110 protein-coding genes, 1 tRNA gene, 1 pseudogene and 1 riboswitch (2 of these 113 running past the window's edge) are annotated in these 110755 nt (G+C 74.6%); of the genes and pseudogenes, 63 read left to right on the forward strand and 49 right to left on the reverse strand.

Translation table 11 applies throughout. The features are described from left to right. The 5 genes in view from H9624_RS07015 to H9624_RS07035 are tightly spaced (each overlapping or abutting the next) and all read right to left on the reverse strand, a layout consistent with a single transcriptional unit that may run on beyond the window. Positions 1-33, reverse strand: the 5' end (the start) of a protein-coding gene (locus H9624_RS07015) for a glycosyltransferase (protein WP_251839170.1). Its footprint begins 1194 nt before the window's first position; only the first 33 of its 1227 coding nucleotides appear in the window; it begins with the start codon at positions 31-33; its stop codon lies beyond the left edge, outside the window. Then, positions 30-989, reverse strand: coding sequence for a glycosyltransferase (locus tag H9624_RS07020; RefSeq protein ID WP_251839171.1), 960 nt, complete (start codon positions 987-989; stop codon positions 30-32). The genes H9624_RS07015 and H9624_RS07020 overlap by 4 nt, the downstream gene beginning before the upstream one ends. Continuing rightward, entirely contained in the window at positions 986-2200 is a 1215-nt protein-coding gene (locus tag H9624_RS07025) for a glycosyltransferase family 9 protein (protein ID WP_251839172.1), read from the reverse strand. The genes H9624_RS07020 and H9624_RS07025 overlap by 4 nt, the downstream gene beginning before the upstream one ends. Beyond that, the gene (locus H9624_RS16865) at positions 2197-3711 is read right to left on the reverse strand and encodes an HAD-IIIA family hydrolase (protein WP_251839173.1); all 1515 of its coding nucleotides are present in this window, start codon (positions 3709-3711) and stop codon (positions 2197-2199) included. Before H9624_RS16865 ends, H9624_RS07025 begins: the two co-directional genes overlap by 4 nt. Further along, positions 3708-5402: a carbamoyltransferase family protein gene (locus H9624_RS07035; protein ID WP_251839174.1), complete on the reverse strand. Its 1695-nt coding sequence runs from the start codon at positions 5400-5402 to the stop codon at positions 3708-3710. Before H9624_RS07035 ends, H9624_RS16865 begins: the two co-directional genes overlap by 4 nt. Positions 5403-5497: 95 nt before the next feature. On the opposite strand from H9624_RS07035, the gene H9624_RS07040 reads away from it, so the two are divergent. Beyond that, positions 5498-6958 (forward strand): aldehyde dehydrogenase family protein, encoded by a 1461-nt coding sequence (locus H9624_RS07040; RefSeq protein WP_251839175.1) that lies wholly within the window; start codon positions 5498-5500, stop codon positions 6956-6958. Between the two features lie 95 nt (positions 6959-7053). Here H9624_RS07040 and H9624_RS07045 read toward each other — a convergent pair whose 3' ends face one another. Further along, complete coding sequence (locus H9624_RS07045) at positions 7054-7950, reverse strand: glycosyltransferase family 2 protein (RefSeq protein WP_251839176.1); 897 nt, start codon at positions 7948-7950, stop codon at positions 7054-7056. Between the two features lie 101 nt (positions 7951-8051). On the opposite strand from H9624_RS07045, the pseudogene H9624_RS07050 reads away from it, so the two are divergent. Both H9624_RS07050 and H9624_RS07055 read left to right on the forward strand, forming a co-directional pair. After that, positions 8052-8945 (forward strand): annotated as a pseudogene (locus H9624_RS07050) (LLM class flavin-dependent oxidoreductase); the annotation flags it as partial. A gap of 2 nt (positions 8946-8947) precedes the next feature. Continuing rightward, entirely contained in the window at positions 8948-11077 is a 2130-nt protein-coding gene (locus tag H9624_RS07055; RefSeq protein WP_251839178.1) for an LLM class flavin-dependent oxidoreductase, read from the forward strand. A 48-nt stretch (positions 11078-11125) separates the two neighbouring features. On the opposite strand, the gene H9624_RS07060 is transcribed toward H9624_RS07055, so the two are convergent. The 3 genes from H9624_RS07060 to H9624_RS07070 form a co-directional block, all read right to left on the reverse strand. After that, positions 11126-11494: a transferase gene (locus H9624_RS07060; protein WP_251839179.1), complete on the reverse strand. Its 369-nt coding sequence runs from the start codon at positions 11492-11494 to the stop codon at positions 11126-11128. A 100-nt stretch (positions 11495-11594) separates the two neighbouring features. Further along, a complete protein-coding gene (locus H9624_RS07065) occupies positions 11595-12890 on the reverse strand; it encodes a D-arabinono-1,4-lactone oxidase (protein WP_251839180.1) in 1296 nt (431 codons plus the stop codon). Next, a complete protein-coding gene (locus H9624_RS07070; RefSeq protein WP_251839181.1) occupies positions 12887-14038 on the reverse strand; it encodes an alanine racemase in 1152 nt (383 codons plus the stop codon). The genes H9624_RS07065 and H9624_RS07070 overlap by 4 nt, the downstream gene beginning before the upstream one ends. 99 nt (positions 14039-14137) lie before the next feature. Between H9624_RS07070 and H9624_RS07075 the strand changes: the two genes are divergently transcribed. From H9624_RS07075 to H9624_RS07090, 4 genes are all read left to right on the forward strand, one after another. Beyond that, positions 14138-15052, forward strand: coding sequence for a PfkB family carbohydrate kinase (locus H9624_RS07075; protein ID WP_251839182.1), 915 nt, complete (start codon positions 14138-14140; stop codon positions 15050-15052). 99 nt (positions 15053-15151) lie between these two features. Continuing rightward, entirely contained in the window at positions 15152-16216 is a 1065-nt protein-coding gene (locus H9624_RS07080; RefSeq protein ID WP_251839183.1) for an iron-containing redox enzyme family protein, read from the forward strand. Continuing rightward, positions 16213-16434, forward strand: a complete 222-nt coding sequence (locus H9624_RS07085; protein WP_251839184.1) for a CDGSH iron-sulfur domain-containing protein — start codon at positions 16213-16215, stop codon at positions 16432-16434. Before H9624_RS07080 ends, H9624_RS07085 begins: the two co-directional genes overlap by 4 nt. Positions 16435-16476: 42 nt before the next feature. Further along, positions 16477-17373, forward strand: a complete 897-nt coding sequence (locus H9624_RS07090; RefSeq protein ID WP_251839185.1) for a D-hexose-6-phosphate mutarotase — start codon at positions 16477-16479, stop codon at positions 17371-17373. A gap of 176 nt (positions 17374-17549) precedes the next feature. Here H9624_RS07090 and H9624_RS07095 read toward each other — a convergent pair whose 3' ends face one another. Then, the gene (locus tag H9624_RS07095; protein ID WP_251839186.1) at positions 17550-18035 is read right to left on the reverse strand and encodes a helix-turn-helix domain-containing protein; all 486 of its coding nucleotides are present in this window, start codon (positions 18033-18035) and stop codon (positions 17550-17552) included. 81 nt (positions 18036-18116) lie between these two features. Between H9624_RS07095 and H9624_RS07100 the strand changes: the two genes are divergently transcribed. Next, entirely contained in the window at positions 18117-18587 is a 471-nt protein-coding gene (locus H9624_RS07100) for a GNAT family N-acetyltransferase (protein ID WP_251839187.1), read from the forward strand. Between the two features lie 4 nt (positions 18588-18591). Here the strand turns inward: H9624_RS07100 and H9624_RS07105 are convergent, their stop codons facing one another. The 5 genes from H9624_RS07105 to H9624_RS07125 form a co-directional block, all read right to left on the reverse strand. After that, positions 18592-19269, reverse strand: coding sequence for a DedA family protein (locus tag H9624_RS07105; protein WP_251839188.1), 678 nt, complete (start codon positions 19267-19269; stop codon positions 18592-18594). 136 nt (positions 19270-19405) lie between these two features. Further along, entirely contained in the window at positions 19406-19549 is a 144-nt protein-coding gene (locus H9624_RS07110) for a hypothetical protein (RefSeq protein ID WP_251839189.1), read from the reverse strand. Positions 19550-19563: 14 nt separating this feature from the next. After that, entirely contained in the window at positions 19564-20805 is a 1242-nt protein-coding gene (locus tag H9624_RS07115; RefSeq protein ID WP_251839190.1) for an MFS transporter, read from the reverse strand. 148 nt (positions 20806-20953) lie between these two features. After that, positions 20954-21532, reverse strand: a complete 579-nt coding sequence (locus H9624_RS07120; protein WP_251839191.1) for a winged helix-turn-helix domain-containing protein — start codon at positions 21530-21532, stop codon at positions 20954-20956. A 61-nt stretch (positions 21533-21593) separates the two neighbouring features. After that, on the reverse strand, positions 21594-21791 hold the full coding sequence (locus tag H9624_RS07125; protein ID WP_251839192.1) for a hypothetical protein: 198 nt from the start codon (positions 21789-21791) through the stop codon (positions 21594-21596). Positions 21792-21897: 106 nt separating this feature from the next. Here H9624_RS07125 and H9624_RS07130 point away from each other — a divergent pair, with 106 nt between their 5' ends. Next, positions 21898-22863 (forward strand): WYL domain-containing protein, encoded by a 966-nt coding sequence (locus H9624_RS07130; RefSeq protein ID WP_286010947.1) that lies wholly within the window; start codon positions 21898-21900, stop codon positions 22861-22863. Here the strand turns inward: H9624_RS07130 and H9624_RS07135 are convergent. Continuing rightward, positions 22824-24245, reverse strand: a complete 1422-nt coding sequence (locus H9624_RS07135; RefSeq protein ID WP_251839194.1) for an Nramp family divalent metal transporter — start codon at positions 24243-24245, stop codon at positions 22824-22826. The two genes, H9624_RS07130 and H9624_RS07135, sit on opposite strands and share 40 nt — an antisense overlap. A gap of 100 nt (positions 24246-24345) precedes the next feature. Here H9624_RS07135 and H9624_RS07140 point away from each other — a divergent pair, with 100 nt between their 5' ends. The 5 genes from H9624_RS07140 (at position 24346) to H9624_RS07165 (ending at position 32005) form a co-directional block, all read left to right on the forward strand. Further along, the gene (locus tag H9624_RS07140; RefSeq protein ID WP_251839195.1) at positions 24346-25251 is read left to right on the forward strand and encodes an EamA family transporter; all 906 of its coding nucleotides are present in this window, start codon (positions 24346-24348) and stop codon (positions 25249-25251) included. 96 nt (positions 25252-25347) lie between these two features. Next, the gene (locus H9624_RS16485) at positions 25348-29484 is read left to right on the forward strand and encodes a S8 family serine peptidase (protein ID WP_286010905.1); all 4137 of its coding nucleotides are present in this window, start codon (positions 25348-25350) and stop codon (positions 29482-29484) included. A gap of 93 nt (positions 29485-29577) precedes the next feature. Beyond that, positions 29578-30207: a CYTH domain-containing protein gene (locus H9624_RS07155; protein WP_251839196.1), complete on the forward strand. Its 630-nt coding sequence runs from the start codon at positions 29578-29580 to the stop codon at positions 30205-30207. Between the two features lie 16 nt (positions 30208-30223). Beyond that, positions 30224-30967 (forward strand): 2,3-bisphosphoglycerate-dependent phosphoglycerate mutase, encoded by a 744-nt coding sequence (locus tag H9624_RS07160; RefSeq protein WP_251839197.1) that lies wholly within the window; start codon positions 30224-30226, stop codon positions 30965-30967. Positions 30968-31108: 141 nt separating this feature from the next. Continuing rightward, entirely contained in the window at positions 31109-32005 is an 897-nt protein-coding gene (locus H9624_RS07165) for a carbohydrate kinase family protein (protein ID WP_251839198.1), read from the forward strand. Here the strand turns inward: H9624_RS07165 and H9624_RS07170 are convergent. Beyond that, positions 31993-32472: a hypothetical protein gene (locus tag H9624_RS07170; protein WP_251839199.1), complete on the reverse strand. Its 480-nt coding sequence runs from the start codon at positions 32470-32472 to the stop codon at positions 31993-31995. The genes H9624_RS07165 and H9624_RS07170 overlap by 13 nt on opposite strands. Before the next feature lie 141 nt (positions 32473-32613). Further along, entirely contained in the window at positions 32614-33234 is a 621-nt protein-coding gene (locus H9624_RS07175) for a copper resistance CopC family protein (RefSeq protein WP_251839200.1), read from the reverse strand. 60 nt (positions 33235-33294) lie between these two features. Here H9624_RS07175 and H9624_RS07180 point away from each other — a divergent pair, with 60 nt between their 5' ends. Next, on the forward strand, positions 33295-33687 hold the full coding sequence (locus H9624_RS07180; protein ID WP_251839201.1) for a CrcB family protein: 393 nt from the start codon (positions 33295-33297) through the stop codon (positions 33685-33687). Next, the gene (crcB, locus tag H9624_RS07185) at positions 33684-34055 is read left to right on the forward strand and encodes a fluoride efflux transporter CrcB (protein ID WP_251839202.1); all 372 of its coding nucleotides are present in this window, start codon (positions 33684-33686) and stop codon (positions 34053-34055) included. The genes H9624_RS07180 and crcB overlap by 4 nt, the downstream gene beginning before the upstream one ends. A gap of 25 nt (positions 34056-34080) precedes the next feature. On the opposite strand, the gene H9624_RS07190 is transcribed toward crcB, so the two are convergent. Genes H9624_RS07190 through H9624_RS07200 form a run of 3 tightly spaced genes read right to left on the reverse strand, consistent with a single transcriptional unit; the run spans position 34081 to position 38919 of the window. Continuing rightward, positions 34081-35484 carry a DUF2079 domain-containing protein gene (locus H9624_RS07190; RefSeq protein ID WP_251839203.1) on the reverse strand — a complete coding sequence of 468 codons (1404 nt, stop codon included), beginning with the start codon at positions 35482-35484 and terminating at the stop codon, positions 34081-34083. Continuing rightward, positions 35481-38111, reverse strand: a complete 2631-nt coding sequence (locus H9624_RS07195; RefSeq protein WP_251839204.1) for a lysylphosphatidylglycerol synthase transmembrane domain-containing protein — start codon at positions 38109-38111, stop codon at positions 35481-35483. Before H9624_RS07195 ends, H9624_RS07190 begins: the two co-directional genes overlap by 4 nt. A gap of 46 nt (positions 38112-38157) precedes the next feature. Then, the gene (locus H9624_RS07200) at positions 38158-38919 is read right to left on the reverse strand and encodes a CPBP family intramembrane glutamic endopeptidase (protein ID WP_251839205.1); all 762 of its coding nucleotides are present in this window, start codon (positions 38917-38919) and stop codon (positions 38158-38160) included. A gap of 190 nt (positions 38920-39109) precedes the next feature. Here H9624_RS07200 and H9624_RS07205 point away from each other — a divergent pair, with 190 nt between their 5' ends. From H9624_RS07205 to H9624_RS07215, 3 genes are read left to right on the forward strand one after another with little or no spacing between them, the layout of a single operon-like run. After that, entirely contained in the window at positions 39110-40090 is a 981-nt protein-coding gene (locus H9624_RS07205; RefSeq protein WP_251839206.1) for a methionine ABC transporter ATP-binding protein, read from the forward strand. After that, positions 40087-40764 (forward strand): methionine ABC transporter permease, encoded by a 678-nt coding sequence (locus H9624_RS07210; RefSeq protein WP_251839207.1) that lies wholly within the window; start codon positions 40087-40089, stop codon positions 40762-40764. The genes H9624_RS07205 and H9624_RS07210 overlap by 4 nt, the downstream gene beginning before the upstream one ends. Positions 40765-40787: 23 nt before the next feature. Continuing rightward, entirely contained in the window at positions 40788-41639 is an 852-nt protein-coding gene (locus H9624_RS07215) for a MetQ/NlpA family ABC transporter substrate-binding protein (RefSeq protein WP_251839208.1), read from the forward strand. A gap of 81 nt (positions 41640-41720) precedes the next feature. On the opposite strand, the gene H9624_RS07220 is transcribed toward H9624_RS07215, so the two are convergent. The 6 genes from H9624_RS07220 to H9624_RS07245 all read right to left on the reverse strand — a co-directional run bounded on the left by H9624_RS07220 (position 41721) and on the right by H9624_RS07245 (position 47555). After that, positions 41721-44021, reverse strand: coding sequence for a heavy metal translocating P-type ATPase (locus tag H9624_RS07220; RefSeq protein WP_251839287.1), 2301 nt, complete (start codon positions 44019-44021; stop codon positions 41721-41723). A 74-nt stretch (positions 44022-44095) separates the two neighbouring features. Then, a complete protein-coding gene (locus tag H9624_RS07225; protein ID WP_251839209.1) occupies positions 44096-44350 on the reverse strand; it encodes a heavy-metal-associated domain-containing protein in 255 nt (84 codons plus the stop codon). A gap of 24 nt (positions 44351-44374) precedes the next feature. After that, positions 44375-44656: a metal-sensitive transcriptional regulator gene (locus H9624_RS07230; protein ID WP_152188789.1), complete on the reverse strand. Its 282-nt coding sequence runs from the start codon at positions 44654-44656 to the stop codon at positions 44375-44377. Positions 44657-44725: 69 nt separating this feature from the next. Continuing rightward, positions 44726-45352, reverse strand: a complete 627-nt coding sequence (locus H9624_RS07235; RefSeq protein WP_251839210.1) for a vitamin K epoxide reductase family protein — start codon at positions 45350-45352, stop codon at positions 44726-44728. Positions 45353-45492: 140 nt separating this feature from the next. Beyond that, entirely contained in the window at positions 45493-46992 is a 1500-nt protein-coding gene (gene purB, locus H9624_RS07240; protein WP_251839211.1) for an adenylosuccinate lyase, read from the reverse strand. A 62-nt stretch (positions 46993-47054) separates the two neighbouring features. Continuing rightward, positions 47055-47555, reverse strand: a complete 501-nt coding sequence (locus tag H9624_RS07245) for a low molecular weight protein-tyrosine-phosphatase (RefSeq protein WP_251839212.1) — start codon at positions 47553-47555, stop codon at positions 47055-47057. Between the two features lie 152 nt (positions 47556-47707). Here H9624_RS07245 and H9624_RS07250 point away from each other — a divergent pair, with 152 nt between their 5' ends. Both H9624_RS07250 and H9624_RS07255 read left to right on the forward strand, forming a co-directional pair. Next, complete coding sequence (locus H9624_RS07250) at positions 47708-47989, forward strand: hypothetical protein (protein WP_251839213.1); 282 nt, start codon at positions 47708-47710, stop codon at positions 47987-47989. Then, on the forward strand, positions 47986-49512 hold the full coding sequence (locus H9624_RS07255) for a hypothetical protein (protein WP_251839214.1): 1527 nt from the start codon (positions 47986-47988) through the stop codon (positions 49510-49512). Before H9624_RS07250 ends, H9624_RS07255 begins: the two co-directional genes overlap by 4 nt. Before the next feature lies 1 nt (position 49513). Here H9624_RS07255 and H9624_RS07260 read toward each other — a convergent pair whose 3' ends face one another. Then, complete coding sequence (locus H9624_RS07260; protein WP_251839215.1) at positions 49514-49888, reverse strand: phage holin family protein; 375 nt, start codon at positions 49886-49888, stop codon at positions 49514-49516. A 51-nt stretch (positions 49889-49939) separates the two neighbouring features. On the opposite strand from H9624_RS07260, the gene hisC reads away from it, so the two are divergent. The 4 genes from hisC (at position 49940) to H9624_RS07280 (ending at position 54759) form a co-directional block, all read left to right on the forward strand. After that, positions 49940-51028 carry a histidinol-phosphate transaminase gene (gene hisC / locus H9624_RS07265; RefSeq protein ID WP_251839216.1) on the forward strand — a complete coding sequence of 363 codons (1089 nt, stop codon included), beginning with the start codon at positions 49940-49942 and terminating at the stop codon, positions 51026-51028. Positions 51029-51200: 172 nt separating this feature from the next. Then, positions 51201-52346: a pyruvate dehydrogenase (acetyl-transferring) E1 component subunit alpha gene (gene pdhA, locus H9624_RS07270; RefSeq protein WP_251839217.1), complete on the forward strand. Its 1146-nt coding sequence runs from the start codon at positions 51201-51203 to the stop codon at positions 52344-52346. Continuing rightward, on the forward strand, positions 52343-53359 hold the full coding sequence (locus H9624_RS07275; protein WP_251839218.1) for an alpha-ketoacid dehydrogenase subunit beta: 1017 nt from the start codon (positions 52343-52345) through the stop codon (positions 53357-53359). The genes pdhA and H9624_RS07275 overlap by 4 nt, the downstream gene beginning before the upstream one ends. 8 nt (positions 53360-53367) lie before the next feature. Next, entirely contained in the window at positions 53368-54759 is a 1392-nt protein-coding gene (locus H9624_RS07280; RefSeq protein ID WP_251839219.1) for a dihydrolipoamide acetyltransferase family protein, read from the forward strand. 18 nt (positions 54760-54777) lie between these two features. Here the strand turns inward: H9624_RS07280 and H9624_RS07285 are convergent, their stop codons facing one another. Genes H9624_RS07285 through H9624_RS07305 form a run of 5 tightly spaced genes read right to left on the reverse strand, consistent with a single transcriptional unit; the run spans position 54778 to position 61282 of the window. Further along, positions 54778-55965, reverse strand: coding sequence for a PP2C family protein-serine/threonine phosphatase (locus H9624_RS07285; RefSeq protein WP_251839220.1), 1188 nt, complete (start codon positions 55963-55965; stop codon positions 54778-54780). A 49-nt stretch (positions 55966-56014) separates the two neighbouring features. Continuing rightward, the gene (locus H9624_RS07290) at positions 56015-58060 is read right to left on the reverse strand and encodes a S9 family peptidase (RefSeq protein ID WP_251839221.1); all 2046 of its coding nucleotides are present in this window, start codon (positions 58058-58060) and stop codon (positions 56015-56017) included. Positions 58061-58098: 38 nt separating this feature from the next. After that, the gene (locus H9624_RS07295) at positions 58099-59112 is read right to left on the reverse strand and encodes a zinc-binding dehydrogenase (RefSeq protein ID WP_251839222.1); all 1014 of its coding nucleotides are present in this window, start codon (positions 59110-59112) and stop codon (positions 58099-58101) included. A gap of 11 nt (positions 59113-59123) precedes the next feature. Continuing rightward, positions 59124-59897, reverse strand: coding sequence for an SDR family oxidoreductase (locus tag H9624_RS07300; RefSeq protein ID WP_251839223.1), 774 nt, complete (start codon positions 59895-59897; stop codon positions 59124-59126). 8 nt (positions 59898-59905) lie between these two features. Continuing rightward, complete coding sequence (locus tag H9624_RS07305) at positions 59906-61282, reverse strand: GntP family permease (protein WP_251839288.1); 1377 nt, start codon at positions 61280-61282, stop codon at positions 59906-59908. Positions 61283-61443: 161 nt separating this feature from the next. Here H9624_RS07305 and H9624_RS07310 point away from each other — a divergent pair, with 161 nt between their 5' ends. Together H9624_RS07310 and H9624_RS07315 are read left to right on the forward strand one after the other, a co-directional pair. Further along, a complete protein-coding gene (locus H9624_RS07310; RefSeq protein ID WP_251839224.1) occupies positions 61444-62262 on the forward strand; it encodes a serine/threonine-protein kinase in 819 nt (272 codons plus the stop codon). A 44-nt stretch (positions 62263-62306) separates the two neighbouring features. Further along, positions 62307-62987, forward strand: a complete 681-nt coding sequence (locus tag H9624_RS07315; RefSeq protein ID WP_251839225.1) for an HAD family hydrolase — start codon at positions 62307-62309, stop codon at positions 62985-62987. Between the two features lie 51 nt (positions 62988-63038). Here H9624_RS07315 and H9624_RS07320 read toward each other — a convergent pair whose 3' ends face one another. Beyond that, positions 63039-65345: an amidase gene (locus H9624_RS07320; RefSeq protein WP_251839226.1), complete on the reverse strand. Its 2307-nt coding sequence runs from the start codon at positions 65343-65345 to the stop codon at positions 63039-63041. A 243-nt stretch (positions 65346-65588) separates the two neighbouring features. Continuing rightward, complete coding sequence (locus H9624_RS07325) at positions 65589-66218, reverse strand: UdgX family uracil-DNA binding protein (RefSeq protein ID WP_251839227.1); 630 nt, start codon at positions 66216-66218, stop codon at positions 65589-65591. A gap of 71 nt (positions 66219-66289) precedes the next feature. Between H9624_RS07325 and H9624_RS07330 the strand changes: the two genes are divergently transcribed. After that, entirely contained in the window at positions 66290-66985 is a 696-nt protein-coding gene (locus tag H9624_RS07330; protein ID WP_251839228.1) for an LmeA family phospholipid-binding protein, read from the forward strand. A 4-nt stretch (positions 66986-66989) separates the two neighbouring features. On the opposite strand, the gene H9624_RS07335 is transcribed toward H9624_RS07330, so the two are convergent. Further along, positions 66990-69011: a bifunctional copper resistance protein CopD/cytochrome c oxidase assembly protein gene (locus H9624_RS07335; protein WP_251839229.1), complete on the reverse strand. Its 2022-nt coding sequence runs from the start codon at positions 69009-69011 to the stop codon at positions 66990-66992. Between the two features lie 92 nt (positions 69012-69103). Here H9624_RS07335 and H9624_RS07340 point away from each other — a divergent pair, with 92 nt between their 5' ends. From H9624_RS07340 to H9624_RS07380, 9 genes are all read left to right on the forward strand, one after another. Next, the gene (locus H9624_RS07340) at positions 69104-70126 is read left to right on the forward strand and encodes an AAA family ATPase (RefSeq protein ID WP_251839230.1); all 1023 of its coding nucleotides are present in this window, start codon (positions 69104-69106) and stop codon (positions 70124-70126) included. Between the two features lie 8 nt (positions 70127-70134). After that, a complete protein-coding gene (locus H9624_RS07345; RefSeq protein ID WP_251839231.1) occupies positions 70135-71022 on the forward strand; it encodes a DUF58 domain-containing protein in 888 nt (295 codons plus the stop codon). Continuing rightward, positions 71009-71464, forward strand: a complete 456-nt coding sequence (locus H9624_RS07350) for a hypothetical protein (RefSeq protein ID WP_251839232.1) — start codon at positions 71009-71011, stop codon at positions 71462-71464. Before H9624_RS07345 ends, H9624_RS07350 begins: the two co-directional genes overlap by 14 nt. After that, positions 71464-72480 (forward strand): VWA domain-containing protein, encoded by a 1017-nt coding sequence (locus H9624_RS07355; RefSeq protein ID WP_251839289.1) that lies wholly within the window; start codon positions 71464-71466, stop codon positions 72478-72480. The genes H9624_RS07350 and H9624_RS07355 overlap by 1 nt, the downstream gene beginning before the upstream one ends. After that, positions 72477-73520, forward strand: coding sequence for a vWA domain-containing protein (locus H9624_RS07360; RefSeq protein ID WP_251839233.1), 1044 nt, complete (start codon positions 72477-72479; stop codon positions 73518-73520). The genes H9624_RS07355 and H9624_RS07360 overlap by 4 nt, the downstream gene beginning before the upstream one ends. After that, entirely contained in the window at positions 73517-74395 is an 879-nt protein-coding gene (locus tag H9624_RS07365; RefSeq protein WP_251839234.1) for a hypothetical protein, read from the forward strand. Before H9624_RS07360 ends, H9624_RS07365 begins: the two co-directional genes overlap by 4 nt. A 59-nt stretch (positions 74396-74454) precedes the next feature. Then, positions 74455-75939, forward strand: a complete 1485-nt coding sequence (locus tag H9624_RS07370; protein ID WP_372435123.1) for a phytoene desaturase family protein — start codon at positions 74455-74457, stop codon at positions 75937-75939. Positions 75940-76020: 81 nt separating this feature from the next. Next, positions 76021-76785: a type I 3-dehydroquinate dehydratase gene (aroD, locus tag H9624_RS07375; protein ID WP_251839235.1), complete on the forward strand. Its 765-nt coding sequence runs from the start codon at positions 76021-76023 to the stop codon at positions 76783-76785. Next, positions 76782-77270 (forward strand): hypothetical protein, encoded by a 489-nt coding sequence (locus H9624_RS07380; protein ID WP_251839236.1) that lies wholly within the window; start codon positions 76782-76784, stop codon positions 77268-77270. The genes aroD and H9624_RS07380 overlap by 4 nt, the downstream gene beginning before the upstream one ends. Before the next feature lies 1 nt (position 77271). On the opposite strand, the gene H9624_RS07385 is transcribed toward H9624_RS07380, so the two are convergent. After that, positions 77272-77715, reverse strand: coding sequence for a (deoxy)nucleoside triphosphate pyrophosphohydrolase (locus H9624_RS07385; RefSeq protein ID WP_251839237.1), 444 nt, complete (start codon positions 77713-77715; stop codon positions 77272-77274). Between the two features lie 45 nt (positions 77716-77760). On the opposite strand from H9624_RS07385, the gene H9624_RS07390 reads away from it, so the two are divergent. Further along, entirely contained in the window at positions 77761-78471 is a 711-nt protein-coding gene (locus H9624_RS07390) for a M50 family metallopeptidase (protein WP_251839238.1), read from the forward strand. A gap of 55 nt (positions 78472-78526) precedes the next feature. Then, positions 78527-79024, forward strand: coding sequence for a MarR family winged helix-turn-helix transcriptional regulator (locus H9624_RS07395; protein WP_251839239.1), 498 nt, complete (start codon positions 78527-78529; stop codon positions 79022-79024). Position 79025: 1 nt separating this feature from the next. On the opposite strand, the gene H9624_RS07400 is transcribed toward H9624_RS07395, so the two are convergent. Further along, on the reverse strand, positions 79026-79607 hold the full coding sequence (locus H9624_RS07400) for a winged helix DNA-binding protein (protein WP_251839240.1): 582 nt from the start codon (positions 79605-79607) through the stop codon (positions 79026-79028). A 125-nt stretch (positions 79608-79732) separates the two neighbouring features. Here H9624_RS07400 and H9624_RS07405 point away from each other — a divergent pair. The 3 genes from H9624_RS07405 (at position 79733) to H9624_RS07415 (ending at position 81447) form a co-directional block, all read left to right on the forward strand. Further along, positions 79733-79806: transfer RNA gene (locus H9624_RS07405), tRNA-Gly, on the forward strand. Between the two features lie 55 nt (positions 79807-79861). Beyond that, on the forward strand, positions 79862-80440 hold the full coding sequence (gene dcd / locus H9624_RS07410) for a dCTP deaminase (protein WP_251839241.1): 579 nt from the start codon (positions 79862-79864) through the stop codon (positions 80438-80440). Next, positions 80440-81447, forward strand: a complete 1008-nt coding sequence (locus H9624_RS07415; protein ID WP_251839242.1) for a hypothetical protein — start codon at positions 80440-80442, stop codon at positions 81445-81447. The genes dcd and H9624_RS07415 overlap by 1 nt, the downstream gene beginning before the upstream one ends. A gap of 44 nt (positions 81448-81491) precedes the next feature. On the opposite strand, the gene H9624_RS07420 is transcribed toward H9624_RS07415, so the two are convergent. Genes H9624_RS07420 through H9624_RS07430 form a run of 3 tightly spaced genes read right to left on the reverse strand, consistent with a single transcriptional unit; the run spans position 81492 to position 83544 of the window. Further along, positions 81492-82112, reverse strand: a complete 621-nt coding sequence (locus H9624_RS07420) for a DUF3618 domain-containing protein (RefSeq protein ID WP_251839243.1) — start codon at positions 82110-82112, stop codon at positions 81492-81494. After that, positions 82112-82675 carry a phage holin family protein gene (locus H9624_RS07425; RefSeq protein WP_286010906.1) on the reverse strand — a complete coding sequence of 188 codons (564 nt, stop codon included), beginning with the start codon at positions 82673-82675 and terminating at the stop codon, positions 82112-82114. Before H9624_RS07425 ends, H9624_RS07420 begins: the two co-directional genes overlap by 1 nt. Further along, positions 82672-83544, reverse strand: coding sequence for a hypothetical protein (locus H9624_RS07430; protein WP_251839244.1), 873 nt, complete (start codon positions 83542-83544; stop codon positions 82672-82674). Before H9624_RS07430 ends, H9624_RS07425 begins: the two co-directional genes overlap by 4 nt. A 354-nt stretch (positions 83545-83898) precedes the next feature. Between H9624_RS07430 and H9624_RS07435 the strand changes: the two genes are divergently transcribed. The 6 genes from H9624_RS07435 to mnhG are packed head-to-tail and all read left to right on the forward strand — an operon-like array spanning position 83899 to position 90538. Beyond that, on the forward strand, positions 83899-86907 hold the full coding sequence (locus tag H9624_RS07435) for a Na+/H+ antiporter subunit A (RefSeq protein WP_251839245.1): 3009 nt from the start codon (positions 83899-83901) through the stop codon (positions 86905-86907). Further along, positions 86904-87425, forward strand: a complete 522-nt coding sequence (locus H9624_RS07440) for a Na(+)/H(+) antiporter subunit C (RefSeq protein ID WP_251839246.1) — start codon at positions 86904-86906, stop codon at positions 87423-87425. The genes H9624_RS07435 and H9624_RS07440 overlap by 4 nt, the downstream gene beginning before the upstream one ends. After that, positions 87422-89014, forward strand: coding sequence for a Na+/H+ antiporter subunit D (locus tag H9624_RS07445; protein WP_251839247.1), 1593 nt, complete (start codon positions 87422-87424; stop codon positions 89012-89014). The genes H9624_RS07440 and H9624_RS07445 overlap by 4 nt, the downstream gene beginning before the upstream one ends. Then, positions 89011-89673, forward strand: a complete 663-nt coding sequence (locus H9624_RS07450; RefSeq protein WP_251839248.1) for a Na+/H+ antiporter subunit E — start codon at positions 89011-89013, stop codon at positions 89671-89673. Before H9624_RS07445 ends, H9624_RS07450 begins: the two co-directional genes overlap by 4 nt. After that, the gene (locus H9624_RS07455) at positions 89670-90092 is read left to right on the forward strand and encodes an MrpF/PhaF family protein (protein ID WP_251839249.1); all 423 of its coding nucleotides are present in this window, start codon (positions 89670-89672) and stop codon (positions 90090-90092) included. The genes H9624_RS07450 and H9624_RS07455 overlap by 4 nt, the downstream gene beginning before the upstream one ends. Further along, complete coding sequence (gene mnhG, locus H9624_RS07460) at positions 90089-90538, forward strand: monovalent cation/H(+) antiporter subunit G (RefSeq protein WP_251839250.1); 450 nt, start codon at positions 90089-90091, stop codon at positions 90536-90538. Before H9624_RS07455 ends, mnhG begins: the two co-directional genes overlap by 4 nt. A 12-nt stretch (positions 90539-90550) precedes the next feature. Here the strand turns inward: mnhG and H9624_RS07465 are convergent, their stop codons facing one another. Then, positions 90551-90829 (reverse strand): DUF4235 domain-containing protein, encoded by a 279-nt coding sequence (locus H9624_RS07465; RefSeq protein ID WP_251839251.1) that lies wholly within the window; start codon positions 90827-90829, stop codon positions 90551-90553. An 81-nt stretch (positions 90830-90910) separates the two neighbouring features. Beyond that, positions 90911-91016, forward strand: a riboswitch (TPP riboswitch). A 50-nt stretch (positions 91017-91066) separates the two neighbouring features. On the opposite strand from H9624_RS07465, the gene H9624_RS07470 reads away from it, so the two are divergent. The 8 genes from H9624_RS07470 to H9624_RS07505 all read left to right on the forward strand — a co-directional run bounded on the left by H9624_RS07470 (position 91067) and on the right by H9624_RS07505 (position 99527). Further along, positions 91067-92107: a thiamine ABC transporter substrate-binding protein gene (locus tag H9624_RS07470; protein WP_251839252.1), complete on the forward strand. Its 1041-nt coding sequence runs from the start codon at positions 91067-91069 to the stop codon at positions 92105-92107. Further along, positions 92083-93783 (forward strand): ABC transporter permease, encoded by a 1701-nt coding sequence (locus H9624_RS07475; RefSeq protein ID WP_251839253.1) that lies wholly within the window; start codon positions 92083-92085, stop codon positions 93781-93783. The genes H9624_RS07470 and H9624_RS07475 overlap by 25 nt, the downstream gene beginning before the upstream one ends. Continuing rightward, on the forward strand, positions 93777-94790 hold the full coding sequence (locus tag H9624_RS07480) for an ABC transporter ATP-binding protein (protein ID WP_251839254.1): 1014 nt from the start codon (positions 93777-93779) through the stop codon (positions 94788-94790). The genes H9624_RS07475 and H9624_RS07480 overlap by 7 nt, the downstream gene beginning before the upstream one ends. Then, entirely contained in the window at positions 94787-95332 is a 546-nt protein-coding gene (locus H9624_RS07485; RefSeq protein ID WP_251839255.1) for a hypothetical protein, read from the forward strand. The genes H9624_RS07480 and H9624_RS07485 overlap by 4 nt, the downstream gene beginning before the upstream one ends. 149 nt (positions 95333-95481) lie before the next feature. Beyond that, the gene (locus H9624_RS07490; RefSeq protein WP_251839256.1) at positions 95482-96216 is read left to right on the forward strand and encodes a beta-phosphoglucomutase family hydrolase; all 735 of its coding nucleotides are present in this window, start codon (positions 95482-95484) and stop codon (positions 96214-96216) included. After that, the gene (locus H9624_RS07495) at positions 96213-98597 is read left to right on the forward strand and encodes a glycoside hydrolase family 65 protein (RefSeq protein WP_251839257.1); all 2385 of its coding nucleotides are present in this window, start codon (positions 96213-96215) and stop codon (positions 98595-98597) included. The genes H9624_RS07490 and H9624_RS07495 overlap by 4 nt, the downstream gene beginning before the upstream one ends. Positions 98598-98635: 38 nt before the next feature. After that, positions 98636-99070 carry an aminoacyl-tRNA deacylase gene (locus tag H9624_RS07500; RefSeq protein ID WP_251839292.1) on the forward strand — a complete coding sequence of 145 codons (435 nt, stop codon included), beginning with the start codon at positions 98636-98638 and terminating at the stop codon, positions 99068-99070. A gap of 70 nt (positions 99071-99140) precedes the next feature. Next, entirely contained in the window at positions 99141-99527 is a 387-nt protein-coding gene (locus tag H9624_RS07505; RefSeq protein ID WP_251839258.1) for a pyridoxamine 5'-phosphate oxidase family protein, read from the forward strand. A gap of 3 nt (positions 99528-99530) precedes the next feature. Here the strand turns inward: H9624_RS07505 and H9624_RS07510 are convergent, their stop codons facing one another. Genes H9624_RS07510 through H9624_RS07520 form a run of 3 tightly spaced genes read right to left on the reverse strand, consistent with a single transcriptional unit; the run spans position 99531 to position 102249 of the window. Next, positions 99531-100319: an ABC transporter ATP-binding protein gene (locus H9624_RS07510; protein WP_251839259.1), complete on the reverse strand. Its 789-nt coding sequence runs from the start codon at positions 100317-100319 to the stop codon at positions 99531-99533. 2 nt (positions 100320-100321) lie between these two features. After that, positions 100322-101248 carry an ABC transporter permease gene (locus tag H9624_RS07515; protein WP_307784942.1) on the reverse strand — a complete coding sequence of 309 codons (927 nt, stop codon included), beginning with the start codon at positions 101246-101248 and terminating at the stop codon, positions 100322-100324. A 5-nt stretch (positions 101249-101253) separates the two neighbouring features. After that, positions 101254-102249 carry an ABC transporter substrate-binding protein gene (locus tag H9624_RS07520; protein ID WP_251839260.1) on the reverse strand — a complete coding sequence of 332 codons (996 nt, stop codon included), beginning with the start codon at positions 102247-102249 and terminating at the stop codon, positions 101254-101256. 125 nt (positions 102250-102374) lie between these two features. On the opposite strand from H9624_RS07520, the gene H9624_RS07525 reads away from it, so the two are divergent. Beyond that, complete coding sequence (locus H9624_RS07525; protein WP_251839261.1) at positions 102375-103385, forward strand: aldo/keto reductase family protein; 1011 nt, start codon at positions 102375-102377, stop codon at positions 103383-103385. Here H9624_RS07525 and H9624_RS07530 read toward each other — a convergent pair. Continuing rightward, complete coding sequence (locus H9624_RS07530) at positions 103382-103882, reverse strand: flavodoxin family protein (protein ID WP_251839262.1); 501 nt, start codon at positions 103880-103882, stop codon at positions 103382-103384. The genes H9624_RS07525 and H9624_RS07530 overlap by 4 nt on opposite strands. A gap of 70 nt (positions 103883-103952) precedes the next feature. Between H9624_RS07530 and H9624_RS07535 the strand changes: the two genes are divergently transcribed. Then, complete coding sequence (locus tag H9624_RS07535; protein WP_251839263.1) at positions 103953-104471, forward strand: DinB family protein; 519 nt, start codon at positions 103953-103955, stop codon at positions 104469-104471. Position 104472: 1 nt separating this feature from the next. Here the strand turns inward: H9624_RS07535 and H9624_RS07540 are convergent, their stop codons facing one another. After that, on the reverse strand, positions 104473-105276 hold the full coding sequence (locus H9624_RS07540) for a UbiA family prenyltransferase (RefSeq protein ID WP_251839264.1): 804 nt from the start codon (positions 105274-105276) through the stop codon (positions 104473-104475). Between the two features lie 29 nt (positions 105277-105305). On the opposite strand from H9624_RS07540, the gene H9624_RS07545 reads away from it, so the two are divergent. The 3 genes from H9624_RS07545 to H9624_RS07555 are packed head-to-tail and all read left to right on the forward strand — an operon-like array spanning position 105306 to position 107909. Then, positions 105306-106361: a type III polyketide synthase gene (locus H9624_RS07545; RefSeq protein ID WP_251839265.1), complete on the forward strand. Its 1056-nt coding sequence runs from the start codon at positions 105306-105308 to the stop codon at positions 106359-106361. Beyond that, positions 106358-106894, forward strand: a complete 537-nt coding sequence (locus H9624_RS07550) for an isoprenylcysteine carboxyl methyltransferase family protein (RefSeq protein WP_251839266.1) — start codon at positions 106358-106360, stop codon at positions 106892-106894. Before H9624_RS07545 ends, H9624_RS07550 begins: the two co-directional genes overlap by 4 nt. A gap of 1 nt (position 106895) precedes the next feature. Further along, a complete protein-coding gene (locus H9624_RS07555; protein WP_251839267.1) occupies positions 106896-107909 on the forward strand; it encodes an NAD(P)/FAD-dependent oxidoreductase in 1014 nt (337 codons plus the stop codon). A gap of 5 nt (positions 107910-107914) precedes the next feature. Here the strand turns inward: H9624_RS07555 and H9624_RS07560 are convergent, their stop codons facing one another. Next, complete coding sequence (locus tag H9624_RS07560; protein ID WP_251839268.1) at positions 107915-108091, reverse strand: hypothetical protein; 177 nt, start codon at positions 108089-108091, stop codon at positions 107915-107917. A 25-nt stretch (positions 108092-108116) separates the two neighbouring features. Then, complete coding sequence (locus H9624_RS07565) at positions 108117-108641, reverse strand: 2'-5' RNA ligase family protein (protein ID WP_251839269.1); 525 nt, start codon at positions 108639-108641, stop codon at positions 108117-108119. 57 nt (positions 108642-108698) lie between these two features. Between H9624_RS07565 and H9624_RS07570 the strand changes: the two genes are divergently transcribed. Together H9624_RS07570 and H9624_RS07575 are read left to right on the forward strand one after the other, a co-directional pair. Further along, positions 108699-109787, forward strand: a complete 1089-nt coding sequence (locus H9624_RS07570; RefSeq protein WP_251839270.1) for a pyridoxal-phosphate-dependent aminotransferase family protein — start codon at positions 108699-108701, stop codon at positions 109785-109787. 41 nt (positions 109788-109828) lie between these two features. Beyond that, positions 109829-110755, forward strand: partial view of a glycoside hydrolase family 15 protein gene (locus H9624_RS07575; protein WP_251839271.1) — the beginning only. 939 nt of this gene lie beyond the right edge of the window; the window shows 927 of its 1866 coding nt (coding positions 1-927); the start codon lies at positions 109829-109831; its stop codon lies beyond the right edge, outside the window.

Genomic DNA, 110755 nt, shown 5'->3' on the forward strand with positions numbered 1-110755 from the left:
GCTGGCGTGCTCCGACACCATCGCGATCCTCATCGGACGACCTCCTTCAGCAGCGACTGCCAGTCCGCGAGGAAGCGGACGGCGGAGAAAGCCTCGGTGGCGTGGCGGCGGGCGGACTGCCCGCGCTCCCGCGCCTCGGCGGGGTCGGCGAGCCAGCGCAGCGCCGCCTCCTCGAGCACCCGCGGGTTGGCCGACACGACACCGGCGTCCGCGGGGACGGCCTCGGGGGCCGCCGTCGTCGCCAGGGCGAGGACCGGCAGGCCGATCATCATCGCCTCGATGAGCGAGAGCCCGAGTGAGGTCCACCGGTAGGGGTGGAGGTAGGCGCGCTGCCGGCCGAGCAGCGGGTGCATCTCGGACTGGCGGACGTCCTCGTGCAGGTGGCCGGCCAGGTGCGGGGCGTGCTCCTCGAGCGCGGCCATCCCCATCCCGTACACGGACAGCGGGACGGTGCGGGACAGGTCGAGGACGACGTCGGTGCCCGCCACCCGCCACCGGCGCACCGGCTCGTTGACGACGACGCCGACCCGCTCCTCCTCGCCGGCGTACAGGTACCCGGGGTCGAGGACGCCGTGGTCGATGACCGTCGTCGGCGCGCGGCCGCAGTCCCACACGAGCGCGTTGAAGTGGGTGACGTGGACGACCGGAATGTCGTCGCGGTCGGCGAGGGGGTGGCGGGTGCGCACGGCGTCGCCGTTCGGGGTGTTGTGCTCGACGTAGACGGCGGGCACGTCCCGGCCCGGGCGCAGGCCGGTCCACTCCTCGAAGAGCGCGATCTCGTGGGGCCGCTGGAGGACGACGACGTCGCAGCCCTCCTCCCGCAGCTGGGCGGGGCTGAGCTCGCGGGCGTTCGGGGGCCAGTCCCACGTGCGCGCCCGGCCCAGGCCGTCGGGCCCGCGGTCGGGGAGCACCGGGATGAGGTACTCGTCGGGACCGGTGACGAAGGGGGTCAGCCAGGACCCGTGGACGTGCCAGACGGCGACCTTCACGCCATGACCTCCTGGGGGACGAGGGACGCGACGGCGTCCACGACCTGCTGGGGACGGATGCCGGTGAGGCAGGGGTGGCCGGGCACCGGGCACTCCCGGGCGCGGGTGCCGGCGCACGCGGCGAGCTGGTCGCCGAGGACGATGGTCGGCACCCCGTAGGGCGCCCACCGCTCGGCGGGCACCACCGGGGAGAAGAGGGAGACGACGGGCGTGCCGACGGCGGCCGCCAGGTGCGCGGGGCCGGTGTTGCCGACGACGACGCACGCGGCGCCGTCGAGCACCGCTGCGAGCTGGGGCAGGTCGGTGCGGCCGGTGAGGTCGTGGACCCCCGGCCTGGCGGGCAGCGGCGTCTCCCTGGGCCCGCCCGTGACGACGACGTCCCACCCCGCCCCGACGAGTGCCTCCGCGATCGCCCGCGCATGCTCGGGCGCAATCGCCCGCGCCGGCACCGACGCCCCCGGATGAAGGACCACGTACCCGCCCCGTCGCCGAGCGCTGAGTTGTTCCTCCACGAGGGGGGCGCCGCCAGTAACAACTGAGCTGTCGGCGCGAAGGGGGTGACCTCCCGGGCCCTCCCCCCGTCGCCGAGCGCTGAGTTGTTCCTGGACGAGGGGGGCACCGCCAGTAACCACTGAGCTGTCGGCGCGAAGGGGGTGACCTCCCGGGCCCTCCCCCCGTCGCCGAGCGCTGAGCTGTTCCGCGGTCAACGGGTTGTCGGGGAGGGGGCGGCGGACGGCGAGGCGGCCGTCGTCGCCCTCCGGGAGCCCCGCCCCGGCGGCGCGGGCGAGGTCGAGGGCTGCTTCGACCTCGTGCAGCCCCTCGGGACGCTGGTGGCGGACGTCGAGCAGCGAGCCGGGGTAGTCGACGCTCGTCGCGGCGACGTGCCCGATCCCCGCCATCTTCGCCAGCAGCGCCATCGGCAGCGGGCTCTGGTGGAAGGAGGTGAAGATGACCGCCCGGTCGTAGCGGCGCCCCGCGAGGGTCGCGACTAGCTCCTCGATCGCTGCGGGGTCGACCGCCGGCGGTCGGTAGCCGGACCACGGGGCCGCGACGACGAGCACGTCCCGCACCCCCGGCAGCAGCCGCGCGGCCGCGGCACCGGTGGGCGAGGCGAGGAGGTCGACATCGTCGCGGGCGGCGAGGGCGCGGACGGCGGGCCCGGTGAGGAGGACGTCGCCGTCGTTGTCGAGGCGCACGGCGAGGGTCGTCACTGGTCCTCACCCGCCATCGCGAGGACGAGGTCGACGGCGGAGGAGAGGTCCGCGGCGACGTGCTCGGCCTGCTCGACCTCCTCCTCGCGGGTCACCGGCGTAGGGACGAGGACGGCGCGAGCGCCTGCGGCCCGGGCGGCACCGACGTCGGCGCCGATGTCCCCGACGACGACGCACTCGTGCGGCTCGACGCCCAGCGCACGCGCGGCGCGCAGCACCATCCCCGGGCCGGGCTTGCGGCAGGTGCAGCCGTCCTCGGGGCCGTGCGGGCAGTGCTCGACGACGTCGAAGGAGCCGAGGAGGTCCTGGACGCGCTCGTTGACCCGGCCGACGTCCTCGGCCGCGATGAGGCCCCGGGCGACACCCGACTGGTTGGTCACCATCCCGATGAGCAGCCCGCCCGCGCGCAGCCGGCGCAGCGACTCCGCGGCGCCGGCCACCGTGCGGACTTTGGCCGGGTCCCCGTTGTAGGGGACGTCCTCGACGATCGTGCCGTCGCGGTCGAGCAGGGCGGCGCGCACCGGCGGTGGCCACGCGGACACGTCGCGGAAGCGGACCGCCCCGTGCAGCCGGTGCCACACCGCGGACCACGGGATGGCCACGCTCGTCCACGCCATGCGGCGCCACTCCGCGGCCCAGCCCTCCTCGCCCGGGCGGGGCCCGGGCGCGATGCGACGCGCGGCGAAGTCGGCGGTGAGCCCCGCCCACGTCGCGGCGGCCACGGTGGCCGCGCGATGACGACCGGCCACCGCGAGGAGCGCGGCGGCGCTCCCGGCGGCCACGGTGGCGACGTGCCACCGGAAGCGGCCTCGCCCGGTCCCGCCGATCTCCCGCCAGGTGGGGCCGTGCAGCGCGCGCATGAGGGAGTCGGAGGCCGAGCCGGCCTGCATGCGCAGGCTCACGGCGTCGTCCGCGGGGCGGACCGGGTGGAGGATCTCGCGCTCCCCGCGGACCAGCTCCCAGCCGGCCTGCGTCACGCGCAGGGCGAGGTCGGCGTCCTCCCGGTAGGCGCGGGGGAAGCGCTCGTCGAAGCCGTGGACCGCGGCGAGGGCGGCGCGGCGGTAGGCCATGTCGGCCGTCGCCCACAGCGCCGTCTCCAGCCCCGCGGTGTTGCGCTCCCAGTCGGTGGGGCGGCGGTGCTCGGGCAGCGGGACGGTGATCCGGCCCTGCGTGGCGCCCACCCGCGGACCGGCGGCCGCAAGGTCCGCGGCCAGCCGGGTGGCCCAGCCGGCGGGGAGGCGCACGTCGTCGTCGAGGAAGGCGACCCACTCGGTGGTGGCGGCCCGCCAGCCCGCGTTGCGGGCGGCGGCGGGGCCGCGGCCGCCGGAGCGCAGGACGTCGACGGGCACGGCGCCGTCGGGCAGGTCGAGGGGCTCGGTCCGGTCCAGCGGTCGGTCGTCGACGAGGACGATGCGCGCGGGGGCGGGTCCGTCCTGGCCGAGCAGGTCGGTGAGCACCTCCCGCAGGGACGGTCGGCCGACGGTCGGCAGGACGACGGTGTAGTCGCTCACGCGACCGCCACCGCGGCGTCGTCCGTCACCGCCGCCCCGGCCGCCTCGTGGGCGTCGAAGAGCTGGGAGCGCCGGACGAGGTGGGGCCCGAGGACGAGGAGGTCGACCGGCGCGGAGCCGAAGAGCTCGAGCGCGTCGCGGGGGTCGTCGACCATGGGCCGCCCGGCCGTGTTGAGACTCGTGTTGATGACGACGGGCAGGCCGGTGCGCCCGGCGAAGGCCGCGATCGTCGCGCCCAGGCGCGGCTGGCGCTGCGGGTCGACGGTCTGGATGCGCGCGGTGCCGTCGACGTGGACGGCGGCCGGGATCCGGTCACGCCACTCCGGGCGCACGGAGTGGACGAAGAGCATGTAGGGGCTGGGGATGGGGCCGTCGGTGAAGATCTCCTCGGCACGGTCGGCGAGGACCATGGGCGCGACGGGGCGGAACTGCTCGCGGCCCTTGACGTCGTTGATGCGTTCGAGGTTCTCCTCCAGGCCCGGGTGGGCGAGCAGCGACCGGTGGCCGAGCGCGCGCGGCCCGAACTCGCTGCGGCCGTCGAACCAGGCGACGACGCCGTTGCCGGCGAGGACCTCGGCCACCTGCTCGGGCAGGTCGTCGGGGGTGGTGAAGGGGACCTTCGCCGTCGTCAGCCACTGCGCGAGCTCGTCGTCGGACCAGGCGCGGCCCAGGTCCGCGCCCGCGATCGGGCGCGGCTCGGACCCGCGGTCCGCGGCCACCTGGAGGGCGGCGCCGAGCGAGGTCCCGGCGTCGCCGGCGGCGGGCTGGACCCACACGTCCTCGAAGGGGGTCTCGCGCCAGATGCGGGAGTTGGCCACGCAGTTGAGCGCGGTGCCGCCCGCCATCGTCAGCGCCGTGTCGCCGGTCTGCTCGTGCAGCCAGGAGGCGAGGTCGACGAGGACCTCCTCGAGGCGTGCCTGCACCGAGCAGGCGAGGTCGGCGTGGGGGCCGCCCCACGTGCCGTCGTCGACGCGCGGCTCCACCCACCGCGACCAGTCGGGGACCGGGGCCTGGAATCCGCCGTCGTCGGTGGCGTGGATGGTCTCGCGCAGCTCCTCGAGGAACCGCGGCTTGCCGTAGGAGGCCAGCGCCATGACCTTGTACTCGTCGGAGGAGCGAAGGAAGCCGAGGTGCTCGGTGAGCGACTCGTAGAGCAGACCCAGCGAGTGGGGCAGCTGCTGCCCGGCGAGCGTCTCGAGCCTGCCGCCGGAGTAGCGGCCGGCGAGGTGGGAGGCGTGCTCGCCGCGGCCGTCGAGGACGAGGACGCTCGAGCTCGCGTGCGGGGAGGCGAGGGCGCCGGAGGCGGCGTGCGCGACGTGGTGGGGGACGAAGACGACCTTCTCCGGGTCCAGTCCCGGCAGCGCGGCGGCGAGGAACTGCGGGGCGCGCTCGGCGTAGGTGAGGCGCAGGTGGTCCCACGGGTCGTCCAGGCCCATCTCGTGCGCGGGCCGCGCGAGGGAGGGGTCGAAGGAGTAGGCGACGGCGTCGAGGTCCTTGGGCTGCAGGCCCGCCTGCTCGAGGCACCAGCGCATCGACAGCTCGGGCAGCTCCCACGCCGAGAAGGGCACCGGGCGCTTGCCGTGCTTGCGCCGGCTGAAGCGCTCCTCCTCGGCTGCCGCCACCACCGTGCCGTCGATGACGAGGGTCGCCGACGGGTCGTGGAACAGCGCGTTGACGCCCAGAACTCGCATGCCGCCTCCTGAGTGGTCCAAGTCACCTATAGGTGATTCGCTGCTCACGCTGCCCGAGAGAAGCACTTCTCGCACGTCGACAAGGAGGCCCGTCCGTGACGACCACCCAGACCGCCCCGGCCCGCACCGTGGAGCTCGCTCTCCACCTCGTGGACGGACGCACCGCACCGGCCACCGGCCCGCGCCGGCTGCAGCGGGAGGACCCGAGCGGCTCGGGCACGGTGACAGCGCTCGTGCCCGCGACGGCGCAGGAGGTCACCGCCGCGGTCGACGCCGCCTGGCAGGCGCGCACCGCCTGGCGCCGCACGGCACCGGCGGAACGGGCGGCGGCGCTGCGCGCGGCCGCGGCGGCCGTCCGGGCCGACGCCGAGCGCCTCGGTGGGCTGCTCACGGCGGCCACCGGGCGGCTGCTCGGGCAGTCGGTGGAGTCCGCGACCGTGGCCGCCGACCTCCTCGAGGAGGCGGCGACGACGGGCCTCGGAGCGGCCGGCCGCACGCTCGCCGGCGCCACGGGTGCGCTGGACGTCGTGCGCCGTGAGCCGCGCGGCGTCGTCGCCGTCATCACCCCGTGGAACGACCCGTTCCCCGCGGCGGCGGGCCTGCTCGCGGCCGCGCTCGTCACCGGCAACACCGTGGTCCACAAGCCCTCGGAGCGCTCGGCCGTGCCGGGCTGGGAGATGGCCCGGCTCGTCGCCGACGCGCTGCCCGCCGGGGTGCTCAACGTCGTCAACGGCGACGGCGAGACCGGTGCGGCGCTCGTCGCCGACGAGCGCGTGGCCCTGGTCGCGCACGTGGGCTCGACGGTGGCCGGTCGGCGAATCGCCGCCGTCGCCGGGGTGCGGGGGGCGAAGGTGCTCCTCGAGAACGGCGGCGCGGACGCGATCGTCGTCGACTCCGGCGTCGAGCCGCGGTGGGCGGCCGAGCAGATCGCGACGGGCGCCTTCACCAACACGGGACAGATCTGCACGTCCGTCGAGCGCGTGTACGTGCACGACGACGTCGCCGACGCCGTCGTCTCCCAGCTCGCCGACGTCGCCCGCGGCCTCGTCGTCGGGGACCCGGCGGACCCGGCGACGACGCTCGGTCCCCTCGTCGACGCCGAGCAGCTCGCCGTCGTCGACACGCACGTGCGCGCGGCGCTGGACGCGGGTGCCCGGTGCATCACCGGCGGCGCGGCCCTGGACCGGCCGGGCAGCTTCTACCCGCCCACGGTCCTCGACGGCTGCCCGCCGGACTCGGACGCCGTCGCGGAGGAGACCTTCGGGCCGGTGGCCGCGATCGTCCGCGTGCCCGACTTCGACACGGCGCTCGCGCTCGCGGGCGAGAGCCGGTACGGGCTGGCCGCCACCGTCCTCACCCCGGACCTCGGCCGCGCGCTGCACGTTGCCGAGGAGCTGGAGGTAGGCACCGTCAAGGTGAACGGCGTCTTCGGTGGCGCGCCGGGCGGCTCGGCCGACCCGCGCCGCGACAGCGGCACCGGCGCCGGCTACGGCCCGGACCTGCTCACCGAGATGACCGTCCTCAAGACGGTGCACCTCGAGGCCCCGGGCGCCTGATCCCGCCTTCCCCCCTTCCGCCCGAGTACGCACGGACGGTCACCGCGGCGCCCTTCCGAGGGCCGCTGGGTGACGGTCGGTGCGTACTCGAGTAGCTAGCCGTAGCGGCGGGCGGTCGACTCGCGCTGGGAGCGTTCGAGCGCCTGGAAGCGCGCCTCGGCGTGCGCGGGCAGCACCCGCCGCTCACTGAGCACCCAGGGCGTCCCGCGCAGCGCCGCGAGCACGCCCTCGAGCGCGGGGCGCGAGCGCAGCTGGCCGAGCACCACCGCGGTGCGGCGCAGGGCGGCGGGCAGCGGGCGGCGCAGCCAGGTGAACCACAGGGTGTTGCGCACGCCGTCCCGCAGTCGCTTGGTCGTGTCCCGCGCCGTCGAGGCGTGGTGGTGGACGGTGGCGGTCGACAGGTAGCACAGCTCCCACCCGACGGCGGCGAGGTCCGCGGCGAGGAGCTCCTCCTCCCCGCCGAGCCACAGGCGGGGGTGGAAGCCGCCGACGCCGAGGAACGCCGTGCGCCGCACGACGGACGCGCCCGCGAGGAAGCTGCCGAGCGCCGGCCCGGGCAGGCCCGGGCGCCCCTCGACGGGGGAGTCGCGCAGCTCGGCGACGATCGCGTCCTCCGTCCCGGCGGGCTCGACGACGATCCGCGCGGTGAGGACGGCGACGTCCGGGTGGGCGTCGAGGGCGTCCGCCGCGGCCGTGAGGCTGCCCGGGTCCCACCACGTGTCGTCGTCGCAGAAGGCGACGTAGGGGGTGTCGAGGAGCTGGACGCCGAGGTTGCGGCCGACCGCACCGAGGTTCCGGCGGCTCTCGAGGAGCGTCACCCACGGGTGGTCGCGACGCACCGCCTGCGCCGTCCCGTCGCTCGAGCCGTTGTCGACGACGACGACCGGCGGCGCCTCGGGCAGCTCGCGCAGCAGGCGCAGGGTGCGGTCCAGCTCGGTCCGCCGGTCGTGGGTGATGACGACGACGCCGACTCGCGGTGCAGGTGGGGTCATGGCCCCCATTGGAGCCCGACCCGTCGCGTCCCGCACGGGCGCGGCCGACGGCGGTCCGAGCCCGGCGGAATAGGCCGACGACGACGCCGCGTTGCCCCGGCATGACGGACTACGGCCACGACCTCCTCTTCGGCTCCTTCATCACGCCGACCAACGCCTCACCCGAACGGGTCGTCGCCCTCACGCAGGCCTCGGAAGCCGCGGGCCTCGACCTCGCGACCTTCCAGGACCACCCCTACCAGCCCGCCTTCCTCGACACGTGGACGCTGCTGTCCTACGTCGCGGCGCGCACGGAGACGATCCGGCTCGCCCCGAACGTCGCCAACCTGCCCCTGCGTCCGCCCGCCGTGCTGGCCCGGGCCGCCGCCAGCCTCGACATCCTCAGCGGCGGCCGGCTGGAGCTCGGCCTGGGCGCCGGCGGCTTCTGGGACGCCATCGAGGCGATGGGCGGCACCCGACTCACGCCCGGCGAGAGCGTCACCGCGCTCAGCGAGGGCATCGACGTCATCCGCGCCGTCTGGGACACGAGCACCCGTGAGCGCCTCGTCCTCGACGGCGAGCACCACCGCCTCGACGGCGCGAAGCGCGGTCCCGCGCCCGCCCACGACATCGGCATCTGGGTCGGTGCCTACAAGCCGCGCATGCTGCGGCTCGTCGGCCGCCAGGCCGACGGCTGGCTGCCCTCCCTCGCCTACCTCGAGAGCCTGCAGGACCTCGCGGACGGCAACGCGGCGATCGACGAGGCCGCCACGGCCGCCGGCCGCGACCCGCGCGCGGTGCGCCGTCTCCTCAACATCGGCGGGCAGCTCGCCGCCCAGCGCAGCTCGCGCCTCCTCGTCGGCCCCCCCGAGCAGTGGGCCGAGCAGCTCGCCGCCCTCGCCCTGGAGCACGGCGTCAGCGCCTTCATCCTCGACGGCGACAACCCCTCCGCCTACGCCGTCCTCGGCCGGGAGATCGCCCCCGCCGTCCGTGAGCTCGTCGCGGCGGAGCGCGCCTGATGGACTACGGACACCCCCTCCAGCTCGGCGTCCTCCTCCCCGCGACCACGGCCTCGGTCGCGCTCGCGGTGCGCGCCGAGGAGCTCGGCCTCGACCTCGTCGCCCTCCCGGACGGCGACGCCGGCCACGAGGCCTGGACGCTCCTGTCCTGGGTCGCCGGCCGCACCCGGCGCATCGGCCTGGTCCCGGCCCCCCTCGGCACGACGGCGCGGCCCCCGGCCGTCGTCGCCCGGGCCGCCGCCAGCCTCGACCTCCTCAGCGCCGGACGCCTCACCCTCGCCCTCGACGGTGAGCCCGCCGGCGCGCTCGAGGAGGTCGTCGACGTCGTCCGCGGCACCTGGGACGCCGCCGCCCCCACGCCGCTGACCTACCGCGGCGAGCACCACCGGCTGTCCGGAGCCCAGCGCGGCCCCGCACCGGCGCACACGGTCCCCGTGTGGCTCTCGGCCGACGGACGCGATGGCCTCGACCTCGTCGGCCGCGCCGCGGACGGCTGGGTGATCCCGACGGCCACCACCCCCGCCGCGCTGCGCGACGGCAACGCCCTCGTCGACGTCGCCGCCACCTCCGCCGGCCGCGACCCGCGGGAGGTCCGCCGCGTCCTCACGGTCGACGCCGCCGCCACCCTCGAGGAGCTCCTCACGGCCGTCGTCGGCGACGGCGTCGGCACCCTCCTCCTCGCGACCGACGACGCCGCAGCGCTCGAGCACCTCGCCCGCGAGCTCGCCCCCGCGCTGCGCGCGGGCGTCACCGCCGAGCGGGAACGCCGGGGCACCGCCCCCGCCCCCACGCGCAGCAGCGCCGTCCGGGCCGCCCGCCGGCCGGGCATCGCCTACGACGCCGTGCCCGCGGCGCTCGCCGACCACGCCGTCGAGCCCGGCGACGCCCGGTACGCGAGCGTCCGCTCCACCTACCTGCGCGGCGGCTCGCCCGGGCTCGTGCTCCGCCCGGGCACGGCCGGGGAGGTGGGCCAGGCGCTGCGCTTCGCCCGCGCCCAGGCGGTGCCGCTGTCGCTGCGCAGCGCCGGGCACGGGATCAGCGGCCGCTCCACCAACGACGGCGGCATCGTCCTGGACCTGTCCCGGATGAACGGCATCGAGGTGCTCGACGACGCCCAGCGGCTCGTGCGCCTCGGCCCCGGCGCCCGCTGGGGCGAGGTCGCCGCCGCCCTCCAGCCCTACGGCTGGGCGATCACCTCGGGCGACTACGGCGGCGTAGGCGTCGGTGGCCTCGCGACCACCGGTGGCATCGGCTTCCTCGGCCGCGCCCACGGCCTGACGATCGACCACGTCCGGGCGGTGGAGATGGTCCTCGCCGACGGCAGCGTCGTCCGCGCGAGCGAGGAGGAGAACCCCGACCTGTTCTGGGCGGCGCGGGGCGCCGGCTTCACCGTCGGCGTCGTCACCGCCTTCGAGCTGCAGGCCGCGGAGGTCGGTGACGTCGGGGTGGCCCAGCTCGTCTTCGACGCGAGCGACACCGCCGACTTCCTCACCCGCTGGGGCGCCGCCGTCGAGGCCGCGCCGCGCGAGCTGACGAGCTTCCTCATGATGGGCGCCCCGCGGGGCGGGCAGCTCGTCGCGCAGACGACGACCGTCGTCGACTCCGCCGATCCCGCGACGATCCTCGCGATGCTCCAGCCCTTCGCGCAGCTCGCCCCGCTCGTGGGGCAGTCCGTCCAGGTCGCGCCCTACGCCGCGGTCGTCGCGACGCCCGAGGCCGCGCACGCGGGCCAGGGCGAGCCGGTGACCCGCTCGGGGCTGCTCGAGCACGTGACGCCGCGGTTCGCGGCCGACGCGGAGCGGCTGGTCCGCTCCGGGCACACCTTCTTCTTCCAGATCCGCGCGATGGGCGGCGCGACCGGGGACGTCGCGCCGGAGGCCACGGCCTTCGCGCACCGCTCGGCGAACTTCTCCGTCGTCGCCTTCGGGTCCAGCCGCCGCAACCTCGACGCCGTGTGGGACGGGATCCACCACCACACGGTCGGGCTCTACCCGAGCTTCGAGACCGACCCGCGGCCCGAGCGGCTCAGCGAGGCCTACCCGCCGGCGCACCTGGAGCGCCTGCGCGCCATCAAGCGCCGCTACGACCCGGACGGCGTCTTCCGGGACAACCACGACATCGCCCCGTGACAGACGTGCGGGGCCCGTGCAGTCCCCGGGCCCCGCACGGTGGTCTGGTCAGGCGGCGTGGATGAACGCGTCGGGACCGACGACGGCGAAGTCGGGCACGCGCACGTCCCCGGCCACCTTGGCGCCGTCCCGCAGCCGCGCTCCGCGCCCGACGACGGCGCCCGGGCCGACGTGCGTGTTCTTGCCGATCCGGGCACGGGCGGCGACGACGGCCTCGCGGTCCACCCAGGCGCCGTCGTCGAGGTGCGCCTCGGCACCGACGCGGGCGCCGGGGTCGACGTAGGCGGTGGGGGCGACCCACGCGGTCGGGTGCACCTTCGCGCCGCGCTCGACGAGCCCACCACCGTTGGGGTGCTGGACGTAGCGCAGCATGGTGCCGTCGTCGTCCTCGAACTCGACATGCTTGCGGCGGGCCACGGTTCTCCTCCCGGGTACGGGTCCTGCTGTCACTCCTCTCAACGGGCGCGGCGGCCGCAGGATTCCAGCCGCGGGGCCGCGCGGGCTGTGAGACTCGCCTCTACCGGCCCAGGACCCGCGTGCGGTAGCCGTTGGCGAAGACCCGGCCGGGGTCCAGCTCCTCGCGCAGCGCGCGGACCTCGCCCATCCGCGGGTACCGCCCGGCGAGGTCGGCGGCGCCGAGGCCGTGGAGCTTGCCCCAGTGCGGGCGCCCCTCGTGCGCGAGCGCGATCGCCTCGAAGGCCCGGAAGTACTCGCGGGCGGGGGAGCGGTGGAACTGGTGGACCGCGACGTACGCGGTCTCCCGCCCGTACGCCGTCGAGAGCCACACGTCGTCGGCGGCGGCGAAGCGCACCTCGACGGGGAACTGGACCGCGGCGCCCGGCCGGCCGTCCACCCACGCGCGCAGCCCGGCGAGCACGGCGGGCAGCGCGGCGCGGGGCACCGCGTACTCCGACTCGACGAAGCGCACCCGTCGGCTCGTCGCGAAGACGCGGGGGGAGACGTCGTCGTACTCGCGCCGGGAGAGCACCCGCGTCGCGAGCCGGTTGAGCCCGGGCACCCACGCCGGACGCAGCCGCCCGGCCTCGTTGACGACGGCGTAGGCCGCGTTGGTCAGCACCTCGTCCTCCAGCACCCGCCGCCACGCCGGCAGCGGGCGCTGCGGGCGGGCACCCTCGTGGCGGGTGTTCGCCTTGGTGAGGCAGCGCTCGGTGTGGGGGAACCAGTAGAACTCGTAGTGGTCGTGCCCGGCGACGCGCTCGTCCAGCCCCTCGAGGACCGCGTCGAGCGGGGCGACGTCCTCGACGGCGTGCAGCGTGAAGGCCGGCACGCACCGCAGCGTCACCTCGGTGACGATGCCGAGCGCACCGAGCCCGACGACGGCCGCCTCGACCGGCGGCCCGGCACCGTCCCCGAGACGCACGACCTCCCCGTCCCCGCGGACCAGCTCCAGGCCCACCACCTGGGTCGCGAGACCACCGAAGCGGGCGCCGGTGCCGTGCGTCCCGGTCGACAGCGCGCCGGCGAGGGTCTGGACGTCGATGTCGCCGAGGTTCTCCAGCGCCAGGCCGTGCGTCGCCAGCAGGGCGCTGAGCTCGCGCAGCCGGGTGCCCGCGCGCACCCGGACCCGGCCCTCGGGCTCGACGGCGACGATCCCGGTGAGCCGGTCGAGCCGCAGCTGGACGTCGCGGGCCTCGGCCACCGGCGTGAAGGAGTGCCCCGCCCCGACGGCCGTCACGCGCCGGCCCGTGGCCGCGGCGCGCCGGACGATCGCGGCCACCTCGGCGGTGTCCCGGGGGACGAGGACCTCCGCCGGGGTCACGGCGACCGTCCCGGACCAGTTGCGCCACGTCACCCGAAGCTCATCCCCTCACCGCGGTAGGTGGGCACGGAGGCGACGAGGGCGCCGTCGTCGACGACGTGGACCGTCGTCACCCGCTCGAGCTGCTCCCCCGACTTCGCCGGCCGGAACCACACGAGGTCCCCGATGCGGAGCGCGCCGGCCGCGTCCCCGACCACCGGGGTCTGCACCTCCCCGGCCCCCTCCGTGCCCGTGAGCCGCAGCCCCGGCGGGTGAACGGGGGAGGGCAGCCGCGTGGCGCTCGCCGGGCCGGAGGCGGTGAAGCCGGTGGAGAAGACCGTCGCCACCCGCGGGGCCGGCCGGCGGACCACCGGGGAGACGAGGAACAGCGCCGGCGCCGGCCGGAAGGCGCGGTAGCCGTCGAAGAGCGTGGGGCCGAGGAGGCCCGACCCGGCGGTCACCTCCGTCACCTCCGCCGAGCGGCCGTAGAGGTGGAGGCTGCCGGTGCCGCCGACGTTGACGAGCGGGACGTCCACGACCTCCCGCACCGCCGCGACGAGCGCGGGACGACGACGGCGCAGCTCGGCGGTCGACACCGCCTTGACCACCCGCTCGGGCAGCGACGCGTCGGGCACCCCAGCCACCTGCGCGTCGTAGCACATGACCCCGACGAGCTCGACGCCGGGGGTCGCGGCGACCCGCCGGGCGGCGGCCGCCGCCTGCGCCGGGGTGCGCACGGATGAGCGGCGCACCCCGAGGCGCACCGGGCCCAGCCGCAGCGACGCGTCGAGGTCGAGGCACACCCTGACCGGCCGGTGCGGGCCGGCGCCGGCGGCCCGGAGCAGCCCGAGGTGGGCGGGGTGGTCGACCATGACGGTGATGCGCTCGCGCAGCGCGGGGTCGGCGGTGATCTCGGTGAGCGTCGCGGCGTCCGCCGTGGGGTAGGCGAGGAGGACGTCGTCCCACCCGTGGCGGGCGAGCCACACCGACTCGGCCGCGGAGTAGGTCATGAGCCGCTCGGCGCCCAGCTCGGTGAGCACCCAGCGGCAGCGCACCGACTTCGTCGCCACCCGCACCGGCAGTCCGCCGGCGCGCCCGTCCAGGGCGGCGGCGTTGGCGCGGAGGGCGGCGAGGTCGAGGACGGCGGCGGGCGCGGGGACGTCGGTGCCGGCGAGCGCGTCGACGAGCCGGGGCGGCAGCATGAGCGGAGGCTACCTGCGCTCCCGCACTGGCGGACGCGTTCCCGGTGTCGCACCCTGGCCGGGACGGGCGGCGCGTCGTCGCCGGACGAGGGGAGAGCGATGGTCGACGTCGTCGTCGTGGGGCTGGTCTGCCGGGACCTCGTCGTGACCGTGGAGGAGCTGCCGGCGAGCGGGTCCGTGCCGGTGGGGACGCGGATCGAGACGCTCGGCGGGGCCGCCAACCAGGCCGTCGGCGCCCGGCAGCTCGGGCTGAGCGCCGCTCTGGTGGGCGTCGTGGGGCAGGACGCCGCCGCCGACCTCGTCCTCGACCAGGCCCGCCGGGACGGGATCGACGTCTCCGGCGTCGTCCGCCGGGGCACCACGCCGCTCGTCGTCGGTGTCGTCGAGGCCGACTCCACCCACCGGCTGCTCGAGCACGTGCCGGCCGGGTCGCTGCTCACCCCGGCGGACGTCCGCGCCGGCGCCCCGCTTCTCGGCGCCGCCCGCGCCGTCGTCGCCGACCTCCAGCAGCCCGACGCCGCCGTCGCCGAGACGGTCCGCCTCGGTGCCGCGGCCGGCGCCCTCGTCGTCCTCGACGGCGCACCGGACGAGCCCGACGCGCTCGCCGACGTCTGGGACGGGGTCTCGGTCCTGCGCGCCGACGACGACGAGCTCGCCGCCTACGTCGGCAGCGTCCCCGAGGGGACGGACGCCGTGCTCGACGCGGCCCGGGAGCTCGTGGCGAGCGGGCCCGGCGTCGTCGCCCTCGGCGCGGGGGAGGCCGGCAACGTCGTCGCCTGGCGCGGCGGCGCACGCGTCTTCCCGCGGCTCGGGCAGGACCCCGTCGACGCGACGGGCGGCGGTGACGCCTTCGTCGTCGGGCTGGTGCGTGCCCTGCTCGACGGCGCGGACCCGGAGACCGCGGGGTGGTGGGCCTCGGCCGCCGCCGCGCTCACCGTGACGAGGCTCGGCGGGCGGCCGGACCTCGACGCCGCGGCGGTCGCCCGGGAGGCGGAGAGCGCCGCCGCGGGCTGACGGTCCGAGGTGCGGGCCGGTGGGACCGGTGGGAATCTCGTGCGACCGGGGAGGGTCCCGGGAGCCCGCGAAGGAGAACGCCAGTTGACCAGTGCCGTGATGTCGTACGCCCCTACGGAGACCGGCACGGGAGCGCCGGCGCTGCCCGTGACGCCGCGCGGTGAGGTGAGCGCGACGCTCCTGGACGTGCTCCTGCGCGGGGCCGACCCGGAGACGCTGGAGAACCTGGGCCGTGCCGCGGCCGCCCGCACCACCGACGCGGTGCGCGACGACGACATCCAGCTCAGCCTCTTCCTGCTCTACGCCCTCAGCTACGGCACCTTCGACCAGCTCGGCGCCGAGCACGAGTGGAACCCCGAGCTCGTGCGCCTGCGCACCGACCTCGAGGGCGCCTTCGAGGCCGCCCTGCGCGAGCAGGTGCCCGTGCCGCCCACCCCGGAGCCGCGCGTCTCCGCCGTCGCCGACGCGCTCTTCGCCCTCACGGCCGAGCCGAGCGGGCCGTCGCTGGCCAAGTTCGTGGCCAAGCGGGCGAGCCGCGACCAGGTCGTCGAGATGCTCGTCCAGCGCAGCGTCTACACGCTGCGCGAGGCGGACCCGCACACCTGGGCGATCCCGCGGCTCACCGGCCGCGCCAAGGCGGCGCTCGTGGAGATCCAGGCCGACGAGTACGGCGGTGGCCACCCCGACCGCGTCCACCAGTCGATCTACGCCACCACCCTGCGGGGGATGGGACTGAGCGCGGAGTACGGCGCCTACGTCGACCACGTGCCGGCGATCACGCTCGCCTCCTTCAACGTCATGTCGATGTTCGGGCTCAACCGCCGCTTCCTCGGCGCGATCGTCGGGCACCTCACCGCCTACGAGATGACCGCCTCGATCCCCTGCCGCCTCTACGCCGACGGGATGCGCCGCCACGGCATCCCCGAGGAGGTCACCCACTACTTCGACGAGCACGTCGAGGCCGACGCCGTCCACGAGCAGATCGCCGCCCGCGACCTCGCCGGAGCGCTGGCCGAGGACCGTCCCGAGCTCACCGCCGACATCATGTTCGGCGCGGCCGCGTGCCTCGCCGTCGACGGCGCGATGGGCGACCACATCCTCCAGGCGTGGAAGGCCGGCACCTCCTCCCTCGTCCGCCCGCTCACCGTCGAGGCCGCCGCGTGAAGGACCGCGACGAGGGCGTGACGATCACCGCCTACCCCAACGGCCCGCTCATCGTGCGCGGGGACGTGACGATCCTCGACGTCGAGGGCCGGGCGATTCCCCGCACCCGCCGGACCGTGGCGCTGTGCCGCTGCGGGGCCTCGACGATCAAGCCGCTGTGCGACGGCAGCCACAAGCTCGTGGGCTTCTGCACGGAGGAGCCCGCGGGCAGCTCCTGACACGACGCGCGGGCGGCCGCGGGACGCCGGTAGCGTCGGGCCATGAGCATCGTGCTGCCCGACTCCGTCACCGCGGCCGAGGGGGAGGGTGGCCTGCCCGTCCTGCGGGTGGCCACCGCCCTCGTCACCGGGGAGGTCTACCTCCACGGCGCGCACGTCACCGCGTGGACACCCGCGGGGGCCGAGCCCGTCCTGTGGGTGAGCAGCTCCGCGCGCTTCGCCGCGGGCGAGGCCATCCGCGGCGGCGTGCCGATCTGCTTCCCGTGGTTCGGGACCGGCCGCGAGCCGGGCCTCGCCCCGCCCCCGCACGGCTTCGCGCGGCTGGCACCGTGGCGGCTCGTCGCCGCCGAGGAGCACGACGGCGGCGCGGTCACGCTCACCCTCGAGCTCACCGACGCGGACGCCGCCGACGTGCCCGCCGCGCAGGACTGGCCCCACGCCTTCACCGCCACCTACGCCGTCACCTTCGGCCGCGAGCTCACCCTGGCCCTGACCGTGGAGAACACCGGCGAGGGCGAGATCTCCTTCGAGGAGGCGCTGCACACCTACCTCGCCGTCGCCGACGCCCGGACGACGACGGTCCAGGGCCTCGACGGCGCCACCTACCTCGACAAGGCCGCCGGCGGGGGACCGGAGCTCGTCACCCAGCGCGGTGACGTCACCTTCACCGCCGAGACGGACCGCGTCTACGACAGCACGGGCACCGCCGTCGTCGTCGACGAGTCCGGCGGCCGCCGGATCGGGATCGAGAAGGAGGGCTCCGCGAACACCGTCGTGTGGAACCCGTGGGTGGACAAGGCCGCCGCCATGCCCGACTACGGCGACGACGAGTGGCCCTCGATGGTGTGCGTCGAGACCGCCAACGCCCTCGACGCCGCGATCGCCCTCGCGCCCGGCGAGCGGCACACGATGACCGCCCGCTACGCCGTCACGCGGTAGGCGGGTCGCTCCGCTGCCCTTCCGCCCACGCGGCCCGGCTCCGCCGAGCGCCTTTGGTGCGCCCTCGGGAGTCGAGGGCGAGCGTGCTCGGAGACGTTAGATTGCTCCACGAGCCGGAGCAATCTAACGTCTCCGCACTCCGCTCCCTTCACCCCCGAACCGAGCGCGGCGACGACTCACAGCCAGCGCGGCTTCTCGCCTGGAGCTCGAGGACGGGGCTTCCTGCCGAAGCGTGCGTCGGAGCTGAAGCCCTCGGCGGTCCACTCAGGCTGCGGGCCGCACTCCCCGGTACCGAAGTACTCGTGGTGGAGCCACCACTGGGGGCCACCGGCGGCTTGCACCCGCATCGGTCTGACCTCCCGGTTGGCCGGGAAGCGGCGGCCCGAACGGTCCCGGGCACGGAGGTCGGTCTCGTCCCACGTGGTGACGGGCTGTCCGTCGGCGTCGACCACGGCGAGCGAGTGGCCGATCTGCGCGAGCAGACGGACGACCGTCTCGAGCGAGCACGAGAGCGCCGAGCGTTCGAGGCGGGCGAGCGTCGCCGGTGCTACGTCCACCACGTCGGCGAACGCTCGCTGGCTCAGGCCGTGCGCCCGGCGGTAGCCACGCAGGGCCAGGCCGACCTGTTCGTCGAACGGGATCATCGACTCGCTGTCCACCATGCTCACCACAGTGGCAGGACCGCGGCCTGGCACTCCGGCTCCCTGCGCCGGTCGTGGAGGGGGCCGCGGCACACTGGTGCTGTGGACATCGAGACCCGAGCCGCCGTGGCTCCGCGCATGGAGATCCGCGACGTCACGCCCGGGGACGTGCCACGGCTCGAGCGCGTGCTCACCGGTGCGCACGCCCAGCAGCTGGCCAACGCCGTCGCCGGCCGCCGTGCCTTCCTCGCCGCCTGGCGGGGTGAGGAGCCGGTGGGGACCGTCGTCGTCCGGTGGACCGGGGTGCCCGTGGACGGTCACGGGCCCGTCCCGGAGATCGGCTCGCTCGAGGTCGTGCCGGCGCGGCGCGGGGACGGCATCGGGAGCCTGCTCGTCGCCGCGGCCGAGCAGCGGGTGCGTGAGCGCGGGGGCACGGCGGCCGCGATCGTCGTCGCGCAGGACAACCGGGACGCCCGTCGCCTCTACGAGCGGCTCGGCTACCGCGACACCGGTGCGCGGCGGGCCGCCGACGGCGGCGCGGGACTGCTGCTCGTGCGCACGCTGGCCGGCTGACGGCTCAGCAGACGCCCTCGAGCACCCGCTCGGACCGCACCTGCTCGTCGGGGCACGGCTCGGGCGCGGCGAGCACGGTGGCGCGGGCCCTGGCCCGGCGGCGGAGCACGAGCAGCCCGGCGGTGAGGACGACCGCCGCGAGCACCACCCAGCCCGCGCGGCCGAGAGAAGTCGCCACGACCGGCAGTGCCTGGCCGGCCAGCCCGCCGGCGGCGAGCCACAGGGCTGCCCACAGGAGGCTGCCCGCGACCGAGCCGGCGAGGAAGCGGCCGTAGCGCATCCGGGCGGCACCTGCCGCGGCCGGCATGAGCGTGCGGACGAGGGGGAGCAGCCGGCTGACGACGAGCGCGGTCGCACCGCGCCGTCGGGCCATCCGCGCCGCACCGTCCCAGTGCGCGGTGCCCACCCGACGCACCACGCGGGACCCGCGGAGCTGGGCGCCGTAGCGGCGCCCGACGACGTAGCCGACGTGGTCGGCCGCGGAGGCCGCGAGCGTGACGACGACGAGGGCGAGGGCCACCTGGACGGGGGTGTGCGCGGCCGCACCGAGCACGAGCACCGCGAGCTCGCCCGGCACCAGCACGCCCAGGCCGAGAGCGGACTCGGCGAGGGCGAGCAGGGCAGTGAGGGCGAGGAGCACGGGGCTGAAGGCCTCGGGCAGCGCGGTGATGAGGTCCACCATGGTCCCAGGGAATCGTGAGTGGGTCGGTCGTCGGTATCCGGGGTGACCCTGGTCCGACCCTGGGTGTCCTCAGGGCGTCGTCAGGGCCGTCGCACCAGCCTGGTGGCCGGCGCGACGGGCGGACAACGGATTTTCGTCAGCGGCGTCGGCGGCCGGGCCAGCCGATGGTCGTGCGGGGCTTGCGGGGCCGGCTCGGGGCGAGGTGCTGGACGAGGGCGAAGTCGGCCATCGTGCGCCCCGAGCTGTGGGCGGCGAGGTCGTGGAGCAGGTGCGGTCCCATGACGGTTCCTCCTCTCAGGGGGTCGGGCGGGCGGCGCGCAGGGCGAGCGCACCGGCGGCGAGGACGCCGGCGATGGTGACGGCGACGAGGACGCGGTAGTCGACGACGCCGACGACTGCCGCCGCGGCGAGCGTGATGAGCGTCTGGGGCAGGTTGAGTGCGATGTTCGTCGCCGCGGACACCCGTCCCTGCAGGCGGGCCGGGGTCATCCGCTGACGCAGGGTGATGAAGGCGACGATCGCCCACGGCACGCCCAGCCCGAGGACGGCCAGGCCCGTCGCGGCGAGGGGGAGGGTGACGGCTGCGGGGGCGTCGAGGGCGCCGACGAGGAGCAGGGGCATCATGCCCAGCGCCATGGTGGCGAGCCCGAGGGCGACGGCCCGGGCCTCACCGAGGCGGCCGAGGACCCGCGCGGCGGTGAGCCCGCCGACCACGGCCCCGACGCCCTGGAGACTGACGAAGACGCCGAGCAGGGCCGGGTCCACGCCCAGTCCCTGCTCCATGAGCGGGAAGACGGCGACGTTGACGAGGCCGGTGGCCCCCGTGGCGATCGCAAGGGCCACGGTGAGCGCGCCGAGCGGCGCGGTGGCGAGCAGGTGGCGCAGGCCCAGGGACAGCTCGGACCAGAAGCGGGCGTCCGTCGACGGCTCGGGCGGTGTCTCGACGACCTCGACCCGCGCGAGGAGCGCGGCGGTGGTCGCGAAGCACGCCCCGGTCAGCGCGATGACGGCGAGCGGGCCGGCCGCCACGTACAGCGCGGTGCCGAGGAGCGGGGAGACGAGCCGGAAGGCCTGGTCCACCGTCGAGAGGAGGCCGTTGCCGCCGGGCAGCTCGTCGTCGTCCAGGAGGTCGCGGACGAGGCCGGACTGCGCCGACGCGGTGACGTAGCCCATCGCGCCGTAGACGAAGGTGACGGCGTAGACGAGCCACACGTCGTCGGCGTCCCGCACGAGGGCGAGGGCGAGGACCGCGGGCACCATGAGCGCGTTGCCCGCGGCCAGCAGCGACCGGCGGGACACCCGGTCGGCGAGCTGGCCGATGAAGGGGGCGAGGAGGGTCGGCAGGCCGAGGGCGACGAAGACGGAGGCGGCGGCACCGTCCGAGCCGGTGAGGTCCTTGACCCAGACGGCGAGCATGAGCCACAGGGCGCTGTCGGCCGCGTTCGTGAAGACCCACGCGACCGTGAGCTGCCGGAAGCCGCGCCGTCCCAGCGCGGCGGGACCGCGACGACGCTGCGGGGTGTCGAGCTGGGTCATCGGTCCGTCCTTCTCTCGGGCTGTCGGAACCGAGAGTAGACGCTAAAGATGTCTTGCGCAAGGGTGCTTGTGCAAGAGGTGTTGCGCAGTGGTGGGTGGGCAGGCGGAAGCGCCCCCGCCGGGTCTGGCGGGGGCGGACGTGGCGCCGTCAGGCGTCGGGGGTCGGCTGCTCCGAGTGGATCGTCGACATGACGCGCACCCGGCGCGCGCCCTCGGGGCGGAGGGCGGGGTCGTCGCGCTCCTCGAAGCGCCCGAGCAGCTCCTGGATCTGGTCGGCCACCTCGGCGGCCTCCTGGGCTGTCGCCCAGAAGCTGCCGCCCATGAGCCGGGTCGCCTCGATCCACTCCGGCGGCTCCTCACCGAGCCGTTCCACCGCTGCCCACAGCCCCTGGGCACGCTGCTGGAAAGTGAGGCGGGCCAGCTCGGCCGTCGCCTGGACCGAGCCCGGGACCGCGGGATCGATCTCCGTCGCGTAGCCGCCGCGGGAGACGGTCCGCCACGGCTTCTCCCGGCCGCGGGACTCGGCGCGCTCGATGAACCCGTACTTCTCGAGCATGCGCAGGTGGAAGGAGCAGCTCGCCACCGACTCCCCGGTGAGCTCGGCGCACTGGGTGGCGGTGAGCTCACCGTGCTCCCCGAGGATGTCGAGCAGACGCAGCCGCAGGGGGTGGGAGAGCGCGCGGATGCGCTCGGGCTCGTTGATGAGCTGCTGCTCGCGCGCTGCCATGCGGCCACCTTAGGCGCCCGCGCGCTCGGAGCCTCGCGCAAGGAGCCGGCTGACACCACCGCTACCGGCTGACGAGGACGACGGCCGTGAGGGTCGGGGCGGCCACGCCGAGCGTCGTGCTCACCGCCAGGGTGGCGCGACGGCGGCGCGCCGGTGAGTGGCGAGCACGGTCGGCCGGGACGCGCTGACGACGGGTGAAGTCGTCGAGGGTCGTGCCGACGCTGTGGGCGGCGAAGCTGTCGAGCAGGTGCGGGTCCATGGGACGTCCCTCCAGGCGAAACGGGCACTTCCCACGCTAGGAGGCGTACCGGACACGGAGTGTCCGCTGCTCCCGCCATGATGAGGACGTGGACTCCTCACGGCGCATGCTCGAGCTCCTCAGCCTGCTGCAGCTGCGGCGCGAGTGGCCGGGCAGCGAGCTCGCCGAGCGCCTCGGCGTCAGCGTCCGCACCCTGCGCCGGGACGTCGACAAGCTCCGTGAGCTCGACTACCCGGTCCACGCCGTCAAGGGCAAGGGCGGCGGCTACCGGCTCGGCGACGGCGGCCGGCTGCCCCCGCTGCAGTTCCTCAGCGACGAGGCGGTGGCCGCCGCGATCGCGCTCACCACCGCCGCGAGCAGCAACGTCCACGGCGTCGGCGAGGCGGCGCAGCGGGCGCTGGGCAAGCTCGAGCAGGTGCTGCCCTCCCGGCTCCGCACGCGCGTGCAGCGGCTGGGGGCGAGCGTCGTCCACCTCCCCGGCCCCTCCCTCGTCGAGCCGGAGGTCCTCATGACCGTGGCCGGCGCCTGCCGCGACCACCTGTGCCTGCGCTTCGACTACGTGCGCGGCGACGGCACCGAGTCGCTGCGCGAGGTCGAGCCCTACGGCCTGGTCACCTGGAGCGGCCGCTGGTACCTCGTCGCCTGGGACGTGCACCGGGAGGACTGGCGCACCTTCCGCGTCGACCGGCTCCGCCCGCGCATCCCCCTCGGCCGCCGCTTCACCCCGCGCCAGCTGCCCGGGGACGACGCCGGCTCCTACCTGCTCGGCCGGGTGCGCGACCTGTGGCAGGACAAGGCCGTCGTCCTCGTCCACGAGCCGGCCGACAGCGAGGTCATGCGGCGCTGGGCGGGCGAGGGTGAGGTCCGGCCGGTCGACGCGACGAGCTGCCGGCTGCTCCTCGACGGTGACAGCGTCCAGTGGCTGGCCTCCGCCCTGGCCCAGCTCGAGGCGGACTTCGTCGTCGAGTCGCCCGAGGCGCTGCGCCACCACCTGCGGGCGGTCTCCGCGCGCCTGGCCCGGGCGGCGACGGCTCAGACGGAGACGAGCCCGGTGGCGCTGAGCGCGGAGTAGGCGCCGAGCAGGAGGATCGCCACGCCGCTCACCGCGAGCGCCGTCGCGGCGAAGCGCCCGCCGCGCAGCTCGGGCTCGACGTACCGCGAGCGCAGGTACCAGGCGGCCACGGCGACGGCCGCGAGGAAGATCCCCCCGGCCACCCCGCCGACGAGGATCATGACGAAGGGCGAGGAGATCCACAGGTAGGTGAGCAGCCAGACCACGGGCAGCGCGACGATGAAGACCCGCATCCAGCGGTTGCGCCGCCGGGCGTCGCCCCAGTCGAAGACGCCGACGATGCTCAGCGCGTTCGCCCACGAGCGCGACCACGAGGGCACCGCCGCCCAGATCGTCGAGCCGAGCGCCGCCAGGGCACCGACGAGGTAGAGGATGCGGCCCCACTCGCCGAGCACGCTCGCGTAGGTCTGGGACAGCACCTCGATCATGTCGTTGCCCTCGGGCACGAGCCCCTGGGGGTGCAGCACGGCGGCGCCCATGACGTAGAAGGACATCGTGCTCACCGTGTAGATCACCCAGGCGACCACCGCGTCCCGCTGCATGACGGCGATCCACCCGCGGGCCCGGCGCCGGTAGTCGGCCGAGCCGTCGTTGGGACCCGACCAGCGGGCGTACCCCTTCTCCAGGCACCAGTAGGTGTAGGCCGTGATCTCCTCGGAGCCGACGCCGGTGAGCCCGAACATCGCGACGGCGACGCCGACGGCGCCCGCCGGCAGGGCCAGGGACAGGCCCGAGCCGAGGTCGCCCGCGGAGTAGGCGTACTCGGTGGCGGGCAGGCCCAGGGCGATGACGAGGGTGACGACGACGAAGGTCATCGTGAGGAAGACGGCGACCTTCTCGATGAGGTTGTACCTGTTGGAGTACAGCGTGACGACGGCGAGCACGGTGACGACGACCGCCCACACGGTGAGCGACGTCGGCTCCAGCGGCCCGGACCCGATGGGCAGCAGGATGCTCAGCGCGGCCGCCATGCCCCCGATGAGCCCACCGGTCTGGATGAGCTTGGAGATGGCCATGAGGGCCCACATGACGAGGACCCAGCCGATGTTGCCCACCCGCGGCGGGACCCGCGTGTAGCCCTCCATCCCGCCCAGCCCGGTGACGATGGAGTAGCGGGCCATCTCCACCTGGACGGCGACCTTGACGAGGGTGGAGAAGATCACGAGCCACAGGAGGACGAAGCCGGCCTCGGCCCCCAGTGCCGTCGCGGTGATGAGCTCCCCGGCGCCGACGATGGACGCCGAGACGATGAGCCCGGGGCCGAAGAAGCGCAGCGACCCCCGCCAGGTCGTGGGCGGCTCCCGCACGCCGTCGGGATCCAGCCGGTACGGGTCCCCGACGGCGACCGAGGCCTCGGGCGCGGGTGCGGGTCGGTCGGCCATGGCGCCCCCTTCGTCGACGATGCGCACACAGTAGGACCGACGGCGGACACCCGCCCCTCCACGGCGCGGGGCCGCGACGGGCGAGGGGTACGGTGCAGCGGTGAGCGAGTCGCGCGGTCCCCTCGTCCCCGGGCCGGCCGCCCCGCTCGTGCTCGGGGCCGCCGTCTCGGTGCAGTTCGGCTCGGCCGTGGCCGCTCTCGTGTTCCCTGCCGCGGGGCCCTCCGGCGTCGTCGCCCTGCGCCTGGCCTTCGCCGCCCTCATCCTCCTCGCCGTCCTGCGTCCCTCGCTGCGTGGCCGCACCCGGCGCGACTGGGCGCTCGTCGTCGCCTTCGGGCTCGCGCTCGTCGCGATGAACAGCCTGCTCTACCACGCGATCGACCGGATCCCCCTGGGCCCGGCGGTGACGCTGGAGGTGCTCGGCCCGCTCACCCTGTACGTCGTCCTCGGCCGCCGGCTGCGCAACGTCCTGTGGGCGGTCCTCGCGCTCGTCGGGGTGGCCGTGCTCGGCGGGGGGAGCGTCACGGGCCTCGACCCGGTCGGTGTCCTCCTCGCGCTGGGTGCGGCCACCGCGTGGGCCGCCTACGTCGCCGTCGGAGCGCGGGTGGCCCGCGCCTTCACCGGCGCGCAGGGCCTGGCCCTGGCCCTCGCCGTGGGCGCCGTCGTCGCCGTCCCCCTCGGCATGGGAACCGCGGGAGGTGCGCTCCTCGACCCGCGGGTCCTCGCCTTCGGGGCGGCCGTCGCGCTGCTCTCCTCGGTCATCCCCTACTCCCTCGAGATGGCCGCGATGCGACGCGTCACGGCGGGGAGCTTCGCGGTGATGATGAGCCTGTACCCCGTCATCGCGGCCCTGGCGGGCTGGCTCGTCCTCGGCCAGCGGCTCGGGTGGCTCGAGCTGGTCGGCATCGCGCTCGTCTGCGTGGCGACCGCCGGGGCGACGAGCGGTGCGCGCGCCGTGACACCGCGTCCGAGCGAGGACGGCTCGGCCGTCCCACCGGCAGCTGGGTGACGATGTCGGCGGCGGACGCTAGCGTGTCCCCCGCCACCACCCCGGTGCCCCCGTGACGGCGTCGTCGCGGATGGTTACGACGAAATGAGACTGACGATGCGTCGATCGTTGACCGCCGCCACCAGTGCCCTCGTCCTCGGCGCGGTCGGGGTCCTGGGGGCCGTCCCCGCGAGCGCCGACCCCGCGTCCCCCGAGCCGCTGCCGAGCCTCGACCTCCCCGACAAGGTGGGCGAGACGCTCAGGGCGGCCGAGGGGACCGTCACCGCCTTCGTCCGGCTCGACGCGCCCTCGGCGCTCGACGTCGTCGAGTCCGGCGGCTCCACCTCCGAGGCCGGCGAGGCGGTCGAGGACGTCGAGAGCCTCGCCGAGGACGTCGTCCCGGCCGAGGCCGGTGCCCGTGCCCGCAGCGCCGGGCCGCAGCGCGTCTCGGTGACGAGCACGCTCGTCGCCGGCACCATCGTCACCGGCGACGCCGCCCAGGTGCGCGAGCTGGCGGAGTCCGACGACGTCGTCTCCGTGGCGCTCGTCCCGCTCAAGGAGCCGAGGAACAAGGGCGTGGACCTCTTCACCCGCGCCGCCGAGGTGTGGGAGTCATACGGCGAGACGGGCGAGGGCGTCCGGATCGGCATCATCGACACCGGCGTCGACTACACCCACGCGGACTTCGGCGGGCCCGGCACCGCGGAGGCCTACGCCGCCGCCTACGGCGAGGACGGCACCGCCCCCGCACCCGAGGGCACCTTCGACGGCGCCAAGCTCCTCGGCGGCTACGACTTCGCCGGCACGCTCTACGACGCCTCCGGACGGCTGCCGGGCTCCACCACGGTGCCGCAGCCCGACCCGAACCCCATCGACGGCCTCTACACCCGCGACCACGGCGGCCACGGCACGCACGTCGCCGGCAGCGCCGCCGGCTACGGCGTCACCGCCGAGGGGGACACCTTCCGCGGCGACTATGGCGACCTCGAGGACATCAGCGACTGGAAGGTCGGGCCCGGCGCCGCCCCGGAGGCCGGCATCTACGCCCTCAAGGTCTTCGGCGACTACGGCGGGTCCACCGGCGTGACGATCAACGCGCTGGAGTGGGCGGCCGACCCCGACGGCGACCTCGACTTCAGCGACCGCCTCGACATCGTCAACCTCTCCCTCGGCGGCGACGCCGCCCCGGTCGACGACCCCGAGAACCTCTTCGTCGACCGGCTCAGCGACCTCGGCACCCTCTCGGTCATGGCCGCGGGCAACGCCGGTGACGTCACCGACATCGGCGGCTCGCCCGGCAACGCGAGCACCGCGCTGTCCGTCGCCAACTCCGTCTCCGACACGATGACCTACGACGCCGTCGAGGTCGTCGGAGCCGCGGACGAGTCCCTCCTCGGCCGCCACGCCGCCCAGAACACCGTCTCCTACGCGGGCAGCGAGGACGCCGAGGGCCCCGTCGTCCACCTCGGCGAGGGCGTCGACGGGTGCGAGCCCCTCACCGAGTACGCCGAGCAGATCGCCGGCGCCATCGTGTGGCTGGACTGGGACGACAACGACAACACCCGCGCGTGCGGCAGCGGCGCCCGCTGGGCGAACGCGACGGCCGCCGGAGCCGCCGGCGTCCTCATCGGCACCGAGAACGCGATCTTCACCGCCGGCATCGCCGGTGACGCCGAGACCCCCGGCGCCCAGCTCACCGCCGCGGCCACCGACCTGCTCCTGCCCGAGATCCAGGCCGGCACGCTGAGCGTGCGCCTGGGCCCGTCCTACCGCGACGCCACCTTCGTCACCGACGAGTCCGTCGCCGACCTCCTCAACCCCGGGTCCTCGCGCGGCGCCCACGGCTCGCTCGGCGTCGTCAAGCCCGACGTCGCGGCACCCGGCACCCGGATCTCCTCGGCCGCGGCCGGCGCCGGCACCATGGCGCACACGCTGTCCGGCACCTCGATGGCCTCCCCGCACGTCGCCGGCATCGCCGCCCTCGTGCGGGCCGCCAACCCGGGCTGGAGCCCGCAGGAGGTCAAGGCCGGCATCATGAACACCGCCACCAACCCCGTCTACTCCCAGCCGGGTCCCGGTGGCCCGGTCTACGGCCCGGAGCGGGTTGGTGCGGGACGTGTCGACGCGGTCGCCGCCGTGGGTACCGGCGTCATCGCCTACGACTCCAGCGCGCCGGACGGCGTCTCGGTGGCGTTCGGCGTCGTCGACGTCGGCGCCGAGACCGTCACCGTGCGCCGCACCGTGACCGTGGAGAACCTCGAGAACCGCGGCCCCGTCGTCCTGCGTCCCACCTTCGAGGCGGCGACGACCACCGGTGGCGCGACGATCACGGCCACGCCGTCGTCGGTCACCGTCCCGCCGGGCCGGAGCAGGACGGTCACGGTGACGCTCACCGCCGACCCGACGACCCTCGCCCGGGACATCGACCCCACGCAGTCGGCGGACTCCGGTGTCGGTGTGCCCCGCGAGTACGTCGCGGCGCTGTCGGGCCAGCTCGTCCTCGAGCCGCCGCGCCCGGGCACCGGGCCCACCCTGCACGTGCCGGTCCACGCGGCCCCGCGTCTCGTCTCCGACCTCGCGGCCCAGCCCGTGGAGTTCGCCTCGGCGGACGCGCTGACCGCGCCGCTGGCGCTGACCGGGCGTCACGTCAACTCCGGCGGCTGGACCTCGCTGACCTCGGTGCTCGAGCTCGTCGCCACGAGCCCGCGGCTCGAGGACGCCGACGCGGACCTCACCTCGCCCAGCCAGGTGGCCGCCGGTGACATCCGGTACGTCGGCGCGATGTCGACGGCGCCGCGCCTCGTGGAGGCCGGCTACGACCCGGCACTCGGCTACCTCGGCATCGGCATCGCCGTCCAGGGCGAGTGGCCCACGCTCGGCACGACGACCGTCCCGGTCATCGACACCGACGTCACCGGTGACGGCATCCCGGACATCCAGACCGCCGTCCAGAAGCTCGACCCCACGCTCGACGTGACGATCGCCTACACCTACGACTACTGGACCGGCCAACCCTACTCGCAGAGCGCCGTCAACGGCGCCTGGGGCGACACCGACACGACGGTCTACGACAACAACGTCCTCGTCGCCCCGATCCCGCTGAGCCTGTTCCGGCCGGGCGTCGTCCCGACCTTCAGCGTCTGGACCTTCTCTCAGTACGCCCCGAACGGCCTCAACATCGTCGACGGTGTCGAGCCCTTCACCTACGACCCCTTCGCGCCGGACCTGTGGACCAGCGGCGGCGTGCTCAACGACGTCTTCGACCCCTCGGGCACGGACGTCACCGTCCACCGCACGCCGGAGGCCGGCGCGGACGCGGGCCCGCTGCTCGTCCTGCACTCGCACAACGCCGACGGCGCCCGGGCGCAGGTCGTGGACGTCACCGTCCCCGAGGTCGTCGCCGTCCCGACGACGACGACCCTCACCGTCGACGGCGAGCCCGCCGTCGGCTCCGAGGTGACCCTCACCGCCACCGTGGAGCCGGCCGGGGCGAGCGGCACCGTGAGCTTCCGTGACGGGGACGCCGAGCTCGCCACGGCGACCGTCGAGGACGGCACGGCCACCGCCGTCGTCACCCTCGGCGCCGGCACCCGCACGCTGAGCGTCGCCTTCACGCCGGACGCCCCGCAGTGGGAGGCGTCGGTGTCCGCGCCCTTCACCGTCGAGGTGGGGCAGGCCGCCTCGACGACCTCGCTGCGCCTCGCGCGCAGCCTCGCGACGTACGGGACCGAGACGACGGCGACGGTGACGGTCGACGTCACCGGGGCGGCGCCGTCGGGCACGGTCGAGCTCCGCCGTGACGGCGAGGTCGTCGCCACCGGGGAGCTCGCCGTCGACGGGAGCCGCGGCACCGCCACGGTCACCCTGCCCCGCGACCTCGCCGCCGGCGGACACCGGCTCACCGCGGTGTACGCCGGCAGCGCCGACGTCGCCGGGTCGACGAGCCGCGCCGCGACCTACGTCGTGCTGCCGGCGCTGCCGCGCGTCGACATCGATGCCGAGTCCCGGGTGCCGAGGGGCAGCTCCCCGCAGGTCGGCGTCGAGGTCCTCGGCCGGGGCGGCGCCCCGGTGCCCACGGGCTCGGTGACGGTGACCGCGGGCTTCCGTGTCATCGACCGGGTCCAGCTCGACGAGGAGGGGGGCGCGACCGTGCAGCTGCCGCCGGTCCGCTTCCTCACCATCCTCACCGCCACCTACGGCGGCGACGCCGGGTACCTGCCCGGCATCGACCTGGCCACCATCACGCCGCGCTGACCGGACGGCACGCGGGCGGGGGCGCGGCAGGCGACTGCCGCGCCCTCGCGCCAAATGCGGCGCCCGGAGGGTGCCGCGCGCTACGGTCAGGGCATGAGCGACGGCGACTTCGAGTTCGAGCGGAAGTTCTTCGTCCCCGAGCTGCCCACCGCGGCCCTGCGGGAGCCGCACCCGGCGCTCATCGTGCAGAGCTACTTCCTCGCCGCCGACGGCTACGCCCTGCGCATCCGGCTGCAGGGCGCGGCGCCGGCCGGGACGCTGCCCACCTGGGGTGACGAGCGCGAGCTCCTCGAGGCCGCCGCCGACACCTTCACCTTCTGCGCGCTCACCGCCAAGGGCCCCTACGTGGGCGGCACCCGCTACGAGGCCGAGCGGGAGCTGGACGTCACCGCCGGCCTGGCGATGGTCCGGCTCGGTGGCGACCTCGTGGCGAAGCTGCGGTACTCGCTGTGGCTCGGCGCCGACGGCTGGGTCGTCGACTCCTTCCTCGGCCGCAACGAGCCGCTCGTCGTCGCGGAGTGCGAGCGCGGCGGCCCCGTCACGGACCTCGCCATCCCCGACTTCTGCCTGAGCGAGGTCACCGACGACCCCCGCTTCGCCAACGACGCCCTCGCCACCAGCCCGTACAGCCACTGGAGCGCGGACTACGGCCGCGAGCTCGAGACGGACGGGCCGCGCTTCCTCACCGAGTTCGGCACGAACCAGCTCGGCCTGCCCAGCTGACCGCGCGCCGTCGCCCATGACTGTCGGGTCCCTCGTCCTCGTCCGTCACGGCGAGAGCGCCGCCAACGCCCTCGGCCTGTTCACCGGGGTGCTGGACGTCGGGCTCACCCCGCACGGTGAGCAGGCCTGCCACGACGCCGCCGCCCGGCTGCGCGCCACCGGTTGGCGGCCCGACCTCGTCCTCGCCTCGGAGCTCGTCCGCTCGTGGCACACCGCGGACATCGTCGCCGGGGTGGTCGGGGGAGAGGTGACGCGGCACTGGCGGCTCAACGAGCGCAGCTACGGCGCGCTCAGCGGGTACGGCAAGCGTGAGGTCGCCGAGAGGTACGGCCGCGAGCTCTTCCTCCACTGGCGCCGCTCCCTCGACGGCCGCCCCGACCCGCTGCCCGAGCGCACCGTCGCCCTGTGGCGCTCCCTGCCGCCCTTCGCCGGGCTGCCCGCCGAGGCGCTGGCGCCCACGGAGTCGCTGGCCGACGTCGTCGAGCGGGTGCGCCCGCTGTGGGAGGGCACGCTCGGTGACGCGCTGCGCGCCGGCCGCCACGTGCTCGTCGTCGCCCACGGCAACTCCCTACGCGCGCTGTGCGCGCTCGTCGACGACCTCGACGCCGCCGAGCTGCGCGAGCTCAACCTCCCCAACGCCCGTCCGCTCCTGTACGAGCTCGGCCCCGGACTCGTGCCCCGCGTGCGCGGTGGGCGCTACCTCGACCCGCGGCTGGCGGCGGCGGAGGCCGCGGCGATCGCGTCGCAAGGCGGAACCTGAGGGCGCCGGTCCTCCCCCTCCCGGTGCCCCCCAGGTCCGCCCTCCGGGCTGCCCGATCGTCCCTCCGCCCGAGGTGCGGGGGCAGGTGCTGCGGCTAGTCTCGAAGCAGGTCCGCAGGGTCGCGGGTATGGGGAGGAAGCGATGAGAGTGGTCGTCGTCGGCATGGCCTATGCCGTCGTCACCCTGCCCGTCGACACCTTCCCGGTCGAGTACCGGGCGGTGCGCGACGTGCCGATCTCCGCCTCCGTCGGCGGGTCGGGCTTCACGGCGGCCCGCACGCTCGCGGCGCTGGGCGACGAGGTCTACCTCGCGGCGCCGCTCGGGGAGGACGCGGAGGGCGTGGCCGTCGACGTCGCGGCCTACCGCTACGGCGTCAACTCGGCGATGTGCCCGCGTTCGCTGCCCCGCTCACCGCGCGCCGTCGTCCTCGAGTGCGACGGTCAGCGGCAGATCAGCCGGGACCTCGGGGAGGCGCCCACGGCGCACGTCGACCTCGACCTCGGGGCGCTGGCGACCTCCGAGCTGGTCATCGTCGACGGCGTGCTCCCGACGGCGGCGCTCATCTCCTCGGCGCAGGCGACGGGAGTGCCCGTGGCCGCGGCGCTCGGCACGGTCCGCGAGCCGCCGCTCCTCGAGCAGCAGCCCTACCTCGCCGCCGAGCTGCTCGTCATGAGCCACGACGGGCGCGACGAGGAGCACCTCGTGCGGACGTGGCGGCGCCGCTCGGCCGCCCGGCTCGTCGTCGTCACGCTCGGGGAGCGCGGCGCCGTGGGGATGGTGCCCCACTCGGAGGAGGTCATCCACGTACCGGCGCGGCACCTGGGCGGGGGCCTGCGGCCGGCGGGGGTGGGAGCGACCTACGCCGCCACCCTGGCGCACTACGTCTTCGCGCGCGGCTGTGACGCGCGCGGCGCGATGGAGTACGCGGCGACCGCCGCCGCCTGGACGATCGCCCACCCCGGCGAGCCCGACGGGCTGCGGGAGGACGTCCTCGAGGCGGCAGCGGCGCGTCCGGACGAGGCGGCTCAGGCCTCGTAGCCAGCGGCGGAGCAGGCGCTGTCGATCTCGCCCTGCGCGGCCTCGGAACCGGCGACGTCGATCTGCGCGAGGTCGGGGAAGGTGACCTCGCCGGTCTCCGGGTCGGCCTCGGCGCGGGCCTCGTTGACGGCCGCGACGGCCTCGGTGAACGGGGCCTTGAGGTCCTCGAGGAGGGAGGTGAGGTCGGCCGGGGCGTTGCGGCCGAGCTCGGTGAGGCGCTGCTCGAGGGCGTTGACCTCGGTGTAGGCGGTGTCGTCCACGACCTCGCCACCGGACAGGGCGGCGCGCGCGCTCTCGGTGCGCTCGGCGAGCGGCGTGCCCGTGCCCTCGTAGAAGCCCTCGCAGGTGACCTGCTCGGGGCTCTGCGAGGCGGAGGCCGCCGGGGTGGACTCGTCGTCGGACGTGCTGGAGCTGCAGGCGGTGAGACCGAGCAGGAGGACTGCGGGAAGGATGAGTCGACGTGTCATGCCAGACACGTTAAGCCTGTGCGCGAGGCGGTCCGGGCCGGCGCCGGCGACGCCTCACCGCACGGTTTTCCGCGCGTTCGAGCGGTTCTCAGGCACCGCGCACGGCGGCTCCGGCCGTGTCGGGACGGCCGGAGACGTTCCTCACAGGCGGTCGGTGCGCTGCCGCCGGACGATGAGGACGATGATCGCGGCGACCGCGCCGAGCGCCGCGACGGCGATGGCCACCTTGGCGGCGGTGGGCAGCCCGGACGGCCCGGACTCCTCGGCGGTCTGCGCCGGCTCGCTCGTCGCGGGCTCGCTCGTCGGCTCGGCGGGCTCGGTGGTGGCCGGGGCGGCGGCGGACTCGCTGGTCGCGGGCTCGGTCGGCTCGGCGGGCGCGGTGACCTCGAAGGGGATGACGCCGTCGATCGGGTGGCCGTCGCTGGAGGCCACGCGCCAGCGCACCTCGAGCTGCCCGGCGGGGAGCTCGGTGTCGAGCGCGAGGACGACGTCGGCCCCGTCGAGGGTGCCCTCGCCCTCGGCGACGGTCGTGCCCTCGGCGTCGACGACGGTGATCACCGAGCCCACCTCGAGCGGCGGGTTGTTGAAGCTCAGCGTGATTGACTCCGGCGGCGCGTCGAGCACCGCCCCCTCGGCGGGGTCGGAGGCGACGAGCATGTCGTGCGCCTGAGCCGCCGTCCCGAGCCCGAGCGTCCCGAGGAGGACGAGCAGGACGAGGGTGAGGGCGCGGGCGGGACGGCGAGCGGCAACGGTCGTGGTCATGGGGCCCATGCTAGGCAGACGCGGGACGCGGACGGGGCGGGCGCCCGTACGATCGCCCTGATGAGGCAGCTGGACGTCCGCTCGGTGGGCACGGTCGCCGCCGGCGGAGCGGCGGGCGCCGTGGCCCGCCACCTCCTCGTCGGCGCGGGCGGCTCGTCCGGGTGGGCGGTGACGCTGGCCGTCAACGTGGCCGGCGCCTTCCTCCTCGGTCTCCTCCTCGAGCGGCTCGCCCGCGGTGGCCCCGACACGGGCCGCCGCCGGCTGCGGCTCCTCCTCGGCACCGGCGCGCTGGGCGGCTTCACCACCTACTCCGGGATCGCCGTCGAGGTCCTCGCCCGGCTCGACGCGGGCAGCTGGGCGGGCGCCGCCGGCTACGGGCTCGGCACGGTCCTCGCCGGGCTGGCCGCGTGCGGGGCCGGCGTCGTCGTCGGCGCGCGGAGGGCGGCGCGGTGATCCTCCTCGTCGCCCTCGGTGGCGCGCTGGGCGCCGCGGCCCGCTACGTGCTCGACGCCCTGCTGCCCTCCGCGGGGCCGGACCGGGTGCCGCGCGGGACGACCGCCGTCAACCTCAGCGGGAGCCTGCTGGCGGGCTGCCTCGTCGGTGCGCTCGCCGCCGGCTCCCTGGACCCGCGGGCCTACGTCGTCGCCCTCGCGGGGTTCTGCGGCGGCTACACGACCTTCTCGACGGCGTCCCTCGAGGCCGTGCGCCTCCTCCAGCGGGGCCGTCCCTGGCGGGCGGCGGGGTACGCGCTGGGGAGCCTCCTCGGCACCGTCGCGGCGGCCGCCCTCGGCGCCGCGGCCACCGGGGCGCTCCTCGGCTGAGCCCGCGCGGGGGCGGGCGGGCGGCTCAGCCGACGCGGCGCGCCACCTGGTAGCCCTCGCGGTCCAGGACGAGCTCGTAGTCGGTCCCCGGGTGCTTCTCCTCGGCGTACCGTGCGGCGTCCTGCGGCGGGTTGCCGCCCCACGTCCCGCCCTCGCGGTCGATGACGTAGTAGTCCGCGACCGGGTTGTCGCCCGTCCCGGACCACAGCGCCGTCGTCGTCGGCACGAGGCGCGCGAGCAGGGAGATGTCGCTGGCGACGACGGCACCCTCCGGCACCGTCCCGACCACCTCCCGGGCCGCCTCCGTCCGGGGCGAGGCCTGCCACGTCTCCGGGCTCGCCAGCCGCACGACGGGCAGGTCCGGGGCGGTGAGGACGACGGCGAGGCCCGCGGCGCCGAGCGCGACGGCGGTGCGCAGCGACCGGTCACGGTCCGGCTCCGCGGGGCGCGGCCCGAGCGCGTCGAGCAGCGCGGCGGTGGCGAGCGGCATGAGGACGGCGTCGTAGTGCCAGACCCAGGTCCAGTAGAACGACACGTCCCCGAGGAAGCGCCACGCGAGCGTCGGCACGGCGGCGAGGAGGATCGGGGAGCGGACCCCGACGATCCCGGCCGCGAGGACGAGCAGGAGCACCGTGACGACCTTCTCCCCGGGGCCCAGGACCCCGGCGAGGGCGGCGAGCGGGTCGCCGAGGGCGTCGCCGACCGTGAGCCGGTCGGTGTAGTCGTACTGCCCCCGCGGGTTGAGGAGCGGCAGGATGACGGCCGTCGCGAGGACGAACCACGCGGCGCCCCAGGCGGCCAGGGCGAGGCCGGCGCGGCGGGCCCCCCGCCACCAGATGACGAGGCCGAGCGCGGCGACGAGCAGCCCGAGGTCCTCCTTGACGAGGACGAGCGGCGCGAGCCACAGCACGCTCGCCCGCCACCGCCGCTCGAGGAGCGCGCACAGGCCGAGGGCGAGGAGCGGCAGCGCGAAGGCGATCTCGTGGAACTGGCTGCGCACCGCGCCCTGGATGCCGTGGGACAGGAGGTAGGCGGCACCGACCGCGACGCCGGGCCACCGTCCCAGCCGGCGCACCGCCAGCGCCGTCAGCGGCCACGCCGACACCCCGACGAGCAGCGCCTGGACGACGAGCAGGGTGAGCCCGGAGGGCGCGAGGGCGTAGACCGGGCCGAGGAGCACGAGGATCGGGTGGAAGTGGTCACCGAGGAGGTTGAAGCCGTCACCCTTGATCGGGACGATCGGCGCGTCGAGGCCCGCGTAGGCCTTGGCGAGCTGGGTGAAGATCGCCAGGTCCCACGACGGCGCCTCCAGCCGGCGCCACTGGAGGACGGCGACGAGCACGTACAGCGCGGTGCCCGCCGCTGCCACGACCCACGCCTCCGGCTGCCGCAGCCGGGACCGCCGGGTGGTGGTGACGGGCGCGGTCACACCGCTCCCCGGCGCTGGAGGTGGCGCAGCGCGGCCCACCCGAGCGGGACCCGGATCCAGAAGGTGAGCAGCCGGAAGACGAGCGCGACGGAGAAGGCGACGCCGGCGGGGATGCCCGCGACGGTGAGCCCACCGGTGAGCGCCGCCTCCACCGGGCCGATGCCGCCGGGGGACGGCACGGCCGCCCCGACCGTGTTGGACGTGAGGTAGGTGATCGACAGCGTCGTCAGCGGCAGGGTGTAGCCGAAGGCGGCGAGGGCGCAGCCGAAGGCCGCGACGTAGCCGAGCGTCATGATGACGTTGCCGCTCAGCCCCACGAGCAGCCGGCTCGGGCTGCCCACCACCCACAGCACCCGGGGCCACACCTGGCGCAGCGTGGGACCGAGCTTCTCCCACAGCCACGTGCGCACGGGCGACACGACGAGGACGACGACGACGATGAGGACGGCGGTGATCGCCACCGCGTTGACGGCGCCCGAGGGCACCGACAGCGTGCCGGCGCTGCCGGTGACCAGGGCCATCGTCGCGAGGAGCATGACCGTCGTGACGAACTGGGAGACCTGGACGAGGGCGACGGTGGCGACGGCGAGCGGGGTGGCGACCCGCTGCCGGTTGAGGAACCGGAGGTTGAGGGCCGCCGGCCCCACCCCGGCGGGCGCGACGAGCGAGACGACGCCGGCGGCCACCTGGACGAGGGTGGTGCGCCACAGCCCGAGCTTCTCCGGCGCGAAGGCCACCAGGCCCATGGCGCTGCCGAGGAAGGTGAGCACGCCGAAGGCGAAGGTGGCGAGCAGCCACCACGGGTTGGCGTTGCGGGTGGCGGCGACGACCTGCTCGAAGTTCAGCGTGCCGAGGAGCAGCCAGACGGCGACGACGGCGATCGTCACCATGACGACCGTGCGCATGCTGAACCGGGCCAGCCGCATCGGCTCGACGTCGGCCGCCGGGTTCTGGTCCACGAGCCGGGCCCGCAGCGAGTTGAGCAGCTCGCGGGGGCGCTCGGCCGCGGCGCGGGTGTGCGCGGTGAGGACGACCGGCTGCAGCAGCGGCGCCACCGAGGCGAGCTCCTCGCTGTCCAGCGAGCGCGCGGCGCTGGCCAGGGCACGGTCCTCGCCGACGTGCGCGGCGGTGGCCGCGAGGAGCTGGGCGAGGTCGAGGCGGCGGGAGAGCTCGGAGGCGGCGATCTCCCCGTTCTCCCAGTCGAGGAGGAGGACCTCGCTCCCGGTCGTGACGAGGACGGCGTCGGCGCTGAGGTCGAGGTGGGCGATGCCGGCGGCGTGCGCGGTGCCCAGCTGGCGCCACAGCTCGTCGAGCAGCTCGTCACCGACCTCCTCGGCGGGGATGTCGCTGAGCCGGCGCGCGCCGCCGATGTGCGCGGTCACCATGAGGACCGAGTCGCGGGACTCGGCCATCCCGGTGAGCGGCGCCGTGCGGACCCCGGCGCGCTCGGTCGCGTAGGCGAGGAGGGCGGCGCGGTCGGCGGCGTCACGCAGCGTGGTGGCCCGCCGCCGGTGCAGCCCCCGCACCCGCAGGCGCGCCCACAGGGAGGAGAGGTAGCCGACCACCTGGCGGTCGCCGTCGAGCACGGTGACGTACCAGCGGCGGCCCTCGGCGTCCCACACCGAGTACACGCGGTGGGCGCCCACGGGGTCGAGGGTGACGCCGTCGGGGCTCGTGGACGCGGCGACGACGGCGTGCGGGTCGGTGAGGACGTCGGGGACGATCGAGTCGGCCGGGCGTCCGGAGGAGCCGGGCCAGCTGGGGACCGCCGTCGTGTCCAGCGGCTCCACGGGCCGCGCGGTGTAGCCGACGGGCGCGCTGGTCGTCACGGTCCACGCCTGGACGTCCTCGCCCGCGCTGTCCAGCCGCACGACGCGGGTGGGGTCGACCCCCGCGTGCCGCAGCCCCTGGACCAGCGCGATGCCTTCGGCGCGCTCGTTGTAGACGCCGACGATGTACCGCCCGGCGAGCCCGATCGCGCGGCCGATGAGGACCGTGACGACGGCGCCGGGCAGGGTGAGCGCGCCGCGGATGACGGTGAGGACGAGGACCACCCACAGGAGGTTCCACGACCAGCGCACGGTGGGGCGGTGGGCGCGGGTCCCGACCGTCGTGAGGAGCGCGGCGAGCGCGGCCACGAGCGGGTTCATCGCGATGACCGCGTCGCCCTCGGAGGTGATCGTCAGGCCCACGGACAGCGCGGTGGGCCCGTAGGTGTCGAGGAGGAGGACCGCGCCGGTCGTCACGCCCCAGGCCACGACGGCGGCCGCGATGGCCTCCGCCACCGCCCGCCAGCGCCGCCGCACGAGCTGCATGACGACGACGAACAGCGGCAGGAAGAAGGTGACGACACCCTCGAGGACCGTGACGGGCAGGAGGAGGATCTCGCGCAGCACGAGGGCGGCGGCGGACTGGACGTCCTCGGTGACACCGATCGCGGTCGCGTGCGCGTACACCGCGAGGAGCAGCACCATGCCGATGCCGAGCACGGACAGGACGAGCTCGAGGAGGTCCCGCGGGCGGTGGACGCGCGACTCGGGCACGTCGACGAGCAGCACCTTCCGACGCGGCGCCCCGCGGGTGGGGCTGTCGGCCACGGGGGTGCGCTCACCGGGCCGATCCGTCATGCGCCCGAGTGTAGGCGGTGCCCCGGACCGGCCCCCGGAGCCGCGCTCAGCCGAGACCGAGGGACGCGAGGAGCTCGGTCGGCAGCAGGGCGTAGCCGACGAAGGCGACGACGTCGAGGAGGGTGTGGGCGACGACGAGGGGCATGGTGCGCCGTCGTCTGCGGTAGTACTCCGCGAAGACGACGCCCATCGCGACGTTCGCCAGCCCAGGGCCCGGGCCCTGGTAGAGGTGGTAGGCGCCGCGCAGGAGCGCGCTCGCGGCGACGACGGACGGCGCCCGCCAGCCGAGCTGCTCGAGCCGCTCGATGAGGTAGCCGGCCGCGACGACCTCCTCGAGCAGGGCGTTCTTCAGCGCCGCGAGGATGAGGACGGGCACCGCCCACCACGCGGCGTCGAGGGTCGCGGCCTGGACCTCGACCGTGACGCCCAGCGCCCGCCCGAGCGCGTACAGGCCCAGACCGGGGATCCCGATGAGCGCGGCCAGCCCGGCGCCGACGGCGAGGTCCCGCCCCGGGCGGGAGAGCGTGAGGCCGATCCGGGACGTGGCACGGCGGCCGGGCTCGCTGAGGAGGTAGAGCGCCAGCGCCACCGGGACGAGCGCGAAGCCGAGGCTGAGCAGCTGGTAGGTGAGGTCGAGGTAGGGGCGCGGGGAGCGGGAGGGGTTGAGCGCGGTGGCCTGGTCGCGCAGCGGCGTCTCGGCGGTGAGCCGGGCGAGGAGGTTGACGACGGCGTAGGCGGCCGACTGCCCGAGCGACAGGCCCAGGACGATCCACACCTCCGCACGCAGGCGGCGGCGCGTGGTCTCCATGGGGCGGTTATAGCAGCCGCCGCGCGAAGCGCCCCGGGGGACCGTCTCGCCATGCGGACAGCGGTACGTCCACGGGAGGCGGCGAACTTACCGTGGCAGGACCATCCAGAGCAGCCGAGAGACCTGGCTCGTCGACGCTGCAGCAACCCGCTCCAACGGGTGCTCCCGCCAGGACCGATGGAGGAACCCCGTGATCAGCCTCAGCGACCTGCGCAAGGTCTACCGCACCCGCGGTGACCGCGAGGTCGTCGCACTGGACGGCATCGACCTCCACGTGCCCCGCGGGGAGGTCCACGGGATCGTCGGGGAGTCCGGCGCGGGCAAGTCGACCCTCATCCGCTGCCTCACCGCCCTCGAGGAGCCGAGCTCGGGGACCGTCGCCATCGACGGCGTCACCCTCACCGGCCTGGGCGAGCGCGAGCTGCGCCGCCAGCGGCGGCGGATCGGCATGGTCTTCCAGCACGTCAACCTCCTCGACGCCCGGACGGCGGCGCAGAACGTCGCCTACCCGCTGCGGGTGGCGGGGGTGTCGCGCGCCGAGCGGGACGTCCGGGTGGCCGAGCTGCTCCAGCTCGTCGGCCTCGGGGACCGCGGTGACTCCTACCCCTCGCAGCTGTCCGGCGGGCAGAAGCAGCGCGTCGGCATCGCGCGGGCGCTCGCGGCCGAGCCGGCGGTGCTCCTGTGCGACGAGCCCACCTCGGCCCTCGACTCCGACACCACGCGCCAGATCCTGCGGCTCATCCGCGAGCTGCGCGACCGCCTGGGGCTGACCGTCCTCATCATCACCCACGAGATGTCCGTGGTCCGCGAGGTCTGCGACTCCGTCACGCTCCTCGACCGCGGGAAGGTCGCCCAGACCGGGCCGATCGCCGAGGTGGCCGGTGAGCACGGCTCCCGGCTGGCCCGCTCCCTCGTCCCGCTGCCGCCGGAGCCCGGCGTAGCCGGCCGCACCACCCTCGAGCTCGCCTTCGGCGGGGGGACGCCCGCGCACCGGGTGCTCGCCGCCGTCGCCGCCCTCGGCGAGGACGTCGACGTCGCCTCCGGCACGATCGAGACCCTCGCCGGCACGCGGGTGGGCCGCCTGCGCATCACCGTCCCGGCCGCCGCCGTCGCGAGCTCCACCGCCCGGCTGCGCGCCGAGGGCGTCCACGTCGAGGAGGTGGCGCCGTGAGCTGGCTGCAGGACGCGCTGAGCAACCGGGTCATCACCGAGCAGCTGCCCGAGGCCACCCTCGAGACGCTCTACATGACCGGGCTGTCCTCGCTCGCCACGGTGCTGCTCGGCCTGCCGCTCGGGCTCGCGCTCGTCGCGACGGCGCCCGGGGGCCTGCGCCCCTCGCGGGCGGTCAACGCGGCGCTCGCGACCGTCGTCAACGTCGGGCGCTCCTTCCCCTTCGTCATCCTCATGATCGCGATCCTCCCGCTGACGCGGCTCATCACCGGCACCACCTACGGGTGGCTCTCCGCCGTCGTGCCGCTCTCGCTCGCCGCCACGCCCTTCTTCGCGCGGCTCGTCGAGAACGCCGTCCGGGACGTGAGCGCGGGGAAGGTCGAGGCGGCGCGGATGGTCGGCGCCTCCCGGCTCGCGATCGTCGGCGGGGTCCTCGTGCGCGAGGCGCTGCCCGCCCTCGTCGGTGGTGCCACCGTCACGGTCATCACGCTCGTCGGCTACTCCGCGATGGCCGGCGCGCTGGGCGCCGGGGGCCTCGGCGCCCTCGCCGTCAACCACGGCTACAACCGGTTCCAGACCGACGTCATGGTCGTGACCGTCGTCGTCATCATCGTCCTCGTCCAGCTCGTCCAGATGCTCGGTGACCGGGTCGTGCGACTCGTCGACCACCGCTGAGCGTCCCCACGAAAGGAAGTCCCATGACCACCCTCCGCACCTCCACCCGGATCGCGGCCCTCGCCGGCGTCGCGGCCCTTACCCTCGCGGCCTGCGGCGACGCCGCGGACGACACCACCGACGGCGCCAGCCCGGCCGCCGACGGCGAGGTCACGACGATCGTCGTCGGCGCCAGCCCCACCCCGCACGCCGAGATCCTCGAGTTCGTCCAGGACAACCTCGCCGAGGACGCCGGCTTCACCCTCGACATCGTCGAGTACACCGACTACGTCCAGCCCAACGTCCAGCTCGCCGAGGGGGAGCTGGACGCGAACTTCTTCCAGCACCTGCCGTACTTCGAGGCCGAGGTGGAGGAGAAGGGCTACGACTTCGCCCACTTCGAGGGCGTCCACATCGAGCCGTACGGCGTCTACTCCGACAGCGTCGCCTCGCTGGACGAGCTGCCCGACGGCGCCCAGGTGGGCGTGCCCAACGACCCGGCCAACCAGGCCCGTGCGCTGGAGCTGCTCGCCGCCGAGGGGCTGTTCACCCTGGCCGCGGACGTCGAGGACCCGACGATCTTCGACGTCGCGGACAACCCGAAGAACGTCGAGCTCGCCGAGCTCGAGGCCGCCCAGCTCGTCCGCAGCCTCCAGGACTTCGACGCCGCCGTCATCAACGGCAACTACGCCCTCGAGGCCGACCTCAACCCGGCCGAGGACGCGATCCTCCTCGAGTCCGGCGAGGGCAACCCCTACGCCAACCTCCTCGCCGTGCGCGCGGAGGACGCCGAGAACGAGGCGATCCTCGCCCTCGACGAGGCGCTGCACTCCGAGGAGGTCCGCGCCTTCATCGAGGAGCGCTGGCCCGCCGGCGAGATCATCCCCGCCTTCTGACCCACTCCCCCCTAAGCGCCGACAGCTGAGTTGTTCCTGGAACAGCTCAGCTGTCGGCGCTTCTTGTGGGGTGGGGCGGGGTCAGCCGGCGCGGCGCAGGCGCAGGGAGTTGCCGACGACGATGACCGAGCTCGCCGCCATCGCGGCACCGGCGATCATCGGGTTGAGCAGCCCGAGCGCGGCGAGCGGGATCGCGGCGACGTTGTAGGCAAAGGCCCAGAAGAGGTTCTGCTTGATGACCCGCAGGGTGGCGCGGGAGACGGCGATCGACGTCGGGGCGGCGCGGAGGTCGCCCGTGACGAGCGTGATGTCGCTGGCCTCGATCGCGACGTCGGTGCCGGTGCCCATCGCCAGGCCCAGGCCCTGCTGCCCGGCCTGCGCGAGGGCCGCGGCGTCGTTGACGCCGTCCCCGACCATCGCGACGACCCGGCCCTCGCCCTGGAGGCGGGCGACGACGTCGAGCTTGTCCTCCGGCAGCACCTCGGCGATGACGTCCTCGGCCGGGATGCCGACCTCGCGGGCCACGGCCTCGGCGGTGGCCCGGTTGTCGCCGGTGAGGAGCATCGGCCGCACGCCCAGCTCCCGCAGGCGGGCGACCGCCTCGGCGGAGGTGGGCTTGACGGTGTCCCGGACGGCGAGGACGCCGCGGGCGGTGCCGTCCCAGGCGACGACGACGGCGGTCGCCCCGGTCCGCTCGGCGTCGCCGTGGTCCCGGCCCACGCCGTCGGGCACGGTGACGCCGCGCTCGGCGAGCCACGCGGGGCGGCCGACGAGGACCTCGTGGCCCTCGACCGTGCCGCTGACCCCGCGCCCGGCGTGGCCCGTGAAGCCGGTGACCTCGGGGAGGTCGCCGAGCTCGGCGCGGGCACCGGCCGCGACGGCCTGGGCGATGGGGTGCTCGCTGGCCGCCTCGACCGCGCCCGCGAGCCGCAGCACCTGGCCGCGGTCCGTGGCGGTGACGTCGGCCAGCTCCATGCGACCCTCGGTCACCGTGCCGGTCTTGTCGAGCACCATGGTGTCGATGCGGCGGGTGGACTCGAGGATCTCCGGGCCCTTGATGACGATCCCGAGCTGCGAGGCGCGGCCCGAGCCGACGAGCAGCGCGGTGGGGGTCGCCAGTCCGAGCGCGCAGGGGCAGGCGATGATGAGGACGGCGACGGCGGCGGTGAAGGCGGCCTGGAGGTTGGCGCCGGAGAGCATCCACACGGCGAAGGTGCCGATCGCGATGACGAAGACGACCGGGACGAAGACGGCGGAGATGCGGTCCGCGAGCCGCTGGACCGGGGCCTTGCCGGTCTGGGCCCGGGTGACGAGCCGGCCGATCTGGGCCAGCGTCGTCTCCTCGCCCACGCGGGTGGCCCGCACGACCAGGCGCCCGGAGGCGTTGACGGTCGCGCCGGTCACGGTGTCACCGGGGCCGACGTCGACGGGCACCGGTTCCCCGGTGAGCATCGAGGCGTCCACCGCGGAGCTGCCCTCGACGACGACGCCGTCGGTGGCGACCTTCTCCCCGGGGCGGACGACGAACAGGTCCCCGGCGGCGAGCTGCTCGACGGGCACGCGCTCCTCGGTGCGCCGCCCGGCGCCGTCCACGGTCAGCCGCGCGACGTCCTTGGCGCCGAGGGAGAGCAGGGCGCGCAGCGCGTCCCCGGCCCGGCGGCGGGAGCGTGACTCGGCGTAGCGGCCGGCGAGGAGGAAGGTCGTGACGACCGCGGCGACCTCGAAGTAGAGCTCGGGCATGCCGACCTCGCCCAGGGCGCCCTGTCGGGGGAACAGGTGCGGGGCCATCCGCATCCCGATCTCCCCGGCGCCGCCGAGCAGCAGCGCCCACAGCGACCACAGCGTGGCCGCGATGACACCGACGGACACGAGGGTGTCCATCGTCGAGGCGCCGTGCCGGGCGGCCTTGGCCGCCGAGCGGTGGAAGGGCCAGGCGGCCCAGGTCACCACGGGCAGCGACAGGAGCGCGACGACCCACTGCCAGCCCGGGAACTGCAGGGGCGGGACCATCGACAGCGCGACGATCGGCACGCTGAGCGCGCCGGCGACCCGCAGGCGCCGGCGCAGGTCCGCCTGGCGCCGCTCGGCGGGGGAGGAGGTGTCGTCCCCGGCGCCGTGGCTGTGCCCGGCGAGCGCGTGCTCGTCGCCGTGGTCGCCGTCGCCGTGGCCTCCGTGGTGGGCGGCGTCGTCGTCGGCGGTGCGCCGGCGGGTGACGGTGGCGGCGTACCCGGCGCGCTCGACGGCACCGAGGAGGTCACCGTCGGGCACCTGCTCGTCGAGGGTGACGTGCGCGCTCTCGGTGGCGAGGTTGACGGTGGCGCTGACGCCGGGAACTGCGTTGAGCTTCTTCTCCACCCGCGCGACGCAGGAGGCGCAGGTCATCCCCTCGACGGCGAGGTCGATCTCAGCGAACGGTGTGGTGGTGACGGGGGACGACACGGGGGCCTCCTGGTGGCCTAGTTGTCGGTGTGGATGGCGGTGACGGCGTAGCCGGCCTCGTCGACGGCGGCGCGCAGGGCGTCCTCGTCGAGGACGGCGTCGGAGACGACGGTGACCTCAGAGGTCCCGCCGTTGCGGAGGATGACGCTGACCTTGGAGACGTCCTTGACGCCCTCCAGCTCACGCGTCACGGCGGACACGCAGTGCCCGCAGGTCATGCCCTGGACGTCGAGGACGGTGGTGCGGTCGACGGGCGAGGGGTCGGTGCTCATGGGATCTCCTGGGTGGGGTGGGAACTACGAACGGACGAGACGGGCGATGGCCTCGCTCGCCTCGCGGACCTTCTCGGCGCCCTCCTCGTGGGAGGAGCGGGCGGCGTCGACGACGCAGTGGCCGAGGTGGTCCTCGACCAGGCCGATGCCGACCGCCTGGAGCGCCTTGGTGACGGCGGAGATCTGGGTGAGGACGTCGATGCAGTACGTGTCCTCGTCGACCATGCGGGCGATGCCGCGGACCTGGCCCTCGATGCGCCGCAGGCGCCGGGCGTAGTCCTCTTTCGTGCCGCTGTAGCCGGCCATGTGATGCTCCCTTCCGTCATCGTCAACGGTATACCCCCTAGGGGTATTCCCGCCACGGGGAGGGGAGTGTCAGGGGAGGAGGTCGGCGCCGTACCTGAGGATGATGGCGACGACGACGGCGCCCACCCAGGCCATGACGACCGCGCCGTCCCAGCCCGCGCGGATGAAGGACAGCGCGCGCTCGTGGGCGCGAGGGGTGAGGAAGAGGTTGTTCTCGCGCACGTTGTAGTGCAGCAACGTGGCGAAGACGAGCGTCGTCGAGAGCGTGACGAGCAGGCACCACGGGCACAGGGCGCCGATGTGGAACATCGACTGGTAGAAGAGCCAGTAGGCGAAGACGACCCCGAGCGTGTAGACGACCTGCGCGGAGAACATGAACCAGCGCGGGAAGCGGACCCCGCCCAGCCCGGCGACGGCGATCGTGATGACCACCGGCTCGGCGACCAGGCCGAGGAAGGCGTTGGGGAAGCCGAAGACGGCCGCCTGCGAGGAGACCCCGACCGCGCCGCAGCTGAGCACCGAGCTGATGTTGCACGTCAGCTGCGCCTCGGGGTCGGCCGCGAGGGTGACCGCGTCGACCGACAGCACGAAGGAGGCGGTGAGACTGAGGCAGGCCGACAGCAGCATGGTGCCGAAGATCCAGGCGTCGGTGTGCCGGATCTGCCGCAGGCCCGGCCGTGTCTCGGTGAGGTTCACCCGATCATCGTCCGGTCCGATTCGGGCGAATCCCACGGACCAAGGTCCCCCGCGGCCCCCCGACGCCCACCCCCCTCCTCCGCCGAGCGCTGAGTTGTTACGCAGGAACAACTCAGCGCTCGGCGAGAAGGAGGGGAGCCTCAGCCGAGGTCGTCGAGGTGGGCGACGAGTGAGGCCGCCAGGCCCGTGTAGGTGGCCGGCGTGAGCGCGAGGAGCCGCTCCTCGACATCCTGGGGCAGCCCGAGCCCGGCGATGAGGCCGCGCATGCCCTCGGCGTCGACGCGCCGCCCACGGGTGAGCTCCTTGAGCCGCTCGTAGGGGTCGGCCATGCCCTCGGCGCCCGCGACGGACGCGGCACGCATCGCGGACTGGACGGCCTCGCCGAGCACCTCCCACGAGTCGTCGAGGTCGCGCTCCATGGCGGCGGCGTCGACGTCGAGGCCCGCGAGCCCGCGGCGGACGTTGTCGACGGCGAGGAGTGAGTGCCCGAGCGCGACGCCGATGTTGCGCTGCGTCGTCGAGTCGGTGAGGTCGCGCTGGAGGCGGGAGGTGACGAGCGTGGCGCCGAGGGTGTCGAGGAGCGCGGAGGAGATCTCGAGGTTCGCCTCGGCGTTCTCGAAGCGGATCGGGTTGACCTTGTGCGGCATCGTCGAGGAGCCGGTCGAGCCCTGCGCCGCGAGGCGCTGGCGGAAGTAGCCGAGGGAGATGTAGGTCCACACGTCCGTGCACAGGTTGTGCAGGACCCTGTTGAACCGGGCGATGTCGGCGTAGAGCTCGGCCTGCCAGTCGTGCGGCTCGATCTGCGTCGTCAGTGGGTTCCACGTGAGCCCGAGGCCCTCGACGAAGGAGCGCGAGACGGCCTGCCAGTCGGTGTCCGGGACCGAGACGGCGTGCGCGCCGTAGGTGCCCGTCGCGCCGTTGATCTTGCCCATGAACTCGGCCGCGGAGACGCGGCGCAGCTGGCGGCGCAGGCGGGCGGCGAGCACCGCGACCTCCTTGCCGAGCGTCGTCGGCGTCGCCGTCTGGCCGTGGGTGCGCGAGAGCATGGGCACCTCGGCCGTCTCGCGGGCGAGCTCGGCGAGGTCGCCGACGAGGGCGAGCGCCGCCGGGAGCCAGACCTGGCGGACGGCGTCGCGGATGGTGACGGCGTAGGAGAGGTTGTTGACGTCCTCGCTCGTGCAGAAGATGTGGACGATCTCCCCGACGGCGGGCAGCGGGCTCTCCGGCCCGACGGCCTCGGCGGCCGCGGCCAGCCGCCGCTTGAGGAAGTACTCCACGGCCTTGACGTCGTGCCGCGTCTCGCGCTCGATCTCCGCGAGCTCGGCGATCTCCTCCGCCCCGAAGGAGTCGACGACGTCGCGCAGGTAGGCGATGTCCGCGTCGCTCAGCTGCGGTGCCCCCGGCAGGGCGCCGGAGGTCGTGAGGTGGACGAGCCAGGAGACCTCGACGTCGAGCCGGGCACGGTTGAGGGCCGCCTCGGAGAGGTGGTCGACGAGCGGGGCGACGACGCCGCGGTAGCGCCCGTCGAGCGGGCCGAGCGCGATCGGCGGCTCGAGGTCCGCGAGGGGGACGCGGTGCCGGCCCGGAGCGGCTCCGGCCGACAGGCTGGCGGACGACGTGGTGCTGGGCTGCTCGCTCATGGCCCCCAGTCTCCCAGAGCCGGCGAGCGGCCCGCTGCACCGTCCACCGGCCGCCCGGGGGGTCAGCCGGCGAGCGCCAGCCGCGTCCGCAGGTGCGCCACCACCCCCTCGCAGGCGGGGAGCACCTCCTCGTAGGTGGTGACGAAGTCCGCGTCCTCGCCGAAGTAGGGGTCGTCCACCTCGAGCTCGCCGGCGGCGACGGCGTCCTCGTCGAAGCTGCGCAGCAGCCGGACCTTGTCCGCGTCCTCCGGGCTGGGGGCGAGGGTGCGCAGCGCCCGCTCGTGGCCGCGGTCGAGCGCGAGCACGAGGTCGACCTCGGCGAAGCTCTCGCGCACGAACTGCTGCGCACGGTGCTGCTCGCCGTCCAGGCCGTACTGCTTGAGGGTGCTCACCGCGCGCGGGTCGGCCGGGCCGCCCACGTGCCAGTCCCCGGTGCCCGCCGACACGACCCGCACCCGGTCCGCGAGGCCCTCCCGCTCGAGGAGGTCGCGGAGGACGACCTCGCCCATGGGGGAGCGGCAGATGTTGCCGGTGCAGACGAAGGAGACGGTGTAGGGGGGCATGACGGCATTCTCGCCCGGGGCGCCGGGGAGAGCCACCGGGTGCGCAACAGGCCCGCGACGTGGGCGGCACGTCCCCAGCCGACGACGGCGACCCCGCCCGCCGTCGGGCGGCGCCCCTAGTTTCGGGGCAGGACGAGCCGCAGGAGGGCGAGATGAGCACGAGCAGCTGCACCCCCGTCGTCGTCGAGGGGTGGGGCGGGGCGGGGGAGGGGTGCGCGAGCGTCGTGAGCGCCACGGGCGTCCTCGCTGCCGTCGAGGACACGCTGCGTGCCGCCTACCCCGAGCAGTGGCACTCCCCGGCCGCCGACGAGTTCGCCGCCCGCCTCGGCGACCTCCTCCACCACGCGTACCGGCTCGGTGACCTGCTCGCGACGGCGCAGGACCGGGCGGCGAGGCTCGCCGCTGCCGTCGCCGAGGCCTGGGAGGGCCAGTGACCGCGCTCCTCCACAGCCACGACGCCGACGGCGCCACGGGCGACACCCGCCACCGCACCTCCGTCCACGTACGCGGCGGGGTGGGGGCCACCCGGGTGGACGTCGGGGAGCTCCTGGCCATCGACGCGCTCCTCGACGGGCTGCGCGGGGAGGTCGGCCACCTCGAGAGCACCCTGAGCGCCGCCCGGCGCGACCTCGCCCTGGACGCCACCTGGTCCCCGGTGCTCGCTGCCGCGGCCGAGTCCGCCGTCGAGGACGCGCTCGACGGCGGGTGGGGTGCGCGCCGGCTCGGCGAGGAGGTTTTCGAGCTGCTCCTGTCGCTGCGCCACGCCCGGCTCCTGTACGAGGAGGCCGAGCTCGCCGCCCGCGCCCGCCCGCCCGGGCCGTCGCTCATCGGGTTCCTGCGCATGCTCGTCATGCCCCACGAGGCGGTGTTCGCCGTGGCGGACCGGCTCACCCTCGTCGGCCGCCTGCCCGGATGGGAGCCGACCACCGCGTTCGGCCACGCCGTGGACGCGCTCGGCGAGATCGTCAACGCCGTCCACGGCGACGACGACCTCCCACCCGACGGCATCGCCCTGGACGTCGCGGTCCGCGAGCTCGGGGAGCACGGGCAGAACGTCTTCCCCTGGTTCCTCGTCCCCGGCCCCTTCGTCTACGACGGCCGCGAGATCGACCCCGCCGCGCTCACCGGCGCCCAGCGGCTGGTCATCCCGGTCGTCGCCGCCTTCCACGCCCTCACCGGCCGGCGTCCCCGCGGCGCCGACGACCTCACGCTCACGGTGTCCCCACCGAGGGAGGTCCCGGCCCCGCCGGACCTGCCCGCCGTCGTCGACAGCCTTCACGCCATCCACCAGGACCACGGCGCCGTCCCGGGCACCCTCGAGGTGCGCCGCGTCGAGCACGCGGACGGCACGCGCTCGTGGGTCCTCCTGCTGCCGAGCACCCAGGCGATGGTCCCCGGCGGGCGGAACCCCGTGGACAACCTCACGAACGTCGAGACCTACGGCGGCATGGTGAGCGACGTCGAGATCGGCGCCGCCGAGGCGCTGCGGCTGGCCGGCGTGCGACCCGGGGAGGCGGTCGCCGTCGTCGGCTTCAGCCAGGGTGGCCTCGCGGCCATGCGCCTGGCGGCCGACCCGCTCGTGCGCCTGCGCTACTCCATCACCACGGTCGTGACGGCCGGGTCGCCCGTCGGCCACCTGCCGACCCCCGCGGGCACGGAGGTGCTCCACCTCGAGCACCTCGAGGACCCCTTCGTCGGGCTCGACGGCACCTCCAACCCCGCGGAGGACGCGCGCACCACGGTGAGCCGCTCCCTCGGCACCGGCACCACCGGGCTCACCCGGCTGGAGGTCCCGCCCTCGGACTCGCACTCGATCAGCGAGTACACCCGCACCGCCCGCCTGGCCGTGGACGCCGGGGAGCGGTCGGTCGCCCACCTGGCGGAGCGGCTCGCGGACGTCACGGGTGCCCCGGGCGCCCGCGTCACGGCCACCCGCTTCACGCTGGAGAGGGGGTGAGTCAGCGCTCGCCCGGCAGCACGGCGTTGAGGATGCCGCTGACGACCGAGATGACGAGCGCCGCGAGGAGCGCCCACCAGAAGCCGTCGACGAACAGCCCCCAGTCGGTGAAGCTCGTGAGCCAGCTCGTGAGCATGAGCATGAGCGCGTTGACGACGAGGAGGAACAGGCCGAGGGTGAGGATCGTCAGCGGCAGCGTGAGGAGCTTGGCGACCGGCTTGACGACGAGGTTGACGAGCGTGAAGACGAGGCCGACGACGCCGACGACGAGCACCTGGTCCCAGCCCTCCGCCTCGGTGAGGGACACCCCGTCGAGGAGCAGGGCGGTGAGCCAGATGGCCACGGAGCTGACGACGAGCCGGACGAGGAAGCGCATGCGGCGATGGTGCCACGTCAGGACCGTCGCCGGGAGTGCGATCATGGCGGCATGGCTCCAGCGTTCCGCTTCCGCTCGGACATCGACTCCCTGCCGGCCTACGTCCCCGGCCAGCGCCCGCCGGCGGGACGGTCCGCGTACAAGCTCTCGTCCAACGAGAACCCCTTCCCGCCGTCCTCCGCGGTGCTCAGCGCCGTCATCGACGCGGCCGCCGACCTCAACCGCTACCCGGACATGGCGGCCACCGCGCTCACCGCCGCCATCGCCGAGCACGTCGGGGTCGACGCCGAGCGCGTGGTCGTCGGCAACGGCTCGGTCGCCGTCCTCGAGACGGTGCTCCAGGCCGCGTGCCGCCCCGGCGACGAGGTCGTCCACGCGTGGCGGTCCTTCGAGGCCTACCCCATCGCGGTCCAGGTCGCCGGTGCCCGCAGCGTCCCGGTCCCACTGCGGGAGGACGGCAGCCACGACCTCGACGCCATGGCCGACGCCGTCACCGAGCGCACCCGCGTCGTCCTCGTGTGCAGCCCCAACAACCCCACCGGGACGGTCGTCCACGAGGACGAGGTGCGGGCCTTCCTCGCCCGGGTGCCGCGCGAGGTCCTCGTCGTCCTCGACGAGGCCTACGTCGAGTACGTCCGCGACGACGCGGCCGTGGACGGGCTGGCGCTCGCGGCCGAGTTCAAGAACGTCCTCGTCCTGCGCACCTTCTCCAAGGCCTACGGCCTCGCCGGCCTGCGGGTCGGGTACGCCGTCGCCCGGCCGCGCCTCGCGCGCGGGCTGCGGACGGCCCTCACCCCCTTCGGCGTCAACGCCCTCGCCCAGGCTGCGGCCCTCGCGGCCCTGCGGGAGGCCGACGCCGTGGCCGAGCGCTGCGACCGTGTCGTCGCCGAGCGCAGCCGTCTGCTCGGCGCCCTGCGCGAGATGGGCTGGAGCGTCCCGGAGTCCCACGGGAACTTCTACTGGCTCGCCATCCGCCGCCACTCCGCCTCCTTCGCCCGTGAGGCGGCCGGCAGCGGGGCGATGGTGCGGGCCTTCGACGGGGACGGCGTGCGGGTGAGCGTCGGTGAGATCGAGGGCAACGACCTCGTCCTCCGGCTGGCCGAGGACTGGCTCGCGCTGGAGCGTTCGCGCGCTCTCTGACGGGAGCGTTGTCGCTTCCGGCAAGGGCTGCCCGGCCCCTCACAACTGCCGGCGCCAGGTTCTGTAGGCCCCCTACAAACGTAAGTTACGGTTCCGTAGCCTACGCTGGCGTAGGTTCGGGGCCGACCCCCGGGCGCAGAGGAGGGCAGGACCGATGGAGGTGGTCACCACCATGGACACACTGACACCGCGGCCTGAGGCGAGCAGCCCGGCAGATCCCGACACGCTCGTCCAGCTTCTCGACCCGGAGGGTCGTCGCCTCGACCACAGCCGTTACGGCCGGTGGGTCGCCGGGCTCGGCCCCGCCGAGCTGCGGGGGCTCTACCGCGACATGGTGCTGGCCCGTCGCTTCGACGCCGAGGCGACCGCGCTCCAGCGCCAGGGCGAGCTCAGCCTGTGGCCCCCGAGCCTGGGCCAGGAGGCCGCGCAGGTGGGCTCCGGCCGCGCCATGCGCCCGCAGGACTTCGCCTTCCCCTCCTACCGGGAGCACGCCGTCGCCCACGCGCGCGGCATGGACATGCGCGAGCTGCTGCGGGTCTTCCGCGGCGTCGAGCACGGTGGCTGGGACCCGGCCGCCCACAACTTCCACCTCTACACCTTCGTCATCGGCTCCCACACGCTCCACGCGACCGGGTACGCCATGGGCGCCCAGCGCGACGGCGACGTCGGCACCGGGGACCCCGAGCGCGACCGCGCCGTCGTCGTCTACTTCGGCGACGGTGCCACCTCCCAGGGCGACGTCCACGAGGCCATGGTCTTCGCGGCCGTGACGAAGGCCCCGGTCGTCTTCGTCTGCCAGAACAACCAGTGGGCGATCTCCGTGCCTGCGAGCGGCCAGACCACCGTCCCGCTCGCCCGCCGCGGCGCCGGCGTCGGCATCCCCTCCGTGCGCGTCGACGGGAACGACGTCCTTGCGAGCTACGCCGTCACCGCCGAGGCCCTCGAGCGCGCGCGCAGCGGCGGCGGACCCACCCTCATCGAGGCGTACACCTACCGGATGGGCGCCCACACGACCGCCGACGACCCCACGCGCTACCGCACGAGCGCGGAGGAGGACTACTGGCGCGAGCGCGACCCGATCGCCCGCCTGCGCACCTACCTCACCGAGCAGGGCCACGCGGACGAGGACTTCCTCACCGAGGTCGCGGCCGCCGCCGACGAGCTCGGCGCGTCGACCCGCGAGTACTGCCGCGCGCTCACCCCCTCCGGCCCGGAGACGATGTTCGACCACGTCTACGGCGCCCCCCACCCGCAGGTCGAGGCCGAGCGCGCCTGGTTCGACGACTACCAGCAGTCCTTCGCGGAGGCCGACCGATGACGGCGACGACGACCGCCACCCCCCTCCCGCTCGCCAAGGCCGTCAACGCGGGACTGCGCGCGGCCATGCGGCGTGACGAGAAGGTCATGCTCATGGGGGAGGACATCGGCGCCCTGGGCGGGGTGTTCCGCGTGACCGACGGGCTGCAGGCGGAGTTCGGCCCCCAGCGCGTCGTCGACACGCCGCTCGCCGAGTCCGGCATCGTCGGCACGGCGATCGGCCTGGCGATGGCCGGCTACCGGCCGGTCTGCGAGATCCAGTTCGACGGCTTCATCTTCCCCGGCTTCGACCAGATCACCACGCAGCTGGCCAAGCTCCGCTACCGCTCCGGCGGCCGCGTCGAGGTGCCGGTCGTCATCCGGGTGCCCTACGGCGGCGGGATCGGCTCCATCGAGCACCACAGCGAGTCCCCCGAGGCGCTCTTCGCGCACACCCCCGGGCTGCGGGTCGTCACGCCCGCCACGAGCGGCGACGCCTTCACGATGATCCAGCAGGCTATCGCCTCCCCGGACCCGGTGCTCTTCTTCGAGCCCAAGGCCCGGTACTGGGACAAGGCGGACGTCGACGTCGAGGCGCCCGTCGACCTCAGCGAGACCGGTGTGACGACCGGCCTGCACGGTGCCCGGGTGGTGCGCGCCGGCCGCGACGCGACGCTCGTCGGCTACGGCCCCACCGTCAAGACCCTGCTCCGCGCCGCCGAGGTGGCGGCCACCGACGGCCAGGAGCTCGAGGTCCTCGACCTGCGCTCGCTGTCCCCGCTCGACGTGCCCACCGTCGCCGAGTCGGTGCGCCGCACCGGCCGCCTCGTCGTCGCCCACGAGGCCACGACCTTCCTCGGCCCCGGCGCCGAGCTGGCCGCCCGCATCACCGAGGAGTGCTTCTACAGCCTCCAGGCACCGGTGCTCCGCGTCGGCGGCTTCCACACGCCCTACCCGGCCTCGGCGCACGAGGAGGAGTTCCTCCCCGGGCTCGACCGGGTGCTCGACGCCGTCGACCGCGCCCTGGCGTACTAGGAGGACCGGTGCCGAGCTACCAGCAGTTCAAGCTGCCCGACGTCGGTGAGGGCCTCACCGAGGCCGACGTCGCCGAGTGGCGGGTCGCCGTCGGCGACACCGTCGACGTCAACCAGGTGATCGTCGAGATCGAGACGGCCAAGTCGCTCGTCGAGCTGCCCGTCCCGTGGGCGGGTGTCGTCACCGAGCTCCTCGTCCGTGAGGGCGAGACCGTGCCGGTGGGCACGCCGATCGTCGTCATCGACGTCGACCCCGGCGGTGCGGCCGCCGACGACGGCGCCCCCGCCGCGTCGTCGACGAGCGGTGACGTGCTCGTCGGCTCGGGGACGAAGGAGGGCTCCACCGCCCGCCGTCGCCGCCGCTCCGCTCCCGCCGCCGAGCCGGCGGCCCAGGACCCCGCGGCCGCCCCGGGCGTCCCCGCCCCCCAGACCCCGCCCGCGGAGCGCCCCGACCGCGCCCAGGCCGCGCCCGCGGCGGGCCGCGCGGCCGTCTCGCCCGCGGTGCTCGCGAAGCCGCCGGTGCGCAAGCTCGCCAAGGACCTCGGCGTCGACCTCACCGCCGTCGCGGCGACGGGCCCCGGCGGGATCGTCACCCGGGAGGACGTCCTGGCCCACGCGAAGCGCTCGGAGGCCCAGGAGCTGGCGACCTACCCGGACGACGACAAACCGTGGCTCGCCGACGGCGTCGTGTCCGCCAACGGGCGCCAGACCCGCGTGCCGGTGCGCTCGGTGCGCCGCCGCACCGCCGAGGCGATGGTGAGCTCGGCCTTCACCGCCCCGCACGTCACCGTGTTCCACACGGTCGACGTCAGCCGCTCGATGAAGCTCGTCGCCCGGCTCAAGGAGGACCGCGCCTTCGGTGACGTCCGCGTCACCCCGCTCCTCCTCGCCGCCAAGGCGCTGCTCCTCGCGGTGCGCCGCCACCCGGAGATCAACGCCTCGTGGGACGACGAGAGCCAGGAGATCGTCTACAAGCACTACATCAACCTCGGCATCGCCGCGGCCACGCCCCGTGGCCTCGTCGTGCCCAACATCAAGGACGCCCACCGCCTGGACCTGCACGAGCTGGCGACGGCGATCGCGGGGCTCACCGCCACCGCCCGGGCGGGGCGCACGACCCCCAAGGACATGACCGACGGCACCGTGACGATCACGAACGTCGGCGTCTTCGGGATCGACACCGGCACCCCGATCCTCAACCCGGGGGAGTCGGCGATCCTCGCCCTCGGTGCGATCCGCCAGCAGCCCTGGGTCCACAAGGGCAAGGTGAAGCCGCGCTGGGTCACCCAGCTCGCGCTGTCCTTCGACCACCGGCTCGTCGACGGCGAGCTCGGCGCGCGGGTGCTGGCGGACGTGGCCCGCCTCCTGGAGAACCCCGACATGGGCCTCGTCTGGAGCTGACCGCCCCGCCGTGGGTCGTCAGGCGGGCAGGAGCTCCGCCCCGCCACCCGGCGCCCACTGGAGCTTGAGGAGGGTGGCGTCGTCCTGGAGGCGTCCGCGCTGGTGGTCCAGGACGTCTCGGAGCACGAGGCGCAGCGTCTCCGGGGGTGGCGTGGACGCGGTGTCGTGCTGCTCGATGAGGCCGATGAGCCGCTGGAGGCCGAAGAACGTCCCGGCGTCGTCACGGGCCTCGGTGATGCCGTCGGTGTAGAGGACCACCTGGTCGCCGGGGTGCAGCTGGACGCGTCCGACCGTCGCCTCCCGCCCGCCGAGCCCGAACAGGGGACGCCCGGAGTGGTCGAGCACCTCCAGCACCTCCCCGCCTCGGAGCAGCAGCGGGTGGGGGTGGCCGGCGTTGAGGTAGTCGAGCACCCCGGTGGCCGTGTCCAGCCGGGCGAGCACGCCGGTGGCGTACCCGGCCGAGTTGGTCTGCTCCGCGAGCACCCGGTCGATCTCGCGGGCGCAGTCGCCGAGGTCCGCGCCGCGGCGTCGCTGGTTGCGGTAGGTGGCGAGCGCCACCGAGGTGAGGAGCCCGGAGGTGAGGTCGTGGCCGGCGCCGTCGAAGAGGGCGAGGTCGACGCGCGTGCCGTGGACCGCGTAGTCGAAGGCGTCCCCGGCCACCCGCTCGCTGGGCTCGAGGAGGCCGGTGATGACGACGTCGTCCGAGGCGTAGGTCAGCGGCGGCAGGAGGTTCCACAGCAGCTCGGCCGCGACGGTACGGTCCACCCCGCCGCGGGTCCGGGTGATGGCGTCCCCGTAGGGCGTCATCACGGCCACGAGGTGGCCGATGAGCAGGGACGCCCAGCGCAGCACGTCGACGTGGTCGGACGGTCGCCGACCTCCCGGCCGGCCGGCGGCGGTGAGCACCCCGAGCCGCTCGACACCGTCGAGCAGCGGCACCCAGGAGGTGTCGCCGTCGTGGACCGGGCGCATCGTGCGGAAGGCCTGCCCGGCCGGGGTGTCCAGACCGAGCTCGCCCGGTTCGCCGGCGAGCGGGACGAGCCGCCGCTGGTCGAAGGTCACGAGGTGGGCGCTGAGCTCCCACCCGAGCTCCCGCCCGGCGTCGGCGACGACGGCGGAGAGCCGGTCGGGCGTGGAGCGGTGCGACTCGTCCAGGAGCGTGGTCAGGCAGGCGAGCGCCGCCGGGCTCGGGTCGTCGTGGTTCACGCCCGCAGCCTACGCGGCCCCGGTCCTCGGGGCCGGGGCCGCGGAGGCCTCAGCCGAGGGTGTGGGGCAGGTCTCCGGGCGCCTCGCCGAGGACGTGCTCGGCGAGGAAGGCGAGGTTGACCTCGTACCAGACCTTGGCGTTCTGGGGCGTGAGGATCCAGTGGTTCTCGTCGGGGAAGTAGAGGAAGCGGTGCGGGCTCGCGCCGTCCTCGTCCGCCGGGAGCCCGGACCGGGAGAGCAGCTCGTACCAGAGCCGCAGGCCCTCGCCGATCGGCACGCGGTAGTCCTTGTCGCCGTGGATGACGAGCATGGGGGTGCGGATGTTGCCCACGTGCAGGTGCGGGGAGTTGGCCAGCGCCATCTCCGGGGACATCTCCCGGCCCCAGTACCAGGCGGCGTCCGTCGTCGGGCCGAAGGCGTCCAGCGCCCACAGGCTCGCGTGGGTGACGACGGCGCGGAAGCGGTCGGTGTGCCCGGCCACCCAGTTGGCCATGTAGCCGCCGAAGGAGCCGCCCATCGCGGCGGTGCGGGAGGCGTCGACGTCCTCGCGCTCCTCCACGGCGTCGGTGACCGCCATGAGGTCGGTGTACGGGGCCTCGCCCCACGCGCCCCAGCCGCGCTGGACGAAGTCCTGTCCGTAGCCGGTCGACAGCGCCGGGTCCGGCAGCAGCACGGCGTAGCCGCGGGCGACCATGATCCACGGGTTCCACCGCCACGACCACGAGTTCCACGAGCCCAGCGGCCCGCCGTGGATCCACAGCAGCAGGGGCGCCGGGGCGTCGGCGCTCGCGCCCTCGGGCAGCGCGAGCCAGGCCCGCACCCGCGCGCCGTCCGCGGCGGTGGTCTCCACCTCGGTGAGGGTGCCGGGCAGGGCCGGCCGCTCGGCGGGACCGGGCAGCGCCGTGACCTGCGCCGGGCCGGTGAGGTCGCCGAGGTCGATCCGTACGACCTCGGCGGGGTGCTCGTAGGAGGCACGCAGCGCGTAGGCGGCCGTCCCGTCCGGGGCGACGACGACGTCGGTGAGCGCGCCCTCGTCGGTGAGCCGGGTGACGGCGCCGGTGTCGAGGGCGACGTGGAAGAGGCGCGAGCGGCCGTCGTCGTCGGCGACGACGAGCAGGCCGGAGGAGTCGGGCAGCCAGCGCAGCTGCGCGGGCCAGCGGTCCCACTCGCGGGTGAGGGCGCGGGACTCGCCCCCGGCGGCGTCGACGACCTCGACCCACATCCGCGGCGCCTGCTCGGCCGTGCTGAGCGCCTCGCGCACGTAGGCGACGAGCCGGCCGTCGGGGCTGACCCGCGGGCCGCCGACCTCCGCGTCGGCGTCGTCGACGAGGACGGTGCGGGAGCCGTCGGCGAGGTCCACGCGGCACAGCTGGGTGCGCACCGCGCCGCGCGCCACGGGCACGTTCCACGTCGTGACGAGGAAGCTGCCGTCGGCCGCGAGGTCCGTGGACGCCTCGGTCAGCGCGGCGCCGGCGGTGGGGGTGAGCTCGCGCAGCGCGTGGCTGCCGCGGGGCGCGGCGTCCTCCGCGGGCTCGGCGTCGGTGGGCTCGGCCGCGTAGAGCCGCGGCAGGTCCGGACCGAGGTCGTGGTCCCAGTACCGCACCGGGTAGGCGCTGTGGAGGATCGCGCTCACCTTGTGCTCGGTGCGCGCCTTGCGCAGACGGTGGTCCTCGTCGACGTCCCCGGCGGAGGGCAGCGCGTCGGCCATGACGACGACGGCGGCCCGCGCGGCCGCGCTCACGCCCGAGATCCCACCGGGGTGGGCGGCGACCATGCTCGCCTCGCCGCCGGCGGCGGGCAGGGACCACACGGCGGGACGCGCGTCGTCGTCGGTGCCGCGCTTGGCGACGAAGAGGAGGTCACCGCCGGCGGTGAAGGTCGGCTGGGACTCCCCGCTCGGGCCGTGGGTGAGGCGGCGGGCCGGGCGCTCGCCGGCCGGGTCCACCTCCCACAGGGCGGGCTGGTAGCGGGTGCGGTCCTCGTCGAGGGCGCTCACCGTGGTGACGAGGCGCCGTCCGTCGGGGGAGATCGCCAGCCCGCCGAGGCGGGGGAGGGCGATGTAGTCGTCGAGGTCGTGGAAGGGAGTGTCGCTCACGGACCTGTCCTATCACGTGACCCGTGCCACCCCGCGCGCTACTCGGGCCACAGGGAGACGAGCACCTTGCCGGAGGCCTCGGAGTCGCGGGCGACGGCGAAGGCCTCCAGCGCCTGGTCGGCGGGCAGCTCGTGGGTGACGACCTGCTCGATGCCGGGCTGCGCGTCGAGGAGCGCGACCGCGGCGTCGATCTCGTCCCGGAAGCGGAAGGAGCCGTGGACGGTGAGCTCCTTGGAGATGACGGGCGCGAGGTTGAGGCCCTTCGGCTCGTCCGGCACCATCCCCAGCTGGACGTGCACCCCGGCCCGGCGGGCCGCGCGGAAGGCGGCGTTGATCGACGCCGGGACGCCCGAGCACTCGAGGACGACGTCGTAGGCCTCCGCCGGCACCTCCTCCCGGCTCACGTCGACGGTGGCGTGCACGCCGAGGGCCCGGGCACGCCCGAGCGGTCCGGGCAGCACGTCGGTGGCCGTCACATCGGCGGCGCCCCCGCTGAGGGCGGCGGCAGCGGTGAGCAGCCCGATGGGCCCGGCACCGGTGACGAGGACCCGCCTGCCCGTGACACCGCCGGCCAGCGCGACCCCGTGCATCCCGACGGCGAGCGGCTCGGCGAGGGCGGCGCGCCGCAGGGGCAGCGACGCGGGCAGGACCCGCAGCATCGACCGGTCGACGAGGAGGTACTCGCTCATCCCGCCCTGCGTGTGCGGCCAGGTCGAGGCACTGCCGAGGTACGCGCCGCCCGGCCACAGGTGCGGGCGGTCCTCCACGCCGGGCCGTACCTCGCCGAACGTGGCGGGGTGGACGGTCACCGGGGTGCCCGGGGCGAGCTCCCCGGCGGGGTCGAGGTCCACCGTCCCGGAGACCTCGTGGCCCGGCACGAGGGGCTCGCGCACGACGAAGGCCCCGTTCGCGCCGTCGTAGTAGTAGTGGAGGTCCGAGCCGCAGATGCCGGCGTAGGCCATCCGCAGGCGGACCTGCCCGGGACCGGGCTCGGGCGTGGGCACCTCGACGAGCTCGAGGTCCTCCCTTCCCCTGATGACGATCGCGCGCACGAGGCTCCCTCCTAGACGACGGCGGTCATGCCGCCGTCGACGAAGACGTTCTGGCCCGAGACGAAGCTCGCGGCGTCCGAGCACAGGTAGACGAGCGTGCCGACGAGCTCCTCGACCCGGCCCCAGCGGCGGGCCGGCGTGCGGTCGACCACCCAGCGGGTGAAGTCCTCGTCCTCGACGAGCGCCCGGTTCATCTCGGTGGCGAAGTAGCCGGGGGAGATGGCGTTGACCTGGATGTTGAAGCGGGCGAGGTCGGCCGCCATGCCCTTGGTGAGCATGACGAGCCCGCCCTTCGTCGCCGAGTAGGGCGCGATGGTCTGCCGGGCGAGCTGGGACTGGACGGAGCCGATGTTGACGACCTTGCCCGAGCCCCGCTCGGCCATCCCGCGGGTGACCTGCTGGGAGACGTAGAAGGCGCTGCTGAGGTTGGCGGCGACGACGTCGTCCCAGTCGCGCGGGTCGAAGTCGTTGAACGGCGCGCGCCGCTGGATGCCGGCGTTGTTGACGAGGATGTCCGGCACCCCCTGCTCGGCCACCAGCGCCGTGACGCCGTCGCGCACCGCTGCGGCGTCGGTGACGTCGAAGCTGACGGCGGGGACCTCCGCGCCGTCCCCCGCAGCGGCGACCTGCTCGCGGGCGCGGGCGAGCGCCTCCCGGTTGCGTCCGTGGAGGACCACCCGGGCCCCGTGCCGGGCCAGACCAGTGGCCAGCGCGAGGCCCAGGCCGCGGGAGGAGCCGGTGACGAGCGCGAGCCGGCCGGTGATGTCGAACAGTGGGCTGGACACGCCGGCTCCTAGAAGATCGCGAAGACGGCGAGGGCGAAGAGGAAGCCGACGACGGACTGGAGGGTCTGCTGGACCGTCCACGTCTTGAGGGTCGTCTTGACGTCCATCCCCATGAGCCGGCCGACGAGCCAGAACCCGGAGTCGTTGACGTGGCTGGCGAAGACCGAGCCGGCCGCCGTCGCGAGCGTGATCGCGACGATCTGCATGTCGCTGAAGCCGCCGGCGGCGACGGCGGGTGCCATGAGGCCGGCGGCCGTCACGAGGGCGACGGTCGCCGAGCCCTGCGCCACACGCAGGACGACGGCGATGAGCCAGACGGCGAGGATGACCGGCACGCCGGTGTCCCCCAGGACGTCGGCGAGCGCGTCGCCGATGCCGGACAGGCGCAGGATCCCGCCGAACATGCCGCCGGCACCGGTGATGAGGATGACCGAGGCGACCGGGCCGAGGGCCGAGTCGACGATCTTCTCCAGCGCGGTGCCGTTCTCGCCGCGGCGGTGACCGAGCACGAGGAGGGCGACGAGCACGGCGATGAGCAGGGCCACGGGCGCGGTGCCGATCGCGGAGAGCAGCTGGACCCAGGTCTCGGACTCGTCGACGACGCCGGCGGTGCCGAGGAAGTCCAGGCCGGTGTTGAGGAAGATGAGGACGAGCGGGAGGAGCAGGATCCCGACGACGGTCGCGACGCTGGGCGGGTTGACCTGCTCGTCGTCGTCGGTGGACCCGAACAGCGCGGGCACGGGCAGGATGAACCGCTTGCCGACGAAGGTGCCCCAGAGGTAGCCGGAGAGGTACCAGACCGGGAAGGCGAGCACGATGGCGACGATGAGCACGAGGCCGACGTCGGCGCCGTAGAGCTCGGAGGCGGCCACCGGGCCGGGGTGCGGGGGCACGAAGACGTGCATGACGGAGAAGGCCGTCGCGGCCGGGATGCCGTAGAGCAGCACGTTGTTCCCGAGCCGGCGGGCCACGGCGAAGATGATCGGCAGCATGACGATGAGGCCGGCGTCGAAGAAGATCGGGAAGCCGAACGCGAGGGACGCGATGCCCAGCCCCAGCGGGGCCCGCTTCTCGCCGAAGATGCTCACCATTCTCTCGGAGAGCACCCGGGCGCCCCCGCTGTGCTCGATGAGCTTGCCGAGCATCGCCCCCAGCGCGATGAGGAGGGCGACGTTGCCCAGGGTGCCGCCGAAGCTCGTGACGAGCGCCGGCACGATCTCACCCGCCGGGATCCCCGTGACGAACGCCGTCAGCAGCGAGACGAGGATGAGCGTGAGGAACGCGTGCAGCTTGAAGACGATGACGAGGACGAGGATGAGGGCGATCGCGCCGGCTGCGATGAGCAGCAGCGGCCCGGCCCCCAATGTCTGAGTCCAACCTTCGATCACGGGAGCCCCCTCGGAGTCGTGACCCCGGCTCCCCCGCCGGGGCAGCGCCGTCGACGCTGCCTCGCACAGTATCGGTGACCGGCGCAGCAGGCCCAGGGGGAGACGACTCGCCGCTCCACCCGTGCGGGCCGCGAGCCCGTCCCCGCTAGCGTGGGGTCGTGGCGGTCGACGACGGCGTACCGGAGCCGGAGGAGCTCCTCGCCGAGCCGGCAGGCTCGGTCGAGGTCGAGCTGGCGCGCGCCCTGTCCGCGGCGCAGCGCCAGATCCACTGGCTGCGCGAGGAGCGCGACCGGCTGCGCGCCGAGCTCGCGGCCGAGCCGCGCGAGGACCGCACCGACGACCCCGCCGTCCTTCTCGCCGACGTCGTCGAGCAGGCCGTCCCCGAGGCCGCGCGGCGCCTCGCCCTGCGGGAGGCGGCCGGCAGCGACACGTGGGACCGGCTGACCGAGGGGGTCCGGGAGGTCTACCTCACGCGTGCCCGCGCCGCCGTCGAGGCCGTGGTGCCGGTGTTCGACGCCGCCGTCGCCGCGATCCCCGGCCTGGGGGAGGTGCGCCGCGCGCAGCTGCGGCTGGGCCTGCCGCCGGAGGGGGACCTCGCCGGCCTGCTCGACCACGTCCGCGCGGAGAGCCGCGCGCGGGCGCTGCAGGAGGTGTCGGAGGACCTGCGCGCCCGGCTGGAGGACTATGAGCTCATGCGCCGGGCCGTGCAGGCGGTCGAGCTCGTGCTCGTCGAGGGCGAGCACATGGCCACGCAGCACGCCTCGCCGGTCGCCGTGGAGGTGGCCGAGTGGTTCACCCGGCGGCTGCAGCAGGCGCTCGCCGCGCCCGACGTCACCCTCGGTGACGCGCTCGAGGCCGAGCGGGAGCAGGTGCTCCTCGCCGTCGCCGCCGAGCTGGGGCTGGAGGGCATGGACGCCCTCGCCTGGTACAGCGACATGAGCACGCGCCTGGACGCCGCCGACGAGGCCGAGGAGTAACCGAGCGGATGCGCCGGGCCCGTGGCTGGGGTACCAACGGGTCCATGCCTACTGACGCACCCGGTGCCGTCCTGCTCGACATCGACGGGACCCTGGCCGACTCCAACTACGTCCACACCTTCACCTGGGCGCGGGCCTTCCGCGAGGTCGGCCACCCGGTCGACGCGTGGCGCATCCACCGGTCCATCGGCATGGGCGGGGAGCTGCTCCTCGCCGAGCTGCTCGGCGACCGCGTCGAGGAGCTGGGGGAGGCCGCCAAGGAGAAGCACACCGAGTACTACGCGCAGGCCGCGGACGAGGTGCACCGCTTCGAGGGCGTCGTCGAGCTCGTCGCCGCGCTCAAGGAGCGCGGCGCGAAGGTCGTCCTCGCCACCTCCGCCGCCCCCGCGGAGCTGGAGATCCTCGAGCGGCTCCTCGAGATCTCCGACGACGTCGACGCCATCACCTCCGCCCAGGACGTCGAGGAGGCCAAGCCCGACCCGGACCTCGTCCAGAAGGCGCTCGGCGCCGTGGACGTCCCCGCCGAGCGCGCGATCTTCGTCGGCGACACGGTGTGGGACGTCGAGGCCGCCGCCCGGGCGGGCGTGCCCTGCGTCGGCGTGCTCACCGGCGGGGTGAGCGAGGCCGAGCTGCGCGAGGCCGGGGCCGTGGCGGTCTACCGCTCGGTCGCCGCGATCCTCGAGGACCTCGACTCCTCCCCCCTGCGTCACGCCTGGGAGGGCTGAGCCGGACGAAGGCCCGCAGCCGACCGGCTGCGGGCCCCCGTCCGGTGGACGTCAGCTGGTGGACGTCCGGCGGATGCCGAGGGTGTCGGTCCCGTTGCCGTCCCAGTCACCGACGTGCACCTCGTCGCCCTCGCGACCGAAGGTCACCGCGGTCTCGGCCGCGCCGCCCCGCAGCGTGTTGGTGACGTGGAAGGTCCGCCCGCGCTGGACGGCGAAGGTGTCGGTCCCGTTGCCGTCCCAGTCACCCGCGAGGGTGACGTCGCTGGCGCGGCCGTAGGTGAGGACCGTGTCGGCGTCCCCGCCACGCAGGGAGTTCTTCACGTGGTAGGTCGCGGCCCGGCGCACCGCGAAGGTGTCCGTCCCGTTGCCGTCCCAGTCACCCACGAGCACCGTGTCGGCCTCCCGGCCGTAGCGGAACACCGAGTCGGCGTCCCCGCCCCGCAGGGAGCTCTTCACGTGGTAGGTCGCCCCGCGGCGGACCGCGAAGGTGTCCGTGCCGTCCCCGTCCCAGTCCCCGACGAGGACGACGTCCCCGGGTCGCCCGTAGGTGAGGACGACGTCGGCGTCCCCGCCGCGCGGGGCGTTGGAGACGTGGAACCGGTTCCCGCGGCGCACCGTGACGGAGTCCTTGCCGTCCCCGTCCCAGTCGCCGATGAGGACCTCGTCGGTGCTCCGGCCGTAGGGGAAGGACACGGCCGTGGTGCCGCGCCAGTCGTTGCTGAGGTGGAAGACGGGCGAGCGGCTCGGCTCGGGCTGCGGCTCGGGGACGGGGGTGGGCTCGCCCGGGAGCGCGGGGAAGTCCGCGGGTGCGACGCGGTGCCCGGTGCCCTGCTCGTAGGCGTAGGCCAGCTCGAAGAGGGACTTCTCCGACCACGGCAGGCCGAGGAGGTCGATGCCGACCGGCAGGCCGGCGGTGGTGAAGCCGGCGGGGACCGCGAGCGCCGGGAAGCCGGTGACCGGCGCCAGGCTGCGGTTGCTGCCCTGGCGGACACCGGCCATCGCGCCGGGGTTGGTCAGCTGGTCGGCCGGGATGACGGGCGGCTCGTGGTCGAAGGTGGCGTAGGCGAGCGCGTCGAGCTCGTTGTCCTCCATGACGGCGGTGACGGCGTCACGCAGCTGCTGGCGCATCTGCTCGCCCTCGATGTAGTCGGGGTCCTCGGTGGTCCGGCCGAGGAGCGCGCGGAGGCTCGCCTGCCGGGTCGGGGTGACGAGCGGGGAGGTGGCGATCTCCTCGAAGGTCGAGACCGGCGGGTCGGCGATCTCGGCGAGCGTGGCGAGGTAGGCGTTGGTCGCGGCCTCGGTCTCGGCACCGCCCGTCGAGTACGCGGCGAGCAGGGCGCGCAGGTCGGGCACCTCGACCTCGACGATCTCGGCGCCCAGGTGCTCCATGTCGGTGTAGGCCGCGTCGACGACGGCCTGGACGCGGGCGTAGTCGGGGGCGGTGATGTCGGTGTCACCGGACTGCGGCTCCCGGATGACGCCGATGCGCTTGCCCTCGAGGGCCTCGGTCCGCAGGTCCGCGGCGTAGTCCTCGGCGACGTGGCCGTCCGCCTGTGCGGTCAGCGGGTCGTTGGCGTCCGGCCCGGCGATGACGCTCGTGACGATCGCGGCGTCCTCCACCGTCCGGGTCAGCGGCCCGAGGGTGTCGTAGCTGGGGTTGGCCGGCATCATCCCGTAGCGGCTGATGAGCGGGGTCGTCGGGCGCAGGCCGACGGCGTTGTTCCAGGCGGCCGGCCCACGCGTGGAGCCTCCGGTGTCCTCCGCGATCCCGACGGCCCCGAAGTTCGCGGCCACCGCCGCGCCGGTGCCGCACGAGGAGCTGCTTGCCGCGCGGGTGAGGTCGTAGGGGTTGCGGCACACGCCGAAGGACGAGCCGGCCCAGCCGCTCGCGTACTCGCCCATGTTCGTCTTGGCGAGGATGACGGCGCCCGCGTCCCGCATCCGGGTGACGATCGTGGCGTCGCGGCCCGACTCGAAGCCGGAGAAGATCGCGGACCCGTACGTCGTCGGCATGTCGGCGGTCTCCACCTGGTCCTTGACGAGGACCGGGACGCAGTGGAGCGGGCCGCTCAGCCCGTCCTCGGCGTACGCGGCGTCCAGCTCGGCAGCCGTGGCGAGCGCCTCGTCGTTGACGACCTGGACGGAGTTGGTCGTCTCGGCGTCGTAGGTCTCGATGCGGTCGATGTAGGCCTGCACGAGGTCGGTGCACGACATGTCGCCCTCGGCGAAGGCCTCGTGGATGGAGGCGATCGTCGCCTCCGTCACGAGGCTCTCGTCGGCCTCCTCCGCGGCGCTCGCCGGGACGGCGACGAGCGTGAGCGCCACCGCCGGGATGAGCGCCGCGACCGCGAGCCGCATGGTCGTCGTCCTGCGTGGGTGATGCATAGGTCCTACCCCCTGAGTCTCCGGACGGTCCGGAGTCCGGACGTTACGGACGGGGCATTACCGGGACGTCACACATCTGTTTCGTGGCCTTTACCTCGTCATGGTCCGCCCGTGCGTCGGGGGCGGAACGCCTCCGCTAGGTGTGGACTTTGCGACCTCAGAGGGCGCGAAGTCCACACCTTGTCCGCCGGGGCGGGTCGGGGCGGGGCGGGGCCGTCAGCCTTTCGCGGCCGCGTGGGCGGTGCGCAGGTCCGCGACCAGCTCGGCGAAGGCCTCGTCCCAGCCGCCGCGCCCGCGCAGGCGCAGCAGCGCCGAGGGGTGCGTCGTCACGAGCACGGGCGGGTCCTCCTCGCCCAGGACCTCACCGCGCACGTCCCCGATCCGCACCTCGCGGCCGAGGACCGCGCGGGCCGCGGTGGCACCCAGGCAGACGACGACGGCGGGGCGCACCGCCGCGCGCTCGGCCGCCAGCCACGGCTGGCACGCCTCGACGTGCGCGACCCCCGGCTTCTTGTGGATCCGGCGCTTGCCGCGGTCCTCGAAGCGGAAGTGCTTGACGGCGTTGGTGAGGTAGACGTCCGCGCGGTCGATGCCCGCCGCCTCGAGGGCGTCGGCGAGCACCCGCCCGGCCGGCCCGACGAAGGGCTCGCCCTCCCGGTCCTCCCGGTCGCCCGGCTGCTCGCCGACGAGCATGAGCCGGGCCCCGGCGTCCCCCGCGGAGAAGACCACCTGGGTGGCACCGGCCCACAGCTCGCAGCCCCGGCAGCCGGGCGCCGCCGCGCGCAGGGCGCCGACGTCACCGTCCGAGGGCACCCACTCCTGGGCGCCGGGTCGCTGCACGGCCATGGGCTCACCGTAGGCAGCGGCGTGCCGCGCCGCGCGCCGGCCCCACCCTGCGGCGCCCGTACGGTTGTCCCATGCGCCGCCTCGCCTCCGTGGTCCTCGTCCTGCTCGTCGTGCTCGCGGTCGCCGGCACGGTGGTCGACCGCGTGGCCGTGGCCCGCACCGAGGACCGGCTCCTCGCGGAGGCGCGCGAGGAGCTCACGCTCGCCCAGGACGCCGAGGTCGAGATCGACGGCTTCCCCTTCCTCACCCAGGTGCTGGCAGGGCGGCTCTCCGAGGTCCGCGGGACCGCCTCGACGCTCGTCCTCGAGGACTTCGAGCTGCACGACGTCCGCGTCGCCCTGCGTGGTGTCGCACCGGAGGAGCCCTACCCGGCCGAGACCGTCGAGATCAACGCCGAGATCCCTGCCGCCACCCTGCAGGTGGCGCTCGCGGGCGCCGTCGACCTGCCCGGCGACCCGCTGCGCGTCGACGTCGCGAACGGCCTCGTCCAGCTGGGCGTCGAGGTGGCCGGCCTCGAGCTCGCCGTCGTCCTCGAGCCCGTCCTCGTCGACGGTGCGATCGGCGTCGAGCTCGGGGAGGTGTCGGTCGGCGGCGGCACCGTCCCCCGGGAGCTCGTCGGAGTCGTCGAGGACCTCCTCGGCGACGTGCGCGTCGAGATCCCGGGCCTGCCCGAGGGTCTGGTCCCCACGCGCCTGGCAGTCGGCCGGGACGCGGTCGAGCTGCGCCTCCAGGGCAGTGACGTCGAGCTCGGCGAGTGGGTCGGCTAGGACCTCAGCGGGCGGCGCCGTCCCGCTCGGCCATCCGCGCGAGCTGGGCGTTGTACTCCGCCAGCGCGGCGTCGTCGTCGCGGTCGGCCTGGCGGTCGGTACGGCGGGTGACGCGGTCCTCGTCGCGGGCCCACGCGATCGCGACGGCGACGGCGAGGGCGAGGGTGGGCAGCTCGCCGATCCCCCACGCGATCGCCCCGCCGGCCTCCTGGTCGGCGAGCGCGTCCACGCCCCAGGGCAGCCCGAGGCGGCCGAAGTGGTCCCCGGCGAAGAGAGTGGTGGCCTGCATGACCGAGACGCCGAAGAAGGCGTGGAAGGCCATCGTCGCGAAGAGCAGGAGCAGCCGCATCGGGTAGCGGGGGCGGCTGGGGCCCGGGTCCACGCCGATGAGGGCGCCTGCGAACATGTACCCGGCCGCGGTGAAGTGGACGACCATGACGATGTGGCCCACGTGGGTGCTCAGCGCCAGCTCGAAGAGCGGTGAGTAGTAGAAGACGATCATCGAGCCGGCGAAGTTCACCGCCGCGGTGCCCGGGTGGGCGAAGAAGCGTGCCCAGCGGGAGTGGACGGTCGCGAGCAGCCACTCGCGCGGGCCGCGCGAGCCGTCGTCGCGTGCCGGCAGCGCACGCACCGCGAGGGTGATCGGCGCGCCGACGACGAGGAAGATCGGCACGACCATCGCGAGCAGCATGTGCTGGATCATGTGGGCGCTGAACATGACGACGCCGTAGACCGACGGGCCGCCGGACGTCACCCACGCGAAGAGCACGAGACCCACCACCCACGACGCCGTGCGCGGCAGGGACCAGTGGTCCCCGCGGCGGCGCAGCCGGTACACCCAGGCGAGGTAGACGCCGATGCCGGCGAGGGCGAGGAGCCCGAAGAGCACGTCGGGGCGCCACTCCGTGAACCACGCGAGGGCGCTGGGCTCCGGGGGAGCGGGGTAGCCGGTGATCTCCTGCGTCGGGCTCGGGCGGCTGACCGGGTCCTGCGGGACGGGCGGGGCCGAGGAGCCGAGCGCCACGGAGACACCGATGACGGCGCCCATGAGGACGACCTCGCCGGCCGCGAGCCGCCAGAACGCACCGGGGCGGTCCGTGGCCGCCGGCACGGTGGCGCGACGGTGCACCCAGCCGATGAGCCCGAGGACGACGAACATCACGGTCTTGGCCAGGAGCAGCAGCCCGTAGTCGGTGGTCACGAGGTCCTCGAGGCTGCCCACGCGCACGCCGCCGTTGACGAGGCCCGAGATGCCGACGAGCGCGAAGCTCCAGCCGGCGAGCGTGGAGAAGCGCCGCACGGCGGGCCCGCGGTCGGTGCCCAGCCGCCGGGCGACGAGGCACAGCACCGCCAGTCCGCCGGCCCACACGCTGATCGCGCCGATGTGCAGCCACATCGCCGAGACGGCGAGGTTGTGACCCTCGGCGCCGGCGGCGTGGCCGGTGAGGGCGATGGGGATGACGGCGGCGAGGGCGAGGACGCCGGCCAGGGCGGCCGCCGTGGGCGTCGAGACGGCCACGCAGACGGTGGCGAGCACGGCGGTCATGAGCGTGGCGACGAGGTAGGCCCGCCCCACGGGGATGTCGGTGACGAACTGGGCGAGCTCGGCGCCGAAGGTCGGCTCGCCGAGGCCGCGCCCGGAGGTGCGCGCGTAGGACAGGACGATGCGCACGACGCTCGCCAGCGTCCACACGACCGCGGCGACGGCGGCGGCCCGGGCCGCCAGCGACCACGCCGCGCCGTCGACGGCGACCCGCGGGCGGCGCCGCTCGTCCCCACGTCCGGCGTACGGCAGGACGAGGGCGCACATGGCGAGCGCGCCGATCGTCACGGCGGCGGCGCCGTCGGCGACCACGGTGACGAGCGGCACGCCCCAGCGGACGACGGCACCCGGGTCGAGCACGGCGGAGGCCTCGGCCGCTCCGGAGAACACGAGCCCGGCGACCGCGAGCACCAGCGCCGCGACGGCGGCCCCGACGAGGGCGAGGGCCGGGCGGTGGCGGGAGGCGGGAGCGGGCGTGGTCACCTCTCCAGGGTAGATCCAGGCTCGGGTGGCATACTCGCGCGGGTACACGGCGCGAACCGGGCGGCAGCAGCCGCCCCCAGGACAGGGGAACGATGACGACACCGAGCGGCGCGGGGCTGGCGCCCAGCACGGCCACGATCGAGCACGGCGACCTCCAGCGCTCCGCGGAGCTGCTCGGGCGGGTCAACGCCATCTTCGGCCAGCGGGTGATCGGCCAGGAGGCGCTGCGCACGGCGCTCGTGTCCACGCTGCTCGCCGGCGGGCACATCCTCCTCGAGTCGGTCCCCGGGCTGGCGAAGACGACGGCGGCCCAGACGCTGGCCTCCTCGGTCTCCGGCACCTTCCACCGGATCCAGTGCACGCCGGACCTCATGCCCAACGACATCGTCGGCACGCAGATCTTCAACTACGCGACCGGCCAGTTCAGCACCCAGCTGGGGCCGGTCCACGCCAACCTCGTGCTCCTCGACGAGATCAACCGCTCCAGCGCCAAGACGCAGTCGGCGATGCTCGAGGCGATGCAGGAGAAGCAGACCTCCATCGGCGGTGAGGTCTTCCCGCTGCCCTCGCCCTTCATGGTGCTGGCGACGCAGAACCCCATCGAGGAGGAGGGCACCTACGTGCTGCCCGAGGCCCAGATGGACCGGTTCCTCGTCAAGGAGGTCCTCACCTACCCCACGCCCACCGAGGAGATCAGCGTCCTCGACGGCATCAGCTCCGGCTCCTTCGAGGCGCCGCTGCGCAGCGACCCGATCGGCCTGGACGACGTCGTCCTCCTCCAGCGCCTCGCCGCCCAGGTGTACGTCGACGCGTCGATCAAGCAGTACATCGTCGCGATCGTCAACACCACGCGCGGCGGCGGCCCGCGCCCGCTGCCGAAGTTCTCCCAGCACGTGCGGGTGGGTGCCAGCCCGCGTGGCGCGATCGCGCTCATGCGGGTGGCGCAGGCCCACGCGCTCCAGCAGGGCCGCACCTACGTCGTGCCCGACGACGTCAAGGCGCTGAGCCACAGCGTCCTGCGCCACCGGCTCGTGCGCACCTACGACGCCCTGGCGAACAACGTCGCCCCCGAGGCGCTCATCGACGCCGTCTTCGCCGCCGTCCCCGCCCCGTAGGCCTGCGGATGTCGAGCGCCTCCCGCCTGGCGAAGGTCCGCGCGCGCCTGGACCTTCCCACGGTCCGGCGTGCCTCCGGCCTGCTCGACGGGCACCACCGCTCGATCTTCACCGGGCACGGGCAGGACTTCGACGACATGGTCGAGTACCACCCGGGCGACGACGTCGGCGACATCGACTGGAAGGCCTCCGCCCGTACCGGGCACCCGGTCATCCGCCGCTTCGTCCACGAGTCGAACCTCGCGATGGTGCTCGCCGTGGACACCGGCCGCTCGATGGCGGCCACCGCCCCGAGCGGGGAGCGCAAGTCCGAGATCGCCCTCTTCGCCGCCGACGTCGTCGCCTACCTCGCGCGCTCGCGCGGCGACCTCGTCGGCCTGGTGGCGGGGGACTCGCGCCGGATCACCCAGGTCCCCGCCCGCGGCGGCACCGGCCACATGGAGATGCTCCTGCGCCTCCTCGAGCGCGAGCTCACCCGCGACGCGCCCGTCTCGGACCTCTCCCGCGTCCTCGACCGGATCCTCACCTCGGCCACCCGCCGCACGCTCGTCGTCCTCATCACCGACGAGGCGCGGCCCGCGCTCAGCGACGAGGAGGCGCTGCGCCGGCTGCGCACCCGCCACGACGTCATGGTCATCTCGGTGGCCGACGCCGTGCCGACGACGCCGGGCCTCGGTCCCGTGGCCGACGTCGAGGGCGGGCTCGTCCTGCCGCCCTTCCTCCAGCGCGACCGTCGCCTGCACGCCGCGGCGACCACCGCCGTCGCCAACCGCAAGAAGCGGGTGCGCGACATGCTGCGGCGCCGCGGCGTCGAGCACGTCGTCGCCGCCAGCTCCGACGACGTCGTCGACGCCCTCCTCGACCTGTTCCGGAGGCAGCGACGTGTCCGGAGCTGAGTCCCTCCTGCCCCCCGAGTCCTACTCGACGTGGGTGCCGGTCCTCGGCGGCGTGCTGCTGCTCGCCGTCGTCGCCTGGTACGCCTTCGTCCTGCTCTCCACCCGCCGTCCGGACCGCCCCCGCGAGCCCGGGCCGCTGAGCCCGGACGGCCGCGCGCGCTTCGAGCAGGACGTCGAGGCGGCGCTCGCCGCCTACCGCAGCGGGGAGCGCGACGTGCGCGGCCTCCACCTGGACCTCGCGCGCATCATGCGCTCCTTCGCCTCCGAGCGGATCGGGCGCGACGTGCGCTCGTGGACTGCCGGGGAGATCGCCGATCACGACCCGACGACGCAGCTCGGGGACCTCCTCCACCTGTGGGAGGAGCCGTCCTTCGCGCGGCGCAGCGACGCGGAGGCCGACACGGCCGTGCAGCGTGCCCGGGAGGTGATCCGCCGGTGGTGATGCTCATGGCGTGGCTCATCCCCGTGGTCCTCGGGCTCGTCGTCCTCGCGGCCGTCCTCGGCTGGTTCCGGCCGCGGACCTCCCGCGAGACGCGGTCGGTGAGGTGGGTGGCCAACACCGCCTACCTGCGCCGCCTGCCCACCTACCGCCGGCGCATGCGGCTGTACCAGGTGGCCCTGGGCGGGGTGGGCGTCTTCGCGATCGTCGCGGCCCTCGGCTCCGCGCTGCTGCTCGCGCGTCCGGCGGAGCGGGACGTGCGCGCGGAGGTCCTCGCGACCCGTGACATCGTCCTGTGCCTGGACGTGTCCGGCTCGATGATCGAGTTCGACACCGAGATCGTCCAGACCTTCTCGGAGATGGTCGAGAGCTTCGACGGCGAGCGCATCGCGCTGTCGGTGTGGAACTCCACCTCCCGCACGGTCTTCCCGCTCACCGACGACTACGCGCTCGTCACCGACGAGCTCGACGCCGCGGCCACCGCCCTCGACTTCGACCTCGACGCCCTCGTCCACGCCCCCGAGGCGCTGGACCGGCTCGAGGAGTTCGTCGCCGGGACGATGTCGCTGGACCCCAACTCCTCCTCGCTCGTCGGGGACGGCCTGGCCACCTGCGCCTACGCCTTCGACGAGACGGACACCGAGCGCTCCCGCTCGATCATCATCGCGACCGACAACCAGGTGCTCGGCGAGCCGATCTACGGCCTCCAGGAGGCCGCCGACCTCGCCGCCGAGCGCGACATCCGGCTCTACGGCCTATTCGCCTCCTCCGACGAGTCCTACTCCCCGGAGAACGAGGAGGCCTACCGGCAGGCGATCACCGGCCACGGCGGGCTCGTCTACAACGCCGACGACCCCGGCGCCGTCGACGCGATCATCGCGGACATCGCCTCCCAGCAGGCCGTGGAGCTGGAGGCAGAGCCGGAGGTCGTCATCACCGACCGTCCCGAGACCGTCCTGTGGATCGCCGTCGCCGGCGTCGCCGCGCTCGTCCTCGCCGCGTGGAGGCTGCGGTCATGATCCTGCGACTCGTGTGGCCGCTGTGGGTCATCGCCCTCGTCTTCCTGCCGCTCGTCATCGTCTGCGTGCTCGCCGCCGTGCGGGCCCGCCGGACCGAGGACGGCTCCTTCGCCGCGTGGCTGCGCCGCGGGGGCATGGTCCTCGCGCTCGCGGCGATCGCGCTGGGCCCGGCCGTGCCGAGCACGACGACGACGGTCGCCACGAACGTCGAGCTGTTCTTCGTCGTCGACCGCACCGGGTCGATGGCGGCGGAGGACTACGACGGCGGACGCCCCCGGCTGGACGGTGTGCGGCACGACGTCGAGGCGCTCGTCGAGGCGATGCCCGGCTCGCGGTACTCGGTCATCACCTTCGACTCCCAGGCCGCCCGCCAGCTGCCGCTCACCACCGACGCCCGGGCGGTGAGCACGTGGGCCGAGACCCTCGTCCAGGAGATCACCTACTACTCGGCGGGCTCCGCCGTCGACCGGCCGCTGCCGGCGCTGAGCAGCGCCCTCGAGGGCGCCGCCGAGCGCAACCCGGAGAACGTCCGGCTCGTCTTCCTCCTGTCCGACGGCGAGAACACCCGCGGCGACGGGACCGGTGACAGCGAGACGCAGTCCTACGCGGGGCTGGCCCCGCTCGTCGACGGCGGGGCGGTGCTCGGCTACGGCACCGCCGAGGGCGGGCAGATGCGCTACTACGACGGCACCGAGGAGACCGGTCCCGGCACCGACGCGCCGTGGATCCTCGACGAGACCCAGCCCGACTCCCCGCCCGCCGTCTCGCGCATCGACGAGACCCAGCTGCGGCGGGTGGCCGAGCAGCTCGGCGTCGACTACACCCACCGGACCGCGCCCACGGACGTCTCCGGCCTCGTGGCCGGGATCGACGCGGAGACCATCGCCGCGGAGGACGGCCGCCGCGAGGTGTCCGTGTACGAGGACGTCTACTGGCCGGCGGCCGCGGTGCTCGCCGCGCTGCTCGCCTGGGAGGCGTGGTACCTGGCACGCCGCTTCCCCCGCCCCTTCGCGTCCCGCCGAGGAGGGAGCGCCGCATGAGCGCCGACGTCCCGCAGTCCGAGCGCCCGCCGCTGCCCGCCCACCTGCGCCGGCGCCGTCGGCTGCTCGCGTGGTCCGCCCCGGTGGTGCTCGCCTTCCTCGTCACCGGCTCCCTGCTCGTGGGCACGGTGCTCGGCGCCGCCCTGGGCACCCGCGAGTTCGACGCGCTGCGCTTCCCGGAGGCGGCGCGGCAGTACCAGGCGCAGCAGCGGTGGACCGGCTTCCCCGAGCAGTGGAAGGCGTGGTTCAACAGCGGCACCGCGCAGTACCGGGCCGAGGAGCACTTCCTCGCGGTCGAGGACCTGCGCAGGGCGCTCGAGCTGGTCCCCGAGGCGGGACCCCTTCCCGGTGGACCCGAGGGCAGCAAGGCCCCGGAGTCGCCCGAGTGCCGGGTGCGGACCAACCTGTCGCTGGCGATCGAGGCGATGGGGGACGTCGCCGCGACCGACGACGAGGACCCCGGCATGGCCGAGGTCTACTACGCCGAGGCGCAGGAGGTCATCGCGCCCTGCACGAGCTCCCAGGACAACGAGGAGAGCTCCGAGCGTCAGCAGGACAAGGAGCAGCAGGCCCGCGAGGACCAGCAGGAGCCGCAGGAGCAGCCCTCGGACCAGCCCTCGGGCGAGCCGAGCGAGGACCCGAGCGACGAGCCGAGCGACGGGCCCAGCGAGGACCCGAGCGACGAGCCCAGCGACGAGCCGAGCGACCCCGGCGACGAGCCGAGCGACGACCCGGGGGAGCAGGACCCCACCGACGAGCCGGACGACGACCCCCGCCGCGACGAGCTCGAGGAGCGCAACCGTGAGGCGGAGCGCGACCGGCAGGAGCAGCAGGAGCGCGGCGGCGGCGGGTTCGGCGGCGGCCAGAACTGGTAGTCCCCGTGCCCGGGCACGACCGACGTGTGGAGGACCGCGGGGTCCGGGTGCAGACTGAGGTGGTGCCGACACCGAGGGAGACGACCGACGTCGTCGTCGTGGGTTCTGGACCCAACGGGCTCGCGGCGGCGGTGACGATGGCCCGAGCCGGCCTCGGCGTCGTCGTCCTCGAGGCCGAGTCGACCATCGGCGGCGGGGCGCGCACCCTCGACCTGCCGGGGACGGACGGGCTGCGCTACGACGTCTGCTCCGCCGTCCACCCCCTCGCCACGGCGAGCCCCTTCCTCGCCGAGTTCGACCTCGAGTCGCGCGGCGTCGAGCTCGTCACCCCCGAGCTGTCCTACGCTCACCCGCTCGACGGCGGCCGCGCCGGGCTCGCGTGGCGCGACCTCGAGCGCACCGTCGACGGCCTGGGGCCCGACGGCCCGGCGTGGCGGCGGCTGTTCGCGCCGCTCATGCGCGACTCGGAGGCCGTCGTCGGCGCGACCCTCGGCGACATGCGCAGCATCCCGCCCGAGCTGCGCTCGGTGAGCGGCATGCGCGCCGCCGTCGCCTTCGGCCTGCGGGTGCTCACCCAGGGCACCCACCTGTGGAACCTGCCCTTCCGCAGCGACGTCGCCCCGGCCATGGTCACCGGCGTCGCCGGCCACGCCATCGCCCCGCTGCCCAACCTCGCGCCCGCCGGCGTCGCGCTCATGCTCGGGACGCTCGCCCACGGCGTGGGCTGGCGCATCCCCGTGGGCGGCTCCCAGGCGATCGTCGACGCGCTCGTCGCGGACCTGCGCGCCCACGGCGGGGAGGTCCGCACCGACGTGCGCGTGCGTTCGTGGCGCGACATGCCCCGTGCCCGCTCCTATCTCCTCGACACGACGCCCCGCGCGGCCGCCGGCATCTGGGGGGACAGGATGCCCGCCGAGATCGCCCGCCGCCTGCGCAAGGCCCCGCGCGGCGGCGGTGCCGCCAAGGTCGACTTCGTCCTCGACGGACCCGTCCCGTGGGCCGTCCCCGAGGTGGGCGAGGCCTTCACCGTCCACGTCGGCGGCAGCCGCGAGCAGGTCACCGACGCCGAGACGAAGGTGGCCCGCGGGATCATGCCCGAGCGCCCCAGCGTCCTCCTGTCCGACCCCGCCGTGGCCGATCCCGGCCGTGCGCAGGGCGGGCTGCGGCCGCTGTGGACCTACGCCCACGTGCCCGCCGGCTCCGACGTCGACATGACCGAGGCGATCACCCGGCAGATCGAGCGCTTCGCGCCCGGCTTCCGGGACGTCGTCGTCGACAGCGTGAGCGTGCCGGCGGCGCGGATGGTCGAGCACAACGCCAACCTCGCCGGCGGGGACATCGCCGGTGGCGCCGTGACGATGCGCCGCGTCCTCGGTGGCCCCACCGGCCGCTGGGACCCGTACTCCCTCGGCATCCCCGGCGTGTACCTGTGCTCGTCCTCGGCGCCGCCCGCGCCCGGCGTCCACGGCATGAACGGCTGGCACGCCGCCCGCCGTGCCCTGCGGCAGCGCTTCGGCCGGGCCGTGCCGTCCCTCGCCCCCTGACGACGGCGGCTCGCGGGCACCCGCGGCCGCGCCGGGCGCGGGCGGGTAGGGTTCCTGCGGACCGAGCGAAAGAGGGTGGCGATGAGCGGCGTCGTGCTGCTGCGTGACGTGGCGGTGGGCGAGGGGCGCGTGAAGGTCGCCGCCCCGCTGTGCTCGCCGACCCCCGAGGGGCTCCTCGTCGAGGCCGGGCGGGTGACCGCCGCCGGCGTCGACATCGCCGAGTGGCGCGCCGACTACCTCCTCGCCGCGCGTCCCGGCGTACCGCTGCGGGAGCTCCCGGCGGCGCTGCGCGAGCGGCTGGGCGCCACGCCCCTGCTCCTCACCGTGCGCAGCGCGGAGGAGGGCGGTGAGACCACCCTCGACGACGGCGCGTACGCCGCGGCCGTGTCGGCGCTCCTCGACGACGGCGCGGGGGACGCCGTCGACCTCGAGCTCGCCCGCGGCAGCGTGCTGCCCGGGCTCGTCGACCGCGCCCGGGAGACCGGCGCGCGCGTGCTCGTCTCGAGCCACGACGTCACCGGCACCCCGCCCGCCGCGGAGATGGCCGACCGGCTCGCCGCGATGGCCGCGGCCGGCGCCGACGTCGTGAAGATCGCGGTGACGGCGCGGGACCCGCTCGACGTCATCGCCCTCCTCGAGGCGACGTACACGGCGGACCGGGAGCTCGACGTGCCCGTCGTGACGATGGCGATGGGCCCAGTGGGCCTGGTGAGCCGGCTGTGCGGGGAGGTCTTCGGCTCCGCCGTCACCTTCGGGTCGGTCGACCGGGCCTCCGCGCCCGGACAGATCGACGTCGCCCGGCTGCGGGACGTCGTCGCCCTCGTCCACGAGCACGCGGCACGATGAGCCAGCCGCCCCCGCCGACGGGAGCGCCCCAGGACCCCTGGAGGCCGCCGGCCGGCCCCTCCGGCCCGCCCGCGGTCCGCTACGGCCCGCCGGCCGACCCGTACCGCCCGGCCAGCTACCCCGTCCCGTACCAGCCCGCGCCGGTGGGGCCCACCGGCTCGCCCCTGGACGCCTACGCCTACCAGCTGCCCGCCCCGCGCCGCCGGACGGGGCTGATCGTCGCGGTCGTCGTCTTCGCGGTGCTCGCCTTCGCCGGGCTCGCCCTCGTCGTCGCCGCGCTCGTCGGGCTCGTGGGCGGGGGCCGCGCCTACGGCGAGGACCCGGGCCTCGACCGTCTCTGGGACGCGTGCACGGCCGGGGACGCGCTGGCCTGCGACAACCTCTACCTCGAGTCGCCCGTCGGCTCGGAGTACGAGGAGTACGGCGACACCTGCGGTGAGCGTTTCCCGCCCGGGGAGCAGCAGTGGTGCCGCGGGCGCATGTGACCTAGCGCAGCCCCAGCGCCGCGACGACCGGCAGGTCCGCGGGGAGCCAGGGCAGCGCGGCCCAGTCGGCAGGGCCCACCCACCGCAGCTCGTCGTGGTCGAGGAGCGGCTGCGGGTCCCCGGACCGGGTCCCCGCGAGCCACACGCGCAGGCGCAGGACGGGCGTGATCGGCCAGTCCCCGCCGAGTGGCCCGGCCACCGGCGCCCCCAGGGACACGCGCACGCCGAGCTCCTCGTGCAGCTCGCGGTGCAGCGCCGCGACCGGGTCCTCCTCGGGCTCGACCTTGCCGCCGGGCAGCTCCCACCGGCCGGCGAGCTCGGCCGGTGCGGACCGGCGGGCGGCGAGCAGGCGGGCCGGCCGGGCGACGTCGTCGACGATCGCCGCGGCGACGACGAGACGGCCTGCCCAGGCGGGCGCTGAGCTGTCGGCGGGGAGGGCGGGCACCCGTGCACGCTACCGCTGCCGCGCCGGCCACGGCACGATGGCGGGATGGACCTCACGGCGGTGCTCGAGCGGCTGCGCCCGGGTGCGCCGCTGGCCGAGCTCGGCGTCCCGGACGCGGCGGTGTGGGCGGCGCTCGCGGCCGGCCTGCTCATCGTCGGCGTGCGTCCGCTGTGGCGGCTGCTCCGGGTGGCCGTCACCGTGGTCCACGAGCTCGGGCACGCGCTCGTCGGCGTCCTCGTCGGGCGCTCGTTCACCGGGCTGGTCCTGCGCCCGGACATGTCGGGGCACACCGTCACGGTGGGCCGCTCGCGCGGCCCGGGGCGGGTGGCGACGACGTGGGCCGGCTACCCCGCGCCGGCGCTCGTGGGCCTCGTGCTCGTCCTCGCGGGGACGGGCGGGTGGACGGGCCCGACGACCTTCGTCCTCGCGCTGCTCCTCCTGCTCGGCCTGCTGCGCTCCCGCTCGGTCTACACCGTCCTCGTCATGGTCGCGGCGCTCGCCGCCGCGGGATGGCTGTGGTGGGCGGCGGACGAGCGCGTCCGTGGCCTGGCCCTGCTCACCGCGGGCGTCGTCCTGCTCCTCGGTGCCTGGCGCCACCTCGGCGCCGTGCTCCGCGCGCCTGACCGTGGCTCGGACCCGGCGGTGCTCGCCCGGCTCACCCGCGTGCCGGCGGCGCTGTGGGCGCTGACCTTCGCCGTCGTCCTCGCCGCGTCGAGCTGGGTCGCGGCGGGCCGGCTGTGGGAGCTGCTCCGTTGACACGCGGCGGGCGACACGCGATACTTGAAGGATCAACCATGAGAGGTGGAGACCGATGAGTGATCCGCGCTGGCTGTCCCCCGTCGAGCGGGAGACCTGGCTGAGCATCTCCGAGCTCGTCACCACGCTACAGGGTGCCCTCGACACCCGTCTCCAGCAGCACGCCGGTGTCACCTTCTACGAGTACATGGTCATGGCCATGCTCTCCGAGCAGGACGACCGGACCCTCCAGCTGAGCGAGCTCGCCGAGCTGACCTCCGGCTCCCTCTCGCGCCTGTCCCACGTGCTCACCCGGCTCGAGCGGCACGGCTGGGTGGTGCGCGAGCGCTCCCCCCTCAACCCGCGGGCCCGCATCGCCACCCTCACCGAGGAGGGCCTGGGGAAGGTGGAGCAGACGGCTCCCGCTCACGTCCGCGACGTGCGCGAGCTCGTCTTCGACGCCATCGCCCCCGAGGACGTCCCCGAGCTGGCCCGGATCCTCGCCCCGGTCCTTGACCGCGCCCGGCCGCCCGGCCGCCGCGTGCGGACCGGCCGCGGCCTCGGCGTGCGCTGACCTAGGACGCGGCCGGCGTGCCGCCGATCTGGCGGGGCAGCTCGCGGAAGGCGCCGAGGTTCAGCGCGTCCGCGGCGATGCGCATCTGCTCGAGCTCGGGGTCCCCGAGGGTCTGGGCGACGGTGTCGAGCAGCCGGATCCGGATCGCCTCGGACTGGACGAGGACGGCCTCACCCTTGGGCGTGAGGTGCACGAGCGTGGGCGTGGCGTCGGCGTTGCGCTCGTTGGGGTGGTGGTGGCGGCTGAGCAGCCCCTTGTTGACGAGGCCGGCGACGGTGGCCGCGGACGCGGCGTCCGCCTGGCCCGTGAGCCGGGCCACCGTGCGGTAGTGGTCGGCGCCCTGGGCGACGGCGGTGAGGGCCTGCAGCTCCCCGAGGCGCAGGCCGGTGAGCTCCTCGACGCCCCCGACGAGGAGGCGGCGTGCCTGCTCCCGCTGGGCGGAGTCGCTGTCGAGCTCGAGGATGGCGTCCAGACCCGACCCGGGGGTCGTGCCGCGCAGCACCTGGCGGGCGCGGCTGAGGAGGTCCGTCTCGTCGGGGTCGACGGTCGGGACCGGCGGGGGGTCGTCCTGCTGCATGCTCACAGTTCGTCAACGCTACGGGACGCCGCCGAGTTCCACCCGCCGGACCGGCCGCCGTCGAGGGCGGTTTCCGAACCCGCGCGGGCCGTGGCTATACTCGTCTCCGGCAGCGGCACAGTCGCTGTCACGCGGGTGTAGTTCAATGGTAGAACTTCAGCTTCCCAAGCTGACGGCGCGGGTTCGATTCCCGTCACCCGCTCCAGACGGCCGGCCCCGACGGGACCGGCCGTTCGCCATTCGTGAGGCACAATCGCTGCGTGCTTCTCTCCGACCGTGACATCCGGGCCCAGATCGACGGCGGGCGGGTCCACCTCGACCCGTACGACCCCGCGATGATCCAGCCCGCCAGCATCGACGTGCGGCTCGACCGGTGGTTCCGGCTCTTCGACAACCACCGCTACCCGGTCATCGACCCGGCGCAGGACCAGTCCGAGCTCACCCGGCTCGTCGAGGTCGCCCCGGACGAGCCCTTCGTCCTCCACCCCGGGGAGTTCGCGCTCGGCGCGACCTACGAGCTCGTCACCCTGCCCGACGACGTCGCCGCCCGCCTCGAGGGCAAGTCCTCCCTCGGGCGCCTGGGCCTGCTCACGCACTCCACGGCCGGCTTCATCGACCCCGGCTTCACCGGCCACGTCACCCTCGAGCTGTCGAACACGGCGACGCTGCCCATCACGCTGTGGCCGGGCATGAAGATCGGGCAGCTGTGCTTCTTCCAGCTCTCCAGCCCCGCCGAGCACCCCTACGGCTCGGGCGCGCAGGGCTCGCGGTACCAGGGGCAGCGCGGGCCCACCGCCTCCCGTTCCCACCTCAACTTCAGCCGCATCCCCCTGGTCTGATGACCGACGAGCTGCCCGCCCTCGACCGCGCCCTCGCGGAGCCGCGGCACCTGCTCGTCCTGTCCGCGGAGGTCGACCCGGAGGAGGTCGAGGCGCTCGCCGTCTCGCACTTCGACGACGCCGGCTGGCTCGGCCCCTCGACGCTCCGGCTCACCGGTGAGGTCCAGCTGACCGGGCCCTGGCGCGTGGACGACCGCGTCCGGGCGGCGCTGGACCTGCCGGCGTGGGCGGCCACCGCCATGCTGCTGCGCTGCCCCGTGCAGCGCGGGGCGCCCGTCCCGCCGGAGCTGCGCGGCCTCGGCGGGCTGCTCGACGCCTTCCCCGAGGGGGAGCCGGTGGGCCTGGAGCGCCGGGTCCTCGACCACCTCCTCGCGCAGGCCCGCCGCCTCGCCGGCGCGCTGCGCGTCTCGGGGACGGGCACGGTCCTCGTGCCCGACCCGGCCTCCGCCGTCGACCTCACCGTCCACACGACGGTGTGGCTGCAGCCCGAGGCCTGCGGCCGCGTGCTCGCCCCCGTCCTGCCGGGAGTGCGGGCGCTCGACGTCCCCGAGGCGCCCGCCCCGCCCGTCGACCGGCAGCGGGCCGACATCAGCCCCCACCGGGCGCGCGCGGCCGCCGCCCTCGACGAGGGTGAGCGCGCCTGGCTGCACGCGGAGGCCGACGCCCTCGACGCCGCCGTGCTCTCCCAGCCCCAGGTGGTCGACGGCTACGCGCACCTCGCGCCCGTGCCCGGTGGGACGCTCGAGGTGCTCGTCGCGGGTGACGAGCACACCCCGCTCGTCCTGCGCGGCCTGCCGTGGGCGCGCGGCGGCGTCATCAGCTACGAGGTGCGCTGGCGGCCCGACGAGCCGGCCCTCGCGCTCGGACCGCGGCCCCCGCTGGCGCTGCGGCGCCAGCGCGAGGAGGTGCGTGCCCTCGTCGAGCGCGTCGCGGCGGCGCTGCACGCCGTCGTCGGCGGGGAGGTCGTCGACGACGACGCCTTCCTCGTCGCCCTCTCGCAGACGTGACGACGCGGCGGCCCCCGGGGGGGGGCCGCCGCGTGCGCGGGGTGTCAGCGGGAGTCGCGGACGGTGCCGGCGGAGTCCTGCGCCTGGGACTTCACGTCCTGCGCGGCGCCGGTGCCCTCCTCGCGGACGTGCTGGACGCCCTCCGTGGCGGTGTCCTTGAGGTCCTGGACGGCCTGCTGGGCCGGCTCCCGGAGCTGCTCGGCGGTGTCCTGGGCGGCCGACTTCACCTCCTCGGTCGCCTTGGCGAGGGCGTCGCTGTCACGCGCCCCGCCCACGAGCTCGCGCTCCTTGCGGCTGGAGGGGATGAGCCCGGCCGCGAGCAGGCCCGCGCCGAAGGCGATGAGGCCGGCGGCGAGGGGGTTGCCTTCCGCCTTGTCCTTGACGCGGTGCGGCGCGTCCTGCGCCACGCCGCCGGCGCGGCCGGCCTGGTCGCGGACCGAGCCGGCGGCGTCGGACGCGGCCCCGAAGACCTTGTCCTTCGCGTCGGTGGCGCTCCCGAAGACCTTGTCCTTGGCGTCGGTGACGGCGCCGCGGATCTTGTCGCCCTGACGGTGGGCGATGTTGCTCGGGTTCACCTTGTCGCTCAGCGCGTCGACGTTCTGGCTGAGGTCGGCGCGGGTGCGTTCGATGTCACTGCGGATCGCGTCGGGATCGTTGGTCGCCATCAGTGGTCCTGTCCTTTCACTGCGTCCGGGATCTTCTTCACGGTCTCTTGCGTGCGGGGCAGGCCCTCGGCCTGCTTGATCTCCTTGCGGCCGGTCACCGCCAGCACGGCGGCGACGACGGCCCAGATGACCGCGACGATGAGTGCGGACCAGCCGAGTGCCGGCTGGGCGTCCCCGTCGCCGATGAGCGCCCCCAGCGCCCACCACAGGGCCAGGGAGAGGAAGAGCAGGGTGAAGTACCCGGCCAGGCCGGCGCCGCCGAACATGCCAGCGCCCTTGCCCGCCTTGCTCACGGTCTGGGAGATCTCCGCCTTGGCGAGCTCCATCTCCTGGCGCACGAGCGTGGAGAAGTCCTCGCTGATGTTGCCGATGAGCTCCCCGAGGCTCGCGTCCTCGGGCGGCGGGCTGGTGCCCGGCGCCCCGGCCGGCGGAACGTACGGGCTCGCGCCCGGTGCCCCGGCCGGGGGAACGTACGGGCCGGCGCCTGGCGCCCCGGCGGGCGGGACGTACGGGCTGGCGCCCGGCGCCCCGGTGGGGGGAGTGTGACCGGGGGGCGTGCTCATCGCAGCCCGCCCGGCTGGTCGCCCTCGATGCTCGTGCTCGTGTCCGTGCCGTAGGTGTGCATGGGCGGCGGGGGAGTGGCGGTGCCGCTCAGCGGGCTCGTGCCGGTGGAGTAGCCCACGGGGGTCGTGGTGGTCCCGGTCGTCCCGTACTGGCCCGTGCCGTACTGGCCCGAGGTGTGGACGCTCGCGGACGTGGCGCCCGAGGTGCCGGTGTCGTCGTCGCCCATGTCCTTGAGGCTGCGGGCGATGCGGCCGGCGGCGAGGCCGAGCCCTGCCGCGATGAGCATGAAGGTGCCCGGGTTGCGGCGGGCGTAGCGACCCACCTCCTCGAGCAGCTCGGCGGGCTCGCGGTCCTCGAGCCAGCGACCGGCGTCGTCGGCCGCCTGCGAGGCCCACCGGGCCACGTTGGTGGCGACGCCCGGCTCCTCGGTGCCGTCGGCCATCTGGTTCATCTCGGAGGAGAAGGACCGCAGGCCGCTCGCGAGCCGCTGCTGCTGCGTGCCGGCCTGGGTGGAGAGCTCGGAGGTGCCCTGACGGTAGAGCTGCTGGGCCTGGCGCTTGGCCTCACCGGCGGCCTGCTTGACCTCGTCCTTGGCGGTGCCGGCGACGTTCGCCGCCTGCTCCTTGGCGCTGCCGGCGAGCCTGGAGGCCTCCTCCTTGGCGGCCTCCTTGGCCCCACCGTTGTCGTCGTCCTGGGCCACGTGGGCCGGGCCGGTGCTGACGGGGGCCGGCGCGCCGGGCGGGGGCGGGGTCACCGGTGCGGGCGGGGCGACCGGCGGCGGCGGTCCGACGGGCGGCCGTCCCGGGGCTCCGGCGTCCTGCCCGAGTGCCTCTGGGTTTCCCGCGGGGCGGGTGAAGTCCTCAGTCATGTGGTTCAGTCCCTTCGGTGCTGATCCGGCCTCGTGGTCGTTCGAGGCACCTCCCAAGGGTGGTCTCAATCGCGTCAGCGCGCCTCCCGAAACGTTGCACCGGGCGATGCGCCGAACGAATGACACCCGCGAAGTTCCGCGTGAGCACGAGGATCGAGCGGCTTGTGCGCAACCGATTCACGATCGCGTCGGTGTGACGAGCGGCTCCTCCTCGTTGCGGGTGGGGCCAGCGGCCGGTTGATACAGTGTTGATGTCCCCCTGCTGCGCGAGCCGCGTCGGTCCGGGGGTTGTCCTGCGTGGTTACGGCCGGCGTGGACCACGTTCATGACCGACGACATTCGACGGAGCCGCCGGTGCTGCAGCTGCTGATCCTCCACCTCCTGGTGGCTGTGGTCGCGCCTGCGTGCATGCGCCTGTGGGGGCGCCGCTTCTTCCTCGTCCTCGCGCTCGTCCCCGCCTCCGCGGCGGCCTGGGCGGCGGCGCACAGCCCCGCCGTGCTCCGCGGGGACCACCCCGTCGTCGACGTCTCGTGGGTGCCGGCGCTCGACCTCCACCTCTCCTTCCGGCTCGACACCCTGTCCTGGCTCATGGTGCTGCTCGTCGGCGGGGTGGGTGCTCTCGTCCTCGTCTACTGCGCCGCCTACTTCTCAGCCACCGCCCAGGGCCTGGGCCGCTTCGCCGGCGTCTTCGTCGCCTTCGCGGGCTCGATGCTCGGCCTGGTGACGACCGACAACACGCTGCTCCTGTACGTGTTCTGGGAGCTCACCACCATCACCTCCTTCCTCCTCATCGGGCACTACCACGACCGGCAGAGCTCGCGGCGTGCGGCGGTCCAGGCGCTCGTCCTCACGACCTTCGGCGGGCTGGCGATGCTCGCCGGCTTCATCGCCCTGGGCGAGGTCGAGGGCGGGAGCTACTCGCTGAGCGCGCTCGTCGCGTCCCCGCCCGGGGGCGCGATCGTCGAGGTGGCCGTCGCGCTCGTCCTGCTCGGTGCGGTGACGAAGTCGGCGCTGCTGCCCTTCCACTTCTGGCTGCCGTCGGCCATGGCCGCGCCGACCCCGGTCAGCGCCTACCTGCACGCCGCCGCGATGGTCAAGGCCGGTGTCTACCTCGTGGCGCGCCTGGCCCCCGGTTTCGCCGACGTGCCGCTGTGGCGCTGGGCGGTGCTGCTCCTCGGCGGTGGCACCCTCCTGCTCGGTGGCTACCGCTCGCTGCGCCAGCACGACCTCAAGCTGCTGCTCGCCTTCGGTACCGTCAGCCAGCTCGGGTTCATCATCCTGCTCGTCGGCTTCGGGAACCGGGCCGCGGCGCTCGCCGGCCTGGCCCTGCTCGCCGCGCACGCGATGTTCAAGGCCTCCCTCTTCCTCGTCGTCGGGACCATCGACTGGTCCGTGGGCACCCGTGACCTGCGGGAGCTGACGGGGCTGGCCCGGCGCATGCCGCTGACGGCGGCGTCCGCGGCGCTGGCGACGGCGTCGATGGTGGGGCTGCCCGTCACGCTCGGCTACGTGGCCAAGGAGGCCGCGCTCGAGTCGATGCTCCACACCGAGGACGGCTTCGGCACCGCCGCGCTCGTCCTCATCGTCCTCGGGTCGATCCTCACCTTCGCGTACGGGATGCGCTTCATGTGGGGCGCCTTCGCCAGCAAGCCCGGGGTCGAGCTGTCCTCGGCGCAGCGCACCTCGCGGCTCATCGTCACCCCGGCCGCCGTGCTCGCCGTCGCCGGTGTCGTCGTCGGCTTCCTGCCCGGCGGCGTCGAGCGGGTGCTCGCCCCCCACGCCGACAGCTACCCCGGCGAGCCCGGCCACCTCACCCTCTGGGGCGGCTTCGGTCCGGCGCTCTACCTCACGCTGCTCGTCGTCGCCGTCGGCGTCGTGGTCTTCCTGTGGCGGGCACCGGTCGAGCGGTTCCAGGGCGCCCTGTGGGAGTTCGACGGCGCGGCCGGCGTCTACCGCCGGATCATCCGCGGCACCGAGCGCTTCGCGGCGGACGTCACCGCCGTCACCCAGCGCGGTTCGCTGCCCGCCTACCTGTCGACCATCCTCACCGTGACGGTCGTCCTCGCCGGCGGTGCGGCCATCACCTACGGCGTCCTGCCTGCGGACGTGCGGCTGTGGGACAGCGGGGTGCAGGCCGCGGTCGCCGCGGTCGTCGCCCTGGCGGCCCTCCTCGCCGCCCGCGCCCGGCGCCGGCTGAAGGCCGTGCTCCTCCTCGGCGTCTCCGGGTACGGGATCGCGCTCCTGTACGAGATCCACGGCGCCCCGGACCTCGCGCTCACCCAGGTGCTCGTCGAGACGATCACGCTCGTCGTCTTCATCCTCGTCCTGCGCCGGCTGCCCGCCTACTTCTCCAACCGGCCGCTCGCCGCCTCCCGCTGGTGGCGCGCCGCGCTCGGCGCCATCGTCGGCCTCACCGCCGCCGGGCTCACCATGGTCGCCGCCGGCTCCCGGATCCACGTGCCCGTCTCCGTCGACTTCGCCGAGGAGGCCTACGAGTACGGCTACGGGCGCAACGTCGTCAACGTCACCCTCGTCGACATGCGCGCCTGGGACACGATGGGCGAGATCTCGGTGCTGCTCGCCGCGGCCACCGGCGTCGCCTCGCTCATCTTCCTCCGCGCGCGGGCGATCAAGATCGACCGCGCGACCAAGCTGAGCGACCCTCGGCAGGCCCGGGTGTGGGAGACGCCCGTCCCCGACCGCAACGTCAGCCTCTACCGCCGGATGACCGAGCGGGGCGAGGAGGCAGGCACTGCGGGCCGCGGACGCCAGTGGCTCAGCGCCATCCCGACCCTCGCGCCGCAGCGGCGCTCGGTGATCTTCGAGGTCGGCACCCGCCTCGTCTTCCACACGATGGTGATCTTCTCCCTCTACCTGCTCTTCGCCGGGCACAACCAGCCCGGCGGCGGCTTCGCGGGCGGCCTCATCGCCGGCATCGCGCTCACCGTGCGCTACCTGGCCGGCGGCCGCTACGAGCTGGGCGAGGCGCTGCCCGTCCAGGCCGGCTGGATCCTCGGCTCGGGCCTGTTCCTCTCCGCCGGCGCCGGCGCCATCCCGCTGTTCTTCGGCGGGGACGTGCTCCAGTCGGCCCTCATCGAGGCGAACCTGGGCCCGATGGGCGAGCTCAAGCTCGTGACGACGATCTTCTTCGACGTCGGCGTCTACCTCGTCGTCGTCGGTCTCGTCCTCGACATCCTCCGCACCCTCGGTGCCGAGGTGGACCGCCAGGGCGAGCGGGAGGGTGACGTCGCCCCCGACGTGCCCTTCGACTCCCCGGAGGTCACCTCCGACGACGCCGCGCCCGAGGCCGCGCCCGCCGGATGGGTCGGCAACCCGCGCCCCACGGACGGAGAGCCCCGATGATCGACACGTCCCCGAGCCTCGCGCTCATCGTGCTCATCGCCGTCCTCGTCGGTGCCGGCGTCTACCTCCTCCTCGAGCGCAGCCTCACGCGCATCATCATCGGCATCTCGATGATCTCCAACGGGGTCAACATCATGTTCCTCGTCGCGAGCGGCCGCGCCGGTGGGCCCCCGCTCGTCGGCACGACCGCTCCGGAGAACATGAGCGACCCCCTCCCGCAGGCCCTCGTCCTCACCGCCATCGTCATCACCCTCGGGCTCACCGCGTTTCTCCTGTCGGTCGCCTACCGCGCCTGGCAGCTCAACGGCCACGACGAGGTGCAGGACGACCTCGAGGACCGCCGGATCGTGCGGCTCGCGGAGAGCAACGAGGTGCCCGCCCGCAGCACGGACGACGCCGGCACCTCGCTGGCCGAGGACGCCGCCCTGTCCCGGGACGAGACCCTCGTCCTGCCCCACAGCAGCGGCCCCAGGCGCCGCCGTCCGGGCCTCGGCCTGGACGACGAGGAGCTGCGATGAGCTTTCTCCTGCCGCTGCCCGTCCTCATCCCCCTCGTCGCAGCGGGGCTGGCGCTCGCGCTCGCCCGCTTCCCGCACGTCCAGCGGATCGTCACGCTCACCGCGCTCACCACCGTGCTCGGGGTCGCGATCGCGCTGCTCGTCCTCGTCAACGACGGCCCGATGGCCGTCGACATCGGAGGCTGGGCCGCGCCCGTGGGCATCGCGCTCGTCGCGGACCGGCTCTCGGCGCTCCTGCTCGTCGTCTCCGTCGCCGTCACCCTCGGGGTGCTCCTGTACTCGCTGGCACAGGGCAACGCCGACGGCGACGAGGGCGCACCGGTGGCGATCTACCACCCGACGTACCTCATCCTCTCCGCGGGCGTCTCCAACGCCTTCCTCACCGGCGACCTCTTCAACCTCTACGTCGGCTTCGAGATCCTCCTCGTCTCGAGCTTCGTGCTCATCACCCTCGGCGGGTCCCGCGAGCGGGTACGGGCGGGCACGGTCTACATCGTCGTCTCGATCCTGTCCTCGATCCTCTTCCTCGCGGCGATCGCGCTCGTCTACGCCGCCACGGGCACGGTCAACCTCGCGCAGCTGTCCCAACGCCTCTCGGAGATCGACCCGGGGACCCAGCTCGTCCTCCAGCTCATGCTGCTCGTCGCCTTCGGGATCAAGGCGGCCATCTTCCCGCTGCACGCGTGGCTGCCCGACTCCTACCCGACGGCGCCCGCCCCGGTCACCGCCGTGTTCGCCGGCCTCCTCACCAAGGTGGGCGTCTACGCGATCATCCGGACCCAGACGCTGCTCTTCCCCGACGGCCGGGCCGACGACGTCCTCATGGTCCTCGCGCTCCTCACGATGGTCATCGGGATCCTCGGCGCCGTCGCCCAGCAGGACATCAAACGGCTCCTGTCGTTCACCCTCGTCAGCCACATCGGCTACATGGTGTGGGGCATCGCGATGTCGACGGAGGCCGGGCTGTCCGCGGCGATCTTCTACGTCGTCCACCACATCACCGTCCAGACGGCCCTCTTCCTCGTCGCGGGCCTCATCGAGCGCCGGGGCGGCACGACGTCCCTCGCCAAGCTCGGCTCGCTCGCGCGGGTCGCGCCGCTCCTCGCCGTCCTGTACTTCGTGCCGGCGATGAACCTCGCCGGGATCCCGCCGATGTCCGGCTTCCTCGGCAAGGTCGGCCTCATCGAGGCCGGCGCGCAGCGTGGCGGCGCGCTGGACTGGACGCTCGTCGGCGCCGCGCTCGTCACGAGCCTCCTCACGCTCTACGCCGTGAGCAAGGCGTGGAACCAGGCCTTCTGGCAGGAGGCCCCCGAGCCGCTGCCGGACACGTCCACGCCGCGCTCGATGGTCGGGCCCACGGCGGCGCTCGTCGCGATGTCCCTCGCCTTCACCGTCGTGGCCGGGCCGCTGTTCGACTACACCGACCGCGCGGCCCGCGACCTGCGGCAGCAGACTCCGTACATCTCCACCGTCCTGCCCGACGGCCTGCGCGGCTCGGGCCAGTCCTCGGACCTCACCGAGGAGGCCGAGCGCAACGGCGAGTCGGGCCAGATCAGCGAGGAGCAGGAGACCCGGGAGGAGGTGCCGTGAGCCCGCACATCGCCAAGCAGCAGCCCCAGGAGCACCGCCCGCGCGGCCGCTTCCGGCCCCGGGCGAACTGGGGCATCCTCCTGTGGCTCACCGCCGTGTGGGTCGCCCTGTGGGGCGACCTCAGCCTCGCCAACGTCGTCATCGGCGCCTTCCTCGCCGTCCTCGTCACCGCGGTGCTCCCTCTGCCCAGCACGCCCTTCGACGGCCGCTTCCGGCCCTGGGGCGTCGTGCTCCTCCTCGCCTACTTCCTGTGGGACGTCGTCAAGGCGTCGGTCGAGGTCGCGGCCCTCGCCGTGCGCCGCAAGCCGCCGCGGGGCGCGGTCATCCGGGTGCGCCTGCGCAGCCACAACGACGTCTACCTCACGATGGTCGCCGGCATGACGTCCCTCGTGCCCGGGTCCGTCGTCATCGAGGCGCACCGCATCACCGGGACGCTCTACCACCACATCCTCGACGTCGACATGCACGGCGGCCTCGAGCGGGCCCACCAGGCCGTCCTCGACCAGGAGGAGCGCATCCTGCGCGCCTTCGGCAGCCGCGAGGAGCTCATCGAGGCCGGTCTGACCCCGGGCAGCTCCGCGCGTGCCGGCAAGCAGCGCAGCAGCTCCGGGGACCGCGTCGACCGCGACATGAACGCCCGTCGGGAGGAGGCGTCATGACCGTCGTCTACGTCATCTGCTTCGTCATCCTGCTGGCCGCTGCCCTCATGGCGCTGTCCCGGGTCGAGCGCGGGCCGAGCATGTTCGACCGCATCCTCGGGGTGGACGTCACGACCGCCGTCCTCATCGGCACGGTCGCGATCATCGCCGCCGCGACCAAGCGCGGCGACCTCGTCCCCGTGCTCATCGTCCTCGCCCTCGTCGGCTTCATCGGCTCGGTCTCCATCGCCCGGTTCGCCGCGGCGGAGTCCGCCGAGGAGGGCCGCATCCTCACCAAGGACGAGCTCGAGGACATCCTCTCGCAGCGCGACGCTGCGCACGAGGACGGGCCGGACGCCGACGAGGACGAGGACAGCGGGTCGGTCATCGTCTCCGTCGAGGCCGACGACGACGAGGAACACCGCAGGAGGGACCGATGACCACCGACACCGTCCTCGACGTCGTCGCCGGGTTCCTGCTCATCGGCGGGTCGCTGCTCGCCCTCGTCGCGGGCCTCGGCATCGTCCGCTTCCCCGACCTGCTCTCCCGCATGCACGCGGCGACCAAGCCGCAGGTGCTCGGCCTCATGCTCCTCATGCTCGGCCTGGGGATCGAGCTGCGCAGCGTCACCGCGGGGGTCACCCTGCTGCTCGTCGTCGCGTTCCAGCTGGTGACGGGGCCGATCTCCGCGCACATGCTGAGCCGGGCCGGCTACCGCACCGGCAAGGTCGACCACTCGCTGCTCGTCGTCGACGAGCTCACCGAGGACCTCGAGCGGGCCGAGAAGCTCGACGAGCTCGACCGGCTCGAGCTCGAGCGGGAGAAGCGCACCGCCAGCGCGGACGAGGGCCGCGACGCGCGCGGCACCTCGCCCGCGGACGGCTGAGGCGCGGGGCGGCTACGGCCCGGTGACGGGGTTGGGGGACTTCTTCTCCACCGGCCCGCCGTACCACTTCGCGGCCCCGGCCTGCGCCAGCTGGCGGCTCAGCCCGATGACGGCGCCGCTGACCGCGGCGAACACGACGACCTCGGTGAGGCTGACCGCGGGGTCGTCGTTGTCGTCACCGGGCGGCTCGTGCCCGGTGACGGCCTTCCACCCGATGTCGAGGAGCTTGTTGGCGAGCAGGCCGGCAAGGACTGCCGACCCGGTGCTGACGATCTTCCACCCGATGTCCATGTCACTCCATCCTTGAGGGCTGGGGACAAACCTAACGGGGCCCGTGGCGCCGCGCACACCTGCCCGCGAGGTAGCATCGTGAGCGAACGACAGGGGAGCACCGGACGGTGCTGAGAGTGCGGTGAGGCCGCAGACCCTCGAACCTGCTCCGGCTAGCACCGGCGAAGGAAGTCGGGATTCTCTCCCCGGGACGCGGTGACCCGCGCCCGGACCCCTCCTTGCACCTGAGGAGGACGCATGACCACGCACCGCACCCGCACGGTGGCCGCCGGGCTCGTCGCGACGCTCGCCCTGGCGGCGTGCAGCGCCACCGGCTCGGGCGGGGGAGGGGGCGAGGACGCGGACGTGCTCCGCGTCGTCACCCACGACTCCTTCACCCTCAGCGAGGGGCTCCTCACCGCCTTCGAGGAGCGCACCGGCTACACCGTCGAGCAGATCACCCCCGGCGACGGCGGCGCGCTGGTCAACCAGCTCGTCCTCACCCGCGACAACCCGCTGGGCGACGTCGTCTACGGCATCGACAACTCCTTCGCGGCGCGGGCCGCCGAGGAGGGCGTCCTCCAGCCCTACCGCTCCCCGGACGCCGTCCGGACGGCGATGGAGGACTCCCTCACCGCCGTCGACTTCGGGGACGTGTGCGTCAACGTCGACCACGAGTGGTTCCGCGAGCAGGGGATCCCCGAGCCGCAGACGCTCGAGGACCTCACCGACCCCACCTACGCCGATCTGCTCGTGGTGACGAACCCCGCGACGTCGTCGCCCGGGCTCGCCTTCCTCCTCGCGACCGTCGGCGCCTTCGGGGAGGACGGGTGGGAGCAGTACTGGCGCGACCTCAGGGCCAACGGCGTGCGGGTCGTCGAGGGCTGGTCCGACGCCTACTACGTCGACTTCTCCGGGTCCGAGGGCGCCGGGCCGCGGCCGCTCGTCCTGTCCTACTCCTCCTCGCCCGCCGCCGAGGTGCCCGCGGACGGCTCCGAGCCGCGGACCGGGGCACTGCTCGAGACCTGCTTCCGGCAGACCGAGTACGCCGGCGTGCTGGCCGGGGCCGAGAACGTCGAGGGCGCCCAGGAGTTCGTCGACTTCCTCCTCTCGCCCGAGGTCCAGGCCGACATCCCGGGCAGCATGTTCATGTACCCCGTGCTCGACGGCGTCGGGCTGCCCCAGGAGTGGGCGGACCACGCCCCGGTGAGCCCGGCGCCCCACGAGGTGGAGCCGCAGGCCATCACGGACAACCGGGACCGGTGGATCGAGACGTGGACCGAGATCGTCGTCGGCTGACCCGGCGCAGCCCGGCGGCCGCGCTCGCCTGGGTGCTCGCGGCCGGGGTGCCGCTCGCGTTCCTCTCCGTCTTCTTCCTGTGGCCGGTCGTGACGATGGTGGCGCGCGGCTTCGTGCCCGACGGCGCCCTGGACCTTGGGGGCATCACCGAGGTCCTCTCGCGGCGGCGGACGTGGCGGGTCATCGGGATCACGGTGGGCCAGTCGCTCACCGCGACCGCGCTCGCCCTGCTCCTCGGCATCCCGGGGGCCTACGTGCTCTACCGCTGCCGCTTCCGGGGCCGCCGGCTCGTGCGCGGCTTCGTCACGGTGCCCTTCGTGCTGCCGACGGTCGTCGTCGGCGTCGCCTTCCGCTCCCTCCTCGTGGAGACCGGGCCGCTCGGTTTCCTCGGCATCGACGGGACCTTCGCGGCGGTCGTCGCGGCGCTCGTGTTCTTCAACTACGCGCTCGTCGTGCGCACGGTCGGGGCGCTGTGGGAGCGGCTGGACCCGCGCGCCGAGGAGGCGGCCGGCAGCCTCGGTGCCTCCCCGTGGCGGGCGTTCCGCACGGTGACCCTGCCCGCCCTCGCCCCGGCGGTCGTCTCGGCGGGCGCCGTCGTCTTCCTCTTCTGCGCGACGTCCTTCGGCGTCGTCCTCACGATGGGCGGGCTGCGCTACGGGACGATCGAGACCGAGGTGTGGATCCAGACCACCCAGTTCCTCGACCTGCGGGCGGCCGCGGTGCTCTCGGTCCTCCAGCTCGTCGTCGTCGGCGCCGCCCTGCTCCTCGCCTCCCGCGCCCGCCGGCACTACGACCACTCCCTCCACCTGCGCGCCGACCGCTCCGCCACCCACCCGCTGCGGCTGCGCCAGGCCGGGCGGCCGGGACCGGACACGCCCGCGGCAGCCGTCACCGCCGTCGTCGTCCTCGGGCTGCTCGTCCTGCCGCTCGCCCACCTCCTCACGGGCTCGCTGCGCACCCCCGAGGGCTGGGGCCTGGACAACTTCCGCCGGCTGGCGACGACGGGCGGCACCAACGCCCTCACCGTCACCGTGTGGGAAGCGGCCCTCAACTCCCTGCGCGCGGCCGTGGACGCGACCGTCATCGCCGTCGTCGTCGGCACGCTCGTCGCGCTCGTCGTCTCCCGCCGGCCCCGCTCGCCGGGCGGACGCCGGGCGCTGGGGGTGCTCGACGCCGTCTTCATGCTCCCGCTCGGGGTGTCCGCGGTGACGGTCGGCTTCGGCTTCCTCATCACCCTCGACTCCCCGCCCCTCGACCTGCGCGGCTCGGCGCTCATCGTGCCGATCGCCCAGGCGGTGGTCGCGGTCCCGCTCGTCGTGCGGACGGTGCTGCCCGTGCTCCGGGCGATCGACCCCCGGCTGCGGGAGGCGGCGGCCGTCCTCGGGGCGTCCCCCGGACGCGTGCTCGCGACCGTCGACGGCCCCTTCCTCGTCCGCGGCCTCGGCCTCGCCGTGGGCTTCGCCTTCGCGGTCTCGCTCGGGGAGTTCGGCGCCACCGCCTTCCTCTCGCGCCCCGAGAGCCCCACGCTGCCGGTCGTCATCTTCCGGCTCATCGGCCGCCCCGGCGCGGAGAACTACGGGATGGCGCTCGCGGCGTCCGTCGTCCTCGCCGCCCTCACCGCCGGCGTCATGATGCTGGCCGAACGCCTCCGAGGAGACAGGATGGGCACGTGGTGAACGGACTGGAGGTCCGCGGGGCGGTCCTCACCTACCCCGGCGGCCCGACGGCGGTGGACGACGTCAGCCTCGACGTCCCCGCCGGTGAGGTGCTCGCGCTGCTCGGCCCCTCCGGCTGCGGGAAGTCCTCGCTGCTCCGGGCGGTGGCCGGGCTCGAGCCGCTCACCGCGGGGCAGGTGCGCTGGGACGGGGACGACCTCGCGGCCGTGCCCGTGCACCGGCGCGGCTTCGGGCTCATGTTCCAGGACGGCCAGCTCTTCCCGCACCGCGACGTCGCGGGGAACATCGCCTACGGCATCGGCGGGCTGCCGCGCGCCGAGCGCGAGGCGCGCGTGGCCGAGCTGCTGCGGCTCGTGGGCCTGCGTGACTACGGCGAGCGCCCGGTGACGACGCTCTCCGGCGGGGAGCAGCAGCGGGTGGCCCTCGCCCGCGCGCTGGCACCGCGCCCGCGGCTGCTCCTGCTCGACGAGCCGCTCTCCTCCCTGGACCGCTCGCTGCGCGAGCACCTCGCCGGCGAGCTGCGCGACATCATCCACGCGACCGGCACCACCGCCGTCTACGTCACCCACGACCACGACGAGGCCTTCACCGTCGCCTCCCGCATCGCCGTCATGGCGCGCGGGCGCGTCCTGCAGGCCGACACGCCCGAGCGGCTGTGGCGCGCGCCGGCGAGCGAGGAGGTGGCCCGGTTCCTCGGCTACGGACCGGTCGTCGACGCCGTCGTCGTCGACGGGCAGGTGCGCGGGCCGCTGGGCGCGGTGGTGGACGAGCCGGGCGGCGTGGGCGGCGAGGTGCGCCTCGCGCTGGGCCCGCGTGCGCTCGTGCCCGACGACGACGGCGAGCCGGTCCCCGTCCGCGGGTGGCGGGTGCGCCGCGGGGAGCGCGAGCTGGACGTCACGCTGCCCGACGGTCAGGGGGCCGTGGTCCGCGTGCCGGCGGACGGTGAGGTGCCGCAGACCGCCCGGGTGCGCGTGGCCGCCGAGCACGTGGCGGTGGTGTCCCGGTGAACGAGACGCTCATGCTGCTCCTCCTCGTGGCGGTCGTCGCGGTGCCGGCGCTGCTGCTGGCCCGCTCGCGCCGGCGGCTCGGCAGCGCCGTCCGCCGCACCGAGCGCCTGGAGATCTGGGCCGCGCCGCGTGGCTGGCGGGTGCTGGGAGACGCCCCGGAGGTGCTCGGCCGCTGGCAGTGCCTGCCCTTCACGGCACCGGAGCGGGAGGTGGACGACGCCGTCGCCGGGGAGTACCGCGGCCGGGAGGCGACGTCCTTCCGGCTCGAGACGGCGCCGCCGCGCGAGGTCACCCACGTCCTCACCGTCGAGCTGCGCGCCGCGGTGCCGGTCGCGCAGATGATGACCGACGGCGTCCCCGCCGAGGAGCTGGGCGCCGAGGGCGGCGCGTGGCTGGGCGAGCGAGCCCCGACGGGACTGTCGCTGCGGGTGGAGCGGGGCGTCGTCGTCGGCTGGCTCCCCGGCGAGCCGCTCCTCACGGAGCTGGACCGCTACCTCGACGTCCTGGTCGACGTCGCCGAGGCCCTCGAGCGCCTGAAGTAACCCACCACGACACCCCGCATATGCGGGCTTTCTGCGGCCGGCGCGCTCGTGAGGACGCCGAGATCGCCCATATGCGGCTCCTCGGACGGGGCGCGCGTCCGGGCGAAGCCTGTAAGGCTGGGGCGGACCTCCAAGCGAAGGGAGAAGTGGTGCTCGGCCTACCCGACAGCGTGCGTGCCCTCCTGTTCGACCTCGACGGCGTCCTCACCCGGACCGCCGACCTCCACGCCAGGGCGTGGACGGAGACCTTCGACGAGTTCCTCCGGGACCACGCCGCCCGCACGGGCGAGCCCTTCGTCCCCTTCGACCCGGTGGCCGAGTACGCCGCCCACGTCGACGGGAAGCGGCGGGTCGACGGCGTGCGTGACTTCCTCGGCAGCCGCGACATCACCCTGCCCTACGGCACCCCCGCGGACAGCCCCGAGCGGGAGACCCTCCACGGCATCGGCAACCGCAAGAACGAGCGTGTCCTCAAGCTGATCACGACCGAGGGCGTCGAGGTGTTCCCCGGCTCGCTGCGCTACCTCGACGCCGCGCGCGCGGCGGGACTGCCGTGTGCCGTCGTCTCCTCCAGCGCGAACGCGGCGCTCGTCCTGGACGTCACGGGCCTCGAGGACCGCATCGACGTCCTCGTCGACGGCTCGGTCGCCCACGCCCTCGACCTGCCCGGCAAGCCGGCGCCGGACACCTTCCTCGAGGCCACCCGCCGCCTGGGGCTGACCCCGCCCGAGGCCGCGGTCATCGAGGACGCGCTCGCGGGCGTCGCGGCGGGCAGGGCCGGCGGCTTCGGCTACGTCATCGGCGTCGACCGCCTCGGGCAGGCCGACGCGCTGCGGGAGCAGGGCGCGGACGTCGTCGTCGCGGACCTCGAGGAGCTCCTGTGACGGGTCCGACCCTCCCGGTCGAGCCCTGGTGCCTGCGCGAGCGCGGCCTGGACCTCGAGACGCTCGGGCAGATGGAGTCGCTCTTCGCGCTGTCCAACGGCCACCTCGGGATGCGGGGCAACCTCGACGAGGGGGAGCCGGTGGACCAGCAGGGCACCTACCTGTCCGGCTTCTTCGAGCACCACCCGCTGCCCTACGCCGAGGGCGGCTACGGCTACCCCGAGTCCGGGCAGACGATCGTCAACGTCACCAACGGCAAGCTCATCCGTCTGCTCGTCGACGACGAGCCCTTCGACATGCGCTACGGCGAGGTCGTCTCCCACGAGCGCGTCCTCGACCTGCGCGCCGGGACCCTGCGCCGGGAGACGGAGTGGGTCTCCCCGGCCGGGCGGCGGGTCGTCGTGCGCTCGACGCGGCTCGTCTCCCTCACCCACCGCGCCGTCGCCGCCATCGAGTACGAGGTGGAGCCCGTCGACGGGCCGGCACGCGTCATCGTCCAGTCCCAGCTCGTCGCCAACGAGACACCCCCGGAGGTCGACGACGGCGACCCCCGCGTGGCCGCCGCGCTCCAGGACCCGCTCGCAGCCGTCTCCCAGGACGTCGAGCAGGACGGCGCGATCCTCCTCCACCGCACCCGCACGAGCGGGCTGCTCGTCGCCGCCGGGATGGACCACGACATCGAGTGCCCGCACCAGTACGAGGTGGAGCACGAGGCGCGGGAGGACTGGGCCCGCACGACCGTCGTCACCGTCCTCCAGCCCGGGGAACGGCTGCGGGTGGTGAAGAACGTCGCCTACGGCTGGTCGGGCACCCGCAGCGAGCACGCGCTGCGTGACCAGGTGGCCGCCGCGCTCACCAGCGCGCGGTACGCCGGGTGGGACTCCCTCGTCCGCGACCAGCGGGCCTACCTCGACGACTTCTGGGGCTCGGCCGACGTCGAGGTCGACGGGGACCCGATCCTCCAGCAGGCGGTGCGCTTCTGCCTCTTCCAGGTGCTGCAGGCCGGGGCGCGGGCCGAGGGCCGGGCGATCGGGGCCAAGGCCCTCACCGGGACGGGCTACAACGGCCACACCTTCTGGGACGTCGAGGGCTTCGTCCTGCCCGTCCTCGTCATGACGGCACCGGGCGCCGCCGCGGACGCGCTGCGCTGGCGCGCCTCGACGCTCGACCTCGCCCGCGCGCGCGCCGCCACCCTCGGGCTGGCCGGGGCGGCCTTCCCGTGGCGCACCATCCAGGGGGAGGAGACCTCGGCGTACTGGCCGGCCGGCACCGCCGCCTTCCACCTCAACGCCGTCGTCGCGCGTGCCTTCGAGTACTACCGCCTCACCACGGGCGACGACAGCCTGGACCGTGAGTGCGGCGCCGAGGTGCTCGTCGAGACGGCCCGCCTGTGGATGTCGCTGGGCCACCACGACCGCTCCGGCGCGTGGCACGTCCAGGGCGTCACCGGCCCCGACGAGTACACCGCCGTCATCGACGACAACGTCTTCACCAACCTCATGGCCGCGCGGAACCTGCGCTCGGCGGACGCGACGTGCGAGCGCAACCCGGACATCGCCGTCGCCCTCGGGGTGGACGACGACGAGCGGGAGGCGTGGCGGGCCGCGGCCGCCGCCGTCCACATCCCCTACGACGCCGAGCTCGGCGTCCACCCGCAGTGCGAGGGCTTCACCCGGTACGGGGAGTGGGACTTCCACGACGGCGAGACGCGCTACCCGCTCATGCTCCACGCGCCCTACTTCCAGCTCTACCGCAAGCAGGTGGTCAAGCAGGCCGACCTTGTCCTCGCCATGCACTGGTGCGGTGAGGAGTTCACCGCCAAGGACAAGGCGTGGAACCTCGACTACTACGAGCGCCGCACGGTCCGGGACTCCTCGCTGTCGGCCTGCACGCAGGCCGTCATGTGCGCGGAGGTTGGCCACCTCGACCTCGCCCACGCCTACCTCCACGAGGCGGCGCTCGTCGACCTGCGCGACCTCCAGGGCAACACGGACCAGGGCCTGCACATCGCCTCCTCGGCCGGGGCGTGGACGGCCCTCGTCGACGGCTTCGGCGGGATGCGGGAGCGCGGGGACCAGCTGTGCGTGGCGCCGGCGCTGCCGGCCTCGGTGACGCGACTGGCCTTCCGCGTGCTCTGGCACGGCATGGCGGTCCAGGTGGAGGCGACCCACGACGAGGTGACGTGCACGCTGCTGAGCGGGAACGGGGAGGGGATGTCGATGCAGGTCTACGACGAGGAGGTGCTCGTGCGCGCCGGGCAGCCGGTGACGCGGCCGGTCCAGCGGCGCGAGCCGCTGCTGCCCGCGCCGCCGCAGCCGGTGGGCCGCACCCCGCGGCCGGCCGGGCGCGACCCGCTCTCGGTCGCGCGGAGCGCGTCGTGAGCACCGCTGGCCCGGGCGAGGCGGAGGCCGTCGCCGCGATGGAGGCCGCCGGCCTGGCTCACACCGTCACGCGGCACGGACGGGTGAGCAGCCTGGAGGAGGCCGCCGCGGCCCGCGGCGTCGAGCCCGCGGCGATCGTCAAGACGATCGTCGTGCGGCGCGCGGAGGAGGACTACCTCTTCGTGCTCGTCCCCGGGGACCGGACGATCTCGTGGCCCAGGCTCCGGACGCTGCTCGGGGTCAACCGCGTGTCGATGCCCGACGCCGCCACGGCCCGGGAGGTCACCGGCTACGAGCGCGGCACCATCACGCCCTTCGGTGCGCTGCGCGCCTGGCCGGTGATCGCCGACGAGCGGGTGCGGGGCACCGTCTCGATCGGGGCCGGTGCCCACGGCGTCGCCGTGACGGTCGACGGCGCCGCCCTCGTGACGGCGCTGGGCGCCCAGGTCGCCGACGTCACCGAGCCCGCCTGACACCGTCGCGCAACCCGGCCCGCCGGGGAGCGGTCGGTGGGATGCTGGAAACCCGCCGACGGGAGTCGAGATGTCGCTCGAGGTCCTGGGACCGCGCGCCTGCCGCCGCCTGCTCGAGCAGGTGTCCGTGGCCTGGCTCGCCCACTGTGCCGACGGCGCCGTCCACATGGTGCCGGTGAACTTCGCCGTGCACGGCACCGAGATCGTCGTCCACAGCGTCTACGGCCGCTCGCTCACCGCCGTCGCCGAAGGGCGGCTCATCACCCTCGCAGCGGGCCACTTCGACGAGGAGGCCCGGACCGGCTGGTCGGTGACCGTCACCGGGCGGGCGCACCTCGTCGGCGACCCGCTCGTCAACCCCGGGGCCCCGGACGCGGACGTCTGGGCCGACCTGCCGTCCACCGTGCCCGTCGCCGTGCCGATGACGACGGTCACCGGCCGGCGGGTGCAGCGCTGAGGGCTACTGGAGGAGCGTGCGGTCGTCGAGGCCGGCGCCGGCCTGGGCGAAGGCGCTGAGCAGGTCCGGGACCGTCGCGCGCTCCTTGCGCTCGCCGGAGATGTCGACGACCACCCGGCCCTCGTGCATCATGATGAGCCGCGTGCCCACCCGCAGGGCCTGGTCCATGTTGTGGGTGACCATGAGCGTGGTGAGGTGGTGGCGCTCGACGGCCTCGGCGGTGAGGCGCGTGATGAGGTCCGCGCGCTGGGGGTCCAGGGCCGCGGTGTGCTCGTCGAGGAGGAGGATCTTCGGCTCGCTGAAGGTCGCCATGAGCAGCGACAGCGCCTGGCGCTGACCGCCGGACAGCAGGCCGACCTTCATCTTGAGCCGGTTCTCCAGGCCCAGCTCCAGGGACGTGAGCTCGGTGCGGAAGAAGTCCCGCTTCGTGCGGGTGACCCCCAGCCGCAGGCCGCGCGTCTTGCCGCGGGCGTAGGCGATCGCGAGGTTCTCCTCGATCGTCATGTCCGGGGCCGTGCCGGCGAGCGGGTCCTGGAAGACGCGGCCCACGTGCGCGGCGCGGCGGTGGTCGGGCAGGCGCGTGACGTCGTCGCCGTCGACGGTGATCGTGCCCGAGTCGGGGCTGATCCGGCCGGCGACGGTGTTGAGGAGCGTCGACTTGCCCGCGCCGTTGGAGCCGATGACGGTGGCGAACTCGCCCGGCGCCAGGCGCAGGGAGATCCCGGCGAGCGCGACCCGCTCGTTCGGGGTGCCGGGGAAGAAGGTCTTGGTGACCGAGTCGATCGCGAGCATCGTCACTGGCCTCCGGCCGGCGTCGTGGTCGTCGCTGCCGTGCGGCGCAGCGAGCGCAGGGCGCCCACCCGCCGGAACACGCCCCACCGCGGCAGGAGCAGCGCGGTGACGACGAGGACGGCGGAGACGAGCTTCATGTCGTTGGCCTCCAGCCACGGCACCTGGAGGGCGAGCTGGATCACCACCCGGTAGAGGATCGAGCCGAGGACGACGGCGAGCGTCGAGATGACGATGACCCGCGAGCCGAAGACGGCCTGGCCGAGGATGACAGAGGCGAGGCCGGCGATGATGAGGCCGATCCCCATCGAGATGTCGGCGAAGCCCTGGTACTGGGCGACGCCCGCACCCGCGAGGCCGACGAGCCCGTTGGACACGGCCAGGCCGAGGATCTTCGTGCGGTCGGTGTTGACGCCGAAGCTGCGGATCATCGCCTCGTTGTCACCGGTGGCCTGCAGGGCCAGGCCGGTGTCGGTGTGGAGGAACCAGTCGAGGGCGAGCTTCACGAGGAGTGCGATCGCCGCGAAGATCCCGATCGCCGCGGCCCCGCCGAGCAGGCCGTTCTCGCGCAGCGGCGTGATGAGCGTGTCCTCGCGCAGCAGCGGCACGTTGGCCCCGCCCATGATCCGCAGGTTGATCGAGTACAGGCCGATCTGGGTGAGGATGCCCGCGAGCAGCGGGTTGATCCCGCCCTTCGCGTGGAGCAGGCCCGTGATGACGCCCGCCCCCAGCCCCGCCGCGCCCGCGGCGAGCGTGGCGAGGGCCGGGTGGGTGCCGCCCGTGATGAGGACGGCGGCGGTCGCGGCGCCCGTGGTGAAGCTGCCGTCCACCGTGAGGTCGGGGAAGTTGAGGATCCGGAAGGTCAGGTAGACCCCCAGCGCCATCACCGCGTAGATGAGGCCGAGCTCGACGGCTGCGGGTAGTGCGGACACGGGTGCTACTCGATGACGGTGTCGGCGCGCCCGACGAGCTCGTCGGACAGCGTCACGCCCATCCGCTCTGCGGCGGCGGGGTTGACGACGAGCGGCCACTCGGTGAGCGTCTCGATGGGCATCTCGGCCGGGTCTGCGCCGTCCTGCAGGATGCGGACGGCCATCTCACCGGTCTGGTAGCCGAGCTGCTCGTAGTCGATGCCGTAGGTGGCGATCGCGCCACGCTCCACGGTGTCGCCGTCGGCGGACACGAGCGGGATCGACTTCGACTCGGCCACCTGGAGCAGCGCCTCGAAGGACTGGATGACGGTGTTGTCGGTGGGCACGTAGAAGGCGTCGACGTCGAGGGAGTCGGCGGCCTGCTGCACCTCACCGGAGTTGGTGATCGCGGCCGTCTCGACCTCCAGGCCGAGCTCGGCGGCGGCCTCCTGGGCCAGCTCGACCTGCACCTCGGAGTTCACCTCGCCGGAGCTGTAGACGATGCCGACGGTCTGGGCGTCCGGCGCGATCTCGGCGAGCAGCCCGAGCTGCTCGGCGACCGGGTTGAGGTCGCTCGTGCCGGTGAGGTTCGCACCGGGCGCCTCCCAGCTGTCGACGAGGCCCGCGGCCTCCGGCTCGGTGACGGCGGTGATGAGGATCGGGACGTCGGTGATCGCCTGCGCGGCCGCCTGCGCGGTGGGCGTGGCGATCGCCAGGACGAGGTCGTGCCCGGCGGAGGCGAAGCCGCTCGCGATCGAGATGGCGGTGGACTGGTCGCCCTGGGCGTTCTCCTCGTCGTACTCGACGTCGAGCCCGGCGTCCTCGAGGGCGGCCTTGAAGCCGACGAGGGAGGCGTCGAGCGAGGGGTGCGCGGCGATCTGCGTGACGCCGACGGAGTAGGTGCGGGCGTCGTCGCCCGAGCCGGTGCCGTCCTCGGACCCGCCGTCGTCGTTCCCGCAGGCGGCGAGGAGGAGGGCGGAGGCGGCCAGGGCGCCGGCCAGACGGAGGGAGGTGCGCGTCATCGGGAGGTCCTTCCAGGGGCACGTTTTCGCGTCGTCGAAGCGTACTGGACGTGACCGGTATATGAGAACGCCGTCTCAGGCGGTGGGTGACGTGTGGTGTCGGCACCCACGGGTAGGTTGTGGCCATGGTCGCGTACAGGTACCTCGGCAACAGCGGTTTCAAGATCTCGGAGATCGTCTACGGCAACTGGCTCACGCACGGGTCGCAGGTGGAGAACGACGTCGCCACGCGCTGCGTCCACGCCGCGCTGGACGCCGGCATCTCGAGCTTCGACACTGCCGACACCTACGCCAACACCCGCGCCGAGGAGGTGCTGGCCGACGCGCTCGCCGGCGTCCCGCGCCACGAGCTCGAGATCTTCACCAAGGTCTACTTCCCCATCGGGAAGAAGGGCCCCAACGACACCGGGCTGTCCCGCAAGCACATCCGCGACGGCATCGACGGGTCCCTACGCCGCCTGCGCACCGACTACGTCGACCTCTACCAGGCCCACCGCTACGACGTCGAGACCCCGCTTGAGGAGACGATGCAGGCCTTCGCCGACATCGTCCGCCAGGGCAAGGCCCTGTACATCGGCGTCTCGGAGTGGCCGGCGGACAAGCTCCGCGAGGGCCACGCCCTGGCCCGCGAGCTCGGCTTCCAGCTCGTCTCGAACCAGCCGAAGTACTCGATGCTGTGGCGGGTCATCGAGGAGGAGGTCGTGCCGGCCTCCCGCGAGCTCGGCATCGGGCAGATCGTCTTCTCCCCGGTCGCGCAGGGCATCCTCACCGGCAAGTACCGCCCGGGTCAGCCCGTGCCGGAGGGCTCGCGGGCCACCGACGCCGCCGGCGGCGCCCGGTTCATCGACCGCGACGTGCACGACGACGTCCTCCTCACCCGCGTCCAGGAGCTGCGTCCCGTCGCGGAAGAGCTGGGCCTGTCGATGGCGCAGCTCGCCGTCGCCTGGGTGCTGCAGAACTCAGGCGTCTCCGCCGCGATCATCGGCGCCTCGCGCCCCGAGCAGGTCGCCGAGAACGTCGCGGCCTCCGGGGTGGAGCTGCCGGCCGAGGTGCTCACCCGGATCGACGAGATCCTCGGGGACTCGGTCGTGCGCGACCCGTCCCTGACGAACGTCCCGGAAACGCGCTTCGCCTAGGCGCCGGGGAGGATGAGGAGCTCGCGCCCCCACTCGGTGGCGCGCTCCTCCTCCCCGTCGGCCAGCGGCCCCTCGCTGCCGTGGACGGCGAAGTGCTCCGGGGGTGCCACCACCGGCACCTTACGCTGCCGCAGCCGCCGCACGACGGCGCGGGCGGCGCTGCCGGGCAGCTTCGACTCGTGGGTGCGGGTGTCGTAGACGGCGACGGGCACGGTGAGCTCGCCGGCCTCCTCGAGCCACTCGCGGATGCCCGGACGCGGTTCCTCCTCGTCCCCGGCGCGCTCCATCGCCTCGCGGCGGGAGTCCGGCCGGCTGAGACCGAGGACGTGGGTGGGGGCGCCGATGACGAGGAGGTCGGCGTCGACCTCACCGAGCGGCGGGGCGTCCGCGACGTCGAGCACCTCGACGTCGGCGCCGCTGCGCAGCCCCTCGGCCACGGCCCGGGCCACCCGGCCGGTGTTGCCGAAGTGGGACTCGTACACGACGAGCGCCTTCATGTCGTCTCCTCCCGCGGTGGTCCCGTGAGGCTACTGGACGCCTCGCGCCGCGCGCGGGACGATGCCGGGCATGGCGATCGACCCGGACACCAAGGACTGGACGTGGGTGCTGGAGCGCCCGTGCCCCGAGTGCGGCACCGAGGCAGCCGCCCACACCCCGGCGACGACGGCGCAGGTGCTCGAGGACGCCGTCGTGCGCTGGGAGGCGGTGCTGCGCCGCCCCGACGTCGCGCGGCGCCCGGACGAGCGCACGTGGTCACCGCTGGAGTACGCGGCGCACGTGCGGGACGTGTGCGCGGTGTTCCGCGAGCGGCTCCGCCTCATCCTCACCGAGGAGGACCCGACCTTCGCGAACTGGGACCAGGACGCCGCGGCCGTCGCGGGCCGGTACGGCGAGCAGGATCCGGCCGCCGTCGCGGAGCAGCTGGCCGCGAACGCGCGCGCCGTCGGGGCGGACTTCGACTCCGTCGGTGAGGAGCGGTGGGAGCGCGCCGGGCTGCGCAGCAACGGCTCGCCCTTCACGGTGCGCACGCTGAGCCAGTACTTCCTCCACGACGTCCTGCACCACCTGCACGACGTCGGCGGCTGAGTTAGGCCGCCCGCACGAGGAGGACGACGACGTTGGCCAGCGCGATGGCCATCGCGGCGTAGAACGGCGCGCGGCCGGGCCGCCCGAGGGAGACGACGGCGAGCACCCCGGCGCCGGCGAGCACCGCCCACGCCCACGCCGGCACCGGGCCGTCCGGCCCCAGCACGGCGACGGCCGTGCCGGTGAGGAGGACGACGACGGCGAGCACCCCCGAGGCGCGTGCCCCGAGCCGGTGAGGCAGGCCGCGGACCCCGGTGGCGGCGTCGTCGGCGAGGTCGGGCAGGACGTTGACGACGTGCGCGCCCGCGCCGAGGAGACCACCGACGGCGGGCATCCACCACGGCGGCAGCACCGGCGGGTCCAGCGCCAGCCACGGCACCACCGGCAGCGCCGCGAAGGCGACGACGTAGGGCAGCCAGGAGACCACCGTGGACTTGAGGCCGAGGTTGTATGCCCACCCGCCGCCGACGAGGAGCAGGTGCGCCAGCGCTGCGCCCGGCCCGAGCGCGAGGGAGAGGGCGACGGTGGCCGCCAGGGTGAGGCCGAGCGCGACCGCGACCACCCGCGTGCTCAGCGCCCCCGTCGCCAGCGGCTTGTCGGCCCGCCCGACGGCCCGGTCACGGGCGGCGTCGAGGAGGTCGTTGGACCAGCCGATCGACAGCTGGCCGGTGAGCACCGCCAGGCCCACGAGCAGCGTGCCGCCCGGCCCGTGGCCCGCGCCGACGGCCAGCAGCACGGCCAGCGCGGTGACGACGACGGTCGGCGCCGGGTGGCTGGCGCGGGCGAGCGCGGCGATGACGGGCACCCGTGGAGGCTAGCCCGTACTCTCGGCTTGTGACTGAGCTGCTCGCCGTCGAGCCGGTGCTGCCCGAGTACCGCTACTCGCAGGGCGAGCTGACCGACGCGCTCGTCGACATCATCGGCCTGGACGAGCGCGGGGAGCGGCTCATCAGGCGGATCCACGCGGGCTGCGGCGTCGACGCCCGCCACGTGGCCCTGCCGCTCGAGCAGTACGCCGAGCTCCTCGACTTCGGGCAGACCAACGACGCCTTCATCGCCGCGGCCGTCGACCTCGGTGCGGAGGCGCTCACCCGGGCCCTCGACTCCGCGGGGCTGGCCCCGGAGGAGCTCGACCTCGTCGTCTCCACGACCATCACCGGCCTGGCCGTGCCGTCCCTGGAGGCGCGCATCGCCGAGAAGGTCGGGCTGCGGCGGGACGTCGTGCGGCTGCCGATCGTCGGGCTCGGCTGCATGGCCGGCGCCGCGGGGACCGCGCGCCTGCACGACCTGCTGGCCGGCCGGCCGGGCTCGGTCGGTGCGCTCGTCAGCGTCGAGCTGTGCTCGCTCACCGTCCAGCGGGGGGACGCCTCGGGGGCGAACCTCGTGGCGAGCGGCCTGTTCGGCGACGGCGCCGGCGCGGTCGTCGCCACCTCCAGCGGCGTCGCGACGGCGGGGCTGCCGCGGGTCGTGGCCGCCGCCAGCCGGCTCTACCCCGGGACGCAGGACGTCATGGGCTGGGACGTGCGCTCCACGGGGCTGCGGATCGTCCTGGGCGCCGAGGTCCCCGAGCTCGTCCGCGACAACGTGGGGGCCGACGTCGTCGCCTTCCTCGCGGAGCACGGGCTCACCGTCGCCGACGTCGGCTGGTGGGTGTGCCACCCGGGCGGTCCCAAGGTCATCGACGCGCTCGCCGAGACCCTCGGCCTGCCGCTGGAGGCGCTGGCACTGACGACGGAGTCGCTCCGGACGGTCGGCAACCTCTCCTCGGCGTCGGTGCTCCACATCCTCCGGGCGGCGCTCGACGCGCACCCCGCACCCGGCAGCCACGGGCTCATGATGGCGATGGGCCCGGGGTTCAGTCTCGAGATGGTGCTCCTGGAGGCCACATGACGTCGCAGGTCCTGTTCACCGTGCTCATCGGCGCGGTCGCGCTCGAGCGGCTCGCCGAGCTCGTCGTCGCCAAGCGCAACGCCCGCTGGGCCTTTGCCCGCGGCGGGACGGAGAGCGGCGCCGGGCACTACCCGGTCATGGTCGTCCTCCACACCGGCCTGCTCGTCGGCTGCCTCGTCGAGGTGTGGGTCGCCGATCGGCCCTTCGTGCCGGCGGTCGGGTGGGTCATGCTCGCGCTCGCCCTCGGGTCACAGGCGCTGCGCTGGTGGTGCATCACGACGCTCGGGCCGCGCTGGAACACCCGCGTCATCGTCGTGCCGGACCTGCCGCTCGTGGCCCGCGGGCCCTACCGCCACCGGTGGCTGCGCCACCCGAACTACGTCGCCGTCGTCGTCGAGGGCTTCGCGCTGCCGCTCGTCCACGACGCCTGGATCACCGCCCTCGTCTTCACCGTGGCCAACGCCGCGCTCCTCACGGTGCGGATCCGCACCGAGAACCGGGCCCTGGCCACCGCGGTGCCGGCGGGTCGCTGAGGTGGACCTCGTCGTCGCCGGTGGCGGCCCGGCCGGGCTGGCCACGGCACTGCACGCTGCGGCGGCGGGGCTGAGCGTCGTCGTGCGGGAGCCGCGGGCCGGCGTCGTCGACAAGGCGTGCGGGGAGGGGGTCATGCCGGCCGGGGTCGCCCACCTCGCGGCGCTCGGCATCCGGCCCGAGGGCCGGGAGATCGTCGGGATCCGCTACTGCGCACCCGGCCGCAGCGCCGAGACCCGCTTCCGCGGGCCGGCCGGCCGCGGGGTGCGCCGCACCGAGCTGCACCGCGCGCTGCGGGAGGCGGTGCTCGACGCCGGCGTGCGGATCGAGCAGGGCCGGGTCCGCGAGGTACGGAACCAGCCGGGCGGCGTCGTCGTCGACGGCGAGGCGGCGGGCTACGTCGTCGTCGCCGACGGGCTGCACTCACCGCTGCGCCGCGCCCTGGGCCTCGAGGGGCGGACGCCCGGCCCGGCCCGCTACGGGCTGCGGCGCCACGTGCGCCTGGCACCGTGGACCGACCACGTCGAGGTGCACTGGGCCGCCCGCAGCGAGGCCTACGTGACGCCGGTGGCCGACGACGAGGTGGGCGTCGCGATCCTCACCTCCCGGCGCGCGCCCTACGAGGAGCAGCTCGCCGAGTTTCCCGAGCTCCTCGAGCGGCTCGCCGGCGCTCAGCCTGCGTCCACCGTGCGCGGCGCCGGCCCGCTGCGGCAGGCCTCGCGGCGGCGCGTGGAGGGGCGGGTGCTCCTCGTCGGGGACGCCTCCGGCTACGTCGACGCGCTGACCGGGGAGGGGATCAGCCTGGCGCTCGCCCAGGCGGAGGCGGCGGTGCGGTCCGTCGTCGCCGGGGACCCGGCCGGCTACGAGCGGGAGTGGCGCCGCATCGTGCGCCGCCACCGCCTGCTCACCCAGACGCTCCTCACGGTCGGAGCGTCCCCCGCCCGGCCGCTGCTCGTCCCGGCAGCCCAGCGGCTGCCGCGCGTCTTCGCCGCAGCCGTCAACGCCGTCGGCGGCTGAGCGGGCTACCGCTGCTCGACGCGCTCGGTGCCGCTCGGTCGCACGGGTGCGGAGGGCTCGTCGTCCCTGCCGTCCCCGGGAAAGACCGCGACGAGGACCGCGACGACGGCGGTGACGATTCCCAGGGCGACCGTGACGACGAGCATCGCCTTGAGATAGCTGCGCTCGTCGTCGCTGTCCACGTCACCGACACTAGCCGCGCGGCCCTCAGGGGAGCGTGCCGAGCGGCCACCGCTCCCCGGTCGCGCTGTCGATGAGGGCGGCCCGGGCGGCCTGCACCTCGAGCGGCAGGACCGCGTAGGCGACGTCCGCGACCACCGCCAGGTCGACGAGCCGGGCGCGAGGCACCAGGCTCAGGTGCGGCAGCCAGCGGCCGGGCACGTAGTGACGGTGCAGCTCGGCGCCCGTCGCGGTCACGGCCTCCACCACCGCCCGCTGCCGGCGGACGAGCTCTGCGGACGCCGCGGGCACGAGCCAGACGCGGCCGCGCGGCGCGGTGGCGACGGCGCTGAGGTGGAGGGTGAGCGGACCGCCGTCGGGAAGCGTCGCGACGGCGTCGTGGACGGCCGCGACGTCGAAGGACCGGAGCACCGCGTAGGACAGGTGAGGCAGGTGCGCGCCGTGGGTGTGGGTGGCCATGCTCGGCACGCCGGCGGCCTCGACCCGCCGCCACAGCTGCACGAGCGCACGTTCGTCCGCCGGGTCGAGGAGCAGGCAGACGGCGAGTGCCATGGTCGGTCCAGACTACGAGTGCTTGTGCGGCCGTGACGGCGGGGATAGACAGGAGCCATGCCTCTCGTCACCCGTCACCTCCTCGGTCCCGGCCCCACCAACCCCTACCCCGAGGCGACGGCGGGACTCGCCGCGCCGCTGCTCGGGCACCTCGACCCGGAGTTCATCCGCGTCATGGACGAGACCTGCGCGATGCTGCGCGACGTCTGGCAGACCGAGAACGCGCGCACGCTGCCGCTGTCGGCCACCGGCTCGGCCGGCATGGAGGCCGCCTTCGTCAACACGGTGAGCGAGGGTGACGTCGTCGTCGTCGCCGTCAACGGGCTGTTCGGTGAGCGGATGTGCGAGGTGGCCCGGCGCTGCGGCGCCGAGGTGGTGCGCGTGGAGCACGAGTGGGGGCAGCCGGTGGACGTCGAGCGCGTCGCCGCCGCGCACCCCGCCCCGAAGATCGTCGCGATGGTCCACGCCGAGACGTCCACGGGGGTGCGCTCCGACGTCGCCGCTCTCGGGCGGCTCAAGGGCGAGGCGCTGCTCCTCGTCGACGCCGTCACCTCCATCGGCGGCATCGAGCTGCGCGCCGACGAGTGGGGCGTCGACATCGGCTACGCCGGCACCCAGAAGTGCCTCGGCGTGCCGCCGGGCCTCGCGCCCTTCACGATCAGTGACCGCGCCTTCGCGCGGCGGGTCGAGACGCCGCGCTCCTGGTACCTCGACCTCGGGCTCCTCGGCGGGTACGTCGGTGGCACCACTGGCGGGGCTCGCACCTACCACCACACCGCGCCGACGGCGATGGTCGCCAGCCTCCACGGCGGGCTGCGGCGGATCCTCGACGAGGGCCTCGAGGCAGTGTGGACGCGGCACGAGCGCGCCGGCCGACGCCTGCAGGAAGGGCTGCAGGAGATGGGGCTGAAGCTCTTCGCCGCGGAGGGGCACCGGCTGCCCGAGCTCACCACCGTCATCGTCCCCGACGGCGTGGACGCCGCCGCTGTGCGCGGGGAGCTGCTCGAGCGGTACGGGATCGAGATCGGCGCCGGCGCGGGCCGGTACGCGGACACCGTGTGGCGTATCGGACTGATGGGGCCCAACGCCGACGACGCCGCCGTCGCCCTGGTCCTCGCCGCCCTCAAGGACGTGCTGCGCCGCTGAGCGGATGCGGGCGGTGCTGATGTCGGATCGAATGGGACGGGATGAGCACCCCCCTCGAGCAGTACGCCCTCCTGTCCGACCTCCGCACCGGCCCGCTCGTGTCACGCGACGGGAGCATCGACTGGCTGTGCCTGCCGCGGTTCGACTCCCCGGCCGTCTTCTGCGCGCTGCTCGGTGACGAGGACGACGGCCGCTGGCTGCTGCGCGCCGTCGACGGGGAGGTGGTCGAGCGGCGTTATCTGCCGCAGACCTTCGTCCTCGAGACGACGTGGCAGACGCCGACGGGCAGGGCGCGCGTCACCGACTTCCTGCCGCCGAGCACCACCCAGGGTGACCTCGTGCGGAGGGTGGAGTGCCTCGAGGGGGAGGTGGAGGTCGAGCACGACCTGCGCCTGCGCTTCGACTACGCGCGCTCGACGCCGTGGACCCGGCGGGTCGAGCTCGAGGGCGGGACACCGGCCCTCCTCTCGCTGGCCGGACCGGACGGCATCCTCATCACCGGGCCTCTCCTCCACTGGCCCGACGACGCGGACGAGCAGGACGACGCCGGCTCCGTGCAGCCCGGCGCCCACGGCGACGGGGAGGAGGAGGGCACCCGTGCGCCCCGGCTCGAGGGGACCTTCTCCCTGCTTGAGGGCGAGAGCCTCGACTGGGACCTCACCTGGTTCCCCTCCTACGAGGACCTGCCGGAGCCACCCGACGCGGACCGGGCGCTCGCCGAGGCCATCGAGTTCTGGAGCGACTGGGCCTCCCAGCTCGAGGTGCGCACCGACCACACGCAGATGGTCATCCGGTCCCTGCTCGTGCTGCGCGCCCTCACCCACACCGACACGGGCGGGATCGTCGCGGCGCCCACGGCGTCCCTGCCGGAGGACTTCGGAGGGGTCCGGAACTGGGACTACCGCTACACCTGGCTGCGTGACGCGGCCTTCACCATCGAGGTGGCGATCGCGCACGGCCTCACGAAG

The sequence above is a fragment of the Oceanitalea stevensii genome (assembly GCF_014837105.1).
GTDB lineage: Bacteria > Actinomycetota > Actinomycetes > Actinomycetales > Actinomycetaceae > Oceanitalea > Oceanitalea stevensii.

What these genes read in the sequence shown, in the direction of transcription:
- H9624_RS07035 (WP_251839174.1), bottom strand. Translation starts at nt 5,402, where the DNA reads ATGCGAGTTCTGGGCGTCAACGCGCTGTTCCACGACCCGTCGGCGACC.
- H9624_RS07045 (WP_251839176.1), bottom strand. Translation starts at nt 7,950, where the DNA reads ATGACCCCACCTGCACCGCGAGTCGGCGTCGTCGTCATCACCCACGAC.
- H9624_RS07055 (WP_251839178.1), top strand. Translation starts at nt 8,948, where the DNA reads ATGGACTACGGACACCCCCTCCAGCTCGGCGTCCTCCTCCCCGCGACC.
- H9624_RS07070 (WP_251839181.1), bottom strand. Translation starts at nt 14,038, where the DNA reads ATGCTGCCGCCCCGGCTCGTCGACGCGCTCGCCGGCACCGACGTCCCC.
- H9624_RS07075 (WP_251839182.1), top strand. Translation starts at nt 14,138, where the DNA reads ATGGTCGACGTCGTCGTCGTGGGGCTGGTCTGCCGGGACCTCGTCGTG.
- H9624_RS07080 (WP_251839183.1), top strand. Translation starts at nt 15,152, where the DNA reads ATGTCGTACGCCCCTACGGAGACCGGCACGGGAGCGCCGGCGCTGCCC.
- H9624_RS07090 (WP_251839185.1), top strand. Translation starts at nt 16,477, where the DNA reads ATGAGCATCGTGCTGCCCGACTCCGTCACCGCGGCCGAGGGGGAGGGT.
- H9624_RS07095 (WP_251839186.1), bottom strand. Translation starts at nt 18,035, where the DNA reads ATGGTGGACAGCGAGTCGATGATCCCGTTCGACGAACAGGTCGGCCTG.
- H9624_RS07105 (WP_251839188.1), bottom strand. Translation starts at nt 19,269, where the DNA reads ATGGTGGACCTCATCACCGCGCTGCCCGAGGCCTTCAGCCCCGTGCTC.
- H9624_RS07110 (WP_251839189.1), bottom strand. Translation starts at nt 19,549, where the DNA reads ATGGGACCGCACCTGCTCCACGACCTCGCCGCCCACAGCTCGGGGCGC.
- H9624_RS07115 (WP_251839190.1), bottom strand. Translation starts at nt 20,805, where the DNA reads ATGACCCAGCTCGACACCCCGCAGCGTCGTCGCGGTCCCGCCGCGCTG.
- H9624_RS07120 (WP_251839191.1), bottom strand. Translation starts at nt 21,532, where the DNA reads ATGGCAGCGCGCGAGCAGCAGCTCATCAACGAGCCCGAGCGCATCCGC.
- H9624_RS07125 (WP_251839192.1), bottom strand. Translation starts at nt 21,791, where the DNA reads ATGGACCCGCACCTGCTCGACAGCTTCGCCGCCCACAGCGTCGGCACG.
- H9624_RS07130 (WP_286010947.1), top strand. Translation starts at nt 21,898, where the DNA reads ATGCTCGAGCTCCTCAGCCTGCTGCAGCTGCGGCGCGAGTGGCCGGGC.
- H9624_RS07135 (WP_251839194.1), bottom strand. Translation starts at nt 24,245, where the DNA reads ATGGCCGACCGACCCGCACCCGCGCCCGAGGCCTCGGTCGCCGTCGGG.
- H9624_RS16485 (WP_286010905.1), top strand. Translation starts at nt 25,348, where the DNA reads ATGCGTCGATCGTTGACCGCCGCCACCAGTGCCCTCGTCCTCGGCGCG.
- H9624_RS07155 (WP_251839196.1), top strand. Translation starts at nt 29,578, where the DNA reads ATGAGCGACGGCGACTTCGAGTTCGAGCGGAAGTTCTTCGTCCCCGAG.
- H9624_RS07160 (WP_251839197.1), top strand. Translation starts at nt 30,224, where the DNA reads ATGACTGTCGGGTCCCTCGTCCTCGTCCGTCACGGCGAGAGCGCCGCC.
- H9624_RS07165 (WP_251839198.1), top strand. Translation starts at nt 31,109, where the DNA reads ATGAGAGTGGTCGTCGTCGGCATGGCCTATGCCGTCGTCACCCTGCCC.
- H9624_RS07170 (WP_251839199.1), bottom strand. Translation starts at nt 32,472, where the DNA reads ATGACACGTCGACTCATCCTTCCCGCAGTCCTCCTGCTCGGTCTCACC.
- H9624_RS07175 (WP_251839200.1), bottom strand. Translation starts at nt 33,234, where the DNA reads ATGACCACGACCGTTGCCGCTCGCCGTCCCGCCCGCGCCCTCACCCTC.
- H9624_RS07180 (WP_251839201.1), top strand. Translation starts at nt 33,295, where the DNA reads ATGAGGCAGCTGGACGTCCGCTCGGTGGGCACGGTCGCCGCCGGCGGA.
- H9624_RS07195 (WP_251839204.1), bottom strand. Translation starts at nt 38,111, where the DNA reads ATGACGGATCGGCCCGGTGAGCGCACCCCCGTGGCCGACAGCCCCACC.
- H9624_RS07200 (WP_251839205.1), bottom strand. Translation starts at nt 38,919, where the DNA reads ATGGAGACCACGCGCCGCCGCCTGCGTGCGGAGGTGTGGATCGTCCTG.
- H9624_RS07215 (WP_251839208.1), top strand. Translation starts at nt 40,788, where the DNA reads ATGACCACCCTCCGCACCTCCACCCGGATCGCGGCCCTCGCCGGCGTC.
- H9624_RS07220 (WP_251839287.1), bottom strand. Translation starts at nt 44,021, where the DNA reads ATGACCTGCGCCTCCTGCGTCGCGCGGGTGGAGAAGAAGCTCAACGCA.
- H9624_RS07225 (WP_251839209.1), bottom strand. Translation starts at nt 44,350, where the DNA reads ATGAGCACCGACCCCTCGCCCGTCGACCGCACCACCGTCCTCGACGTC.
- H9624_RS07230 (WP_152188789.1), bottom strand. Translation starts at nt 44,656, where the DNA reads ATGGCCGGCTACAGCGGCACGAAAGAGGACTACGCCCGGCGCCTGCGG.
- purB (WP_251839211.1), bottom strand. Translation starts at nt 46,992, where the DNA reads ATGAGCGAGCAGCCCAGCACCACGTCGTCCGCCAGCCTGTCGGCCGGA.
- H9624_RS07245 (WP_251839212.1), bottom strand. Translation starts at nt 47,555, where the DNA reads ATGCCCCCCTACACCGTCTCCTTCGTCTGCACCGGCAACATCTGCCGC.
- H9624_RS07250 (WP_251839213.1), top strand. Translation starts at nt 47,708, where the DNA reads ATGAGCACGAGCAGCTGCACCCCCGTCGTCGTCGAGGGGTGGGGCGGG.
- H9624_RS07260 (WP_251839215.1), bottom strand. Translation starts at nt 49,888, where the DNA reads ATGCGCTTCCTCGTCCGGCTCGTCGTCAGCTCCGTGGCCATCTGGCTC.
- hisC (WP_251839216.1), top strand. Translation starts at nt 49,940, where the DNA reads ATGGCTCCAGCGTTCCGCTTCCGCTCGGACATCGACTCCCTGCCGGCC.
- pdhA (WP_251839217.1), top strand. Translation starts at nt 51,201, where the DNA reads ATGGACACACTGACACCGCGGCCTGAGGCGAGCAGCCCGGCAGATCCC.
- H9624_RS07275 (WP_251839218.1), top strand. Translation starts at nt 52,343, where the DNA reads ATGACGGCGACGACGACCGCCACCCCCCTCCCGCTCGCCAAGGCCGTC.
- H9624_RS07315 (WP_251839225.1), top strand. Translation starts at nt 62,307, where the DNA reads ATGCCTACTGACGCACCCGGTGCCGTCCTGCTCGACATCGACGGGACC.
- H9624_RS07320 (WP_251839226.1), bottom strand. Translation starts at nt 65,345, where the DNA reads ATGCGGCTCGCGGTCGCGGCGCTCATCCCGGCGGTGGCGCTCACGCTC.
- H9624_RS07325 (WP_251839227.1), bottom strand. Translation starts at nt 66,218, where the DNA reads ATGGCCGTGCAGCGACCCGGCGCCCAGGAGTGGGTGCCCTCGGACGGT.
- H9624_RS07330 (WP_251839228.1), top strand. Translation starts at nt 66,290, where the DNA reads ATGCGCCGCCTCGCCTCCGTGGTCCTCGTCCTGCTCGTCGTGCTCGCG.
- H9624_RS07340 (WP_251839230.1), top strand. Translation starts at nt 69,104, where the DNA reads ATGACGACACCGAGCGGCGCGGGGCTGGCGCCCAGCACGGCCACGATC.
- H9624_RS07345 (WP_251839231.1), top strand. Translation starts at nt 70,135, where the DNA reads ATGTCGAGCGCCTCCCGCCTGGCGAAGGTCCGCGCGCGCCTGGACCTT.
- H9624_RS07355 (WP_251839289.1), top strand. Translation starts at nt 71,464, where the DNA reads ATGCTCATGGCGTGGCTCATCCCCGTGGTCCTCGGGCTCGTCGTCCTC.
- H9624_RS07360 (WP_251839233.1), top strand. Translation starts at nt 72,477, where the DNA reads ATGATCCTGCGACTCGTGTGGCCGCTGTGGGTCATCGCCCTCGTCTTC.
- H9624_RS07365 (WP_251839234.1), top strand. Translation starts at nt 73,517, where the DNA reads ATGAGCGCCGACGTCCCGCAGTCCGAGCGCCCGCCGCTGCCCGCCCAC.
- aroD (WP_251839235.1), top strand. Translation starts at nt 76,021, where the DNA reads ATGAGCGGCGTCGTGCTGCTGCGTGACGTGGCGGTGGGCGAGGGGCGC.
- H9624_RS07380 (WP_251839236.1), top strand. Translation starts at nt 76,782, where the DNA reads ATGAGCCAGCCGCCCCCGCCGACGGGAGCGCCCCAGGACCCCTGGAGG.
- H9624_RS07390 (WP_251839238.1), top strand. Translation starts at nt 77,761, where the DNA reads ATGGACCTCACGGCGGTGCTCGAGCGGCTGCGCCCGGGTGCGCCGCTG.
- H9624_RS07395 (WP_251839239.1), top strand. Translation starts at nt 78,527, where the DNA reads ATGAGTGATCCGCGCTGGCTGTCCCCCGTCGAGCGGGAGACCTGGCTG.
- H9624_RS07415 (WP_251839242.1), top strand. Translation starts at nt 80,440, where the DNA reads ATGACCGACGAGCTGCCCGCCCTCGACCGCGCCCTCGCGGAGCCGCGG.
- H9624_RS07420 (WP_251839243.1), bottom strand. Translation starts at nt 82,112, where the DNA reads ATGGCGACCAACGATCCCGACGCGATCCGCAGTGACATCGAACGCACC.
- H9624_RS07425 (WP_286010906.1), bottom strand. Translation starts at nt 82,675, where the DNA reads ATGAGCACGCCCCCCGGTCACACTCCCCCCACCGGGGCGCCGGGCGCC.
- H9624_RS07430 (WP_251839244.1), bottom strand. Translation starts at nt 83,544, where the DNA reads ATGACTGAGGACTTCACCCGCCCCGCGGGAAACCCAGAGGCACTCGGG.
- H9624_RS07440 (WP_251839246.1), top strand. Translation starts at nt 86,904, where the DNA reads ATGATCGACACGTCCCCGAGCCTCGCGCTCATCGTGCTCATCGCCGTC.
- H9624_RS07445 (WP_251839247.1), top strand. Translation starts at nt 87,422, where the DNA reads ATGAGCTTTCTCCTGCCGCTGCCCGTCCTCATCCCCCTCGTCGCAGCG.
- H9624_RS07455 (WP_251839249.1), top strand. Translation starts at nt 89,670, where the DNA reads ATGACCGTCGTCTACGTCATCTGCTTCGTCATCCTGCTGGCCGCTGCC.
- mnhG (WP_251839250.1), top strand. Translation starts at nt 90,089, where the DNA reads ATGACCACCGACACCGTCCTCGACGTCGTCGCCGGGTTCCTGCTCATC.
- H9624_RS07465 (WP_251839251.1), bottom strand. Translation starts at nt 90,829, where the DNA reads ATGGACATCGGGTGGAAGATCGTCAGCACCGGGTCGGCAGTCCTTGCC.
- H9624_RS07470 (WP_251839252.1), top strand. Translation starts at nt 91,067, where the DNA reads ATGACCACGCACCGCACCCGCACGGTGGCCGCCGGGCTCGTCGCGACG.
- H9624_RS07500 (WP_251839292.1), top strand. Translation starts at nt 98,636, where the DNA reads ATGGAGGCCGCCGGCCTGGCTCACACCGTCACGCGGCACGGACGGGTG.
- H9624_RS07505 (WP_251839258.1), top strand. Translation starts at nt 99,141, where the DNA reads ATGTCGCTCGAGGTCCTGGGACCGCGCGCCTGCCGCCGCCTGCTCGAG.
- H9624_RS07510 (WP_251839259.1), bottom strand. Translation starts at nt 100,319, where the DNA reads ATGCTCGCGATCGACTCGGTCACCAAGACCTTCTTCCCCGGCACCCCG.
- H9624_RS07520 (WP_251839260.1), bottom strand. Translation starts at nt 102,249, where the DNA reads ATGACGCGCACCTCCCTCCGTCTGGCCGGCGCCCTGGCCGCCTCCGCC.
- H9624_RS07525 (WP_251839261.1), top strand. Translation starts at nt 102,375, where the DNA reads ATGGTCGCGTACAGGTACCTCGGCAACAGCGGTTTCAAGATCTCGGAG.
- H9624_RS07530 (WP_251839262.1), bottom strand. Translation starts at nt 103,882, where the DNA reads ATGAAGGCGCTCGTCGTGTACGAGTCCCACTTCGGCAACACCGGCCGG.
- H9624_RS07535 (WP_251839263.1), top strand. Translation starts at nt 103,953, where the DNA reads ATGGCGATCGACCCGGACACCAAGGACTGGACGTGGGTGCTGGAGCGC.
- H9624_RS07550 (WP_251839266.1), top strand. Translation starts at nt 106,358, where the DNA reads ATGACGTCGCAGGTCCTGTTCACCGTGCTCATCGGCGCGGTCGCGCTC.
- H9624_RS07565 (WP_251839269.1), bottom strand. Translation starts at nt 108,641, where the DNA reads ATGGCACTCGCCGTCTGCCTGCTCCTCGACCCGGCGGACGAACGTGCG.
- H9624_RS07570 (WP_251839270.1), top strand. Translation starts at nt 108,699, where the DNA reads ATGCCTCTCGTCACCCGTCACCTCCTCGGTCCCGGCCCCACCAACCCC.